Genomic DNA, 115,343 nt, shown 5'->3' with positions numbered 1-115,343 from the left:
TCGCTCGACGAAGGCATCGCCTTGTAAGTGATCACCACCGGAATCGCTTTCAGGCCGCCCCGCAAGTTGAAGTGGTTAACAATCAGCGGATCCACTTTGGCGGTGTTGGCAGTGGATGTTTGGCCCGTACCCAGTCCGAGTTGCGCGGTGCTCCGTTGCTCGGCCAACTGCACGAGCGCGATAACAAGTGCGGCGACGATGATGGCTGCTTTCTTCATTGCTAGTCTCCTTCTCTTCCTCTTCTATGCGGTCGTCTTTCCACCTGTCGGTTTAGGGGCCGCCTGACTCTGCCGGCAGGAGGCCCCCGCGCCGATTCAGGTCATGACGCTGTTTCCCAGACAAAACAGCGCCGTGACCCGGCTCGTTTAGCTACCCGCTTCAAACCTCGCGCGGTAGTTGTGAAGCGCGTAGGCAAGCCACGCACGCGTCGTCGGATCGTTTGCCTTAACTCGGGCCTTCAAAGTGGGCTGCAAATCAAACGGCCCTTGCTCAAGCGAGAAGTAGGCCTGCAGGATTCCCCGATCGAGAGCGAGCTGCACGTAACCTCGCATCGTGGCGGAAATTTCCAGGTTGTCAGCCAACGTCAAGGTCTGATTTCCGTACGTGACCGTGACGTTTGATCCGGTGCGGGCTTTCGCTTCGCTGTCCAGACCGAGGGCGCGCACCAAAGCTACGGCCAGGTCCAGCCGACTGACATTGCCGGCAGGATTAAAACTCGAGCCGCTGGCGCTCATCATTCCGTTCGGGGTGAAGTTCCAGTCGCGCGAATTTGAACCTTTAGCGGTGACCGCCTCAGCGATCGCCGCCAGGTCGCCGGAAACGTCCGCGAACTTCGGCGTCGCGAAGCGCGATTGACGCAGGCCGGTGTTGAGAACTAATAACCGGGCAAAGTCTTCGCGCGTGACGTTTGCATCAGGATGGAATAGACCATCAGCAAGAAGATCCATCCGCCGATCAACTACCACGTCTTGAATCTGCTTTTCAGCCACGTGCCCGCTGATGTCCGCGATTTCCTGAAGCGTGAAGATACTGCGGTTGATAGTGCCGTCAACGCGTTCGGGCGCGCCGATGCCCACCGGCGAATTGGCCGCCGCTGCGGCTGCGAGTCCACGCAATCCTCTAATCTCAGCAGTCCACTGGCCGGCTTTGGGGTGCTTAACGAAGATCCGCCGGCGTGGTGAATCAAGCACCGGAAGAGTCAACCCGCTGTTGTAAGCGCAAGGCGGCACTCCCTGCGGATCAGAAGCGGCCGGAACACATCCTGGCGGATAAAGTGCCAGCCCCAGAGAATTGCCTACTTCATTCGTGGCCGGATTGTCATTGTTATCGTTGGCGTAGCCGAATGCGATTGACACATCGAGCACGCCGTATCCTTCCGAGACTTCAAATCGGTAAGTGTTTGTGTTCGAAGCCTGAGGCCCGGGGGTCTGCGGCGTGTAGTTGATGGTAAACGCCTGGGTCGGCTCCTTGGTCGTGGCGTACTGTGCGTTGTACGAGCGATTATCGGTGGCGCCAGTGTAGCTGCCATAGTTCCTCGATCGGTTGAACACATTATCGACCGCGGCATAAGAGTTTATGTAGCCTGCGCCGACTTGATACTCGTCGTAACCGGGCATCTGCGTAGCCGTCTGCTGAAGAATCTGTTTCACCTCGTCGGGATTCAGCGTGGGATCGGCATCGAGCATCAACGCGACAGTACCGGCGGCAAATGGCGTTGCCATCGAGGTCCCACTGATCTGCGTATAGAACGGAACATACGCCGGGGAAATTTCCAGGTCGTAATCGCCGCCGTTCGCCACCACGTTGGTGGCTGAACGAGTGGAAATCATGTCGTGCGTAAATTTCGCCGCGTTGGACTCAAACTCACGGCCCGTGCCAGGAGCAACGATTGTCGGAGCGTCGAAGTCGTTATTCGGATCGCTGTCAGCCAGGCGTTCTGCTTTAGAAGTTCCGCGCGACGAGAAGCCGGCGAGCCCACCCTCTTTCGTGCCCGCGCCGACTGAGATCACCCAAGGCGCTTTGGCGTACGGGTTATGCGTGTCTGGCCCAGGGCCATCGTTACCCGCAGCGAAAAGCGAGATAATGTTGCGGCCGTGAGCCTCTCTGGTCGCGAGGTTGATCGGATTGTCGGGGTTGAAGGCGCCTGAGCCACCCCAGGAGTTCGAGATAACTCGGATGTTGTATACGAACTGATTTGCGAGCGACCATTCATAGCCACCCAGCGCATTCAAAATAAATAATCCTGCGCCTGAGCCCGTGCCAATCAGCTTTGCACCCGGCGCCACACCGGCATAGAGCCCGCCGGACTGCTGGCCCGATCCGCCCACGATGCCTGCGCAGTGCGTGCCGTGACCAACGTGCGTATCGGTGTTCGGCACATTCTCGACCACCTGGAGACTAAAGAATCCATCCAGTGGCAATGAGACGACGGCATTCTCAGTATCTGAGTCGGTGAGTATCTGGACGTTCTGAATGACGTGTGGACCGAGTTTCAGATCGTTGTGCGTGGCATCGATGCCGGAATCATTGATCACGACGGCGAAGTTGCCCTGGCCGGAAACGGGCTGACCACCATTGCGTGAAGTCACCGCCGAATCGGTGCGCAAGCGATCCACACCCGCCAGCACGCGGGCCTGCGCCATGTAATAGTAAAGACGGTCATTGGACCAGACTGAGCGGACCGCGCCGTTTGACGCGAGGGCGCGCACCTGGCCGGCAGTCGCATTCGTCGCGACTATGCCCAACTGCTGCAGCTTGTACCCGCGAGTAATTCCCAAGCGGCGCAAAACACTCAAGTGGGATTCGTTCAGTCCATTTGTTGTATTGAAAGTTACGATTACTGTGCCGACACTCAACGAGTCGGCGGTGCCGGCGAGCCGGGATTGCAATGTGGAACTCAAAGTCGCCGCTGAGACCAAAGCGCTGGTCGCCAAAACGAGTAATAAGGCGCCGAGAGTGGCAGAGATTTTTCGAAACATGACAGAGTCTCCTTTCAGATCCGCTCGCTGATTTCATCTGGGTTAGCTGGCTGCATCTGGTTCATCGTTGAAGTGAGCCCAGCTTAGCGATGGAGACTTGAGAAAAACTTGAGGGTTATCGGCTCTTGGAGGTGAGCAGACTTGAGGTTTCGAAAATCAAAACAAATACGGAGTGCGGCGAGCGGATATAATTTTTTCGCAAGCAATTCGCAAGGTGGAGAGCTCGCCCCCGGCTGCTTTGCTCGAACCGCATTCCTAAGTCGCGAGTCCGCGGAGCGGACGTCAGCATAAAGCCTGGGGCGTCAGCCCCAGGCTTAAAAGAACAAAATGGGATCGAGCCCGCGAAGCGGGCGATAGCTGTCGCGCGAGACCTCAATCCGGAGCTTCGGCTGCCGCGGTGGGCTAATGCTTTTTATTGATCGCTCATCCACGCCACATCTAGCCTTGCAGTATTCAACAAGCTGCAAAGCAGCGGCTGTAGTTAAGCCCAAGGCGAGGCTCTGCGAGCCTTGGGTAACCAGTATCCAAATTTTGCGGGAGCCGCGGAGCGGCGACTAATCACTTAACGAGGGCAGGCGCGTGTTTTTTGACTGGAGACCCAAGACCATCAACTCGAGACTGAGATGTCGCCCGCTTAGGGGCTCCGCTCATCAAAACCGGCATGGTTTCCCCAAGGCTAGCAAAACCTCGCCTTGGGCTTAGCTAAGCTCGCCGCTTCGCAGCTCGACGAGGCACTGGCTTTTTCGGCAAAGCCGGTGGGTTCGATCAAGACCCCGCGAATTCGGTTTTCAGCGCGCCAAAACGAAAGGGCTCATTAACGCGCACTGTCGCCTTGCGCCGCGACTCTTTTAGCCACTTGGTGAGCTCTTCCGCCTGACGTTTTGCCAGCAGCCGGGCTCGAATCTCCGGCGTCATCTCTGCCAGAGTGCGCGCACGCGCGGTCTCACGCGCGAAGACCTTAATTATGTGAAAGCCATATTCCGTTTCAACCACGTCGCTCACCGACCCAGCTCTAAGCTTAAAGGCCGCTTCATCAAAAGCCTTTGCGTGTGTGTCTCGCGTGAAGGTGCCTAAACTGCCCCCGGCCTCACGGGTGCCTGGATCGTCGGACGACTCTCGGGCCAGCTTCGCGAAATCCGTGCCGCTCGCGGCCTTGCGGCGTAAATCTTCGGCGCGGCGGCGACGCGCAGCCATTTCTTCGCGAACCGCTGTTGCCAAAGAATCGCCGGACAGGTTTTTTTCTTCTCTCAGTTGGCGCTCAATGAGATTGGCGCGCGCGGCAATCAAAATGTGCGAAGCGGTGATGCGTTCGGGCTGCTGAAAGTTTGGCTCAGCCTTCTGCGCTTCGTAGTAGTCACTTATTTCTTTTTCTGAAACTGACAAGTCCTTACTCAACTCGGTGCGCATCAATTCGCCATAGAGTTCCGACTTAATGACCTCGAGGTACTCAGTGCGTGACAGCCGAAACCCATTGAGGTATTCGTCATACTTTTGCTCCCCACCAAACTGTTGAATCGCACGCTGTTCAGCGGTTGCCAATTTATCCGGCGCAATGGTCAGGCTGCGGCGTTGGGCTTCCTGGGCGATCAGGGCCCGGTCGATTAATTCCGAGACGATTCCTTCGCGTAGTTGCTCGACTTTTTTTCTGCCCTCATCGGTACTTGGATCCAGGGCCAGCGCTTCTTTGCCGTTCTTCAGATACATCTCGTAGAACTTGGTGGAGATCTCCTGACCGTTCACGGTCGCAACCACCGGTGGAAGCGAGCCATCGCTTGTTTTTGTTTGCAGTGCGTCATTGCTGGCGCATGAGCTGTAGAGCAGACACAGCGTCAGCAAAAAGAAAATGCGCATCGGAAGCTTACGGGCAGGCATTCTCGCGGCGTGTTAAGGGGTCGAACGCACTCTGAACGAGTCGAAGAACTGTTCGCATTTCTCGGCCAGCGCGGGACTGTCGATGGACTTTGGAGTGATGCACTGGAGCACAAACACCCGCGGCTTCACGTCATAGAAGCGCGCTCGATCGATAAACTCCAAACCCTGCTCAGTCCGCGCAGTGACCTTAATTTGCCGCCCGGGCGCGCCACCCAAACTCATCGAGTGCTCGTCCAGCAGAGTGCCTTTGATGCTGTTAACCATCCCGTCCCGCGCCTTATCAAGCGAGAACACAACGTCGTTCGCATAATCGAAGTACGCAACCATGAACATTCCCGAACTGCCGGCAGCCGTCGCCATGTATTGGGTCATCGGCAACCCGTCAGGCGTATTCACCTGCTGCGACGAGATTTTCGGCTGGGCCGGAAGCAAAACGGTGTAGCGCCCCTCAGGTGATGTGTATCTAAACGAAGACGATGGCGCCTCGGATTGCGGTGGGGTTTGTGTCTGCGGCGGCCGCACTGGTGGCGCAGTTCGCTCTTTGTGTTCCTGCGCGAATGTAGCTGCCGAAGAAATCAGTAAAGCAAGGATTGCAATAGTCGTTTTTCTCATGGCGGATCCGATCAACTGTAGTCTGACGCGCGAATCATAACAGAGACCGCATCGTCCCGAACAGAGTAATTCAAGTTCACCCTATGTTAGTATCCCGGCTCATCAAATTCAGGCGAGGGTTCAATTAAATGAGACGAGCATTCCTTCTGTCTTTGGCGGCCGCGGCGTTGGCGTGGTGTGTTTTGACGCCCGCGGCGAAAGTTTCGTCACAGTCCTCGGCCGCGGCAACTCGCTCGCTGCAAGTGTCGGGCTTGCGCGCCCCGGTCACCGTGCGGCGGGACGATCGCAGCATTCCGTATATCGAAGCCACAAACGACGAAGACTTGTATTTCGCCCAGGGCTATGTCACGGCAAGCGATCGCTTATGGCAGATGGATTTGCAGCGTCGCACGGCGCGGGGTGAGCTTTCTGAAATCTTTGGGCAAGCCACGCTCGCGCAGGATAGGCTACATCGCACATTCGGTTTCGGCCGCATGATCGATCAAGCCGCCGCCAACCTCAATCCCAAATTCAGTGTCGCGGTCACGGCTTATGCCAAAGGCGTCAATGCGTACATCAATTCCCTCACCGACCAGACGATGCCGCCCGAGTTCCGCCTCCTACAGTACAAGCCGCGCCCCTGGGCGCCCGCGGATTCATTAGCCGTCGGCGCGCTGATGGCTGAGTACCTGTCTTCCACGTGGCAGTTGGACCTGATGCGCGCCTCGCTGGCCTCTCTTCCAAAAGAAAAACGCGAAGCGCTCCTGCCTGAAACCTCTCCCCTGGATGTTTTGGTCGTAGGTTCAGATCGGCGTCAAGCGCAAACTATCAGCCCCGCCGTTAGAGCGGGCGTGTCGCCAGCGATCCTCGCCGAACTGCACAAACTCTGCGAGGCACAGCAACGTTCGTTCGAGCTGCTCGGTCTCACACCACCGGCAGTGGAAACGATTCACGCCAGCAACAATTGGGTCGTGTCCGGGAAGCGCACCGTTACCGGCAAGCCTATGTTGGCGAACGATCCGCACATTCCCGCGTCAGCACCAGGCATTTGGTATCAAACGCAACTGAGTGCGCCGGGAATGCATGTGGCCGGCGTGACGTTTCCGGGCGCCCCGGGAATTGTCGCCGGCCACAACGAACACATCGCCTGGGGCGTCACGAATCTCGGGCCAGACGTGCAGGACCTTTACATCGAGAAGTTTGATAAGGCGAATCCAACGAAGTACCAGACGCCCACCGGTCTGCGCGACGCCGAAGTGCGCCAGGAAGAAATTAAGGTTCGCAAGGGCTTCGGCTCGCCGGAGACCGAAACACAAACATTCAAAGTAACCGTTACACGCCACGGCCCGATCGTTTTAGAGAAGGACGACACGCGTTACGCGCTTCGCTGGACCTCGCTCGACCCCTCGACACTTCAGACGGTGGGGTTTCTTGAAGTGAACGGCGCGCGGAACTGGAAAGAATTCACCGCCGCGCTCAGCCGTTACCGCGGTCCGACGCAGAATTTCGTCTACGCAGATGTTGACGGCCACATCGGCTATTACGGCGCGGGTTGGATTCCGATTCGCAAATCCGGTGACGGTAGCGTGCCTTACGACGGCGCGACGGACGAAGGCGAATGGACCGGCTACATTCCGTTCGAAAAACTCCCGCACCTTTATGATCCGCCTTCCGGGATTATCGTCACCGCGAATCAGCGCGTCGTGGGATCGAGCTATCCATATTTCGTCAGTCACGCGTGGGCGACGCCTTATCGCGCGCGGCGCATCGCTGATTTGCTTTCAGCGAAACCAAAACTTACGACTGACGACTTTCGAAAGGTCCTCGGAGATGTTCACTCAATCGGCGGCGTCATGTTTGCGCGCGGCGCGGCAAAAATCTTACGGAGCGCAGGCGGCTCTGCGAGCGCAGGTAACCTGCCTCCTTCACTCATTGCCGATCTTGAATCATGGGACGGCGCCATGTCCGCGGATTCGCGCATGGCGTTGGTCGTCTGGCAGATGCGCCGCGCGTTTCGTGATCGCATCATTAACGCAGCTCTCGGTCCGGACCTTGCCCGCACGTACGCATGGCCGCAGGCCGACCTTTTGGCCGATCGCGCAGTCACCGAACAGCCGCGTGAATGGCTGCCGAAAGAATTTGGGAGTTATGCGGAGCTTCTCAAAGCGTCGTACGAGGATGCACGGCAGGCGCTCACGAAGAGTCTTGGCGCTGACGAATCGAAATGGAGTTGGGGAGCGCAGACAAAGGCACGCTTCACGCATCCTTTGGCGGCCGCTCCGCTGATCGGCGCGCAGTTCACCATTGCGCCGATTCCCCAAAACGGATCTGGGGGCACGGTCAATGTGGGCTCCGCGGTCTCAATGCGGCTGATTGCCGACACTTCTGATTGGGACAAGAGTCAGCACGGCATTCCTCTCGGACAGTCCGGATGGCCAAACAGTCCCCATTGGAAAGATCAGCTGGACGATTGGCGCAACGTGACCCCGCGTGCGTTTCCGTTTAGCAAAGCCGCGATCGCTTCGGCAACCAAAGACACCGTGGTGTTGACGCCGAAGTAATGCGGGAGTTATCCGCGGATTACGCAGATTACACGGATCAGTTTAGAGGCGGGCTACTGCCCGCCTTCCTTTGCAACTACTTTGGCGGGCGGTAGCCCGCCTCTAAACTACATATGTTGTTTTCGTATCTGTGTAATCTGCGTAATCTGCGTAATCTGTGGATTCCTTTCGTACTTTCATCGCCATTGAACTCCCCGGCGACGTCCGCGCGCGGGTCGCGCAACACATCGCTTCCCTTCGTCGCGAACTGCCTGACGTCCGCGCGAGTTGGAGCCGTGAAGACAACCTGCATCTGACGCTGAAATTCCTCGGCAACGTTCCGGTGACTGACATTACAAGAGTCTCTGACGCGGTCGCCCGCGCGACCAAATCGGTTTCATCCTTTGAACTAACAATCTCTGAGTGCGGCACTTTCCCAGCACACGGCCGGCCAGGCGTTATCTGGATTGGTGCGCAAGCCTCCGGCCTGCAGAGCTTGCACGCCGCCATCGAAAATGAACTTGCTCAAGCCGGGTTCACCCGCGATTCGCGTCCGTTTCATCCGCATCTCACGGTGGCGCGCCTGCGCCACTCTCAGGGCGCACGTGAGCTGGCTGATCTTCACAAGAGTTCGGCGTTCGTACCGGTCGCCTTCTCTGTATCAGAGGTAGTTGTCTTCAGGAGTGAGCTTCTAAAGCAAGGTTCAAAGCACACAGCGATCTCGCGTCATAACCTGCTCTAGAGAATCCCGCACGCGCTTACACTGATATCTGTTGTGTGTTTCTTCGAATGCGTGTAAGGTTCCGTTTGGTTCTTTCCTGTCCGCTCCCCTCAAAATTCATTCAGAGGTTTTTTTAATGAAGTATTGTCCGGCGTGCAATTTTACGTTTTCCGATTCGCATAGCGTGTGCGATTTCGACGGTACCGAACTGGTTCAGAGTCCTCAGCCGAAGTCATTAATGAGAGTGCCACAGCCTTTTTCACATCCGCGGCCTGGATTAAAAAAGCCGATGGTGCTGACGAGTCTGGCGGTGCTGGGACTCTTTCTGAGTGCCGTGTTCATTGGTTATCTCGAATCTCCCGCCCCGTCCATAGCCATCGTGACGGACCACAAGTCACAGCAGTCATCGCGGGCCGTGACGCCGGTGGCGAAAACAGATGGACAATTAGCGCACGATAAATCAACAGTGTCGCCTTCGCGCATCGTTAGTTCGCGTACGGTCCGCCGGAGCCGGAACCGATCGGCCACTCCTTCAACGGCGCGCCTTCATCGAAAGTCCGCGGACAGTTCCCGCCATGCGGTTGTCGCGCGCACCCAGGATTCGAAGCGCACTTCGAACGAAAAGTCGCCGAAGATTGTGGCGGTTCTTAAGACAACCTGGAGAGTTTTGAAGAAGCCTTTCGACTTCTAAGAATGTCATGCGAAGCTTCCAGGTGAAGTGAGCTTTGACTCATTTCGGATCAGGTAAGCGTTCCATCTTGTAGAAAGTTTCCTTCGTTGGTCGGTCGGGTCTCGGCAGAGGTTGGATGATGGCGGTCCAGAGGTCTTTCGACTCGCGCTTCCAAACGAAAAAGTTTCGGGCCTTTATTACCGGCCCGAATCTGATCGAGTTATCGTCCAGCGCCGTCGCTACGTAACGGGCGCCGTCGCTGCCGCCGCCAAACTCGCCGTCTTTCAATTCAAACCGGGTCGTATCAGTGACCTTCTCGAGCTTCTCGTTTTCGAACCCATCGACAGCCAGCGTCGTGTCGTTCTCCCACCGGTAACGCTCAAAGAAGGCAGGCTGATTAACTCCGGTGCCGCGCCATGTGCCTTCAATCCAACGCAGCTTCTTGAGATCCTCAACGGTTAACTTGGCAGGCGTCGCCGGGACTGGCGTCGGCGTTGGCGTTGCTTGTGTTGAAGTCGTGGTAGCCGATCTCACCGTCAGTTCTGAAGTACCTGCGTAAGCGATCAGCACACCCATAGCGAACAACAACGATAACGCGAATACGAACCTGGCTCTGAGAATCAAAGCGGTTTCTCCCGAAAAACAAAACGGCCGCGTGAGCGCAGCCGTCGTCTTGAAAATGGTCGGGGCGAGAGGATTCGAACCTCCGACCTCACGGTCCCGAACCGTGCGCTCTACCAGGCTGAGCCACGCCCCGACAAGAACTGAATGGATTCTATGTGACGCGCAGGAGCAGGTCAAACCTCTGCATTTTTTGCCTGTGCTGCCTTCTCGCGTCTGGCTTTCAAATATTCGATTAGCGGAGGCACCAACGACAACGCTACAACTATGAGGACGACCCATTCGATGTGCTCATCCAAATCAATTCCAAATTTCGATTTCAGCAGGCTGCCGAGGAAGTAGCCCGCCAGAATCATACTGAAAACCCAGAGAAAACCGCCCACTACGTTGTAGACCACAAAATTGCGGTAAGGCATTTTTGCTGCGCCGGCCACGATCGGCGCGAAGGTCCGCACAATCGGTACAAAACGCGCGATGATGATCGTCTTGCCGCCGTACTTCTCGTAAAACGCGTGGGCCTTTAACAGATGACTGGGTCGAAACAGCAGCGACTTCTCTTTCTTGAAAATGCGCGGCCCCAGACGGGCGCCGGTGTAGTAACCCACGCCGTCACCCACGACCGCGGCCACGAACAAAGTCAACAGCAACGCCGCCAGATTGAGCTTGCCGGTCGCGGCGAACAGTCCGGCGACCACCAATAACGAGTCGCCAGGCAGAAAGAATCCGACCGCTAAACCTGTTTCGGCAAACACGATAAAGATCAGACCCAGGTAGACGAAAATCCCACCCTTCACCAATAACGTCTCGATGATGATCTTCGGATTAAGAAGATCTTTCAGGTAGTGGAATAGTTCGATTAGCGAATCCATTGTTTAGATCTGACTGCTTAAGTTGACCAGCCATGCTGTCCGATTAGCGGCACAAACTGACAAGCGCCGTGCTCTTCAGCTTTGTGTGACGTCTCGGTCTTGATCACGCGCACCAGCTTCTGTGACTCGCGCGTCTCTCCGATGGGAATCACCAGACGGCCTCCGATTTGTAATTGTGAAACGAGGGGATCAGGAATGACCGGTCCGCCCGCGGCCACCAGAATTGCATCGTAGGGGCCATGGGCTTTCCAGCCAAGCGTGCCGTCGAAAGCTTTGACCGTCGCGTTATGAATCCCGAGCTCACGAAGCCGCGCATGAGCTTGACGTGCGAGTTCGCCGATGCGCTCAATGGCAAATACTTGCGAAGCAAGCTGCGCGAGCACCGCGGTTTGATAACCTGAGCCGGCGCCAATCTCGAGCACGCGACTTTTCTTGTCGAGCTCCAGCAGTTCCGTCATGCGCCCGACGATATATGGCTGTGAAATCGTCTGATTAAAATCGATGGGCAAAGCGTGGTCGCCGTACGCCGTTCCCTGCAAGGCCTGCGACACGAAGAAGTGCCGCGGCACGGTCAACATCGCATTGAGCACCTGCTGATCTTTGATGCCGTAATGATCGCGCAGCCGTTCGACCATGCGCTCGCGCGGAATGCGGTACTCGGCTTTGAGCGTTGTTGCTTGTGAAGAGAAACTCAAGTTGTTAGGTTGCGCGTCTTAACTTTGGAGCACTTCTACAGAGTTCAGGTAGCTCCAGGAATCCAGGGACGACAAGAGGGCGTGGTCAGTCATGTCGCTCTTCAAGGGAGTGATTGAAACGTAGCCTTCTTCGATTGCTCTATAGTCCGTGCCGCCTTCCGCGTTCGAACGAAAATACTGTTCGCCAATCCAAAAGTAAGGTTTGCCCCGCGGATCGATGTGCTCAGTGATCACGGGACGCGCATTCTTAATGCCTTGTCGCGTGACGCGCACGCCTTTGATTTCGCCTTGCGGCACGTTCATGTTCAGCAGCGTGCCCTCCGGCAAACCTTCGCTGAGAATTTTTTTGGTGGCGAGCACCGCGAAGCGCGCCGCTTCCGCAAAATCAAAGTTCTCACGCGCCACCAGACTCACGGCGAGCCCCGGAACGCCGAGGATCGTCGCTTCCAGCGCGCCGGCCACAGTTCCCGAGTAAGTCGCGTCATCACCCAGATTGCCGCCGTGGTTAATGCCTGAGACGCAAACGTGCGGATGTTCGTCCTCTCCAAGAATTTTGTGGAGCGCGAGAGTTACACAATCAGTCGGTGTGCCATCCACGGTCCAGTGCCGGCTGTCTACCTGGCGAATGCGCAGCGGCCGCGCCAGTGTGAGGCTGTGCGATGCGCCGCTCATTTCAGATGCGGGCGCAACCACGTACACGTCACCCAATTCGCGAAGCGCGCGCTCCAAGGTGCCAAGCCCGTCGGAGTGGATGCCGTCATCGTTTGTGATCAAAATGCGCGTCATTCAGATGCCGCTCAATTTTATACCAGGTTCGATCAAGCAGACTGCCGCGCAACGTTTTTTCAACGTGCACGGCCAGTCTCAGTTTTGCTGGGATCGATCTGGTGAGTCGCGGTTAATTGGCCGATTGATCTCAATTAGTCGGACGGGGCCGCGGACGTGCCTTCTTCTTGTTACGTTTGCGAGCCAAAGCCGATTTGAGTTTCGCCTTTTGTCCCGGCGGCATAAAGAAAGCATGCTTCTTCGCGTCTTTGATGATTTCTTCGGTCATCACCTTGCGCTTGAAGCGACGGAGCGCGCTTTCGATTGACTCGCCGGGATTGACGTTCACTACTGCCATCTAGTCATCACTTCCTTCGACTGTTCAGTTTCCGACCTGCTATTTAACACGCTGTGATTGAGTCGGGTCAAGCGGACATGAGAAACCCCGCGAGCTTTAGTTCACCCGCGGGGCTTCGAAGCCATTGAAGCAACGTTAGACCGTGACCACGGCAGCGCTTTTCTTGCCGTTGAGCCCCTGAATTTGGACGGGCTTGTCACCGTTGTCCGCTTTCGTGAGTTGCTGTTGCTTCAGCACCATATCCTGATAAAGCTTCCGCATCATCACTTTTTCTTCGTGCGCCGTCTTCGGCCCTTCCATCTGCGGCTTGTTCGGACGCGCCAGGTCGATGTCGTTCAGTTTGAGATTGTGCGTCGGGTCAGCCATCGGAACAGCTTTGCCACCCGCAAAAATCTCGTGGCGGCCGTGTTCGTCGTACCACTTGGCGACGGTCGCGTTCTGGTGCATGTGCTCAATGATGTTGCGCCAGCCGATGCCCGTGTTGTAAGCGCAGAAGCTAATCTCGCCTTCCTGCGTGCCGTAGGGAATGATGCACATCTCCGTACGGCGGAAGTCGTAATTGAAGAGATCCTGGAACCACATGCCCGCGATGAACAGGAAGTTCCAACGATCCGAGCGACGCTTCTCAATATCCTCGGCGCTCCGATTGCCGTCGACCTTGCCGTAATCTTTTCCCGTCAGGCCGAAGGACTTGTCGAACTTCTTGAAGAGCTCATACAGGTTGAACTGCGAGGGCGCCGCAAACGGTTGATAGTGCTTCAGCAGAGCGAGCCCCATCATGAAGTTCGACTTCCATTTGCCGCGGGCCGCATCGGTGATCTTCCGCATGTCTTTCACCAGACCGGGAATATTCAGGAACGCCGGAACCGGACTCATTTCCTTGGTTTCTTTGTCGATCATGACGGCCGTGCCCACGCCGCAGTTCGGATGGCAGCCGCACGAAACCTGGCCCCAGTCAGCGTCAGGACCGTGCACGAGATCCGCAAAGTCTGCAAACGCGCCCATGAGCGAGAGCGGGAACCAATCGCGCGTCGGCTCAGTGATGCCAACCTGGTTTTTCACGTCGTGTGCGAGGTGCGACAGCGTATAGCGCTGTTGCAGCCGTCGTTCAGGTGTAATTGCTTCATCACGACCGGTGAACGAAACGGGCTGGAACGAAAGAAACGCAATCTTCTTGGGATTGTCGAGCGCGAAACGGATGATCGAACCTACCTGATCATTGTTGATGCCGTTGACGAGCGTGGTAACGAGTACGATTTCAACGCCCGCCTCGTGCAGATTGTTAATCGCGCGGAGCTTCACGTCGAATAGATTGCCGACCTGACGGTGGCTGTTCGCATCGTTGCCGATTCCGTCGAACTGAAAATAGACGTAACGCAGACCCGCTTCAGCGGCCTGACGGCAGAACTCTTTGCTCTTGGCGAACTCGATACCGTTAGTCGCCGCCTGGACCGAGTTGTATCCAACCTTCCGCGAGTATCGAATCGCCTCAATGAAGTGCGGTGAAATCGTCGGTTCACCGCCTGAGAACTGCACCGACATCTGCCGGCGAGGCTTAATCGAGATCGCGTTGTCCAAAATCTCTCTAATCTCTTCCATGCTCAGTTCATGGACGAACCCAACCTGGTTCGCGTCCATGAAGCATGGATCGCACATCATGTTGCAGCGATTTGTCAGGTCGACCGTAAGCACCGCACCGCGACCGTATTTGATCGTGCTGGTGCCATGATTGTGCAGCTTTTCGTCGTTATGCGACTGGATATCTCGACCGGGGAACATCGCCTCGATATGCGTGAGGAATTTCGAGTCGATGGCCATCATGTCTTCGAAACTACCGTGGATGGGACAATCCTTGATCATCCAAATCTCGCCATCACGTTCAATAATCTGAGCTTTGATCTCACCAACCTTCTCGTTGATGAGTACCGAGACGTCCTTCTGGCCGCTCAGGATTTGCTCACGCGCCTCGATGACACAATTCGGGCACAGCGAGTCAGTCGTTCTCGGCCATCCCAAGGTAGGCTTTGTTTTTTGCCATGACTTGAGCAGCGGTTTGTCGGACCACTTCGGGGTAAAAGAAGGATTTGGCTTGTACTTATTTACAGCCTGGATGGCGTTGAATAGCCCACCAGCTACCAGGGTCAAGCCTCGCTCAGCGACTTTAATTGCTTTCATCTAAATCGAATCTCCGTTAGGGGTGTGTACACGAATACCAGTGAAGCCATCGGCAACACGCGTGCCTAGCTCCAGTAATGACCTAACTTATTGTTATCGCTTGTGTTATCACCTTTGTCGCCGAGCTCGAACAGAGGCCCGACACGTGTCACAAAATTCAAAAGAGGCGAAACGTGTCAGCAGGACACCTCTTTGGCCGCGGAATGCCCTCAGCCCATTTCCGTTCGCCGCGCGTTCGCCGAATTAAGCGCTTAATCGCCGTTACTTGATGTAAACGTTGAGGTTACGTTGCTAACTTGTTGCAGTAAAATGGTATTGCGCCTCTGTAAAACCGCTGTTACATTCAACGCCACTTGCGCTAAAGCATTGACTCGCAAGGGGATTGGCCGACGAAGTACCACCGGATGTTGCGGCCGCTTCAGTAGCAAACGCTGTATATAGTGCAAAACACGAGTTTTCAGTCCACAGCGGGAGTCGGTAATCAATGAATACGCAGCCCATAAGTCCCCCAATCGGAAAACTGGCGTCTCGATCGAGAGTGACTGCCAGACGAAAGATGGCTTCGTTGCGAATCGGCACTCAACGTCGACAGTTTCGACCCGGGGCAGCGGCGCGAGTCGCGGCGACGATAGTGGACGGGCCTTTGGCGCCACACCGAAGCCGAACGCAAACACAAACAAAACCTTAGACCGACGTAATCGGAGGTGTCCTTTGAACCACCCTGCAAATTCTTCCTGGCTTAACAGCCGACACTTAATGTCCCGCACCGGGGCATCCCAACTGGCGGTTGGGTCGCTCCCGCAACACTCGCGAACAGTTGAACGTGCGTTAGCGAATACGGTCAGGGTGGTTCCCTCGTGGATTTACCTGGCAATGATAGTGATCGCGACCGCGGCGATTTGCGTAACCGTCAACTTCCGCGGGCACACGCAACTGAGCGCTGCCGAACGGCAGTTTCATCAGATGGAAACAGAGATTGCGACTCTGAGTCGCATCAACGCATCCCTGCAAACCGAAGTTATTCGACTCACAACGGAACCTGCGACAATCGAATCTGCGGCGAGAGCGCGTCTTGGTATGGTGCGGCCCAGCGATGTTGTGGTTCCGCTTAAATCTCGATCAGCTACAAATCTGGCGAGTATTTCCTTCGTCCGCTAACAGCACCTGCTTTACCCTGCTGCTCTGTCCACGAAGTCGGGTCCTTCCAAAATCGCGCGGCTGCAGCCTTATCGCAGCCGCGCATCCTTCTTTGCGCAACTGCTTCCTGTTTGACACCCTAAAACCGTTTCAATAACATCAGATTTCAATCAGCAACTGCCATTCTTTTCAAATGCCAACGACAGATACCGCAATTGAGCAGCCGCCGAAGGCTTCCGGAAACGCAGGCGAACGTAAGTCGAGCTTTCGGACGGTGTCACTGGACGAGGTGAATCGTCTCTACTCCCCGGCGGACGTCGCACAGATCAACACCGAAAACGACATCGGTTCGCCCGGAGAGTTTCCTTACACACGCGGAATTCACGCCAGCGGATACCGGGGCAAGCTTTGGACTATGCGGCAGTTCGCCGGGTTCGGCACGCCCGAAGAGACCAACCTCAGGTTCAAGTATCTTTCAAGGGAAGGCCAAACCGGGCTCTCGGTCGCGTATGACTTACCAACGTTGATGGGTTATGACGCGGACTCTCCTCTGTCAGAGGGAGAGGTCGGCAAATGCGGCGTGGCGGTTTCCTCGCTTGCCGACATGGAAGCTCTGTTCGACGGCATCGACCTGGAACAAGTGACTGTGTCGCAAACTATCAATGCGCCCGCGTCGGTTCTACTCGCGATGTATTTGGTGGTGGCCGAAAAACAAGGCGCCGATTGGAAGAAAATATCAGGCACGCTGCAGAACGACATTCTCAAAGAGTACATCGCGCAGAAGGAGTGGATTTACCCAATCCGCTCGGCAATGAAGCTCGTCATCGACACGTTCGAGTTCTGCACTGAGCAGGTGCCGCGGTACAACCCGATTTCGGTCAGCGGCTACCACATTCGTGAAGCCGGAGCGACCGCCCTGCAGGAACTCGCGTTTACGCTGCGCGATGGAATTGAGTATGTCGACTGGGGCATCCGCGCCGGGCTGGATATCGATCGCTTCGTGCCGCGAATTTCATTCTTTTTCAACGCGCACAATGACTTCTTTGAAGAGATTGCGAAGTACCGCGCGGCCAGAAGAATCTGGGCGAGAGTCATGCGTGATCGATTCGGTTCATCGAGTGAACGCACGTTGAAACTCAGGTTTCACACGCAGACAGCCGGCGTTTCTTTGACTGTGCAGCAACCGCTCAACAACGTCGTGCGCGTCGCAATCCAGGCGCTCGCCGGCGTGCTGGGCGGCACGAATTCGCTTCATACCGATTCTTACGATGAAGCGCTGGCGCTCCCGACTGATCGCGCCGCGCTACTTTCCCTGCGCACTCAACAAATCATTGCTGAAGAGAGCGGGGTTGCGAATACGGTTGACCCGCTGGGCGGTTCGTATTTTGTCGAATCGCTAACGCAAAAGATGGAAGACGGCGCGCGCGACTATTTCGAGCGAATCGATAACATGGGTGGGATGGTCGAAGCCATCGAAAAGGGTTTTCCGCAGAGAGAGATTCAGGACTCGGCCTATCAGTATCAGAAAGCGCTGGAGGCTGGAGAGCAGACGATTGTCGGCGTCAATAAGTATCAAATGGAGTCTACGGGCACTGAAGTTCCGATTCTCGTCATCGACGAATCCGTGCGGCACCACCAGCTTGAACGACTGCAACAGACGCGCGATCGGCGAGACAAGCAAGCGGTCGTAAGAACGTTGGACAAACTACGGCATGCGGCTGAGGCCGGTGACAACACAATGCTGGCGACCATCGAAGCTGTGCGTGAGTACGCTACGCTCGGGGAAATTTGTTCGGCCCTGCGCGACGTCTACGGCGTCTATGAAGAACCTGCTATCTAAGCCGGCTCCCTTTCAGCAAACAAAAATGGCCCAAGCAGAAAGAAAGATTCGCGTGCTCGTCGCAAAGCCAGGTCTTGATGGTCACGACCGTGGCGCGAAAGTCATCGCGCGCGCCCTCCGTGATGCCGGCATGGAAGTCATTTACACGGGCCTCCGTCAGACTCCTGAAATGATTGCCGCTGCGGCGCTACAGGAAGATGTGGATGCGGTCGGAGTTTCGATTCTGAGCGGCGCTCACAACACGCTTTGTCCGCGCATCGTCTCGCTACTCCGCGAACAGGGGATGAAAGACACCCTGGTGGTTTTGGGAGGCATCGTCCCGCAAGAAGATATTCCGAAGCTGAAGGAACAGGGAGTGGCGGAGATTTTCCTGCCGGGCACTTCAACCCAGGACATCGCGAAGTTCATCCGCGAGAATGTTCGGCCGCGCGAGTGAGAGCTATTTCTCGAGAAAACGCGCAATTCCCGCTCGACAATCCTTCGTCATCCGCGCGGTAGCATTGATGTCCACGCCCGCGGCCAACGCGTCAGGAAACGCCACCCCGTCAGTTGAATAGAAAAGCTTTTTCGCTAAGCTGAGCGCAGAACGACTCATCTTTGCAAAGCCCCGCGCGAACGATTCGACTTCTGACTCAAACTTGTCGGAGTTAAAAACCTGATTCACCAGACCGAGTTGCGCAGCCTCGCCGGCTGAGATCTCAACGCCGGTCGTAATCAACTCGAAGGCCTTCTTCTCCGACGCACTCCGCCGCAGGATCGCCATCACCATCGCCGGCACAAAACCGATTTTAACTTCAGGGAAGCCAAAGCGCGCGTCGCGTTCGGCGAGAACAATGTCGCAAGCCAGCGCGAGCCCGCTGCCGCCCGCCAACGCGCGACCGCGAACGGCAGCTACAACTGGAACATTCAGCTCGCGAATCAACAGAAACAACTCGGCGAGCGACTGCGCATCTTCCAGGTTCTCGGCGACGGAAGCCCCGGCGATTTTCTGGAGGGCTGACAGGTCGGCCCCGGCACAGAAATCAGAACCAGCTCCGCGCAGCACGATGCACCGGGTGGCATCATCTGCATTCGCCCGGCGTAACGCTGCCTTAAGCCCAGTAACCAGGTCCTCATTCAGCGCGTTGCGCTTTTCCGGACGGTTCATCGTCAAGTACGCCACGCCATCGCGCGTCTCAAACAATACTGTTTCGGATTCTGCCATCTGAAAATTAAGAGAGGCCCAGGCGAGACGCTTCTTCATCTGCGACGTCAATTTCCATGCGCAGAAGCGCCGTCGAAAAGGTCTTCCCCTGCGCATCCGTCATCAGCGATAGCGTGCCCCCGCCGCCGAGACTCTCATGCAGGAGAAAATTGAGCGCCCCGAGGTTCGGCAACTCGAAGCGTTCGACCTCGCCTTTGCAGATTGCGCCGAAGTGCCCTTTTACGCGCGCCGCGGTCACTTCGCGTGCGAGGAGCGGATACCACTCTTCCCGCAAAGCGATCAGTCCGACATTCGCCGTGTCGCCTTTGTCGCCCGAACGCGCGTGCGCAAGTTGCGTCAAGATCACTTTCAAGGTTTGGTCTTCCTCTTTGTCCTACGTTTCGAGCACTTCGACGTGCGAGACAATCTCGCTCTTCGGGATCAGCGCCGGCCAATACGCCACGATCTCTTCCACTTTTGGGCGGCCGCCGGCAAAACCCGTCACCGCTGGCGGTCCCGTCAAAACCAGCGGCGCGATTTCTTTCGTAAACCGCTCGATCGCTGCGCGATCGTCTCCTCGCACGCCGACGCGCAGTTGCACTTCGGCCAAGTCCGGTGAAGGCTCGCCGGCCAATGGACCGTGGGTCGCGTTTGCTCCAACAAACTCCGTCAGCACCTGATCGAATTTTAGTCCAAGCCGATCGAGACGCGACCGCAGGATTTGATCCGCCGCTTTCGCTTTGGCGTAGGCATCGGGCCACGCGTACACCAATGTTCCAACCGCCTTGAATCCCGCCGAAAAGCTGATCGAGACCTTCAAAGAATCCGTCGCCGGACGACCTTTGATCCCGCACACGCGCACGCGATCTCGCCCGTCATCCGCCAATCGAATTGTGGTGAAGTCCGCGACGCAGTCCGGCGTGATGTACGCGTGCGGATCGCCCATCTCGTAGAGCAGTTGTTCTTTAATCGAGGGAACGTTCACGCGGCCGCCGGTGCCTTCATGTTTCGTGATAACGAATGTGCCATCAGGCGACGCTTCGGCGATCGGAAATCCCACGTCGGCCAGGTCGGGGATGCTCTGCCACTCGTACTGGCAGTTTCCGCCCGAGCACTGCGCGCCGCATTCGATGATGTGACCGGCGATCGTTCCCGATGAGAGCTTGTCCCAATCGTCTGCCGCCCACCCGAACTCATGAATCATCGGGCCCAGAGTCAGTCCGGTATCAGTCGAGCGTCCGGTAATGACCACGTTCGCGCCTCGGTTGAGCGCCTCAACAATCGGCGCGGCGCCGAGGTAAGCATTGGCGCTTTGGATTCGATCGCGAACAGTCGCGAGCGGCTCATCCGTGTCCAGATTGCGGAGCTCGACTCCGCGATTCAACAGGTCGTCGATCCGATCGAGAATGTCATCGCCCGTGACAATTCCGATTTTGACTTTACCGCCAAGGCCCAACTCCTGCGCCACGTTTCGCACCGCGGTTGCGCAGCCAGGGACATTAACGCCGCCGGCGTTCGCAACGACCTTAATGTCACGTTCAACGCAAGCCGGCAGAATTTGCTTCATCAGCGGCACGAAGTCGCGCGCATAGCCCGCATTTGGATCGCGCGCCTTCTGCTTCTGCATGATCGACATGGTGACCTCAGCCAGATAGTCGAGCATTAAATAGTCGAGGGCCCCGCCTTGGACCTGGCGTACGGGGGCGTCGGGGAGATCACCCCAGAAACCCTGACCTGCTGCGATGCGAATCTTTTCTTTCATCTACGAAATTCAACACAAGAACACGAGACTGAGCGAACAAAACTAACAACCGGCTGGTTACTTCAGCCGCTTACCGGGACAAATTCGCTCAGCCCCGTGCAAAAAGTTACCACGACACCTATGGCTGTGTTGGCGGTGGTGGAGGGGCCGGCCTGCGTGGGCGTTCACGGCGTGATCGCCGCGCTCCTCCGCCCGACGTAAACATCACCTTCTCAGGTTCGCCCGGCACGCTCATCAGCGTCAGACTGTCGCCAACTTTTTTCGCGCGTAACGACATCACCTTATTCGGCGGCGACGTTTTGCCAGGTTCAGAAGTTCCGCCGTCGCCGTGCATGATCGTCACCGCCGTGTACCCACACGTCGTCACCGCTGTAATGCGTCCGGTGTGCGAATCTGATCCGGACGTCATCGTCAAACTGTTGCCGCTTATTGTCAGCGTCGCATCGCGAACATCGGTTCCATGTTGCAATTTGCCGGTGTAGGTTCCCGACAGATCCGCCGGCTCTTGCTTGTTCGGATCGCAACGGCCCGTGCGAGGCGGTGCTTCAGTTTCCGTCATCGCGGGCGTCTCAGATGTCGCCTCAGGCGTAGGCGACGCCTTTGGTCTCGGCCGCCGAGGCCGGCGCGGTTTCGATGTGTTTGTGTTTGAGTTCGTCATCGTCGTTGAAGAGTTGGAATTCTGCGCCGACACGACGAATCCCGTGCTCACCAGCGCTCCGAAAATCGCGACGATGACTGTCAGAAGAAAAGGATAAGTGGTTCTTCTCACAATCGTTCCTCCTTTGTTTAGAGTCGGGCTCCTGCCCAATCCGGCGGCCGATAGCCCGCCGCTAAACTCTCGAATTGCGCATCAAGGCTATCTACGGTTCTCAGGCTAATGATGCCGGCAAGACAAACTGGCCGAGATGCGGTCCTTCATAATTCAAGCTCACTCGCAGCGCAAGTTCGAGCGCCGCTCTTGTCTCTTCCGGTGCAAGGACCGCATCGACAAACCCGCGCGCCGCGGCGTACTTGGCGTCGAGGTCGCGTTCGTAGGTCTCGCGCACTTTGCGCATCTCAAGTTCGAGTTCCGGACCCGGCTCCTGTCCACTCTTCTTTAAACGTTCAAGTTCGCTGCCGAAGACAGCCTGCACCGCCGACTCGCCTTCCATCACGCCCATTCGGCCAGTGGGCCAACTAAAAATGAAATTCGGGTCGAAGCCCTGGCCGGCCATCGCGTAATAACCGGCGCCCGAAGCGTGATTCACTGTAAGCACAATCTTGGGAACGGTCGCTGTCGCCATCGCTTCGACGAAGCGTGCGCCCGCGCGAATGATTCCCGAGTGCTCGGCTTTTGAGCCCACCATGAAACCAGAGACGTCCTGAACGAACAGCAGCGGCGTGTCGTGGCGATTGCAGGTATCAATGAAGTAGGCGACCTTCTCAGCCGATTCGGTATAGATGATGCCGCCGAATCGCGGCGCGCCACCCGACGGATCGCGAAACATCCCGCGCGCATTCGCAATGACGCCCACCTTAATTCCTTGAATGCTCGCGTTACCGGTGATCACCTCTTTCGCGTAATCAGCCTGAAACTCGTCCAGGTGCCCGCCGTCCAACAGACACTCGAGCAGCGCGCGCATGTCGTATGGTTGACGATGGTCTCCGGGAAGAATGTCGTAAATCTTCTCAGCCGGCCGCTTCGCGCTCTCATTTTCTGGCTTCTGACTTCTGACTTCTGACTTCTGGTTGGGAAGCTCCGAAACAAACTCTCGAATTTTCGTGATCGCCTCCTCGTCGTTCTTCACGCGATAGTGCGCCACGCCAGATAGTTCGTTGTGTGTGCGCGCACCTCCGAGCGTTTCGTTGTCGATCGTTTGCCCGGTCGCGCCTTTCACCAGGTTCGCGCCCCCGAGGCCCATGAACGAAGTGCCTTCGACCATGATGATCACGTCCGAGAGAGCGGGCAGGTAAGCGCCACCGGCGATGCACGGACCCATGACGGCAGAAATCTGCGGCACCTTCAGGTACCGGCGCATGATCGAGTTGTAATAGAAGATCCGCGACGCCCCGTACTGTCCGGGGAAGACACCGCCCTGATAAGGAAGATTCACGCCGGCTGAGTCCACCAGATAGATGATCGGAACACGCGAGCGCATCGCAATCTCCTGCGCGCGCAGAATCTTCCTGATGGTTTCCGGCCACCAGGAACCAGCTTTCACGGTGGCGTCATTTGCGACGACTACGACTTCCCTGCCCGCCACGCGACCCACCGTCGTCACTACACCAGCAGCCGGGGCGCCGCCAACTTGGCTTTCTGTTTCCCTTGGCCCTTTGCCCTTTCCGCTTTGCTCTTTGTATTGGTCGTAGGCAATGAGTAAGCCAACTTCCTGACGAAACGAATCTTTGTCGAGTAACAGATCGATTCGCTCACGCGCCGTTAGCTTGCCTTGCCGATGCTGTTTTTCGATTCTCTCAGATCCACCGCCGAGACGAATTTTCGTTTCCAACTCACGCAATTCATCCGTGAGTTCGCGCAGCCGTGATTTTGTTCTTGGCGTATCCGCCGGTGGAGTAGAGCCTTCGGCTGGAAGGTTTTCTGCCTTCTGCCTACTGCTCACTGCCTTTTGCTTAGTGAGCGGGCGCACTTTAAACCCCGAAGTGGACACAACTTCAGATTCTGAGTCAGCCATTTTGCGTCTCTAGGAAGCTATTGCTTTCGAAAAATACCACAGCGAAAGATGCCTGCGCCAATTGCAGGGCTAGACAGCCCACAGCGATCGCAGCATCGAACGTGATGGCGTGGACCGTGGCAGTCCTTCAATTACCACTATTCGCTTGCCACGCATTTCGATGCTCACGTGGCCTTCAGTCGTGCGGGCCGACCACACCGTGGCGGTCTCAGCAAGAGCGTGTGCCGCCGGATATCGCAGCCGCGATCGTTTCACGTACGCATCAAAGAATTCGCGCGCATCTTTTTCTGTGTCCCACGCTGAGACGGAAACATATACAACCTGCCCACGCTGACTTTCATAAACCGCGTAGCGATCGCCGCCCCAACCTGCTGCGGCGCGCTTTGAATCAACCGGCGTTTTCAAGAATTGATCCAGAATCAGATAAAAGCTCCATTCGCCATTCACGTCAGATTCGATGCGCCGCCAGCCGCGGCCGAGCGACGAACTAATGTCCGGCAGCGCAATTTTCACCGGAGCCTCGTGAACAAAGTACTTCTCCGGATGCAGTATCTGCTCAGTCGATTGCGGCAGCTTGGTAAACGCCTTCGACACGTTGCTCCACCCGCCGTACTGATGAACCACGCGCGCCCACGTCATGCCCTCCTGATACGGAAACAGCAAAGTCTCGCGCAACGACCGCGGTGCTTTGTCCAGCTCTGCGCTGGCCATGCCCGTTTCGGCGATTGACTTCAGAAAACCCAGCGCGCGCAAAGGGTTCTTCATGACGTATTGCGACATGGCGAGCGTCGCGTCACCTTCGATTAGTGCATGCGCGGCCAGTTCGGCATCTGAGTCGCCATCCGGCCATTGTTCGAACCGCCGCAAATTGAAATGCTGGTCCTGAAGCGCGTGCACCAGCTCATGCGCCATAATCGGTTTCTGCGCATCGACGTTAATCCAATCAGCGAGATGAAACTGCTGCGTCTTCGGATCGTAGTAGCCGGCCACCTGTTCGGTCAGCAGACGAACGACCAGCGGCCTGAACTGAAAATCTGCGGGCGCCAGGCCAAGCTTCTTCAGAGTCACCTCGGCCGCGTGCATCTCTCCGGGCTTCGTATTGCGATCCAGGTTGCGCAGAATCATCTGTTCGATCTGCGCGCGTGACTGGGCCGAACTCTGGACCGGCCGCATGACGGTGAGCTGCCGAATCTGGCTGGTTTCTTTCAAAACCTCTTCCGTCGCGGCCGTCAAAGCCGTATTGCGCGCCGCCGTAGTGCTCGTCTCGGCACTGCCCGCCGGCCGTTGCGCCGAAACCGGCAGAAGCATCGAACTCCAAACCGTGCAAACACCGAGGAAAATAACAAACGGCAGGAGAGATGCTTTTTTTCGGCGGCTGACCGCGATCTTCATTTGCTTTGACATAGTCATGTTTCGCTTTTATAGTCCGCTAAACGACATTAATCTGAGAACACTTTGTAGAGTTTAGACTATCTGCTCCGGCAGATGGAATTCACCTTCGACCGCGTGGATACGATGACTTCCGAAACGGACGCGTTAGAGCACTGGCACGAAGCCTCTTTGCGCGTACGGTACGCGGAGACGGACAAGATGGGCGTCGTGTATCACGCGAACTATCTTGTCTGGTTTGAGATTGGTCGCACTGAGTATTGTCGCGCGCGCGGTTTTTCCTATCGCGACATGGAAGAGAGCGAGAACGCTTTCCTGGTAGTGGCCGAATGCTACTGCCGTTACAAGGCGCCCGCCTATTACGACGACGTTCTGATCGTTCGCACTCACATCACTGAACTACGGCGGCGTTCGCTTCGGTTTGGCTACGAGATTATTCGGGATTCAGACGGAGTGATTATTGCTGAAGGCGAGACCGGCCACGTGGTCACCAACGGGGAAGGCCGCGTCCGCTCAATGCCGACCGGTTTTGCTGAAATGCTGCTCGCGCCGCCAATTGATAGTGAGGACGAGGGCGAAGAGGTTCCCGAGATTTCGCCGGAATAGAGCTCACTGGGCACGAACCTCACGACTCGTGGCTCAAATTAATCCGTTCAATCGACCGCGCCTGTCCGGTCTCTTCATCCACATCGACCACGACGCCGCAGATCCGGACTTCACTTTTCGAGTGATCAGGCTTGCGATGAATCGGTGATCGGAAACGATTGATGATGTCGCCCTTCTTCATGCCAATTACGCCGCCATAGCTGCCCGTCATTCCCAAATCAGTAATGAAAGCCGTGCCTTCATGCAGAATACGTTCGTCGGCGGTTTGCACGTGCGTGTGCGTGCCATAGACGACCGAAACTTTGCCGTCCAGGAACCAGCCCATTGCAGCCTTCTCCGACGTCGCCTCAGCGTGTACGTCAACGATTCGTACCTTCACCTTGGGGTCGAGCGAATCAATCAACTCCATTCCGATGCGAAACGGATCGTCGGAAGGGGCCATGAAAACGCGTCCCAGCAAATTGATAACCGCGACGCGTGTCCCCTTTACGTCGCCCACCCACATGCCTTCTCCCGGCGTAATGGGCGGATAGTTCGCCGGCCGCAAAAGCCGCGGCTGCTTCTTGATGTAGTCGATCACCTCGTGCTTGTCGAAGATATGATTGCCGGACGTCATTACATCAATGCCGGCATTGAAAAGAAGATCGGCAATCGCCGGCGTGATCGAGAAACCTCCCGCGACGTTCTCGGCATTCATGACGGTGAAATCGATCTGATGTTGCTCTTGCAGGTCCTGCAAACGATCGAGCAGCGCCGCGCGTCCCGGCTTACCCACAACATCGCCAATGAGCAGAAGCTTCATAAAGACGGAAATAGTAAATGGTGGATGGTAAATAGACAAAAGCCGTAAACCGAAAATGAAAATCGCAAAATAAGTTTCTATTTACGATTGACGATTCCCGGTTTACGGCTCTTGGTTGGCAGAAGGAGCACCGCCGGGCCGTTTCCGAAGTCGTAATTGAACCTGAGTAATCAGGTGGGTGGCCTTTTTGTCACCGCAAACTGTCGGCGTCTCTTAACGATGAAGAGACGCACTAGCTCGTGATGTCGGCCTCCCTTGTGAACGACGTTGGCTCAATCATCGTAATCGGTGACGAACCCCGCAGAACACTTCCTCCGCCGCGACGGATATTAGCACAAGGGAAGCTCGGCTTGTAAACGATCGCCAGCACGTCCGCGCACAAGTCGCCGGGCAGGTTTAGTCGTTGTCGCTGGTCACATGGTTGAGGATGACGATGGCGACAATTATTCCCCGCGATCGCGGCGATAATCCCGATTTTCGCGCCCGTTGAGAGATTATTTCGCTGAGTCTGCGGAAATTGTTGAGCAGGCACTTTGAGCTTTCCCGCTTTCGCGTCCGCGACAAGTTTCGTCACGTCAGCTTTCAGCTTTTCCTGCGCCTGAGTTTTCTCCGCAGGCGCCGCTGACTTAACCTCAGGCTCTTTCAGATCGGAACCAGGTCTTGCATAAGCTGAAGTCGCGCAGAAACAACATACCAACGCGACCACTGTCGCGAGAGAAAACAGTTTCTTAGTCATGACGCCTCCTGATCTCAAGGACCGCACGGGTGCCGGCCTTGCTGGTTATCGTCGGCCAACAACCCATGCTTCGCGATGTTTATTTAGCAGCCACCGGTGACTGGATTAGCTGTCATCATCCGCCAGCGTAACCAACACCCAGATGAGAACTATAGCCCCGCCGATTGCGGCGATGATGCCGATCTTTGCTCCGGTGGAAAGATTGTTACGCTTCGGCTGCGGAAAGTGCTGCGTCGGTACCTTAAGCTTTCCCGCTTTCGCGTCGGCCACCAGCTTCGTCACATCGGCTTTCAACTTTTCCTGTGCCTGACTTTTTTCTGCCGGCGTAACTGTCTTCACCGCCGGCGCCTTTGGATCAGTACCATTCGCGTAAACCGAAACACCGCAGAAACAACAAACCAGCGCGACCACGGTCGCGAGAGAAATCGACCTCTTAATCATGAACCCTCCTGAACGTTCATTAGGTGCAAATCACAAGACACAATGCGACTTGCAGTCATATCTAAAACTTTGACCGCGACAATCGCGATCATTTCTTCAGGGGAAATTAAGTTTAGCTCGCCACGGCGCGATCCAGCGCCCGGGGCGCCTTGAGCAGACGGTCGAGCATCTCTGAGCATTCCGCGCTGCGGGTCGCAAGCTGCTCATCGGCCTGGTCGTGAATCTTCTGGAGTCGATGTAATTCGTCGGCAATATAAAGCGCTGCCAGAATCGCAACTTTGCGGGAATCAACAGTCAGGGTGCCGGAAGATATCTCGCGCATCCGCTCGTCAACATATTCAGCGAGTTGCTTTAAGTATTCGGGGTCGCCGTCAGAGCGGACGGTATAGGCTTGATCGTAAATCTCGACCTTAATCGTCGGAGATGACGCGGCGTCGTTGTTTCGATCTAATCCGATGGCTTCAGGACTCATCAGCGCACGGCCTCCGCAAGTTCAGGATCGATGCGACCGATCGCATCCAGGATTGTTTCAACCTTGGTTCGAATCAGCTCGCGCTCGGCGCGCAACCGCTGCACGTCCGTAACGAGCTGTTCGTCCCCGGCGCCGCCGCGATAATTCGCCAACTGACGCTCCAGTTCCTCTTTCTCCTGGCGGAGCGTCTTGGTCAGTTCGATTGTGCGATAAATTTTGTCTTCGAGGTGTGAGAACTTTTCCAATCCGTTTAAGGGAACCATCATTCGTCTCCGCTCGACCGCATTAGTTCGGGGTGATTATCCGCCCATGCGAGCGAGAGCGCAAGAGATAAGTAGAATGAACATTAGCCTTGGGGCGCATGGTTCGTTGCCTAATCAGGTGGCGGTTTCTTCCCGTGTCAGTCGTGCGGGACACACGGAACTGCTATGGATCTTTAGATGGACACGAGCGCATGACTGATGGCGTCGCCAAAAGGGACGCAGGTAGGGTATTAGGATGCGCGTTTTGGATGAGTATCGATAATGAGTCCTTTTAGTAGCGAATCTGATACAAAGGCCAGGCAAAAGAAGCTGAAACCTTTTTGTCTCAATCGGTACTAATGAGCAAGACTATGAAGTTGTTGATGATAGGTGTGGCGAGCTCGGTTCACGCGTCGGAGACATGCTTTATAACGCAGATTAATAGTTCAGAGAACTCTATGGAGCGCGTTCGCCCTGATGACGAGGCCTTTCGTTTGATCTTCGCGCAACATCATAGGTTTGTTTTCAGATTCCTTTACGGAATGGTCGGCGAACGCGGTCTGGCAGAGGATTTGACACAAGAGACATTCATGCGCGCTTACCGAAATATGAACACCATGCGGGGCGAATCGAAGGTCTCGACCTGGCTTTGCGGGATTGCGAAAAACGTAGCTCTCAATACGCTTCGCGGGCGCAACCGAGAGTTCTCCACCATCGAGATAAATGACCAGCCAGTAGCGAATTTAGGTGAGGGTGGCGGACCCGCTCCTGATGATTATTTGCTTAACAAGGAACTCAGAAATGTCATTCACGATGCGCTGGCGAGATTGGACAGCGATAAGCGAATGGTCTTTACTCTCAAGCTCCTGCAGCAGAGAAGCTATGACGAGATCGCAGAAATTACAGGGTTTTCAATCCCAAAGCTCAAGACGGATCTCCACCGCGCCAAAGCCGAGATGCGCCAGTTGATTCGCCCATATTTGGAGGTGCGCGATGAAATGTGAAGCTTGTTTGGGAATGATGGACGACCTGATTGAGGGCGATCTTGATGACCGCCTCGCCCGCGAGGTAAGTGCCCATATTGCGATATGCGGGCCGTGCTCTCAGCTTTATGCGAACTTGCGACATGAACAGGAACTTTACGAGAAATATCTGCTGGATGTTGAGCCGACGCCGGCTTTATGGGCGAACTTACAGTTGGAGATGGACAAGGAGAAAATCATCAGCGCCTCCCAACCGCAACGCCGACTTCAAGGTTGGCTTGCGAATGCTCTTGGAGGCCTGCGTGTCACACCTCAGCTGGCTGCCGCACTGGTCCTTATCACAATCGCATTCGTCATCGGAATAATGGTGTGGCGAACAACCACCGAAAACTCCAGGTCCCAGGATCAAAATCCGGGAGTCGTTGGCGTGCAACCTTCGCCTGAGGTAAACCGCGAGGGCACGCCCCGCGACTCGGATAATACTGATCGCCCAAGCTCCACTGATGATAAAGATCGAACGATTCCGCTTTCTTCAACTAGAAGCGGTAACAGAAGACGCGGGACACAGGTTAGCGCAGCCGGAAGTGCAAGTAGACATGTTGAACCATCACCTGCCGGGCCTACGGTTGATCAGGTGGCACGAAGAGCCGAACAGGAATACTTGTCCGCGATTAAGATTCTGTCGCGCGATATTAAGCGTCGCCAGGCCGTCATTTCTCCCGCGTTGCTTTCGCAGCTTGAAAGAGCGCTCACAGAAGTTGACCGCAACATAGCTGCTACGCGAAGGGTCGCGCGCGAGCAACCACGAGATCCTTTTGCCGTCCAGTATCTGGCCTCGGCGTATGAGAAAAAAGTAGAGCTGCTCAGAGAAGTGACAAGCTGGTAGGCCGCTTAACGTTCTGTCTGAGAACTGACTCAGACTGACTTGGGGAGTGCAATGTTTGTAAGACTTAAGCCGGTATTAATAGCGCTCGCGGTGATCGGTTTCGCCATGGCGACTACCCGCGGAGTCGCCAAAGAGTATCCGAGTGCCATCGAGCAGGAACGCAGAGTCGAACAAGGAAGTCGGATTGTGGTCCGCAGTGAGTTCGGAGACATCCGCATTGAGGGATCAGATCGCAATACCGTCGAGGCCGTGGCAACCGATCTTAACAGTTCCCAGCCGATTAAAGTGATTATCACCGAAGCCTCGTCCGCAAATAAAAAAGTCTTCACCGTTAGTCCCATCGAAAGTGGGCGTAGTGTTAGTCAGAAGGTGAATACCTTACTAGAAGTAAAGGTTCCCCACGATGTTGAGTTGGCACCTATTTACCTTCGCAGGGGCACCATTACTGTTAACAACCTCGACGGTGGCGTGAATCTAAGAACCGACGACGGCAACATAAATGTTCAGAGGGCGGGGTCTCTCGGGGGCGGATTTGTCGAGGCCACGGCCGGGAGCGGAAATGTTAATTTGTCGAATATCAACGGCGATGTTCGCATTGTCGCAATCAGCAGCGGCATAAATGTTCAATGCGTCAAGGGTGATGTTGCGGCGCGAGTCTCGAGTGGTCAAATTGCAGTTTCGAACATCGACGGAGATGTCGAACTTAACGTTTCCTCGGGTAGCGCTTCGTTCACAGGGCCGATTCATCCCGAACGCCGCTATCGGCTGAAGACACTGTCAGGGAATGTATCCATGGATATTCCTGACACAGTTGGTTTTACCGCGGTGCTGTCGGCGTACAGTGGTCGAATAGAGAAAGACTTTCAACTTTCGAACGACTCACAAACACCGCCGAGCAAAAGTAATCAACGCATTATTGGTAAGTACGGAGACGGCAGCGGGCGGATCGAGCTTGATTCGTTTAGTGGACACGTACATCTGCGCAAAATCGTGGCGAGCAGTGTCAAAGACTGCCAGCGATGAGTGCGTCGATGGAACCAACGAAAAGGAGTGTGAATATGAAGAATCGTTCGATTGTTTCATCACTGGTGAGCGGCGCTGTCGCCCTGTTAATTCTGGGCGGCCATGCAAAGCTGCCGAAGGCGGCAGCCGTCGATGTAAATGGCGGGCCGGCAGGAAATGAGTGGACCAGGGTTATGGGCGACCAAGAGGAACATAAGAGTTATCAACTCAAAGCCGGCGCACATATAGATGTTTTTAATATCAGCGGCCCTGTTTCCGTGGAAGCAGCTGATGGGTCGGTGGCCGAAGTGCACATTTATCGCTCGGCGCCGAACCACGCCGATTTGGATTACCGAAAAGTTTCTGTCGACCAGACTTCGTCGGGATTGACCATCACACAAAAAAACGATGGCACGGAGCGTTCCAGCATCGATCTACTGAATCGCGTCGTCCTTAAAGTTCCACGCCAGGTCAGAGTGAGCGGAAAGAGTATCAGCGGCGATTTCAACATCAGCGGTGTCACTGGCGCCGTTGATCTGGACGGTATTAGTGGCAGCGTCAATGCCAAGCGCTTGAATGGGGTCTTATCCGTATCCGGCGTCAGCGGGAATGTCCGCGTCGCGGTCGAACGCGTCAATGACGCGGGACTGCGTGTCAGTGGCGTTAGTCGCAACGTTTACTTAGGCCTGGCCAGCGACCTGAACGCCGAATTGAGTGTCGGCAATACAACCGCCGGGGTCTCCAATAAGATCCAGGGTCTCGCTCTCGTTAGTGCTGGCCCTTCAAACTATTCCGCACGTCTCGGTTCAGGCGGGCCGCAAATCGTGGTCTCGAATGTGACAGGCTTTATCGTTCTTCAGCCATTGCCCATTCACTCGCGTCCGAATCGTGTCGTTATATAGAAAGTCAAAGGAGTAAAAAATGAAAAACCTAGCAATCAAAAAAGCGTGTGCGGTGTTGTCGGTTCTTCTTGGCGCATCATCGGTTTGGGCGACCGTCGCTCAAGAGCGCGATGAAATCAATAGAAGCTTTACTCTCCCGGCTAAAGCGCATGTTGACGTGGCTGCGATTAGCGGCAGCGTTGACATCAAGGCTGTTGATGCCGATTCGGCAATCGTCCAGATGGAGCGAACCGCGCGCAGCCGCGCTGAACTGGATTGCAACAAAATCGTTGTGGAGCAGGCATCGGGTAATTTGACGGTCCGGAGTGAAAACGTGGGTGGTCCAGGCTGCCAGAATATACAGGTCGTTCATCGGTTGGTGTTGAGTCTCCCGCGGCGTGTCGATGTTAGCGTCCACGGCGTCAGCGGCCCAATCGACATCGGAGAGATTGACGGCACGCTGCGTATCAGCGGCAATAGCGGGGACATCAATCTCGCGCGTGTCGGTAATGGTGCACGTATCACGGGTAATAGTGGGACCATCAACGTCGCCGAACTCGGTAGTGGTGCTCGTATCACGGGCAATAGTGGGACGGCAACCATTAAGATCCGGCACCTCGATACAGAAGGACTGGAGTTGAGTGGTAATAGCGGCACTCTCAAGCTATACGTCGGCGGTGAATTAAGTATCGATGTGAAAGTAAGCGGACACAGCGGCCCGGTTTCAAGTGAGCTGCCGAATGTGGAATTTACCAAGTCAGGAGCCTCCGATTACTATGCGCGCGTCGGATCTGGCGGGCCGACGATTAATGCCCACGGTAATTCCGGTAGCATCTTGCTTATCCGTTATCCCTAACAACCCTTCCGGTTATCGGAGAATCACATGTCACATCGTCTTTGCGCGCTAGCTATCGTTCTCATTTTTTTGCTTCACACGGCCTGGCCTGCGCAACAGCCTCGCGTGGCCCTGGATAAGAATGATCCTGAGCTACGCGCCATTCTCGCCGAGATTGAGGCCGATGCTGAAAAGGCCCGGGTGAAAGCAAAAATCCCCGGCATGTCCATTGTGATCGTCTACGATCAGGAAGTTCTGCTCGCTAAAGGCTTTGGTTACGCTGATCTCGAGAAAAAGATTCCCGCTGATCCACAAACGGTCTACCGCACAGGCTCGGTGACGAAGGCATTTACGGCAATGATGCTGATGCAACTGCGGGACGCCGGCAAATTGCACCTCGACGACCCGATTGAGAAGTACCTTCCGGAGTTCAAAATCAAATCGCGTTTCCCTGACGCCCGGCCGGCAACGTTCCGTCAGGTTGCCGCGCATTATTCGGGACTGCCAAGGGAACCTCCCATGCTTCACGAGTATCAGGCCACGGACGAGTTTCCTTCAGTTGAAGATCAGCTGAAGAGTCTCGAGAATACCGAAATGATGTTGCCCGCCATGACCATGTATTCGTACTCAAACCTCGGGTACAACATTATCGGTCTGGCCCTGTCTCGAGTTGCTAAACAACCCTACGACCAGTACGTCGCGACTCATATCCTCAAACCTCTCGGAATGAATCACAGCGGCTTCGCGTTAACTGAGCAAATGAAGAAACGTTTTGCCGTCGGCTATAAGCCCGCTGGACCGGATGGGACCCATGAAAGATCGTCCTACCCGAAACATGGCGTCGCCTCCGGGATGCTCTATTCGAACGTGGATGACCTGGCAAATTTTTTGTCTTTGTTTTTCCGTCTAGGCCCGAGGGGTGGCAAGCAAGTGCTGGGCAGCAGTTCGCTGCTGGAGATGCTGATTCCAGTGGCCGTAAGCACAGATCTAAGCAGGGATGAAAAAGGAAGGCCTACGTGGCTGTGGCTGGCAGGTTCCACTGTCGGCTTTTCGGTTAATCCATTCAGCGGGGAGCAGATTAATTACAAGGATGGCGGCACCGCTGGCTACTCATCGATCGTGTATATCAACCACCCGCGCAAGGTGGGGATGGCCCTTTTGACGAACACCCAAACTGAGCCTTTCTGGTTGGGATACCCTCTCCTCAAGAAATTAACAACGGTAGTCGAGAAATCTCTTGAGCGGAGCCAGGCCAAAGCTCTCGAGGAGGCCCTGCCGAAGTGGCAGAAATACACTGGGCGATACATTATCACCGACCCGAACGCCATCGCCCTGATAACCTTCAGCGAATTCGACGTTCGCATCGTGAATCAAAAGTTAGTGATCACAATACCCGAAGTACGGCCCGGTTCAAGAGTCTGGATGAAAGAGGTTCCCCTTGAGTCCTTTGGAGATAACGACTTTAAAATTGCTGGAGGAAGTGTCGGAAATAAATTCATTACTTTCGAGTCGGGCAAGGACGGCAGTATGGTCTTGAAGTGGCGAACCTACGCCTTCAAGCGACAGCCTTAGCCCCGCCGGATACTGCGAAAGCAAGCGAATCGACTTCAAGTTGCCGGTCAACGCCTCAATCAATACCTACCCGCCCCGGTGATTAACGTGAAGCATTTAATCACAGCAATCTTTGCGGTGCTTCTGGTGTTTGTCGCCTTATCCAGCGCGCAGACGCAAACGAGCACCGTAGTAAAAATGAATTCCCTTCAGATCGATGCCCACGCCCGGCCCGCCATCGGCCAGTTCGTGGCAGCAGACGACGATCTCCAACATCTCGTCTATGAGCTTTTCATCGTCAACTGGCAAAAGGAGGATCTTCGGTTCGCGTCGATCGACGTCGAGGACGCTGCCACGGGGAAGCTATTAGCACAGTACGATACTAAGGCGCTCGAGGACCCGAACAGGATTGGCACCGTCCCGTTTAATAGTGAATTAAAGGGCCCACCAAATCGTCTACTGCTGGCCGGCCGGACAGCGGTCATCACGATTCACGTAAGACTGCCGTTGGGAGCGAGCGTGCCTGCCGCAGTACGGCACCGGATCAAGTTCGAATCCGATCCCAATCTCCGGTTGATCCTCGACGACGGTTCCGAGTCATCGGAGCTCTTCGCCGTCTCCGAACCAATGCCAATCGATCGACGCCCTCCGGTCGTCATCGGACCTCCGCTCCGCGGCGGACCCTGGTTCTGCGCCAATGCCTTGTTCGATCCCTTCGCCCCACACGACGCGCAGATACCTTACGCCAGGACCGCCCGAATCCTTGTGGTGTCGCGCTTCGGCTGCGACTTTGCAAAGATCGCAAAGGTCAACGGAGAGATCACGGCTTGGCGACCCCAGACTCCGGTTGAAATTAACTTGTCGGCGTTCTACAGCTATGGCGCCGAGGTAATAGCCGTCGCGGACGGACTCGTGATGGAAACAAAGGACGGGATCCCTGAGAACATCCCTCGAACCGACAGAAAAACGAACATGCCGGTTCCCCTGACCGAGGCGACCGTCAACGGCAACATGATCGCTCTTCAGATCGGCAAGGGGCAATATGCTTTCTATGTGCATCTCCAGCCTGGATCGATCCGCGTCAAGGAAGGCGACCGCGTCCGCAAGGGTCAGCTGCTCGCTAAGCTGGGAAATTCGGGGAACACGGACGGACCCCATCTGCACTTCCATGTAGGCCGGGGCCCGCGAATCAGCGAGGACGAGTTCCTGCCTTATGTTTTTAGGAGTTACTGGCTGGACGGACGCGGCGGGGACTTTCCCGCGAAACGCAAACTGTTCGAGTTTAAGATGCCGACGAGGAATTCGATCATTACCTTTCCGGACCGGTGATTACTATGAAGAAATTAGCTACGGCAATCGTGGCGATGTTTGCCGCTCTCACGATCGCGCGAGCGCAAGCCGACATCGTTGAAAAGGTAACGTCGCTTCGGGTCGATGCCGACGTCCGGCCCGCCATCGGTCAGTTCGTACCTGGCGACGACGATGTCCAACATCTTGCCTATGAGCTCCTCATCACCAATTGGCAAAAACAGGATCTTCGCTTCGCGTCAGTTGAAATCGAGGATGCCGCGACGGGGAAACGACTGGTGAAGTTCGATAGCAAGTCGCTCGAAGACCCGATCAGGATTAATACTGTCCCGTTTTCCGGAGGGATCGGCCCCGACAACCGCGTACTTCGGTCCGGTCGGACAGCGGTAATGGCCATCGACGTGAAGCTTCCGTTGGGTGCGAGGTTGCCTGCTGCAATACGACACCGCTTCGAGTTCGAATCCAATCCCAATCTCCAAATGCTCCTCGACGACGGTTCGGAGTCATCCGAACTCTTCGCCTTTACCAAACCGATGCCGATCGATCGCCGGCCGCCGCTGGTCATCGGGCCTCCGGTTCGCGGCGGGCCTTGGCGCTGCGGAAACGGTTTCAGCGGCGGCGGCTGGAACGCCCATGACTCTATGTACACGTTCGGCAAGAAAGCGCGTATCCACCTTCCGCAACGCTTCGGCTGCGACTTCCGCCTCGTGGACCAGGCCGGTGAAGTTTTGCGAGCGACCGGGACGACGGATCTCGTCAACTCGCAGTTCTACGGCCAGGGTGCAGATGTGATCGCCGTCGCAGACGGACTCGTGGTTGATACGTTGGACGGGGTTCCCGAAAACGTTCCACGGGTTGACGGCAAGGTCATCCCGCCGGTTCCGTTGACTGAAAAAACCTGGGCGGGCAACATCGTTGCTCTTGAGATCGGCAAGGGGCAATATGCCTTTTATGCGCACCTCGTGCCTGGATCGATTCGGGTCAAGAAAGGGGATCGCGTTCGCAAGGGCCAGGTGCTGGGAAAGGTGGGCAATTCAGGCAACTCGGTGGGACCCCACCTCCATTTCCAGGTCAGCCGCGGGCCGGAACTGAACGGCCATGACTTCCTGCCCCATATTTACTCCGGCTACGTGCTGGGCGGTTATGAGCGTGATCGCAAGCTGGATCTGGCAAAGCGCACGCGGTTCGAATTCAAGCGCAGGCGGATGAGGTTTAGGGTGCCGATGGACGGGGCATTCATGACCTTTCCCCGGTGATGGATGAGCAACAGGCTAGATCTTAGGCGTCTAGCGAACTTCAGCAGCGAACTGATGTTTGAGCGCCTCGACGACGCGCCAGTGAATCTCATCAACTTCGTCATCACGCAGAGTACGGTCGTCAGCGCGATACTCCAGCCGGAAAGTTACTGAGCGTTTATCGTCAGGAATGCCCTCGCCTTCGTACGTGCCGACGAATTCGGACCTGACAAAGTGCGCCGGCTCATGGCCGGCAATAGCATGCATGAGCGTCGCGCGCGTAGTCTTGCGATCAACCAACAGCGACACGTCGCGAACGATCGAGGGAAAGCGTGGCAGCGGCGAATAGAGCACGGGCAATTCGCTCGCATCGAGCAACGCCGTTAGATCAAGCTCGGCGACGAACACGGGCTGGCGAAACTTGTACTGTCCCGCCGCCGCTTCCGACAGCCGTCCGATTGATCCGACGCGGTGGCCGCTGACGCTGATTGCCGCTGACTGACCGCGTCTAAGATGTTTGATTTCCGCTGCCTCGAACTGGAGTGGCGGAAGATTCATGGCTTCTACCGCTGATTCGAGCGCGCCTTTGATGTCATAAAAATCCAAGTCGCGCTCAGGCTGGGCACGCCCGGCCAACGTCAACCCACCGGTCGCGACCAGCGCAAAAGCTTCGCGCTCTTCCGGCAATTCTTCTTTTTGCATGGATGCGAATATGCGACCGAGTTCCAAGAGACTAACATTGCGCGTGCCGTGGTTAATATTGTGCTGCACCGCCTTCAACAGACCCGGCAAAAGGGTCTGCCGCATCCGCGAGGCCTCTTCAATAATCGGATTCGTCAGAACGACGGCCTCGGATGTTTCGAACGCCGGAATGAGTTCGAAGTGGTTTGTTTGCTCAACAAAGCTGAAACTGATCGCTTCGTCATAGCTGCACGCCGCCAAGGCTCTGCGCAAGGCGCGCTTGCGTGACTCAGTCGAATGATACTCGCCCGCGCTATTCGCCGGCGGAAGAGCTTCCTGAATCTTTGCGTAGCCTGCATGTCGCGCAACTTCTTCGACGAGGTCCTCTTCGATCGACACATCGTGCCGCCAGGATGGCACAGTGAATCTCAGCGCTGCCCCATCCTGTGCACCTTGCTCGAAGCCGAGTGCGGCCAGCACGCGCTGCACCTCTTCGGTTTCAACTCTCAGACTGGTGATTGCTTCCACGCGTGACGGCCGCAAAATTACTTCTCTGCTCTTGATTGGATTCGGATAAGTGTCAACCGCGTCTTCGGTCGCGGTACCACCGGCGATTTCACAAATCAGCGCGACACAGCGCTCCTGAGCGCGAAGGACGCCTTCGGGATCCGTGCTGCGCTCAAACCGGTGCGACGCTTCGGTATTCAGGCCCAGCAATCTCGCGGTCCGGCGAACAGATTGAGGATTGAAGTAGGCACTCTCAATCAGGATGTCCGTAGTCGCGCTTGAAATTTCTGATTCTTCGCCACCCATGACACCGGCGACGGCAACGGGTCGTGACGCGTCGGCGATTACCAGCATCTGCTCCTCAAGAGCTCGTTCGACGCCGTCCAGTGTTTTGATCTTCTCGCCGCGCCGCGCACGGCGAACAACGATTCGCTGCTCGTCCAACTTCGCGAGATCGAACGCATGCAGCGGCTGTCCCAGCTCGTGCAGGACGTAATTCGTAATGTCCGCGACGTTGTTTATCGGTCGCTGTCCGATGGCTTCAAGCTTTTTAGCGAGCCAGTCGGGCGACGGTCCGATCTTCGCGCCCCGAATGATTCGGGCGGCATATCGCGGGCAGAGATCCGGGTCTTCGATGGTTACCGAAGTTTCGTCAGCAGTCTTACCACTGGTATTTGGGACTTCAGACTTTGGACTTTGGAGCTTGGACTTCTCACTAGCCGCCAGCTCGCGCGCGATGCCCACGTGCGACAGGCAATCGCCGCGATTCGATGGTACTTCTACGTCCAGCGCGAAGTCGTCGCCGCGTTGCTCAACCGCATCAACGGCCAGACCAACATTTGTCAGCCTCTCCCGAATCTCTTCAGGGTCAAGCTTCGTGCCGGTCAGCTCGCGGAGCCATTGATAGGAAATGAACATTGATCTTTAGATGAGTCCTATTTGTCCTATTGTCCTATGTGACATACGCGACCAATGGGACTGATGGGACCTATGCAATCACCGGAACTGCTCTAGAAACCTGACATCATTCTCGAACAACAAACGAATGTCATCGAGCTGATAAATGCGTGCGCATGTGCGATCGATGCCGAGGCCGAATGCAAAGCCGGTGAATTCTTCCGGATCGATATTCGCCGCGCGCAGAACGTTCGGGTGCACCATGCCCGAACCGCCCAGCTCAATCCAGCCCGACCCTTTGCAGATACGGCAGCCTTCCCCACCGCAATTGAAACAACTGTAATCAACCTCAGCGCTCGGTTCGGTGAACGGAAAGTACGACGGTCGAAAACGAGTTTTCGTGTCGGGGCCGAACAATCGATGAACGAACTCGGCCAGCGTGCCTTTCAAGTGCGCCATGGTGATGCCGCGATCGACGCATAAGCCTTCAACTTGATAGAACATCGGATTGTGCGTCGGGTCAGGCGTGTCCCGGCGAAAGACGCGTCCCGGCGCGATCATCCGCACCGGCGCGCCCCGCCGCTGCATCGCGTGAATTTGCACCGTCGATGTTTGTGAGCGCAGCGCGAATCCTTCAGTCGTGTAAAAGGTGTCCTGCGGATCGCGCGCCGGATGACCTTCGGGGATGTTGAGCGCGTCAAAGTTGTAGAAGTCAGTCTCTATCTCGCGATCGTCTTCAACGGCATATCCGAGCGAAACAAAAATGTCTTCGATCCGTTGCCGCATCAACGTGACCGGATGCAGGTGTCCTTGCCGCGGACGGCGTCCGGGAATTGTTACGTCGATCGCGTCGCGTGCGGTACGCGCCGTTTCAATGATCGATGTCAGCGCCGCTTCTGCATCGTCCAGCGATTGCGCGAATCCGGCCTCGGTTTTCTGGACCAACTGACCGAACGATGCGCGCTCGTCGGCCGGAACCCGGCCGATGAGTTTTTTCGACGCCGCTAGTGCGCTCTTCTTCCCGAGATGTCGCGTGCGCAACTCGCTCAAAGCACGCTGTTCACCTTCGGCTTCGGACAACGTCAACTGCGCGGAAGACGCAGCACTGCCGATAAAGCGGGCAAAGCGCTCGAACTCTCGTTCGAACGCTTCGCGGGCTGCTTCAACTTCGTTCGCAGGCGCGTTTGCGCTTTCGCTCATTTCTTTCTGATCGCCACCCATTTGCCCTGAAGCTGCCCGGCGAAATCGAAGTCGCCGGATAATTTGCCGTCGATCATGGTGGCCGCCAACGCGATCTTGCCGCTGCCGCCCTCGACTATCAACGCAAGTTTGCCGTCCTTCCAACTGCCTTCTGAAATATTCGAGTTGCCCAGTTGCGAGGCGCTGCTTCCCGTGACCTTCTCGCCTTCAAGTTTCAGGGTCAGCGTGAACGGGAATGGCTGCCCGGACGCGTCGGCGACGGCGTCCCATTCACCCGAGATTTCGTCGGCGACAATTCTTCGGAACTCGACCGTCATTTCCTTGCCGGCCTCGGAAAACGTCGCCGTCAAGTTGGAGCCATTCTGTCGCAGCTTCCATGGACCGGAACCGCCGCCGCCCGGCTTCTCAATTTCCACAGTCAGCACGCCATCGGCGACCGTCCCTTTGATAATCTTGAACGCGCCCCGCGCAGTGGTGAGTGCTCCGGAGAACTTACCGGCATCTTCCAACACCTCGAGGCTGATTTTTTGCTCGCCCGTTTCGCCCTTGACCGTTGCCTCGTACTTCCCGGCATACGAACTTTGTGGCTTTTGATTCGGCACTTGAGCCTGCGTCACCAGACCTACTGGGACAAGCAACAGCGCCAGCGCAACGGCTGAAAACATAACTTTCTTTTTCATTGAGAGCATGTCCCTTTTCCTTTCGCCCGGAGAGGCCTTATGCGGCGGCGCGCTCCTGCGGTTTATTTTCCAGGGCCGTTTTCGCCTGCGTCGCCAGGGCCGCGAAGGCGTCCGGTTGTTTGGCAGCAAAGTCCGCCAGAATCTTTCGATCAAGTTCGATTCCGGCAAGCTTCAAGCCGTGCATGAACTGCGAGTAGTTAAGGCCGTTCAAGCGCGCGGCCGCGCCGATGCGCACAATCCAAAGCGAGCGAAAGTCTCGCTTCTTCAATTTGCGACCGGTGTAAGCGAAGTTAAGTCCACGCTCAACCGATTCTTTCGCGGAACGATAAAGCTTCGACTTAGTGCCGCGATATCCTTTCGCTAGCTTTAAAATCTTCTTGCGCCGCTCAAGGCGCTTATTTCCACGTTTTGCTCTTGGCATGACAACCCTCCGATAAAAACGATCTTAGGTCTTTGGCTTTTGGTCTTTGTTCAAAGACCGAAGATCAAAGACCAAAGTCCTAGTCTCTTCCATATGGCAACATCCGTTCGACCCGTTTCTGATCAGACTCAGAAACCAGTGCGTCGATATCCAGAAGTCGTTTTCGCTTATTAGTTTTCTTCGTCAGAATGTGACGGGCATGCGAATGGCCGCGCTTGATCTTGCCGGTGGCCGTCAAGCGAAAGCGCTTCGCCGCGCCTTTGTGTGTTTTTAGTTTTGGCATGAATTCCTCTCCTTAAATCTCGGATCCCAAATTTCAGATCTCAAATCTGAGATCTCAATTTGAGATCTCAAACAAACTTCACTTATCCATTAATCGAATCGCCTGTCCGACAACCGGTAAAGCACGCGCGATGGCCGCACCGTCAATCTTGTCCGGCGTGTCGTTGGGGCTGTGTATGATCGTCATCACGCGGGGCATCTGGTCCGGCACTTCGCGATTAGAAAACTTGATAATCGATGGAATCTCTTTTCCATCGATCAGACTAAACGACAGCGTTTCTACCTTCGCTCGAATAAAACTGCGATGATCGCTGGCCGGATACTGCGCGCCGATTTGCAGTGGAAATTTCGCCTTTGCCGCTGCTGTTTTCACCGCCGTTGCCGATGCAGATTTTTCATCCGGAGTCATCACCCAAAGCGTGTCGCCATAGCCAAAGACATCGAAGTTGATGAAAACCGCCGGCAAAGGCTTCCCTTCCCGTGCCTTGATGTAATTCTCCGATCCGCGCAGACCAATCTCTTCCAGGTCAAAGAACGCGGCGAACACTGCATAGTTCTTTAACGGCTTTTTCTTCAGCGCCGCCAACAATTCCAACACCGCCAGCGAACCGGAAGCATTATCAATTGCGCCCTGGCCCTGGCTGACCCGATCGTAGTGCGCTCCCAACATCAACTGTTTCGTAGCCCCAGCCTGCGGCGGAATTTCTGCAACGATGTTTTCGCCCTGCCGGTCTGCGTGCATGAACGGCTCAGTGCGGTACTTGATGCCAAGCGCATCCAGTCTCGCCTTGATCGCCGTCCCACGAGCTTTAGTGTCGGCTCCGGCCGAAATGGCTGAAACCTGATTCGCAAGCCGGGCGCCATCGCCCTTCTGCGCCACACTCGTTTGCAACTGAGCGGCGAGCAGAACAACAAACAGCGTCAATATTGAAAGCGGTTTCCGCATTGAATTCTCGTCAGGACGTCTTGGGTTCGGTCTTCGGCTCGCTCTCGGGCGGCGCTACTTCAGGGCGTGGACTCTCGGGCCGCGCTGGTTCCGGTCGTGCCGGACTGCTTTGGTGAGATCCGCCGCCGCCTTTGCCGCCACCATGTTTCTTTGGCGCAAAGATCGTAAACATCTGGTTGCCTTCCATCCGCGGTCGCATTTCGACGTCGCCAACCTCGATTAAATCTTTCTCGAGTTGCTCCAAAATTCGCGAACCCAATTCGCGGTGCGTCATCTCGCGTCCGCGAAACCAGATCGTCGCTTTGATCTTGTTACCTTCGGTCAACCATTCGCGCGCGCGCTTCATGCGATAGCTGTAGTCGTGCACGTCGGTGCCGGGGCGAAACTTAATTTCCTTGACGGTGATGACGACTTGTTTCTTCTTCGCCTCATTCGCCTTCTTCTTCGCTTCGTACTGAAACTTTCCGAAGTCGATGATTTTGCAAACGGGCGGTTCGGCGTTGGGCGCCACCTCAACCAGGTCCATGCCCAGCTCACGCGCGCGACGAATTGCATCGCGCGTTTCCAGCACGCCAAATTGTTCGCCATCTTCACCGATCACGCGCACCTGGGGCACGCGAATCCGTTCGTTAATCCGAGTTACTGGCCCACGGCGGAAGTCCGGGCGACCGCGGCCTCGAAAACCTGTAGCTATGTGTCCACCTCCCTGGGTTTAGGTCCCGAGTTTCGAGTTCCGGGTTTCAAGTTAGAACCGCAAGCCAACTCGAAACCCGGAACTCGAAACTCGAAACTCATTGATTGTTGAGCGCTCGCGTCTTTACCAGACGCGTCGCCATCTCTTTGAATTCATCCAGCGCCATCGCGCCGATGTCGCCTTTAGTTCGCTCACGAACGGCGACCTTTGCCTCTTCCAACTCTCGATCACCGAGCACGAGCATGAAAGGAATCTTCTGCATCTGCGCGTCGCGAATTTTTGCGCCAATCTTGTCGCTGCGCACGTTCACTTCGGCACGCAGGCCTGAGCCGCGCAGATCCTGCGCGATCTTCTCGGCGTATTCGTTGATCCGGTCAGTAATGGGCAGCACCGCTACCTGCACCGGCGCCAGCCACATCGGAAAAGCGCCCGCGTAATGCTCGATCAATACACCAAAGAACCTTTCGATCGATCCAAACAAAGCACGATGCACCATCACCGGCCGGTGCGGCTTATTATCTTCGGCAATGTATTCCAACTCGAACCGCTCCGGCAGATTGAAGTCCCATTGAACCGTGCCGAGCTGCCAAAGACGGCCAATGGCATCCTCGATCTTGAAATCGATTTTTGGCCCGTAGAACGCCGCCTCGCCTTCGATGCGCTCGTAGGGAATCCCACGCGCGTCGAGACCGGCTGCCAGCATCTTCTCAGCGTTCTCCCACTGCTCGTCTGAGCCGAGGAACAGTTTATTCTCGCCGCTTCCCTTCACCGATAGTTCGTACTTGATCTTCTCGAACCCGAAGGTTTTTAGAACGGCGGACGCAAAATCGACGCAGTCGTCAATCTCGCGCGGAATCTGCTCAGGCGTGCAGAACAGATGCGCATCGTCCACCGTGAATCCGCGGACGCGCATCAACCCGTGCAGCGTGCCCGACAGTTCCGCGCGATAGACAGTGCCCATCTCAGCATAGCGCTGCGGCAGATCGCGATAAGAACGCTGCTGCGATTTGTAGATGCCGATATGAAACGGACAATTCATCGGCTTCAGCCGAAACTCGTTCTCTTCCAGCTTAGTCGGCGCAAACATTGAATCGCCGTAGTTCTGCTCATGCCCACTCGTTTGCCAAAGCTCGCGCTTCGCAATGTGCGGGGTGTAAACGAAACTGTAGTTGCGGCGGACCAGTTCCTCACGCAGGTAGTCTTCCATCTGCTGGCGGATGATGCCGCCCTTCGGATGCCAGAAGACGAGCCCCTGGCCGTAGTCTTCCTGAATTGAAAACAGATCAAGTTCGCGACCCAGCCTGCGATGATCGCGCTTCTCCGCTTCTTCGCGTTGCTTTAACCAGCCTTCGAGTTCTTCCTGGCTGAAGAACGCCGTGCCGTAGATGCGCTGCATCTGCGGACGTTCGGCATCACCCTTCCAATACGCACCCGCCAGGGAAAGCAGCTTGAAAGCCTTCAAGCGATTCGTGTTCGGCACGTGCGGGCCAAGACAGAAGTCGAGAAACGGTGAGCCATCGATGTAATAAACGCTGACAGTCTCGCCCGCCTTCTCGTCGATCAGTTCGCACTTCAAAGGCTCATCGCGTTCCTGAAAGACGCGCAGTGCTTCCGCCTTTGAAATCTCATCGCGGCGATATGGCATGTTGCGCTTGGCGATGTCGCGCATTTTCTTCTCGATGACCGGCAGATCCGCTTCAGTCAAAGCGCGCGGCGCAATCACGTCGTAGAAAAATCCGTAACGGGGATCGTCGAGCAACGCGGGCCCAATTCCGAGCTTAGTCTCGGGAAATAGGTCCAGCACCGCCGCCGCCAGCAAGTGCGCAGTCGAGTGTCGCAGCACATCGAGCCCTTCCAGCGTCTGCGGCAGGACCGGTTCGATCGTGATCGCATCGCCATTCGCCTGGGCGTCGATGGTGTGCGCGAGATCAACTTCACGGCCGTTGACGCGCGCAGCCAGCGCCTGCTTCGCCAGATCGCGATCGAGCTTTTTCAAAGCTTCTCCGACCGTGACCGGCGCAGGAATCTGCGCTGCGGGACCGTTATTAAGTTGGACGTTAATCTCGCTCATTTTTCTTCGCTCCGTTAGGAGCGATATTCCTGGACCCCTCCCCACATCAGGCAGGGGCCGCAGAAACAAATAGCCGCGGAAGACCGGAACCGGCGCTTCCTATTCACGATTTACGATTCACTATTTACTAACTGCAAATGATCGGATTCGATAGGAGCGCCTTCGCCGCACGCCCAAAGGGCGCGCAATCAAAACGTGAAACGAGTTGTAAACCGTCTCATCACGAAGGTCTTCCGGAGCTTCCTATCAAAAATTCGAAACCGACAAGCACAAGGCCTGTCACCTCGCATTATTGCGAAGCCAGATAATAACAAAGCACTTATGAGATCTCAAATCTGAAATCTGAGATCTCAACAGCCCTCCCTACGGTCGGGCTTCTGAGACATTTTGCGTTAGTATATCGGCCCGTCAGTCACACCTTGAAGGAGTTTCACTGATGATCCACTTCCGGCGCTCGTTAGCCCTGGCAAGCATCGCTCTCTTAATGAGCAGTGGCCTATTTCCCGTCTTATCTCAGCGTCAGAGGCCGTCCACCACGCAAACCACCGCGACCTCGGACGATTCTATCAGCGAGATGCGCGCGCTCCTGGAGTATTTCGTCGTGGATCGCGGCAGCCTGCAACGTTCCTATCCCGTCGCCAGCTCGCCGGCCCGGCGTGAACGCTTCCGGAAGTTTTATGGCGACGCACTCGAACGCATTCGGCAATTGAACTTCGACGGGATGAATCAGAGCGGCAAGGTGGATTACGTGCTCTTCCGCACCTACCTCGAGCGAGAGCTTCGGCAATTGGATATCGAAGAAAAGCAGCTGGCAGAGATGAACCCGCTGATTCCATTCGCGCCCGCGATCGTAAGTTTGGAAGAGACGCGTCGTCGCATGGAACCAATAGACTCCCCGAAAACGGCGGCGACGTTGAACGAACTTAAGAAGCAGATTGAGGCAACCCGCCGCGCGGTCGAGGCGGGACTGCGACCAGAGCGCGGCGGCGAGGTTCCGATCAGAGTGAAGAAGACCGTCGCGTTTCGCGCGGTCGGTGCGCTGAATAATCTCAGAACTAACCTGCGAAACTGGTACGGGTTTTATAACGGTTACGATCCGATCTTCACCTGGTGGAACGAGCAGCCTTACCGCGCGCTCGATGAAACGCTCGCCGGTTATTCCGCGTTCCTAAGTGAACGGGTTGTCGGCCTGCGCGCCGAAGGGCCATCGACCGAAGCGACCACTGGCCGTGGAACGGGCGGCGGCGTACAGGGTCGAGCTCAAACTCAACCTCCGCGCGTGCAGGTCACTGCGCGCGCCGGCGACACGAGCGACATCGTCGGCGATCCAATCGGCCGCGAAGCTCTGCTGAGCGAACTGCAATCCGAGATGATTCCTTACACGCCTGAGGAGTTAATCGCGTTTGCCGAAAAGGAAATGGCCTGGTGCGAGAACGAGATGAAGAAAGCTTCGCGCGCACTTGGCTATGGCGATGATTGGAAGAAGGCCTTGGAGCACGTGAAGAACCTGTACGTCGAGCCCGGCAAGCAACCGCAGATGATTCGCGAACTCGCTCTGGAAGCGATCAAATACATGGAGGATAACGATCTGTTGACGGTCCCACAGCTGGCGAAAGACACGTGGCGGATGGAAATGCTTAGTCCCGAACGTCAGCTTGTAAGTCCGTTCTTTCTGGGCGGCGAAGTCATCCAGGTTTCTTATCCAACCAGCACGATGTCGCACGAACAGAAAATGATGAGCATGCGCGGCAACAACCCACACTTCTCGCGCGCCACGGTGCATCACGAATTGATTCCCGGTCATCACCTGCAAGGGTTCATGACTGCGCGGTACAAGCCGTATCGCGGCCTGTTCTCGACGCCGTTTTGGGGCGAGGGCTGGGCGCTTTACTGGGAGCTGCTGCTCTGGGACATGAATTTTCCAAAGACCCCTGAAAACAAGATCGGCATGCTGTTCTGGCACATGCATCGCTGCGCGCGAATCATTTTCTCGCTGAGCTTCCATCTGGAAAAAATGACGCCGCAGGAGTGCATCGACTATCTCGTAAATCGGGTCGGACACGAGCGCGATAACGCCACCGCCGAAGTACGCCGTTCATTCGATGGGAGCTATGGGCCGCTGTATCAAATCGCTTACCTGCTCGGCGGCCGGCAGTTTCATGCTTTGCATCAGGAGTTGGTGGATTCAAAGAAGATGACAAACCGCGCGTTTCACGACTGGATTCTGAAAGAGAACCGGATTCCGGTGGAGATGGTGCGCGCGATTCTGACTAATCAAAAGCTAACAAGGGATTTCAAGACGAGTTGGAGATTTCTGCCGAACTGATCTTCAACGGCCGCCTCAAGCGTCGACATTTTTCTTCGTCGAATGACAAAACCGTGACAATCCGCGAGACGCGATTTCTAAAATGATGCCGTGCTGGAAGATCTAATCGTTCTGCACCATCCCGCCAAACCGGGCGAGAGGTGGCCGGTGGCCATCAACGCGCTCGAGTGGCAGACCTGCCTTCGCCGAATCGTCCTGCTGCACAAATCGGAAAGCGCTGCGCTGATTCCCGATCTACCCGAAGGCTTTGAAACTTATGAAGGACAAGTCGCCCACAATTTTCTGCTCGAAGTGATTTGCGGTCTGCGTTCACCGCTGGTGGCTGAAACAGCAGTCATGGGCCAGTTCAAAGAGTTCTGCGCGAGCGCAAGATTTCCGATGAATGAATGGGGTGCGTTCCTGCGCCGGGTAACTTCCGACCTGCTGGTCGATGCTAAGCACGTGCGGCGGCTGCATCTCGAAGGCCTCGGCAGCCAATCGTATGGCGGCATGGTGAGGCGACATCTGAAGGCGGTTCCCTCCGTTGTGGTGCTGGGCGCGGGCCAGCTGGCTGAAGAGATTCTTCCCTGGGTGGTTGGCAAGACCGACGTAACTGTTTGCGCACGCAATCCAGAGCGCGCCGGACCGCTTATGGAAAAGTTTCCACAAGTCCGTCTGGCGCAATTCGCCTTGACCGCACCGGTTGAGGAAAGCCGAGAGACCGCGCTCGTAATTGCAGCACCGATCAGCGCGTGCGATGTGAAGGAATGGATGGCGGCGCAGCTGACTCCAGTCGTGAAGGTCCTCGACCTGCGCGGCGAAGCAGAAACCGATCCATTGAACTGTTCGTTGCCTGTGGTCAGACTGTCAGAGATGTTCGCCGCTTTAAAAAACGAGCGCCCCGAACCAGCTGCGCGCGTGGCCGCGGCGCGGGACGAAATCAGGAAAGCAGGCCAGAGGCTGATCGAACAGGCGCAGTTTCGGCCCTTCGGTTGGGAAGATTTATGCGCCTAGTTCTCGCTGCGCGTCGCAGCGAGTTGGCGCGTATTCAGGCACTTCAAGTCGGCCGCGCTCTTCAAAACGCACACCCACAAATCAGTATCGAATATTCCTTTCACGAATCACTCGGCGATAAGAATCAAACCGATCCGCTGTGGCAGATGCCTGAGAAAGGTGTCTTCACCCAGGACCTGCGCGAGGGTCTGCTCGCCGGCAAGTACGATCTGGCTGTGCATTCATGGAAAGACCTAGCGATAGAGGATGACGGCGAGACTTTGATCGCGGCAACACTCCCGCGCGCCGACGTGCGCGATTTGATGTTGGTGCGAAGAGATCGATGGGAGGAAGCTCGGCGCACCGGGCGATTTACGATTCTCACCTCGTCGCCGCGACGCAGTTACAATCTCGACTCATTTTTGCGAACTGCGCTTCCCGCAAAAGTTGACGAACTGACGTTTGAACCGGTTCGCGGCAACGTGCCGACGCGCGTGCGCAAAATGTGGAATCCGGGCGCGGACGCGTTGATTATCGCCAAAGCCGCGCTCGATCGTCTGTTGGAAGCGCCGGCAGAAGAGTTCGCCGCCACGAAAGCTGAACTGCGAAAAGCTCTGTCGCAGTGCCTGTGGATGGTTCTGCCGCTGCGCGCCAATCCGTGTGCGCCGGCGCAGGGCGCGCTCGCGGTTGAGATCCAGAGTCACCGTCCTGAGTTGATGGAACTGCTCGCGCCTATTAACTGTGCCGAGACATTTGCGACCGCTCAGCGTGAGCGCGAGATTCTGCGCGGTTATGGTGGCGGCTGCCATCAAAAGATAGGCGCCAGTGTCTTGCGCCGGCCGTACGGCGAAATCACCTCTCTCCGCGGGCTAACTGACGATGGCGCGGCACTGAATGAGTATCGCTTGTCAGCTTCGCGCCCGCGGCCGGCGAAAGTGGCGCCCGACCTGCTTTGGCCACTCAAGCCTGCGGACTCTGACTGGTTCAAACGCGAGCCGATACCTGCGACAATACCGGATTCGCCTTTGTGGATTGCCAAGGCCGATGCGTTGCCGGAGGACGCTTCTACTTCTGATTCGCAGCTGGTTTGGGCGAGCGGCCTGAAGACGTGGGGACGCCTGGCACAGCGCGGCGTCTGGGTGAACGGCTCCGGCGAGGGTTTAGGCGAACAGGAGCATCCGCGGATCGAAACGATTGCCGGGACCGAAGTGCAATGGACAAAGCTGACGCACGCTGGGAGCGCGGGCATCTTATCCGCATCTGGTTCTTCGGGGAGCGCGGGTATCCTGCCCGCATCTGGTTCCTTTGAAAATGGAATGCAAACATTACCGACGTATCGTCTGGTTCCGAAAGACGACGGTCCCAACATCGAAGGCAAATATTACTTTTTCTGGACGAGCGGATCGAGTTTCGAACGCGCGCTGTCTTTGAATCCATGGATGAAATCGATGACGCATTTCTGCGGGCCCGGCAACACACAGCTAGTACTCCAACGCCACGGAATCGAGCCGCACATATTTCTCGATCACGAGCATTGGCTAGAGGAAATGTGTCAGTACCGGGAGCGGTAGCGACCGGATCGACGCGCAAGTTGAATGTTGATCCCGTCGCTACCGCTCCGGGTACCGACACTTACGAATGGCTACGGGAGATGAGCCTTCAATGAAACGCTTGATGCGCCTGCGGGCGACTCAACACTTACGCGACTTGTGCGCGGAAACGGATTTCAACCGCGCGCAATTGATTCAGCCGTTTTTCGTCGTCGAAGGCCTCAAAGCCGATGAGCCGATCGCCGGCCTGCGCGGCAATGTTCGTCTCAGCATTTCATCCGCGCTGCGACAGATTGAAAACGATTTGAAAGATGGCGTGACTCATTTCCTGCTCTTCCCGGTTCCCGGTGACAAGCGTGAAAAAGATTTTGACCATCAATTCGAGCGTGAGGTGATCACCCAGATCCGAAAACAGTTCGGGTCGAATCTATGCCTGTGGGTCGATACCTGCTTGTGCGCGTACACGACGCACGGCCACTGCGCAGTGCTGAGCGACACCGGTATCGATCATCCGATGACGCTTGATGAATTGGCGAATTCAGCGCTGGCATTCGCCGAAGCCGGGGCGGACGGCATCAGTCCCAGCGACATGATGGATGGCCGGGTGGGCCGCATTCGCGAGCAGCTCGACGAAAACGGGTTCGATCTCGTACCGGTGATGAGTTACAGCACAAAGTTCGCCAGTAATTTCTACGGCCCTTTTCGCGCTGCGGCCGACTCCGCTCCCCAGTTCGGGGACCGAAAAGGCTATCAGCTGGACGTGCGCAATCGCACTGACGCAGTCGCGTCGAGTCGTCGCTGTGCTGAAGAAGGCGCCGACCTGCTCATGGTAAAACCGGGACTGACTTCGCTCGATCTGATCGCGCCCATTAACGAAGAGACTGGCCTGCAAGTTGGCGCCTATCAGGTTAGCGGCGAGTACGCCGGAATGTCGCTGCTGGCTGATAATGGACTGATTGATTTCGACCGTGGGCTGTTGGAAACGTGGCACGTTTTCAAACGCGCCGGCGCCCAATTCATCATCACGTACGGCGCGCGTTATGCGAAGAAGTTAGGAATCTAATTTGATCTCCCTTTCTCTTTGGGAGAGGGCTGGGGTGAGGGTGCGAAGCTTAGCGATACTAAAACCATGAGACTGCCCCTTCTTGTTGCGAGGCCCAGCCTCGCGACAAGAAAGAAGAAGTAACGTATACGCTTCCGCACGCTAAGCCCTCACCCTAACCCTCTCCCGGAGGAAGAGGGAAAAAGGCATATAATGTCGTCTCATCAAACAGCACCAGTTCTTGATTCGTCGCACGACCTCTTCGAACGTGCTCTGCGCCTTTCACCCGGCGGCGTACACAGTCCCGTGCGTGCCTTCAAAAGCGTTGGCGGAACGCCCGTCTTTTTCCGCAGCGCGCAGGGCGCGATTCTGACTTCCGTTGAGGGTGAGGACTACATTGATTTCTGTCAGAGCTTCGGGCCGTTGATGCTCGGTCATCGCGATCCGGATGTCGCCGAAGTTGTGAAGGAAGCAATTGACACCGCCTGGAGCTTCGGCGCGTGCGAGCCTTACTCACTGGAACTGGCCGAATGGATTACTTCGCGTGTGCCCTGGGCCGAGATGCTGCGCTTCGTTTCTTCGGGCACGGAAGCGGTGATGAGTGCGCTCCGCGTAGCGCGGGCGGCGACCGGGCGCTCGCGAATTCTGAAATTCGAAGGCTGCTATCACGGCCACGCCGATTCCCTTTTGGTGAAAGCCGGAAGTGGATTGGCCGGAGTTGCCGCCAGCTCAAGCGCCGGCGTTTCCAAAAATGTTGCGAGCGAAACGCTGGTTGCGTCGCTGGATGAAGAAGAGAGCGTGCGCGCGGTGTTCGACACGCACGGATCGGAAATAGCCGCGGTGATTCTTGAACCGCTGCCGGCGAATTACGGTCTGTTGATTCAGCGGCGCGAATTCATAGAAGAAACGGTTAACCTCGCGCGCCGGCATGGGGCGCTGGTCATTTTCGACGAAGTCATCTCCGGTTTTCGCTTGGGGATGGGCGGCATGGCGGAAGTTCTGGGGATGCGACCCGATCTCGTGACGTACGGCAAAGTCATTGGCGGCGGATTTCCCGTCGGTGCGTACGGCGGGCGGCGCGATCTGATGGAGATGGTCGCGCCTTCCGGACCGGTGTATCAGGCCGGAACACTAAGCGCGAATCCTGTTGGTGTGCGCGCCGGGTTGACGACCCTGCAAAAGATTGAACGTGTCGGCGCCTTTCAAACGCTGGAAAAGCGAACTGCGCAGTTCTGCGATCAACTGAATGCGACCTTCGATGAACGAGGCTTGCCGGTGCAAATCACGCGCGCGGCTTCTCTGTTCTGGCTACATGCGAAGACTGATAAGGTCATTCGTCGGCTAGAAGACATCCCGACATATCACGCTGAAAACTTTGCGCGCATCTTTCACGGCGCACTGGGTCGTGGAGTTTACTTCGCGCCGAGTGGTTATGAGGTAAGTTTCATGTCGCTGGCTCATACTGATGAGCTGTTGGAAAAATCCGCTCGTGCGATTTGTGAGGCGGTTGAAGAGGCTTTTCCCTCTCCCTCTGGGAGAGGGAGAGGGTGAGAGCTTAGTAGCGGCGGGCCTCCCAAAATTCCTGGGACTAGATTCATATTGTTATTTACCGCTAAGCTTCGCTCCCTCACCCCAGCCCTCTCCCAGAGGGAGAGGGAGAAAAGAAAGAAATGAAACCTGGTCGCGACCGAATCAAAATTCTGCTGGTGGCTCTTTGGGTCACTTTCACCGTCACGCTCGCCGTGTGGTGGATGATTTTCGGGTTGCGGCAACTCAACCTGCTGGACCAGTTTCACGTTGAGCAGGCTGATCAACTACAAAGCCATTATCGGATGCTTCTGTGGGAGGGCGGCATTCTGATCGCATCGCTCATCGGCGGCGGCCTGGCGCTTTATTACTACGCGCGCCGGGAACAGAAACGACACGAGCAGGTCGAAGAGTTTTTCGCCGCATTCACACACGATGCCAAGACAGCCCTCGCGAGCCTCCGCTTGCAGGCCGAGAGCCTCAAAGAAGATTTTGGCGCGAACCCGAATCCACTGCTTGATCGTCTGCTGCAGGACACGCTGCGTTTGCAGCTACAACTGGAAAATTCTCTGTTTTTGGTCAGCCTTCCCACTGGCAAGCTTCTGAACGAGCCTGTGCGCATCGGACAATTAGTGGAAGCGCTCCGTTATCACTGGCCCAACCTGTCGATCGTTCAGAAAGGCGATGGCGTGGTGCGCGGTGATAGCCGCGCACTCACCAGTGTGCTGACCAACCTGATTCACAACGCGGTCAAGCACGGTGAAGCGTCGGAGATCAGAATAACGGTCGAGCCGAGCGACGCGGGCCGGCTGACCTTGCGTGTCGCCGATAACGGCTGCGGTTTTCAGGGCGACTTTCGGGAATTGGGAAAGCTGTTCGTACGGCACGCGCGTGGCAGCGGCAGTGGCGTCGGCCTTTACATCTCGGGGCAACTGGCGAAACGAATGGATGCGACTTTGAATTTCGCGCCCGGACGTGAAGGCGGGTTTGTCGCCGAGTTGAGTATCCCGAGTGTGCCTCAACCCGTTCTGGCCGAACAGCCGAGACACGAACTGGCATGAAGTCGATTTTGCTGGTCGAAGACGATCGCTCGCTGGGCGCAACTCTGCGCGACCGGCTGGAGCGCGAGGGTTACGAAGTCTCGTGGGTGGAGACGAAGCAGCGCGCCTTAAAGAGGTTCGGCGAAAGCCTCTGGGACTTGATCATACTGGACGTCAGTTTGCCGGACGGTTCGGGGTTCGAGATTGCGCGCGACATAAAAGCGAGTTCTTCAGTTCCGATCATGTTCATGACCGCACTGGGCACTGCTGAGAACCGCTTGGAAGGTTTTGAAATCGGGGCGGAAGAATTTATTCCGAAGCCGTTTCACCTGCGCGAGCTGCTGCTGCGCGTCAAGCATGTTTTCGAACGGCATCCCGCGCTTCATCGAATTTCGTGCAACGGGCGGGTGATTGAACTCGACAGCCGCTTAATCGTGCAACCGGACGGCCAGAGAGATTTTCTGCCGGCCAGGGATTTTCAGTTGCTGGAACTTTTGATCACCAGCGCACCGCGTGCGGTCAGCCGCAACGAAATCATCGACAAGCTTTGGGGTGAAGACAAACTGGGGAATCAACGAACGGTAGATAACATGATCGTTCACCTGCGGCAGTCTTTGGGCGATGAAAAAAGTGAATTTATTCGCTCAGTTCGTGGCGTCGGGTACCAATGGAATGCACAGTCAGAACCCCGACCAGTCGGGATAGTGGGTGGTTGATCGGAATGAACAAAGAGGCATTCGGATGACCGGAACTCTCATTCACACCTCGCTTCAGCGAGATGAAAACGCCCGACGGAAGTGTCTGGAACCGTTTGAACGGTTTTCCGATACGCCGTTGAATCGGCTCGATACCGCAACTACAGGCCAAGACACCTCGCTGAAGCGAGGTATGAATGAGAGTCAGCCCGTCGGACCCGGCGCACTCCAACTCGGCAACAGCCGCTTTCATAACGCGCTAGCCCGAGTGCCGCAGGCCTCGCCGCCCATCTGGCTCATGCGCCAGGCCGGACGTTATCACCGCCACTATCAGGATCTGCGACGACAGTTTTCGTTTATGGATCTCTGTAAGCAGCCTGAGTTGGCAGCTCACGTAGCCCTCGGTCCGGTGATGGACTTTGATTTTGACGCGGCGATTCTCTTTAGCGATCTGCTGTTCCCCCTGGAAGCGCTCGGGATGGGCTTGCAGTACACGGATGCCGGCCCACAACTCGGCTGGAAATTGACGCCGCAGACATTCGGGAAGCTACGCGCGGTCGATGAGGCAGGGCCAAGCCTTCTCTTCCAGGGCGACGCCATGCGCGCAACGCGACAGTTGTTGCCCCATGACAAGAGTTTGATCGGCTTTGTCGGTGGACCCTGGACGCTGTTTGTTTACGCTGTTGAAGGAACGCATAAGAACGTCGTGCGCGCGAAACAAGAATTGCAATTGTTTGAGAAGTTCTGCCAGACGCTGGTTCCGTTATTGATTAAGAACATCGAACTACAGTTAGCGAATGGAGCCGAGCTGGTGATGATTTTTGACACGGCCGCGGGCGAACTTGGATCCGACGTTTTCAAGGCTGAAGTCGTGCCGCAGCTCGAGCGGCTTACGCAGCGTTTTCCGGACAGACTTGGTTACTACTCGAAAAACACCACTCGCGAGCATCTCGATCATGCGCTGTTCACGAATGGCGGCTGGGCCGGCATCGGTGTCGATCACAATTGGGATTTGCGCGATGCCTTTGAACAATTTCCGCACGGTTTCATTCAGGGCAACTTCGATCAGAATCTCCTATTGACGAGCCGGGATGATTTCAAGCGAAGTCTTGAACAGTTTCTCCAGCCATTATTGACGCACGATCGCACGGGCTGGATTTGCGGACTCGGTCACGGTGTCCTGCCGAAAACTCCGGAAGAGAATGTGCGACACTTTGTTAATACTGTTAGAGAGGTCCTGCAGTGAACGATCTTTTTGCCAAGTACGACGTCCCGGCGCCGCGCTATACAAGCTATCCGACCGTTCCCTTCTGGAGCGACACGCCGACGACTGAGGAGTGGCTGACGGAACTCTCTTCAGCTTTCGCAGACGAGCAAGCGTCCTGGTCCCTTTATCTTCACCTTCCGTTCTGTGAAACCCTCTGCACATTCTGCGCATGCAATACCGTCATCACGCGCAATCACCAGCGCGAAATCGGCTACCAGGAATTGTTACTGACTGAATGGAATCTCTATCGTAACCGCGTCCCGAAGTTGCGCGAACGCTCGTTGCTCGGCATTCATCTGGGCGGCGGCACGCCGACGTTTTTCGCGCCTGAGAGTCTGCGGCAAATTCTAAAACCGATCTTGGCTGAGACGACGATCGATCCGGATCGGTTTGAAGCCTCGGTCGAAGTTCATCCGGGCCACACCACGCGCGAACATTTGAAAACGCTGCGCGAGCTTGGGTTCACACGCGTCTCGATCGGCGTGCAGGACTTCGATCCGGAGGTCCAACGCATCGTAAATCGCCATCAGCCTTACGAAGTGACGAAGACCTGCACGGACGTTGCGCGCGAACTCGGCTACACGTCAATCAACTACGATTTGATTTACGGCCTGCCGAAACAGACTATCGAGCGGTTTTCAGAGAGCGTGGACAAGACGATCGATTTGCGTCCCGATCGAATCGCACTCTACAGCTTTGCGCTCGTGCCCTGGATTAAGCCTGCGCAGCGAAGCTACACCGACGAAGACATTCCCAGGGCCGCTGACAAACGAGCGCTTTACGAGATGGCGCGCGCGAAACTCCAGACTGCCGGTTACGCTGAAATTGGCATGGATCACTTCGCATTGCCGCACGACGGCATGGCCCAAGCTCAACGCGAAGGCACTCTGCATCGCAATTTTCAGGGCTACACAGAGAGGCGCACCGATGTGCTGCTAGGCCTCGGTGTAAGCGCAATTTCAGAAGCGCCCACTTGCTTTCATCAGAACGAAAAAGCTTTTCCGGTTTATGAGCGGCGCGTCTCGCAAGGCGAGATTCCTACATTCCGTGGACATTTGCTTTCGGAAGAGGATCGCGAACTGCGCGAGCAGATTCTGGAATTCATGACTCGCTTTGAAGTCGAACTGCGCGAGCGACAGCCTGATGACGCAAGACAATTCCTCTCATCGCTCATCAGCGACGGACTGGTTGACGTTCACGGCGACCGGCTTAGGCTCACCGAGCAAGGGCGGCCGTTTCTCCGCAACGCGTGCATGTTTTTCGATTATCGTCTGCGACGGCAACAGCCCCAGGCACGCACTTTTTCGCAAGCCGTCTAACTTTCCTGAATCACCGTGAAACCTATCACTGTTGTCGGCGCAGGATTTTCCGGGCTAACGACGGCTTACCTTCTGACGAAAGCAGGCCGCGAAGTCCGCGTCGTTGAGAAGACCGCGCGCGCCGGCGGGTTGATTCGCACCAATCGCACCGAGCATGGGCTGGTTGAGACGGCCGCGAACGGTATTCTGAACTCGGCGCGCCTGGAAGCGATGTGCGCCGACATCGGGGTGCCACTCCTGCCGACGCGTCCTAACGGCCGAAAGCGCTTCATCTTTCGCGGCAAACCACGACAGATGCCTCTGAGCTTCGCCGAAGCGTTGCGGATTCCGGTTGGATTGATCGGCAACGCCGCGAAACTTCGGCCGCAACCTTTCGAAACGATCGCCGCCTGGGGCGCGCGCGTGCCTGGCAAAGGCGCAACTGAATATCTGTTGATTCCAGCACTCGGCGGAATTTACGCAGGCGATCCAGATCGCTTGAGCGCCAGTTTGATCTTCGGTCGCGCTAACCTGCCAGACCATTTGCAGACGTATCGTCCGCAGAAGGCCAGGACGCGGGGCACCGTCGCGCCGCCTAACGGAATGCAGCAATTGATCGACGGCCTCGTTGATTACCTGCGTCAGCGGGGCGCCGAGATCAATTTCTCAGAAACTGTTCCGTTCAATGACAGCGACCCGACGGTGGTTTGTCTTTCGGCAAGCGCGGCGGCAGCTTACCTCGCGAAAGCATCGCCCCGTCTCGCGCAAGAGCTCGCGCGAATCGAAATGCTTTCGCTGGTGACGGCGACCTGCTTCTTCCGTCAAGAAGCCGCGACGCTGAAAGGTTTTGGTTGTCTGTTTCCTCTCGATCAGAACTTTCGCGCACGCGGAGTGCTTTTCAACGATTGCATCTTCGAAGGCCGTGGCCCGGCGCACAGCGAGACATGGATCTATGGCGGCGCGCTGGATCCCGACGCCGTAAATCTTGACGATGAAGAGTTAACCAAAACGATCCTCGCCGACCGCACCGGGTTCTATCAACAAGAGGACAGACCGCTCGCAGTTCACATCAAGCGTTGGCCAAACGCTCTACCGCACTACTCAGTTGATCTGGAACGGACGCTGATGAAGCTCCCCAATCCTCCGTCAAATATCGCGCTGGTGGGCAATTATCTTGGCCGCATTGGCCTGGCAAAGATCTTCGAACGTGGGGCCTACGTCGTCGATAATGTCGTTAAGAACTGGGACTAGGAGTACTTTGGAGAAAGGTCCTCTGTGGGAACTCAGTGGTCCTCTGTGGTGGAATTTGCTTAGAAACCTCACCACAAAGGCACAGAATCACACAGAGAACCACAGAGTTCCGCAGGCCTGTAAGTCTTGTGAAATCCCCGCAGACAGCGGTGACCCTATTGACACTTCGAATCGACGTTAACTAAACTCCTGCCGTACGAGGTTTAGCGATGACGCTGGTCAAGCTCATAGTCATCACAGTCCTGATCATCATCAGCATCCTGCTATTCGGCCGTTTTCTGTTTTAGCTGGCTGCGGATGTCACCACTCAGGTTTTTCCAGCGAGTGTTTCCCTTCTGCGCTCGCGGCACCCATCTTATTTCCTGCTTAATTCTGTTTGTCTGCTTCAGTGCGTCTGCCGCATCGGTCGTCGCCCAGGAAATACCACCGAAAGACGATGAAGTCCTGCGGGTGACGACGGACCTGCTTCTGTTTCCTGCGCGCGTTCGCGACAAGAACGGAAATAGGCCTGACGGCCTCACTGAAAAGGATCTCTCTTTGAAGGATCCCGATGCAGTCACGAGCGGCCTGTATTTTTCGCCGGGCGTCGATCGAGTCGCGATGGTGTTCGCGTTGGATCAATCTGGGAGTGTGCGCGACATTATCAGCAAGCAACGTGACGCGGCCGCCGGTCTGTATCGGCGCTTCAACAGTCTTTCCAGCATTGCCGTTCTGCACTTCTCTCACCGCCCGGCCGTGGCCGCGCCCTTTGTCCGCGATGTTAGCTCGGCGCTGGGTGCCTTCGACGTTCGCGCTCATGACAATCAACCAACTGCAATCTTCGACGCGGCGGCCCACGCCGTTCAAATGTTCAAAACCTTGCCGCCCATCCGCAGTGAGCGGCGAATCGTAATTCTCATCAGCGACGGTTTAGACAATTTTAGCCGCGCAAAGCCTGACTCAGTGATCAGCGCAGCGCGCGCAGACCGCGTTTCGTTCTACATCATTCATCTGCCGCTCTTCGAGCCACGCGACGGGCGTCTGGCCGTGCGGCGTGCGGCCAGCGGTTTTCGCGACCTCGCGGAAAAGACCGGAGGCAAGTACTTTCTCGCTAACGACTCGCCGTTGGCGCGGCGCACAACCGTCGATCTGACGCCGATCTTTGAAGCTATCGAGGCGGATTTGAAAAGCCAATATCTGATCGGATTTTACCTGAACGAGAAAGCAAACGACGGGCGGCGGCACACGTTCTCTCTCAGCATGCCGCCAGGCCTGGAGTATCAATTCACTCCACTCGGTTATTCGCGAACGCACAAGTTTTTCGTCGAGCGCCCGCGTGAAGCGCTGAAACCGCGAAGCTGACTTGCGATGTTCCCGCCCTTAAGTGAAGATATCGCTCTCTTCAAACTCTACGATGACTGAAAAAACTGACGCAGGCTTGCGCAAGATTCGTCGCGCGCTGATAAGTGTTTCCGACAAGACGGGAATCGTCGATTTCGCGCAGGAGCTGAAAAGTTTCGGCGTTGAGATCCTCAGCACCGGCGGCACGGCGAAAGCCTTGCGTGAAGCAGGCATCGACGTTATCGACGTCGCCGACATCACCGGTTTTCCCGAGATGATGGACGGGCGAGTCAAGACGCTGCATCCGAAAATACATGGGGCGCTTCTCGGCGTTCGCGATAATCCAGAGCACGTGACGGCGATGGAACAGCACGGCATCGGACCGATCGACATGGTCGTCATCAATCTCTATCCGTTCGAACAGACCGTCGCCCGCGAAGACATCACTCTCGCCGAGGCCATCGAACAAATCGACATCGGGGGACCCGCTTTGATTCGTTCGGCGGCGAAGAACTATCACGATGTCGCCGTGGTGACAGCGCCGGAGCTGTATCGCCAAATCCGCACGGAACTAATTCTGGACGAAGGGGCGTTGACGCTCGCCACCCGCGAAGCACTGGCCCGGCTCGCATTCATGCGCACGGCCTTTTATGACTCCGCGATTTTTCCGTATCTCAGCGCAAATCTCGCCGGCGCGAAAAGCTCGCAGATGTTCCCACCCGTGCCGGAAATCCTCGACAAGATGTCGACGTACATGAACTTGTTCTCGAGCACGATGAAGTCGCTGCATGGGGACCAGTTCGAAGCGGCCGAAGATGAGGAGTTCGCTGAGCATGAGCAGCTTTCACTCAATAAGGTTTCTAACCTGCGCTATGGCGAGAATCCGCATCAGGCCGCGGCGTTGTACGACCTGGGCGTCCGCGGTGGTGCGGGGGAACAGGACGGTGTGGCTGCGGCGGAACAACTGGGCGGGAAGGAGATGTCCTTCAACAACTACGTTGATGCAGACGCGGCGTGGCAGCTCGTATGTGATTTTGATGACACGGCGTGCGCAATTATCAAGCATACGAATCCCGCCGGCGCCGCGACTGGCGCAGCCGCGGAAGAGGCCTATCGGCGCGCACTCGCTTGCGATCCCGTTTCAGCATTTGGAGGAATCGTCGCCTTCAATCGCACCCTTGACGTCGCTGCTGCGCGCGCCGTCGTCGAGATCTTCGTTGAAGTAGTCATTGCGCCGGATTTCGATGAGGCAGCGCTGGAAGTGTTGACCGCGAAAAAGAACCTGCGCGTGCTGCGTGCCGGCGCCGCTAAAACTTCCGAAGGCTTCGAATACAAACAGATCTCCGGTGGCATGCTGGTGCAAACACGCGACACTCATCGATTGGCGCGTGAAGACTTGAAGTTCGTTACCAAACGCGAGCCGACTGAAAAAGAAATCGCAGACCTGTTGTTCGCCTGGACTGTGTGCAAGCACACCAAATCGAACGCGATCGTCTACGCGCGCGACCGGCAAACCGTCGGCGTCGGCGCGGGCCAGATGTCACGTGTTGACTCTGTGAAGATCGGAGCGATGCGGGCCCAACTGCAGGTTGCGGGATCGGTGCTGGCCTCGGACGCATTCTTTCCCTTTCGTGACGGCTTAGACGAAGCCGCAAAGCACGGCATCACGGCGGTGATTCAGCCCGGCGGCTCAGTGCGTGATGAGGAAGTCATCGCCGCAGCGAATGAACACAACCTGGCGATGGTCTTCACGGGGATTAGGCACTTTAAACACTGACAACGAAAAGTGAACCCAGGCCCGCGAATACGTGCGGCAGTTCGATGCGAATGAAAATCCTCCGACGATTGATCTGCATGGCCTGGGTTTTTTCTTTGGCCGCTGTGGGATTCGCGCAAGCCAACCTTCAGGGACTTCCCAAGGACGCCACGGTTGTCGAAACACGGATGCTGCCTTCGAGTGCTCGCGCAAACCGCATGCTTGTGCTGTGGATGCTGAACCCGCGTAAGAACCCAACCAACTATCCTCCCGACGAGATGTACTCGTGTCCTGAACAAACCCGGGGAAGCCACTATTCCGGCTCGACCCGCGTGTCATTGATCGATTCGGCAACGCGCCGTGTCATCAACACTTTGAAAATTTCCGCCGCTCAAAGCGAAGAAGATAGTTTTGACCTGCCTTATGCAATCCGCAAAGGTTATTATTACCGGGTCCCAGCCAGAGTTAAGAGAGGCGCCGAAGCAAAACCAAGCCTGATTTGGTTGCGGGACTACAACGGCGACGGAAAGGTACTTGAGTTCGCACTGTTCGATGCCCTCGCGTGCATGGGATTGGAAACCACGCTGATTGGTTACAGCGAGAAACAGGATCGCGTAATTCAATATCCGATCAGTCTGGAAGTCTTTGACGGCACGAAACGCACGACGAAAGTCAGCCCTTGGGCGGATTACTTATTCAGCGGCAAGCCGGTGCGGCCGGGTTACTGGAAATACGAGATCGATTATCGCGGCCGCGGCGGTTCGTACGATAAATGGGAAGTGCGTTATAACCGGCTAAAGGAACAGTTTGAAGGCAAACTGATCATGACTTCAGGTGATTAGAGGCTTACATGACGAGATCAATTAAGAGACCGTTCATTCTTATTCTGGCGCTCTTACTGTCGAGCATTTCCATCGCCGGGCAAAAGCCGAAGGACGATCCTTGTCCAAATGCCCAGTCGCAGCTTGAAATGAATCAGTGTGCCGGTAACGCATACAAAGCGGCTGACGGCGAATTGAACCAGGTCTACCGCAAACTGGTCGCGATGCTGGACGCAGACGGTAAGGTACAGCTCAAGGTGGCCCAGACAGCGTGGCTGAAATATCGAGATGCCAACTGTGAATTCGTTGGCGATATGTACAAAGGGGGCAGCATCCGGCCAATGATTTATGCCTTTTGCCTCGCAGACGTCACCAAGAACCGTACCACTGAACTGAAAGGTCAAATCGAAGACAGAAGTCACTAAACTCATCATGCTGCAAAACAAACAAGGAATTATTTTCGGCGTGGCCAACAAACGCTCGATCGCGTGGGCGACGGCGCAGGCGCTGCACGAAGCCGGCGCAAAACTCGCGTTTGCGTATCAAGGCGAGCGGCTAAAAGACAACGTTGAGAGTCTGACTAAAGCTGAGATGCCCGACGCTCCCCTGTTTTCGTGCGATGTAACCAAGCAGGAAGAGATCGATGCAACTTTTCAACGTCTCGGCGAAGAATTCGGGCGGCTCGATTTCGTAATTCACAGCATCGCCTTTGCACCGCGTGAAGCGCTGGAAGGTGAATTCATGAAGGTCGATCGCGATGGCTTTCTGATGGCGATGGAAATCAGCGCCTATTCGCTGACGCAACTGGCGCGCGCCGCGGCGCCCTTGATGACCGAAGGTGGGAGCATCGTGACGATGAGCTTTCACGGCGCTGAGAAGGTTTATCAGGGCTACAACGTGATGGGCGTGGCGAAAGCCGCGTTGGAATCAAGCGTGCGCTATCTCGCCAGCGACCTCGGTCCGAAGAACATCCGCGTGAATGCTGTCAGTGCGGGGCCGATTCAAACACTGTCCGCCCGCGGCGTTGCGAGGCTGAGCACAATGTTGAAGCACCACGCGGAACGCGCACCGATGAAGCGCAACGTCGAAGTTCGCGAAGTCGGCAACACGGCGCTGTTCCTGTGCAGTTCCCTCTCCTCGGGCATCACGGGGGAAACAATCTACGTCGATTGTGGCTACAACATTATGGGACTGTAGAACATGGCACACGACGACTACAGAGACATTCCGGGCGGCACTCATGACGAACGTCTGCTTGAAACGCCGCGGCCCGATGAGTTCCTGCATACCGACACCTGGCGCGTGTTTCGCATCATGGGCGAGTTTGTTCAGGGTTTCGAAGACCTTGCGCCGATTACGAACGGCGTTTCGATTTTCGGGTCGGCGCGTACCTCGCGCGACGATCCCGCCTACGCCGCGGCCCAGGAAACGGCTGCTCTTTTCGTGCGCGCGGGTTTTGCGGTAATCACCGGCGGTGGGCCGGGAATCATGGAAGCCGCCAACAAGGGCGCCCTGGAAGCCGGCGGCACTTCGGTGGGCTGTAACATCGAGCTTCCCCATGAACAGAAGTCGAACGACTACCTCACGTTGTCACTGAAATTCAAGTACTTCTTTGTGCGCAAGATGATGTTCGTGAAGTACAGCGACGCGTTCGTCATCTTCCCCGGCGGGTTCGGCACACTCGACGAGTTGTTCGAAGCCCTAACGCTGATTCAAACACGTAAGATTCACCACTTTCCGGTCGTGCTCTATGGCTCAGAGTACTGGCGACCGATGTTGGATTGGTTAAAGGGCCCGATGTTAAGCGAGCGGAAGATCGTGGATGAAGACTTTCGGCGTCTGCACGTTACCGATTCACCGGAAGAGATTGTGAAGATCGTTTCGGACAGCAAGAGCAAGATCGACAAGATGCAGTAGGTACGCACGCCTCCGGCGTGCTGAGCATCTGGAGCTGTGGTACGCATGCCTCCGGCATGCAGCACGCCAAGCGTGCGAACCGTCCGTTAGCCGCCTACATTGTCGGCCAGCCAGGCGCGATACGGTGCTGAGACGTGCGCCATCGGAACGGCGACGATCTCAGGCGTGTCGTAACTGTGAATCTCGCGCACCGCCCTTTCTAAATCATCAAACTGCGCGGCAGTTGTCTTGGCAAGCATCAGGATCTCTGTTTCGCGCTGCACCTCACCATTCCAGCGATAAACGGATTCAATTTCCGGAAGGATTTGTACACAAGCCGCGAGTTGCCGCTCTACCAGCTCATTCGCAATGCGGCGCGCTTCGTCAGCGTTCCCCGCAGTCATGAAGACGACAATAGCGTCACTCATTCTGCTTCAGTTTCTTCCGCGCCTTCGTTGGCAGGTCCGGTGAGCGGCGAAGTGTCTCCGCCAAAGAATGATTCGTAGAGTTCCTTCGCCCGATCGAGATCGCGCTCATCGACCAGGACCGCGACGCCCGGTGAGACCGCCGAAAACACCGGCGAGAATTGGTCGTTCGCGCCTGATTGCACCGCCGAACGAACCCCGTTTTGCCGCAGGATGTCGTTGACCATTTCGGCTTCGACGGGTGATGACAGAGTGTGCAGCGTGACAAAGTTCGCCTCGCTGTCATCACCGGCGCTGACCTTGGTTGCTACCAGATCCGCACCGTCATCAGCACACTTCGTAATCCCAGGTTGATACTCAGCTTCACAAATAGGACAGAACATAGTTCTCCGTTCTCAAGCAATTTGGTATGCGTGTTCCGATTTTACCGACGCGCCCAGCATTTGTTCCAGTCGCCGCCAAACGCTGTCTGGCGTCATGGCTTCAAAACACGCGGGCTTAAATGCGCTCTTCGTAAATGAACAGTCAGTATCATGACAGTTGACGCATTCGAATTCTGACGTAATCCGAATCTGGTTCTTCCCAATCGTGCCGCACATATTCGGATCCGTGGCGCCGTACAAAGTCACTGACGGGACCTCCAGGGCCGCCGCGATGTGACTGAGCCCCGTGTCCAGGCCAACGGTCGCGGTGGCGCGGCTGATGATTGAAGCCTTAGCGGCTATTGAAAGCGGCGGCAGCACCACCGCATTGGCGACGCCGGCCGCGATCTTGTGGGAACGTTCGCATTCCGCTTCACTGCCCCACGGTAAGACGAGGCAAAAGCCAGCGATCGTCACGCGTTCAGCCAGCTCCCGCCAATACTGCTCCGGCCAGTTTTTCGAGGCCCAGCTGGTGCTGTGGACAAAAACTACGTAAGGCCTGTCTGTTTGCAGCGCCGGGGACGGCAGACGTTCGCGGACAATGCCGTAGTCAACCACGGCTTCGTCGTACGAGTAGGAGAGCGCCTGAGCTAAAAGCCGGCGCATGCGCGCCATCGAGTGTTCGCCCTTGGGAACGGCCAGTTTGTTTCGATAGACCAAATGCGCGCCCCACTCGCGCGCCGAAGCGCCATCGTAGCCGTAACGAGGGCCCCGAGCTTGCCGCGCCACGAAGGCACTCTTGAACTCGCCCTGGAGATCGACGATCGCGTCGTATCTGGCGGCTCGAATGCTCTTTAGGAAATTCTTAATATCACCACGTTCCGTGGAGGTGATTCCGCGCCGCCAACGGCGAAGCGCCACCGGAAAGACATTTTCGACATGCGAGTGCCAAGCGGGAATATCTGCGAACGCCTCGTCAACAGCCCAGTCGAATTTGATGGTCGCATTCGCGCGCGCGGCATCGGTGAGCGCCGGCAGCGTGTGCACAACGTCCCCCATCGATGAAAGCCTGACGATCAGAACACGCATTGTGGGAAGGATACCGGAAAGCTCTAACAGAGAGAACCGAACGTAACCTCTAAGGTAAGGAAGGGTTTGTTTACACCCGCCGTCCTCGGAGGTTAGCGGGGGTGAACCACCCTTCCTGACTGCGCTTTGCTTTGGTGAGCACAATCAGTTAGCGGGCTGCCTGCACTGCTCGCTCGAAGGGAATCTCTTCGAAATTCGTAAAGCGTTTGAACTCGCTAAATCTCTGATTAATTTCTTCCTGGGTCAGACGCTGCACGCGTTCAGTGCCGAACTCTTCCACGTTGAAAGAAGCCATCACCGATCCAAATATCATTGCGCGGCGCAACGCTGCTTCATCCAGTGTTTCCTGGCTCGCCAAATATCCCATCAGCCCGCCTGCGAAAGTATCACCGGCTCCGGTGGGATCGAAGACGGACTCGAGCGGGTACGCCGGAATCGCGAAGTATCCATCCTTCGTGAACATCGCCGCGCCGTACTCCCCGCGCTTTACGATCAGCGTTTTCGGTCCCCACGAAAGAATTTTGCGGGCGGCTTTGATCAGATTGGGCTCTTCGGTAAGTTGACGCGCCTCGGCATCGTTCACAATCAACAAGTCCACCACCTCGATCGCCTTCTGCAGGCTTTCGCGCGTCGTGTCGATCCACAGATTCATCGTATCGAGGGCGACCAGCTCGGCGTTGGGGATCTGCCCGCGTACGTCACGTTGCAAATCAGGCTGGATGTTCCCGAGAAATACGAGTCGCGCGCCCTTCGAACCGTCCGAGAGTTTCGGTTGAAAGCCGGCGAAGACATTTAAGTGCGTATCGAGCGTGTGCGCCACGTTCAGGTCGTATTCATAACGCCCGAACCAGCGAAAGGTCTGGCCATCAGGAATGACTTCCAAATCGGTCATGTCAACGCGGTGGTTTTCAAACACCGCGCGCTCTTCAGCGCCAAAATCGCCGCCCACGACGGCGACGACGCGCACATTAGTGAAGAAGCTGGCTGAAATCGAAAAGTGCGAGGCAGACCCGCCCAGCATCTTTTCGCGTTTACCAAAAGGCGTTTCGACTGAATCAAATGCGACGGAACCAACGACAAGAAGAGACATAGATGAATTTGGAATTGCGAATTTTGAATTTGGAATTGAACTTAGGTCTTAGGTCTAGACTGCTCACTGCACACTGCTCACTACTCACTGCTTACTTACTGTCTTTCCACCGAGTGTGCGAAGGGCATTCTCGGCCTGGCTGCGGAAACTGCTTTCGGGATAGCTGTTGACAAGCTGGGTGAAGAAACCGCGAGCTAACTCGCGAAACTGTTCAGCCGTCAAAGTCTTCTTCGTTTCGCCGTCATGTATCACGTACAGCGACGAGTTCTGCCTGCCCTTGTTTTCCGCGAGATTCAGGCTGCTCTGCCCGGCCATAAAGAGGGCCTCGTCAATCCGCGAGAACGACGGATTGGCTGCGATGATCTCCTCACTTCGCTGCAGCGCCGCCACATAGGCCTTTCGCGTTTTGTAGTAATGGCGCGCCACCTCAAGATTATGCTGCGAGTCCTTTTCCAACTCAGCGTCGCGCTGAAACTGCGGCTGCTGTTTCGCGCCACTCTGAGCTGTCACAGCCAGAGGAGCGGCGAATAGAACCAGGGTGGCAACGATTATGAAAATCTTCATCTTGTACTCCTAAAACCCGAAACTTAGGACCTGAAACTTGAAACTAACTCCTGTACTTCCCAATGATGGCTTCCAGCTTGCGAACGGTTGCTTCCGGCCAAAGGTTCGGCGCGGTAAATATTGCGTTCTTCAGCGCCGCACCGCATTTGCACTCACGCGCCTGGCCGGCGAGGCCTTTGACCGCGCCCTTGATGATTAGCTGAGCATTCCGCACGTTCTGGTTCAGGTAATCGATCACGGTTTCGACCGTAACGGCGTCATGACCCGGATGCCAGCAATCGTAATCAGTCACCAGGGCCAGCGTCCCGTAACAAATCTCCGCTTCGCGCGCCAGTTTCGCTTCCTGCAAATTCGTCATGCCGATGACATCCATGCCCCACGAACGATACACGTTTGATTCGGCGACCGTCGAAAACGCCGGGCCTTCCATGCATATGTAAGTGCCGCCGCGATGCGCATTGACGTTGACAGTCTGGCACGATTCCTCAAGCAAGTCTCCGACCTGCGAACACACCGGATGGGCAAAGGCGATGTGCGCGACGATCCCTTCGCCAAAGAAAGTCGATTCCTGGACGCGGCCACGCGTGCGATCAAAAAACTGATCGGGAATCACCATGTCGAGCGGCGCATACTTTTCCTGCAACGATCCAACCGCGGAAGCTGACAGGATTCGCTCAACGCCGAGCAGCTTCATCCCGTAAATGTTCGCGCGGAACGGAACTTCAGTCGGCGTGAAGCGATGGCCGACACCATGCCTGGGCAGAAACGCTACGCGTTCGCCTTCCAGGGTGCCGAGGATGAATTTATCCGACGGTTTCCCAAACGGCGTCTGGACCTCCATCTCTTCAACGTCCGTCAACTCCGGCATCTGATAGAGGCCGCTGCCGCCAATGATTCCGATTTTCGCTGCTGTCATTTCTTGACGTTTTTAGAGTCGGGCTACTGGCCGACTGCGTTAACCCGGCGGGCGGTAGCCCGCCTCTAAACAGGAACCGCGCTAAACTTCCCTTCCTCTTCCACAATTCGCGCTAACGGCTGTTCCGGATCGTGATAGAACAAGCACGTCCAGTCCTCACGAGCGGCTTGCGGCAACAAACGTTTCTTCGCTTCGACCGTTTCGACCGGATAGAGGTCGTATCCCATCACCCAGGCAAATGGCACGTGCGCCCGCATGGGCACGAGATCGGCGAATCCGAACATCGTCTGACCGTTTTGTTCTAGGCGCCAACACTGCATCGAACGATTGTGGCCGGCCTGCGTCTCCATCGTAAGTCCGGGAACAACTTCGTACTGCGCCGGCTTCAATTCCAGTTGCCCGCTGTTTTTCAGCGGCCGCCAATTCTCCGGAAAATAACTCGCCTTGTCGCGGTCGCTCGGCTGTTCGGCGTGATCGTACTCGGCCTGTGAAACAAAGTACCGTGCATTCGGAAATTGCGCGCGGACAGTCCCTGACTCATCGATCGCCGTGTTGCCGCCCGCGTGATCGAAATGCAGATGCGTATTCACAACGATCGTTATTTCTTCCGGCGAGACCTCCGCGATGGCTTCCACCGATTCAGCCAAACTCCGCGTCCGGTTAATTCCGTACATGGTGCGATGCTTTTCAGACCATTTGTCGCCAATGCCGGTTTCGATCAGCACCCGGTCTGTGCCGGAGTCGATGAACACGCAGTTCATGTTCATCAGAATGCGGTTCTGTTCGTCCGGCGGACAGAACTTCGACCACAGGTTGCGCGGCACAACGCCAAACATCGCACCACCGTCCAGTCGAAACTCACTGTCCGGCACAATTTCGACGCGATAGTCGCCAAACTTCATGGGTGTTGGGTGTCGGGTCGGGTGCGGGGGGGTCGCTTTGGAGACGAACCGCCTGTGACCGCCACGTGCTTCAAGTTCTTTGGTGTTGGTTTTCTAATAAATTCTCGGACTAAACCCTTTAGACCCTTCACCCAACTCCCTACACCCGTCCTCACTTCATTTTCTTGCGGGTGAGCTCTTGCCCTTCGGCGCCGGTGTCGCTGCCGGTGGAGCTTGCGGCTCAAATGGCAGCCCCTGCGGCATTTGCTGCTGAGGCGGCATTTGCACGGCAAAGTTTTCCGCGATCGTGATGTGGCCGCTCTGGCGCTTTACGATTTCCTCGATTAGCTTTTTCTCTTTCTCCTGAGCGACCTCTTGTGACGCGCGCTCTGGATCACCGGTGCGCCGGCCCTCATTCTTGATGATGTGGAAACCGAATTGCGATTCGACGATCTCGCTTGTCTGGCCAGGCTGAAGAGCGAACGCGGCATTTTCGAACTCCGGCACCATTCGTCCCTTGCCAAACCAGCCCAAGTCGCCGCCATTCTGCTTGCTGCCATCGTCGGAATACTCTTTGGCCAGGTTCTCGAAATTCTCGCCGGCCTTAACGCGCTTCAAGACCTCTTCCGCTTTCGCGCGGGCCGCCGGCTTGTCCAGGCCGCCCTGCTCCGTCGGCATCTCAGCCGACTTAGTGGCTATCAGAATGTGGCGCGCGTGCACCTGCTCTTCCGGGTGCGCTTTTACGTACGCGTCAATTTCAGCCTGCGACGGTTTGGCGGCCTTCACTAAAACTTCTTCCTCATACATTGACGCCAACAGCCGCGACTGCTGAAGCATGAGCTGCAACTGAGTCTTCCGTTGCTGATCGAGGCCGGCCGCAACTCCGCGGCGCTCTCCGATCAATACCTGACCCAACTGGGTCCGGATTTCGGTCATCTGCTCGGGCGAAATCTCCTGCTGCGCCATCGCCGGGTTGCGCGCGCGCGCATCGGCGATGAACTGTTTAAGGCGCTCTTCCTGACCGGGCTCTTTGAAGAAGCCTTCGATCTCAGCCTGCGTGACCTGTCCCTGGCCCTGTCCCTGCTCTTTCGCCTGAATCTGAGAAATGATGAAGGCGCGCATCAGTTCGAGTTGGCGCTTCACATCCGCCCGGTTGGTGAAACCCTTCGCGCGGGCTTCTTCTGCGACTGCCAGCAACTCGCGGATGTTTTTCACAAAGTCTTTGCGTGATGCCTCGTCGGAAGCCAAACGCATGCGAACCTGCGGCGCCTGATCGCTCGCGATTAGGGACATGTCATCGGCGCTTAGATTGATGGCTGTGGCATGACTGGCTCTAACCTGCCAAACAATCAGGCCGACCGAAAACAGAATGCCGACACCAGCGGCAATCCAGGCTTTAGTAGTTGAATTCAAAACAAGACTTCCTTTCGAAACTAATAAATTGGTGATTTACAACTGCGGATCCTGTACCAATTCCAGCAAAACGCCGCCCGTGGATGATGGATGAATGAAGGCTACAAGGCAACCGCCCGCGCCCACCCGCGGCTTTTCATCGATTAGTTTTGCACCTTTGGTTTTCAAGTCCGCCAGGGTCGCTTGAATATCTTCGACGCTCACGGCGATGTGATGGATGCCGCCGCCACGTTTTTCGAGAAATTTTGATATCGGAGAGTCCGCCGACATGGGCTCCAGCAACTCAAATCGCGATTCTCCGACGGGCAGCATGCAGACGCGGACTTTTTGTCCAGCCACCTCTTCGGTGTGGTCGGCACGCAAACCCAGCAAATCTCGCCAGACGTCCGAGGCGTCATCAATGCCGCTGGTGGCGATTCCAATGTGATGAATCTTCATCTGGGTCACTGGTCAGTTATCGTTTTGTTCTTGGTACTTTGACCTGGAATCAGATTAGAGCCAAAGTTTTGAAGACGGCTCTTTGGTTTGGACGTCTAAGTACAAAGCACGAAGTACAAAGTACAAATGCCAACTGACTACTGACTACTGACTACTGACATTCCGATAAGTTCCTCGACCGCCGAATACGGATCGCGCTGCTTTGACGCCACCTCCGCCGCCAGCGCTTCCAGCCTCTCAGCGGCGCCGTTTCCACCCAGCGCCTCGTTCACAAGTTGCTCACGCAACAACTCAAGAATCCGCCAGCGCGCAATGGCCAGGCGACGTGCGCTGGTTTCCGGCCTCGACTGCTGAAACTCGCGACATTGTTTGATCGCCGCAGCAAGCTCTTCGATGCCTTTGCTTTCCGTCGCGACGGTTTTGACGATAGTCGGTTGCCAGGCGTCATCTCGCTCTGCCAGCGAAAGCAAAGCCTGCAACTCTTTTTCCGCGCGCAGAATCCCTTCGCGATCAGCCTTGTTCAGCACCAGGACGTCGCCAATTTCCATGATGCCGGCCTTCAAGGCCTGCACATCGTCGCCCATGCCGGGAACCAAAACGACCACGCAAACGTCAGCCGTCTTTATGATTTCAACTTCGTCCTGGCCAACCCCGACGGTTTCGACCAGAATCTTTTGATAGCCGGCCGCATCGAGAATCGCGACTGCATCCACCGTCCCGCGGGCCAAGCCCCCGAGATTTCCGCGCGTGGCCATCGATCGAATGAAAACGTTTTTGTCGAGCGACAAGGTCTGCATCCGGATGCGATCACCAAGGATCGCGCCGCCGGAAAAGGGACTGGACGGATCGACCGCGATAATGCCGACGCGCTCGCCCTGCTTGCGATAGTAAGCAGCTAGCTTGTCAACGATCGTTGACTTGCCCGCACCCGGCGCGCCCGTAATCCCAATTACGAGTGCTTTGCCCGCGCACGCGAACACGTCTTTCATCAACTCAGAAGCCGATGAGGCGCCGTCTTCTACACGCGAGATCGCGCGCGCGACCGCCGTCAGCTCTCCGGAGACAATTCGATCAATGAAGCTGCTCATGAAAAGGGCGAACTGACTGGAGCGCAAGCGTCCTCGCCTGCTCATTTACGGAAGCGGCAAGCGGAAGGCTCCAGTCCAAAACCCTCAGGTCCCCTTCAGAATCTCGCGGGCAATGATCATCCGTTGAATCTCTGACGTGCCTTCACCTATCGTGCAGAGCTTTGAATCGCGCCAGTACTTCTCCGCCGGATAGTCCTTTGTATAGCCATAGCCGCCGTGGATCTGAATCGCTTCTTCGCAAACCTTAACGCTGATTTCGGATGAGTACAGCTTCGCCATCGACGATTCTCTGGTCGTTCTCTTTCCCTGATCCTTCATCCACGCGGCGCGATACATCAACAGCCGCGCGGCGTCGATTTGCGTCGCCATGTCCGCCAGCTTGAACTGAATTGCCTGAAACTCACGAATCGGTTTGCCGAACTGCTGTCGCTCACCCGAATAGCGCACCGCCGATTCGTACGCGCCCTGCGCGATACCGACGGCTAGGGCCGCAATCGAAATGCGTCCGCCGTCCAGAATCTCCATCGCGTTTACAAAGCCCTTGCCTTCATCGCCGATGCGATTCTCATCCGGCACAAAACAATCTTCGAATACGACACTCGCTGTTTCTGAGGCGCGCAAGCCGAGCTTGTTCTCTTTCTTTGAAGGCGAAAAGCCCTTCATGCCTTTTTCAAAAATGAATCCGGTAATGCCCTTGCTGCGTTTCGCGCGGTCGCTCGAAGCGAACGCCACACACGTATCCCCGTGAATGGCATGCGTGATGAAGTTCTTGGCCCCGTTGATTAACCAGCCTCCGTCTTGCCGAACAGCCGTCGTGCGCGTCCCTGACGCATCCGATCCGGCGCCGGGTTCCGTCAATCCCCACGCGCCGATGTGTTCGCCACTCGCGAGCGGCACGAGGTACTTCTGTTTCTGCGCTTCAGTGCCGTACTGAAAAATGTGATTCGAACAAAGCGACGTGTGCGCGGCGACCGAGATTCCGACCGAGCCATCAACCCGTGACAATTCCTCGATCACCGTTGCGTATTCCACGTAACCGAGACCCGCGCCACCGTACTCTTCCGGAAACAGCACGCCGAGCAGACCCAATTCGGCGAGCTTCGGTTTCAGCTCAATGGGAAAATGCTGGGTTTCATCCCATTCCATAACGTGCGGCGCCATCTCGCTCTCAGCGAACTCGCGCACGCTCATCTTCATTTGTTGTTGTTCTTCAGTGAGTTCGAATTCCATGATTACAGAACCGCGACCGATTGGGAGCGCTTACAGCCTTAACTCGAATTTATGATCCCGTCGCTACCGCTCCGGGTTCCGACACACTCAGCCTTACACTCAAACGACAGGCCGGAAGACGCCTGTCGCAGCTTTAATGCAACTTTGCATTGTAACCTAACGCGAAGAAACTCGCAGTCTGCGGCGTGGGCGTTTAGTTTGACGTGAAGGTTCGCGCCGGGGGCGGTAGAACCTTTTAACTTCGACGGGCAGGAGGAGCCGCCAATCACCTGGTTTCATTCGTGAATCACTGAGCGGGCCGATGCGCTCGCGCGACAGCTTCAACACCGAATGTCCGATGGCGTCGAACATGCGACGAATCTGCTGATTGCGACCTTCGTGCAGCGTCATTTCGAACCAGGCATTCACTCCGGTTTGTTCCAACGGAAGGATCTCAGCCGGCGCGGTCCGCACGCCATCGTCAAGCCGCACACCGCGTCGCAACCTCTCGATTGCGTTCTCCGTCGGAATCCCTTTCACCTTGACCCGGTACACCTTGGGGATGCCATTGCGCGCCGATGTCACATGATTTGTGAAGTCACCATCGTTGGTCAGCAGAAGTAAACCTTCGGTATTGAAGTCGAGCCGGCCCACCGGATGCAGCCGGCCGAGCGCTGCCGGAACTAGTTGCGTGACCAGCGGCCGGCCTTTCGGATCCGACAAGCTGCTCAAGTACCCTTTCGGTTTGTTGAGCAGCACGTACACCTTCTCCTGCGGTTCCAGCAGCTTATTGATGAGGCGGCCGTTGACCTTGATGTGATCGGTTTCGGGATTAGCTTTCGTGCCGAGTTCGGTGACGACCGCGCCATTGACGGCAACTTTGCCGGCCTTGATTAGTTCTTCGGCGTGGCGGCGTGAGGCAATGCCGGCGGCGGCAATTAACTTTTGCAGACGCTCTTCCATTAGTCGCGACCATCATTCATTCGCGGCGCCGGCGAGGTCCTGGAAATCTTCGATGCTCGGCAACTCTGACAGGTCTTTGAGACCAAACTGAATCAGAAATTCTTTCGAAGTGCCGTACATCATCGGCCGGCCAACGGTTTCTTTCCGGCCTTTCGCGACAATCAGGCGTTTGTCGAGCAGAGTCTTAATAGCCGAAGGCGACTGCACGCCGCGAATCTCGAGAATCTCAGGCACCGTGACCGGCTGTTTGTAGGCGATTACGGCCAGGGTTTCCAGCGAGGCCAATGACAACTTCGCGCTGGGTTTTGACTTCAGGTAAGCGCGCACGTGTTCGTGATGTTCGGGCTGAGTCGAGATTTGCCAGCCGCCGGCGATCTCGCGCAATTGCAGCCCGCCGCTTCGGTTCGCATAATCTTCGACCAGCGATTGAATCGCTTCTTCGATCGCCGGTAGCTCAACGCGCAGCACTCGCGCAATCAATTTCGCGTCGAGCGGTTCTTCCGCCACAAAGATGAGAGCCTCAGCGATGGACTTCAACTCCGTTGCTGAAATCTCGCGGGTGCCTTCGATCTCGTCAGCTTCGACGGGTTCGATTTCGATCTCGATCTCTACTGCTGCTTTCGCATCACTCATAGTTACTTTAGGCCGGACTGACCGGGCGCGCGGTGATGTCGCCGAAGGTTTCGCGCTGCACCAAAGAAATTTCGGCAAGGCGTACCAGTTCCAACACTGAGAGAAACGCCACGACGAGCTCGCGACGGGATTGGGCGCGCTCGAAGAACGTCAGAAGGTTCAGCTCGCCGGCCGATCGAACCATGTTGCGGAGGCGGTCGATCATCTCGGCCATCGACACTTCCTCGCGCTCGATCTCCATCATCACTTCTTCTTTGTGACGCGCGAGAATCTTCTGAAACACCGTGAGCAGATCGAAAAGCCCGACTGAAACTTCCGGATTGTTCTTGTCGGTTTCGATTTCGGCGCGCTTAAACACAGCCTGTTCGACGGTCGCGCGCGACCAAAGCATCTGGGCCGCTGATTTGAATTTCTCGTGCTCGAGCAGCCGGTTAACCAGATCCGCACGCGGGTCTTCGACCTCTTCCTCGGCCGCGAGTGGATCACGCGGCAGCAGCATGCGTGACTTCACCTCGATCAACTGTGCGGCCATCACCAGAAAGTCGCCGGCGATCGTGAGATCCAACTCCTGCATCAGGTTCAGATAACGCAGGTATTCATCTGTAATTCGGGCGATCGGAATGTCGTAGATGTTGACCTGTTCCTGCCGGATTAGATACAGCAGCAGGTCGAGCGGCCCTTCAAATTCACCGAGGGTAATTTTCAGTTGGTCGTTTTCGCAGTCAGGAGCGATGGCCGGCGCGGCGCCCGCGACACTGATGGTTGACGGAGTCTCCGGCGGGCTGTCCGTCGCGGTCATGATGCTCTCTTTCGATTGTGTTTCTTCGGTCATTGTCGCGCGCCGACCAGTCCCATTCTCCTCTTGGCGTCAGAGAGCGTCGTGCGCGCAATTTCCTGCGCGCGGGCGGCTCCTCTTTCCAAAATCGCGTTCAGTTTACCATCATCGATCGCTTTCACGCGCTCCTGAATCGGCTTCAGAAACTCGATCGTAACGTCCGCCAACTCCTGCTTCAGGCTTGCATAACCTTTGCCGTTAAAGTGATCTTCGACTTCCTGATTACTCTTCCCCGTGAGCAGATGGTAAATCGTCAGCAGATTGTTGATGGCAGGCCGGTTTGCATCGAACCGAATCTCAGTGCCTGAGTCAGTGACCGCACGTTTGAACTTGCGCAGCACCGCATCATCAGAGTCCAGAAGCATGACGCACCCGGCTTCGCTTTCCTCGTCAGACTTGGACATCTTCTTCGCCGGATCGGCAAGCGACATGATTCGCGCGCCAACCCTCGGGATGAAAGGATCGGGTACGCGAAAAGTCTCGCCATAATCGCGATTGAAACGAATGGCGATGTCTCGTGTTAGCTCGAGATGCTGCTTTTGGTCTTCGCCGACCGGAACCAGATCCGTTTGGTATAGCAGAATATCCGCGGCCATCAGCACGGGGTAGTCAAACAATCCAACGCCGACATTCTCCTGCTGCTTTCGCGCCTTGTCTTTGAATTGCGTCATCCGCTCAAGTTCAGACATGCGCGTGACGCAGTTGAGCAGCCAGGTGAGTTCCGCGTGCTCCGGCACATCCGACTGCACGAAGATTGTCGAAACCTCCGGGTCGATCCCAACCGCGAGATAGATGCGCGCCAGGTCCCGAGTTTTCTCGATCAGAACTTTTGGATCCTGCGGGACGGTGACGGCGTGGAGGTTTACGATGCAGAAGAAGCTTTCGTATTCATGCTGCAGCGCCACCCAATTCCGTAGGGCGCCGAGGTAGTTGCCTAAATGAACATTGCCGGTGGGCTGCGCGCCGCTGAAGATTCGTTTCATTGCTTTATGCGCCGAGGAAGAGAAGTTTTTCGGCAATCGGCATCACCACTCCGAAGATTACTCTGAACACGCCTGTAAACATTGCGAAGATCAGCAACAGAAACCCAAAACGCTCAAGCGACTCGAATGCCGAGTCAAAACTATCCGGCAAGATACTTTGGAGAATCTTGCTGCCATCCAGCGGCGGAATCGGAATGAGATTGAAAACACCCAGGGCGACATTGAGCGTAAAAAAGGTCAACAACAGCTTTAGCGCGCCTTCCGCGATTGTGGATTCCGAGCGCAAGCCGATACCGTCCTGGCTCAACACAATCAGGTTAGTTGCTCCGAGGATGCGAATGATCACGGCCACTACAATCGCGATAATGAAATTGCTGATCACGCCGGCCGCCGACACCCAGAAATTCGCCACGCGCTTGTTGCGCCAACGCAAGGGATTCACCGGCGTTGGTTTAGCCCAACCAATTAATGGGGCGCCGGTAAAGTACGCAATGGCGGGAAAAAGAAGCGTGCCGATCGGATCGACGTGCGCTACGGGATTAAGACTGATGCGACCCTGCAACCGGGCGAGGTCGTCGCCAAAACGGTTCGACATCCACGCGTGTGCCGACTCGTGTACGGACAGCGAGAAGATCAGAGCCACCATGAACAGGAGAAACTGTCCGATTACGTTGCCGTCAATATTTCCCATTGTTTAGACGAGGACGTTGACCCTCGGCTGAGGCGGGCGACGCCGGCCTCTGCACTCGATTCTGATTTCCGAATGAAAAATTGAAGTTCGTCCGCGAAAGTAACATCACGGTGTTTCGCGCGTCAAAGCCCAATCCTGCGATAACAATAGTCCCTCGATACCCAGGCGCAAGCTGTAAACACTATCGTTCGTAGCCACGATCATATCGCCCGGCCGCGAGAATGCGAGCCCAACAACATTCATTCCTGCCACCAGCAGCTCCGCGCTCTTGCCGTCCGCTGAAATCTTCACAATCCCGCGCCGGCCGCCCAGGGACGCGGCGACGTACAGGTTCCCGTTAGTGTCGAATGCGAGTCCCTGCGGACGTCCCAGGCCCCGGAAGAAGACTTCCGCCGCACCAAACTTGTCGAAACGCGTGATGGCGTCAAAGCTGGAAACGGTCGGACCCGCAACGTAGAGTGCATCGTCTGGTCCAAACGCCAGATGATAGGCCGAAACGGAAGGCTCGTGTTCGGCCCACGGCGACGCCTCGCCGATGCCATTGATTTTGAAAATCGTTCCGCTGCGATCGCCGACGAACATATCGCCGTCCTGATTGAAGGCCAGCCCCGTCGCAATGCCCAAATCGCTCGCGAAGACTGAGCACTCTTTCACCGGCGAAACGCGATAGACTGTGCCGTCCAAGCGACTGGTGACGAACATCTGGCCGCGATGGTCGAAAGCGATGCCAGTCGGATTTGTAATATCCCCGGAGAACTCTTCCAACTCGTCTTCAGAGTTGATTCGATAAATCGAGACCGGGATGTGCTCACCGCGAGATCCTGATCGTGTCACGTAGAGCGTTCCATCCGCCGGATCGACTGCTGGATTTGCGACGGCATGAATGTCGCCCGTGAGCTTCGTACCGACGAGAAGACGCGAGGGGGCGATTATCGACGGCGTCCCATCATCAACCGAAAGTGTGACTTGTGCCTCCCCGCCCTGAATGCCCGGTACCAACGCCAACACTCTCTGCTTTGAATCTGCCACGACGTGGGCCGCCGCGCCGTCGATTAGCACGCGCGGTGCGGCAGCTCCGTACTGGAGATCCAACTCGACGGCGACCTCGCCACCGGGAATGGCCGCAGCGGGCACGATGCGTCTGATTGCTGTCTCTTTGCTCATTAGGGAAAACGTCATGGTAACGACGCGGACGAGCGTTGTCGAACTCGTATGACCCGCGCTTCTGGCGCGTGAATTCACGGGTGGGACGCCCGTGCCGCTTTTTCGGTTAGAATGAGACAGTTCATAAATGAGGAACCTGCACGGAAACACCAACGGCCTGAAACCGAACCAGTTGCGGCGCATTGAGAAGCTTTACCAGCGCCGCATCAGCCCGGATCAAGTTGTGACGCCGGAATTTGCACGGCAATTAAGCGAGTTGTCGCATGAGACGAATCGCCAGATAGGCGTGCTCATCGATCGCAAGGGTTACATTGAATACGTGACAGTGGGCGACGCGCGCCGGATCGAATTGCCGGACTTCAAGCGTGTGCGTGTGGCGGGCGATCGTTTTCGCGGATTGCGTTGCGTGCACACGCATCTGCGGGGCGAAGAACTAACGCGCGACGACCTGACGGACCTGGCGCTGCTGCGATTGGATTTGATGGCCGCGATCGACGTTGACCAACGCACGGGACTGCCTGGCGTCGTGCGCGCGGCTCACATCCTGCCGTCGCGGCCGGCGGAAGAAAACGGGAAGGGTGATCAATTCGGATTTCTTGAGCCTGCGCTCCCGAGTCAACTCAACGTCCATTTCCTCGAGTTGATGGAAGCGCTCGAAGCTGAATTGGCGCGCAATCGCAGGACAGTAAAACGCACGGGCGCCGGCGACGCGGTGATCCTCGTCAACGTTACGACCGGACCGATCAGCGAAGCCGAGGATTCTATGGCTGAACTGCGGGAGCTCGCTCTTTCGGCGGGTGTCGTGGTGCTGGAAGAAGTAATTCAACGCCGGCAGGCTATCGATCCGCGCACCGTGATGGGGAAAGGCAAGCTGGATGAGTTGCTGATTAGCGCGATGCAACTGGGCGCGGACGCTCTGATATTTGATCGCGAGTTACAGCCGGCACAGGTTCGTTCGATTTCCGAAGCCACGGATTTGAAGGTGATTGACCGGTCGCAGTTGATCCTCGACATCTTTGCGCAACGCGCCCAGTCTCGCGAAGGAAAGATTCAAGTCGAACTGGCGCAGCTCAAATATATTTTGCCGCGACTGGTCGTCGGCCAGGACTCAGCATTTTCGCGTTTGGCAGGGGGGATCGGCGGACGGGGACCGGGTGAAACAAAGCTCGAAACCGATCGCCGTCGCGTGCGCGATCGAATTCATCGGCTGGAAAAGGAACTGGCGTCGCAACGCGGCCATCGGGCGCAACGCAGGAAAGAACGGCTGCGTCACGCCGTGCCAATCGTTTCCATCGTTGGTTACACCAATGCCGGCAAGTCAACGCTGCTTAATTTGCTGACTTCGAGCCACGTACTCGCGGAGAAGCGGATGTTCGCGACCCTGGACCCGACGTCGCGGCGTTTGCGACTTCCGCGTGAGAAGGAAGTTATCATCAACGATACGGTTGGTTTCATCCGCGATCTGCCGCCGGATCTGCTGGCTGCCTTTCGGTCAACAATTGAAGAAATCGCCGGCAGTTCCCTGCTGATTCATCTCGTGGACGCTGCAAATCCGCGGTGGCAGCAGCAAGTTGAATCGGTGAATCGAACGTTGGCGGAACTTGAACTGCAGGAAATCCCGCGCCTGCTGGTCTTCAACAAAACAGACTTAGTCGAGCGGGCAGACTTAGCCGCGATGCAGAGAGAAATTCAAACCGACACGGGAAGTGAGAGTCTGGCGATCTCGGCGACCAGGCGAGCGACCCTCCCGCTACTTCTCGACAGAATCGAAGCAGCAACGAGTGTCTCGGCTGAGTCCGCTCAAAACTTTGAAAGCAGCTTGCGGTAGGTAGTCGGCAAATCTTCGGACAGCACGCGCGTATCGCCAACCGTTGACATGAAATTCGTATCGCCGTTCCAACGCGGCATGATGTGCAGATGAAAATGGTCAGCCACGCCGGCGCCCGCCGCGCGTCCCATGTTCATCCCCAGGTTGAACCCATCCGGATCATAAACTTCACGCAGCGCCGTCTGGCAGCGTTTAGCCAAATCCATCATCTCGTCAGTTGTTTCCTTCGGGGCTGATCCGAATTCGCCGAGATGCGCGTTCGGCGCGATCATGAGGTGGCCGCTGATGTAGGGATACAGGTTGAGAATTATGAAGTTGTGCGCGGCGCGATGCAGCACGAAACTCTTTTCATCGTTGGCCGGGTTCTGAAAAGCTTCGCAGAAGATGCAACGGCCTTCAGGCATTTTGGATCCGGCTGTGACGATGTATTCGTGCCGCCAGGGACTCCAGAGCCTTTCCACAACGTTTTCGGGCGGGCGGTTAACCGATGGCGTTGTCGCTCCCGGCGACAACCGGAGCGCCTGAGGCTTGATTGATTAGTTCTTTGAGTTCCTTGCCCGCTTTGAAGTAAGGAACACGTTTGGCTGGGATGTTCACCGGCTCGCCGGTCTTCGGGTTGCGCCCGCGACGCGCGCCACGGCCGCGTACGCGAAAGCTGCCAAATCCTCGCAACTCGATCTTCTCGCCTTTGTTCAGGCTTTGAATGATGCTGTCGAAGACCAGTTCAACCAAACGCTCGGCATCTTTCTTCGTCAGTTCGGCGGCGTTTGCTACATCATCGACAAGATCGGCCTTGGTCATTTAATCACCTCGTCCACCACTGATTCATCGAGAGATGAGTCATCCGGCGGAGGAGTACCTTATCAAACGAGCGGGTTCAGGGCAAGGCCGAAAGACTTATGTGGCAACAGCTTACGGCAAATCGGGAGCAGCCATGTGCCCAAGCGATTTCTACGACTCCTCAGACTCGGTCGTCGGTTTGCTGGTGTAAAAATCCGCCAGTTCCGCGAGCGACGCCATGCCACCCTTGGCCTCGGAAGTGTAGATCTTCGTCTCGACGATCGGGTCGTCGGTGGATGCGGCGCGCGCGGACAAGCCTATCTTGCGGTTCTCGGCGTCAATTCTAAGAACCTTGAAGTCCATCTCTTGCCCCAACTGGACCGCGTCTTCCGGTTTGTTAACGCGCTCGTCGGACAATTCTGAGATGTGGCACAGGCCTTCGAGATTGTCGCCAAGTTCGACAAACGCTCCGAAACTGGCGTACCGCGCAATCTTCCCTTTAACCACGTCACCCGGTTTGTGCGAGGCCACAAAATCATTCCAGGCGTTTGGCTCCAGCTCTTTGATCGAAAGAGACATCCGGCGATTCTCAGGATCGATACCGGTAATCACGGCATCCACGGCCTGCCCCTTCTTTAAGAGCTCGCCCGGATGCTTGATGCGGCGCGACCAGGAAATGTCCGAAACGTGGACCAGCCCATCAACACCGTCTTCGATTTCAATAAACGCTCCGAAGTCGGTGAGGTTGCGAACCTTACCGTGGACGCGGTCGCCCACCTGGTATCGTTCGCCGAGGGTGCGCCAGGGATTGTCCTGCACCTGCTTCATGCCGAGGCTGATGCGGCGCGCTTTCGGATCCACACTGAGCACTTCAACTTCGACCGCGTCACCGGGGCCGACGAGCTTGCTGGGATGCTTCACGCGTTTCGACCAGCTCATCTCAGAGACATGAACCAGGCCTTCGACGCCGGGTTCAAGTTCAATGAACGCGCCGTAATCAGTCACGCTCGCGACTTTGCCATTCATGCGGGTGTTAGGTGGAAAGCGCTCTTCGATCGTTTCCCACGGATCGGGCAAAAGCTGTTTGAAGCCGAGCGAGACGCGTTCCCGATCACGATCAAACCGCAGCACCTTAACCTGCACCGTGTCGCCGACCTTGAACATCTCAGCCGGATTCTGCAAACGGCCCCACGACATGTCAGTCACGTGCAGCAAACCATCGATGCCGCCGAGATCGACAAAAGCACCGTAGTCCGTCAGGTTCTTAATCTGGCCCTCGACGATGATGTCTTCTTCAATCTGCCCAAGGGTCTCGCCTTTACGATCCGCGTTGCGCTCTTCGAGCACGGCCTTGCGCGAGAGGACGACGTTTGATCGTTTGCGGTTGAGCTTGATGATTTTGGCTTCGATTTCTTTTCCGCGTAACGAATCGAGATTACGAACCGGACGTGTGTCTACTTGCGAGCCCGGCAGGAACGCCTGAATGCCATCGATGTCCACCCGCAGACCGCCCTTGATACGATCCATTACGCGACCTTTGATCGGCACGCCTTCGTTAAAGGCCTTCTCGACATCGTCCCAGGCGCGCAATCGCACGGCGTCGGCGCGCGAGAGCACGGGGAAGCCTTCGCTGGTTTCCATGGCCTTGACCAGCACGTCCACTTCGTCACCGCGTTTCACGGCGAGCTCGCCGTTTTCCATGAACTCGCTTGGATTGACGATGCCTTCCGACTTGTACCCGAAGTCGATCAACACGCCCCGCTCAGTCACGCCGACGACGGTGCCGCGCACGACTTCGCCTTCCTGAAGCGCGGACTGTTCCTGCTCAAATTGATCGAGCAGGTGTCCAAAGTCTTCGGTGGACTTGCGCCGCTCGTCCTCGTCACGTTGTTCCTGCGGAACAGCCGGTTCAAGTTCCTGCGTCACGGCGGTTTCAGGCTCACTACTCAGTTGAGCAGTTTGCGCGGGGGCGACGGCGGTCGCCGAGTTATTATCAGAAGAAGAATTGTTGGTTGTGGTTTCGCTTTCGCGAATCCCGTTGGTTTCGTCAGTGGACATGAACACTCCTGCTTAACGCTTTGTCAGGCGCTGTAACGCCCCGGCAAACGCGCGCGAGAGCCACTATTGTTTCTTAGCGGCGCTTCAGTTGGTGATTAGTCGGCGTTGGAAATTTGAGAGGCGAGCGTTAAGAGTTGGAAAGGAGGTTTCAGTTTCGATTTCCGTCGTGCCCGTAGTCTCCCGCATTGGTCCGACTATCACCGATCGCGTGACCGGATGTTCGGAATTTACACGTCGCCCCGACTGAGTGTCAAGGCGACGGAAAATTCCTTTCTGCGGAAAAGGCTTTGCGAAAGTCTAAGGGAGCGAGCTGAGCGAGGCTTCCGCGCCGCGCGAGACCACGTAAACACCCGCCGAATGCGAACCCACGAAGAGAGTGCTTTGGTCGCGCGGGTCCAAAGCCAGCGCCCAAATACGCATGCTCGGCAGACGCAGTTCACGCAGGTCGATGCGTGTCCAGGTCTGACCCGCATTCGCCGAACGATAGACACCGCCACCCGTGGAGCCATTCTGATAAGCGTTACCGGCGAAGATCTCGTTCGTGTTGCGCGGATTAATCAGGATGCTCGAGAAGTCTCCGAACGGAAGATCGCCGCCACGCCGCGACCAGCTCTGGCCGCCATCATGTGACGAGTAGAAAGCGGTCTTCGTGCCAACATAGATATGCGTCGCGCGGAACGGATCCTGAACGATGATGTTAATGGGCGAGTTTGTCGGAACCCCCGCCACCTGTTGCCAGGTTTCACCGCCATCGCGTGAGGCGAGCACGCCGGAGCTTGTCGTGCCCACGAATATAAGGCGCGAATTTTGAGCACTCGCCGAGATGGCGCTGGTTCGTGCGTCGTAACCGCGGCCATAGTTCACGCGATCCCAGCCTTGCGTCGCGTCAAACGTGCGGTACAAGCCGCCATTGGTTGCGGCCAGCATCCCCAATTTCCCGGAACCGTCCGAGAAGGAGACCAGAGAGTTAACCGGCTCTGTCAGGGTGGTGACATGTGCCGAAAGATTCGATGCAATACTGCCAACGCCCAGCGCGGCAATCGTAGTTTGATCGAGCTTGCCGGTCACCGGCAGGTATCTGTCCGCCTGGAAGCGTTTGATGGCGGCAATGGTGCGTTGGCCTATCTGTCCGTCGGCAACGCCCACCTGATAACCCGCGCGATCCAGCGCTTCCTGCGCCTTACGCACGACATCGCTGGCCGCCTGTGGAGGAGTAGCGACGATTCTTTCGCCGGGAGTGCTTACCGGTTGTTGAGTCCGCGCGGTATTACGCGCTGGCGCCGATCGGCGAGCGGCCGTGCGCGGAGCTACCCGCTTCTTCGGCGCGGCTGGTTTCTTTCCCACAACCGTGGACCACGTTGCGCCGCGATCCAGCGAGCGATAGATGCCAAGATTGGTTCCCAGGTAAAGCGTGTTCGCATTGCCCTCGTCCTGAAGGATGGCATAACCAATCAACCGGGGCGGCATGTTCCGCATGGACGGTTGCCAGGTCGCGCCGCCATCGTTACTGACGAAGAAGAATCCGCCCCCGGTCGTTGTGTTAATCGTCGTCGCATAGACGCGATTCGGCTGCTCGCGATCATGAATGATCGTGTTTACAAAGCGACCGCTAAATCCTGAGTTGGTGGGAACGAAAGTCTTTCCGCCATCGCGTGACACCATCACGCCATAGTTGTTCGTCGCGATGTAAATGTCATTCGGCTTGTCCGGGTGGACCGCGATTGAGTTTATCTCCAATTGTCGCGACGTCGTGACCATCCACGAATTGTTCTCGCCGCCTTTCGCCGATCGCCAGAAACCTTCAGTGGTGCCGGCAAAGACGAGGCCCGGGATGGTCGGATGCTGCAAAATCGCGCGCGTCCGGCGCGACTGGGACGGAATGCCCTGAATTTTCTTCCACGAATCGCCGGCGTTCCTGGTTTCGTAGATGCCGCTGCACGCGGACGCGATAATGTGATTGGCATCGCGTTCGTTTATGTCGATCGCGAACACGTCGGAATCGTCAATGATTCCGTTGTTCGTCACGCGCCACGTTTGACCGCCGTCCGTGGTCTTGAAGGGCAGATGCCACGAGCCGGCATAGACAACATTGTCATCCCGCGGATCGATGGCCAGGGACTCAATATTGATGTTGGTCATGCCGGTTGTCGGAAGCTGCCTCCAGCTTCGGCCGGCGTCCATCGATCGCCACACACCCGTGTTGGTCCCCGCTAAAAGCAGGTCGCGATTTTGGCGTGATTGCGCCAATGAGTGAATCGCCTGGTTCTTGAGCTCTTCCGACTGTTTCCAGGTCACACCGCCATCAGTTGATTTGTAGAAGCCACCCGGTTCTTTGTGGCGGTGCGTGGCCACGTAGAGGACCTTCGAATCACGTGGATCGATGACGATGTTATCAACAAAAAGCTGCGGGCGAATGAAATTAGCGAGCAGCCGCCAGGTCCGCGCGCCATCCGCAGACGTGTAGATTTGTCCATCCAGTGTGCCGAAATAAAAACGCGTCGGATCGTTCGGATCGATCACCAGGGCCCGCACATCACCGCCGCTGGGACCGGTGATTCGCCAATCGGTTGTGTAAGGCACGCCCTCGGTTGCGACTTTTGCCGCCTGCACCGAAGGGGAAAACGAGTAAGCCAAAAGACCAACGGCGAGGCTGGCCAGAATAAGACTGAAGGTAATTCTTTTCATGAAGGTCAATTCTCTTTCGCTAGTAAGTCCACATAATCGGTACTGCGGGGCGTCGGTCGTCCGCATTATAACTGTTTGCGGAACTCTTTTCGATACTTGGATGCGCGATTTCGATGCCTTTAGGCGTTAAGGGGTGGAGAGAACGCGAAAAAAACGAAATGGGCGATGCGTCCTTTCGGAAGCACCGCCCATGTTCGGAAGAAGGTCGCGGCCCGGTTACACGGACCGGCGAACGTTCGAGTTATTCTTCACCGCGTCCGCGACGGCCACGACGTGTCGGCCGCTTGCATTCCGGACAAGGTGAAACTGCGCCGCTCATGTCAGCCGCCGGTGCGGTCGCGCCCGAGGGTACCAGCCAGAGCTCAACCGTCAGCTCGGCGCGGCATCCACCGTCGACCGTATCGATGCGACCAGCATCGATACCGCGGGTGTTCACGAGGTAATCCTTGGCGCGGTTCGCACGAGTCAGGCCTTCGCCTTCGCACGAGCCGTAACCAATGATTGTGGCACGGTCAGTTGGAGCGTTCTGCAACTGAATCGCGTAGTTGTCGAGTCTGGCCTTTTCGTCGTTGAAACGAATATTGCCGTACTCGTCGAACTTGCGCGGCCCAACCTTCTGTCGGACTTGCACCGTGCAGGAGGCTGTGCGGTTGCAACTCGGGTCCACGCCACCGATTTCCACGGTCGCGGTGACTGAGCCACCACCAACACCGGTCGTATCAACCGTGATTGAGCTGGTGCCCTGACCACTGGTGATCGTTCCGGATGAGACTGTCCAGTTGTAGGTCTCAGAGACAGTTGGCGTTCCCTGCGAGAAGTTCGCAGTGAACGTGGCTGGCTGGCCTTCATCCACGTCACTCGGACAAGTCACACCGAGCGTCGGGCAAACCAGCGGATTACGGCAGTCACGGCACTCGGTAATCGTCACCGTCGTCGAAGAGAAGCTGACGCAGCCGCAGCCGTCGTCCACTTCCACCGACGCCGTGTACGTTCCCGGTCCCAGACCACTGAGGTCCCAGGTCGCATTCGCGCCGTCACCTCTAATTGTTCCGCCCGTCGTGCTGTACGTGTAGAGCAGCGTGTCGCCATCAGGGTCGGTCGCCGTGGTGGTCAGACCGACTGAAGTCGTAGGCGTCGTCGGGCAGGTATCAGAAACCATTCCCGGCGGACACGGTACGGTGATCGACGAGGTCGATGCCGCAAACGAACTGATAACCGGCGCCTGGTTCGGCAGCACGTCCGGTTCGCGGGCGTTACGATGGCCAATCCAGAACTGCGCGATGAAGCCATTCGCATCATCCGACGGCGTAAAGCCGGCCGGGAAACTGCCCACCGTTGCGGGCCGACTGGTGCTCGGAACAACTGTGACTGGCTGCGGCCCAATCGGATTTACGTTGGTGATCTGATTGATGTTGCGGTTGAAGTCCGCACCCTCGAAAGCTGAACGATCTTGCTGATTGAGGTGCATGCGGTAGGCCAAGCCGAAACCAAACCAGCGTCGCGGATAAATCTTGACGCCCGCCAGCGCATCGACCGGGCTGTTCTCAAACGCGTTCGGCGTACGGCCACCGGCATATTGCGTTGAGCGCAGTTCCAGCACTGGCTGGAAGTACTTGTTAATCGGGAAATCAAAGCCGACGCCGGCGATAATCTCGTCCGGCCGATCCAGCATTGTCAGCTCATTTCCTCCGAACGTACCTTTCGGATTACTGTTCAGAATATAACCGAGGTTAGCCGAGACATTTACTGAGCGGCTGAGACGGCCATCGACGAACAGAATCAAGCCAAAGTCACCGATGTCGCCGCCAGGACCTGATCCGCGCTGCATTTGATTGAAGCCGGAAAAGTCATCGCCCTTATCCATCCACCAGCGGTAGAACGGGATGATACCGACACCCAGCGGATTGTTTGGACCGGTAAAGCGCCACTTAGCACCGAACACCAGATTATTGAAACTTGACTCGCCGTACAGACGGTTCACGAACGGGGCATCAGGCAGATAGGCTGGCGCCACGGTGTAGTTCACCGGAACTGTGATCGGAAGAGTCAACAACGTCGCGGGAAGCGTCTGGGTATGCAAAACGATTCCGGGAAGAATGCCACCAACCGGCGAGCCGATTCCCGGGAAGTTGTCCGCGGAACTAAAGCTGCCGCTGTTCCCTTGAGGACTCACACCCAACGTGAAAACACAGCCCGGACAGCCAGAATTACCTATGATATTTCCCGGGCCTTGCCCGAAGCTTCCGGCCGAGCCGCCCACGAACGGATACTGAACGAACGGCTGATTAAACGCTGGCCGAAAGACCGCTGTTCCGTTGATGCTCGTTGCCGGGCCCGTAACATTGGGGGCCAGCACTATCGCGGCGCCGCTTCCCAACTGCGGGAATTTCAACTGCGAGTTCGGCAGATAGAAGCTCGACAGGTTACGCGGGTTGTTTACCTTGATACCGCGATAGGCGGTCGTCTTGAAAAACAATTCCAGATGGTCGTTGATACCAACGTTAAAGCTGATGGGCACATCTGCGATGTCCACGTCACCTGGATCGCGGTCGTAGTTGCTATAGGCGATGCTTAACGTAAACTCGCCCCGACGCAACGTCTGACCGTCATAAATAGTAAACAGTCCCGTGGGCCCACCCTCAGGCCCGCCGGTGCCAACCGACGGCGAAAGGTTTCTGGGATCGTTTTCATTTCTGAGCGTCTGTGCAGACGCCACGGATGCCAAAATAAAAATTGCGAGCGCACAAAGCAGCACTCTATTCGCGAGTCTCATCGCGTTCCTCCTGCGGTATTGTGAAAGTTTTCTCGGGGCCGAATCCCCAGTGGTAGCGAACTGCGCGGCCGCATCCTTAAGTGAATTGTGAAATGCTCGAAGCATGCGTTGCCAGTTAACTCCAGGGGATAAGGACGCTCGAACTGCAGCGTCAGCGAGAACATTAGCTAAAACTAATTCCCATCAAACACGGTAATTTGCGCTGAGGGTATAACTGAAGAGATGTCGAACCAATGGATTGCCGCACCTCTCCTGAACCTTTAAAGCCGGATATCTAGCGCTACTTATAAGGAAACTACGCGCCAGTGTCAACTAAGATTTCGTGGAACGCGCACCCGCCAGCCGTGTGAAACGATCTGGACCCGTCACCATCTCTAGAAATCCGAGGCGAAGACTATCACTGCCATCCGGCGAAATCAAGAGTTTTTCACGACTTAGCGCCAGTTTGAATATGTTTTTTCAGTCACGTGTGACACGCCAATTCCGTCGGTGTGTCAGAACTGGAAACGGCTCCTCGTTAAATCCCGCCAGCCGCACCCGGGAACCCTCCGTCCGACGGCCCGGCCGGGACAACCTAGGCGTAAATCCCGCGCATTCGCGTATCGTAGGCGACCCGATCGATAGCCAACATGTAGGCAGCCGTTCGCGTGTCAACGGAGTGAGCGTCGGCATAACGGCAGAGATCGTTGAAGCTGGCAACCATCGTGTCGCGCAGCCGCTCGTTGACCACATCCTCCCGCCAGAAATAGCCCATGCGGTCCTGCACCCACTCAAAGTACGAAACGGTTACTCCTCCGGCGTTAGCCAGAATGTCGGGGATCACAAAGATGCCCTTGCGATAAAGTATCTCATCAGCGCCGGCGGTCGTTGGTCCGTTTGCCCCTTCGGCGAGAATCTTGCACTTCAAGCGTTCAGCGTTCTGAGATGTAATCTGGTTTTCCGTAGCTGCAGGAACCAGCACGTCACAGTCCAGCTCCAGAAGTTCTGAATTGGTGACAAGTTGCGCGCCCGAAAATCCTTCGAATGATTTTGTGTTTTGTAGATGCTTCATCGCGGCCGGCATGTCCAGCCCGGCCGGATTGTAAATTCCGCCGTGCACATCTGAGATCGCCACGACTTTGAATCCAGCCTCGTGCATTAGCAACGCACCGATGCCACCGACATTGCCGCTCCCCTGAACTACTACGCGAGTGTCCTTCGGATCCATTTGGAAACGCTTGCACGCTTCCTGGACCACGATCAGGATGCCGCGCCCGGTGGCTTCCCGGCGGCCACGCGATCCACCTAGATCAATCGGCTTACCAGTCACCACCGCGTTCACGGTATGACGAGCGTGCATCGAATACGTGTCCATGATCCACGCCATCGTCTGTTCGTTCGTATTCATGTCCGGCGCCGGCACGTCTTTTTCAGGTCCGATGAAATCAAGCAACTCAGACGCGTAGCGTCGGGTCATGCGCTCAAGCTCACCCTGTGACATCAGACTTGGATCGCAAATGATGCCGCCCTTCGCACCGCCGAAGGGAACATTAACCACGGCGCACTTCCACGTCATCCACGCCGCGAGCGCGCGCACCTCGTCGAGGTTTACGTCGGGCGAGTAACGAATGCCGCCCTTCGCCGGCCCGCGCGCGAAATTGTGCTGCACGCGAAATCCTTCGAACACCTGGATGCGGCCTGAGTCCATGCGCGTCGGAATGTAAACCTTCAGTTCCCGGTTCGGTACGCGCATGACGGCGTAAAGGTCGGAATCCAAATTCAGCAACTGCGCCGCCCGATCGAATCGCGACATCATCGATTCAAAGGGGTTGGTTTCTTTTATTTCTTTGATGTCATCGACAAGTGCAGTACTCATGACAGTGCTCCGCTAAAAAGATGTGCAAAACGTTTGAGGGATTTCTGATTGGCGGATGTTAACGCATGGAATAAGTCGGCGCAACCGGACGTTTTCCGGCCGGGACGCAACGCTCGCGGGCGTGCTAACATCGAAGCTCACGACCAGTCGGCAGTAACCACCTGATGAAAGCGCGGCAGCTAACTAAGTGGGGATGGGGAGTGCTCTTGATGCTCTCGCTCTCCGCTGTTCCCCAAGCGCACAGCCAGGCTCTCAATCACGAAGATGATCCCGTCAAACTGTTCGAACGCGCTCAGGACGCGCACGCCAAAAACGACTACAAAACGGCGATTGAGTTTTATGATGCGGCTATTCGGCTGAAGCCCGAGTTTCCCGAGGCCGAATTTCAACGCGCCCTGGCGCTGCTTTTGACGAACCGTAAGGAGGACGCATTGGCTGGTTTCAATCGGGCCGTTGAGTTGCGACCCGATTGGGCATTCGCACACGCCCGCTTCGGCTCGCTCTTGTCCTCTTATTACAACGACGATCGAAATGGTGAGCCGATTCTGCGGCGCGCGGTTGAATTGGAAAGCCAAAACGTCGAAGCCCTCGTGGCGCTGGCCGACGTGCGCGCTCGCGCGGGGGACCTCAACGAAGCACTTGCATTGAGCAAGCGTGCGACCGCGTCAAAGGAGGCAAATTCGTCAACCTGGCGCAAGCGCTCCTTCGTTGAATCAGGCGCAGGCGACAAGATCGCCGCGCTCGCAAGTCTCGACAGAGCCTTAATAATTGATTCAGGCGATCTGGGGGCGCGTCATGATCGAGCTAAGCTGCGACTAAACGCTGGCGACAAAGCAGGTGCGCTCGCCGACATCCGCGTTCTCGATCGGGCCGGCCATGGCAGCGATGTCCCCGGCTCTTTTGAACTGGCCCAGTTCTACGATCGTGCCGGCGCGCGTGATGACGCATTGCGCATTCTCGACGCGCTGCCGGAAAAAGATCGCCAGATTCCCGAGGTGGTCGCTTTGCGAGCTGAGATTGCCGGCGGCGATGGTTCGACGGCTGAACAGCGCGCGGCGCTTGAACAATTGCTTGAGCGCGATCCGAAAAATGCTTCGCTGCTCGCGCGACTTGGAGCCACGTACCGGCGCATCGATCCGTGGAAGTCGCAGGACTATTATTATCGCGCGTTGAAAATCGAGCCGGCAAACTCCCGGTTTGCGATCGGTTATGCCGCCGCGCTAATACAGGGTCGCCGCTTCGCTGAGGCGGTGCCGATCCTGCGCGAAGTGATCGCGCGCACGCCGGACGAGTACCTCGCGCATGCAAACCTGGCGCTCGCGTTGTACGAGCTGAAGGATTTCCGCGCCGCAATCACAGAGTACGAATGGATTGCTGCGGCGCGACCGGAACTGGCGCCAACTTACTTTTTCCTGGCGACGGCGCATGATAATCTCCAACAGTACCCAGACGCGCTCGCCGCCTACGAGAAATTTCTCGCGCGCGCCGACGCAACCAACAACCAGCTCGAAATCGACAAAGTCAACTTGCGGCTCCCCGTTCTGCGCGAGCAAATCAAGCGAGGCCAGGGGAAACGCAAAGTCGGCTAGGACAGCAAATCCCAGCGAGAACGAATGCGAACTACATTCGCCAAAACCTTCTCAGTTTTATTCGTTGCATTCGCCAGTCCTCTGCTCTCATGCGAAGTTTTCGCCCAACCGCTGGTGCCGCAACTGCCGACTCCGCCGCCGATGCGCTTCGTTGCCCGCGACGACAGATCGCAACTCACGACCACCCGGGACGCCAAGGGACGCGTCAAACTCAGCATTGAATTAGCTGCAGCTCGCTTGACGCAGATCGAAGCATTTACGTCGCAAAAGGAGTTCGAGAAAGCTTCCGAAGCCCTCGGCACCTACCTGGGGTTGATTGAAGACGCGATGCGATTCATCGGCGCCATGCCACGCGAAAAATCCAGCACCCGCGACCTTTACCGGCGGCTCGACATCGCTTTGCGCGCGCAAATCCCCCGGCTGGCGGTCATGCGCCGCGACACGCCGTCGGATTATGCGATCCACCTGAAAACCGCCGAAGAGTTCACGCGCAACACGCGCACTGAAGCGCTGGAGTCTTTTTACGGCAACACGGTGCTGCGTGAAGATCCGGAAAAGAAAGCGGACGCCAATAAGGTGACTCCGCAGGACAACAAGCGCCCCTAATCTCTTATGTTTCTACCCCTGCGAATCGTTGGCCGGTTAGTTCTTCTCGCTGTCGTATCGCTTTCGTTTGCGGCGAACGCGAGTGCCCAGCCGCGCGATCACCTGACGGACAAGGAAACCGATCTGATTCGGTTTCATCAGCAACTCGACAAGCGCATCGACGTCTTCATCAAAGCGATGGATCGGCGATTCGCGATCATCAACGGCCTCGAACAACCGAAGACGAAAAAGGCCGACAGAGACGAGCCTGAATGGGGCGACCTGCCCAAAGGTTCGCGCGCGCAATTATTGGGCGACATCGCTTCCATTCTGGACGAAGCGATCACCAACATCGACGATGTCAGTAGGAGGGACGAAAAGAGTCCACTGATTTCGCGCTCGCTGCGAAAGCTTACCGCGGCTACCAACGCCTATGTGACGCAAGCAAAGTCTATGGCCACGCAAACTACAAATGCCGACGAACTCTCGGCCATCGAACGTGTTCTCCAACACGCCGAGCAGATCATTGAAGTCGGCAATCAGCTTCCGCCGCCTTCGGCTGATAAGAAGAAAAAAGACAATCCGTGAGGGCCGGACACGCCCCGGCCCACTTTGCCTCTGTGTATCTCTGTGGGTGCTCCGTGTCTCTGTGGTTGAGTTTGTCGAAAGACTATTCATCACAGAGCCACAAAGAACTCACAGAGATCCACAGAGGTCTAACGCGAGCGCACCCGTAATTTCCTGAACTATCCTCCCCGTCCTCACGTAAAAATTAACCGGAGGAACACGAAACTAAATGGAAAGCCGCTACTATCCCGGAGTCGAAGCCGACACAATCAAGTTGATGACCGAGTTGCGCGACCTGTTTGACGAAAATTTCGATCTGCAGACGATGCAGGTCTCTTCGACCGCCATCCTGCAAGCGCGCAAGTCCAGCACCTTGCGCGACATCACCGGACTGTCAGCGGCGCTCACCATCAAAGTCACACCTGAGAGCGGCGGGACACGCGTCGAAATCGGGATGCAAAAGTGGTTTGACAAAGCGGCGGTGGCCGCCGTCGCGCTCGCACTGTCTGCCGGTCTGTTGCTGGCACTGCCGGCGCTCGGGGCCTACTGGCAATACAAACTCACGGAAGACGCTTGGAAGAAAATTGAGGCGCACATCACACGCAAAGCCGGCGGCTACGTGCCGCCCATGCCCGGTCGTTGCGGAACTTGCGGCGCGGCAGCGAGTGCCGGCTCTGCCTATTGCTCGGGCTGCGGCGCCAACCTTCGCGTCGGCCTCTCTTGTCCGCACTGCAACGCGATGCAAAAAGATTCGACCGCGAAATTTTGTAACTCTTGCGGAAAATCGTTGACAAACTAAACGCTACGTCCTATTAGGAAGGGCATGCAACCTCATCGTGGTTCAACCGTCCTGGTTTATGGAATCCTTGGGCTCGTGGTGTGCCAGTTCCTCGGTATTGCGGCGTGGAGAATGGGTAACGACGACTTGCGACAGATGGAGTTTGGGCAAATGGATCCATCCGGGAGGGACTTAACTAACGCGGGCCGGATTTGCGGAATGGTGGCGACGGGGATTCTGATCTTTCAACTTGCCATTGTGTTTCTTGCCGTCGTGTTGATGTTAATTTCTCCGAACCGTTAATCATGTCTGAGTGCCCACACCGGATCGATTCGCGCGGCGCGCGCAGCCGGATACAGCGCGGCGAGAATCGAAATCAGTAACGCAAACAGAATCGCGCCAATCCAGAGGTACGGTGGCATAGAAAAAAAGTCGACGAACGAAGCGCCTTGCGGCTTGAGTACAAACCGATAGGCCAAACGATTCGCGATGCCTTCGATCGCCCACGCGGCCAGCACCCCGATTACTCCTCCCGTCAATCCGATCACAGCGGCTTCGAAAAAGAAGATTAGTTTGATCTCGCGATCTTCGGCGCCGATGGCTTTCATGATGCCGATTTCGCGGGTGCGTTCGAGAATCGACATGATCATCGTGTTCGCGATGCCGAAACTTGCGACCAGCAAAGAAATCCCGCCGAGCAGTCCCAGCACTGAATCGATGATCAGGAACACCGTGCGAATTTGATCCAGCTGGTCGACGATCGAGAAACTTCCGAATCCCTTGTCGTGAATCTGCTTCCGCACCTCGGTCAGCGCGACTGGATCGCTAACGCGCACCACCGCCGAGCCATAGCCTTCGCTTTGATTCTCGTTAAGTTGCCCACTCTGCCGCACCAGGGCCAGCGCCGTCTCGCGCATCGGGTCCCGGTGTTTTGCTGACCAATCCCGCGCGATCGGAAGCGGCACATACATGCCCGCGTTGAACATTAATCCGCCCGCCCCGCCTTGCGCTGCGCCCTCACGCTTCTCACGGCCGAGCACGCCCGCAATGGTCAGTCGCTTCGCGACGATCGAATTCGCCGGCGGCCCCTCCCCTTCTTCCAGCGGCAGCCCGAAGAAGCTGAATCCTCCTTCATCGCTCTCCTCAGTCTTATCTGCGGACGACTTATCGTCAGACAATTCGCTCCGCGTTGATAAGAACTCGATAGTCTGGCCGATGGCATCTTCAGGTTTGGCGTAGCCGCACGTTTCGGCCCTCACATCGTCGATGACGATTTCGTTCGCGTCCGGGCTGCTAATCATTTTACCGGCCGCAAAAGTTCGAAAGCGCGACGCCGCATTCGGCACCGAGGTGCCGGCAACCTGTGAAGGAGAAACCTGGCCGTTGCATCGAACGTAGACGGTGAAGCTAATGTCGGGTTCGACATAAGCGACGCCGGGAATTTTTTGAATCTCGGCGATCGCGTCATCATCCAGGATCCGCGTGGGTTCCTGATTTGGTCGAAACGAGGGCCCGCGTCGCTCGCCCGGCCGCGCGTCCCGGCCCAATTTCGGATCGACGCTCATCGCCATCGTGAAAACGCTCTTTCCCATCACGCGAATCTCGTTGAAAAGATCGAGCGCGCGAAAGCGCGAGAGCATGTTGCGTTGCAAGCCGAGCCCAAACGAAACCATCGTCACGATCACTGCGACGCCGATGATCACGCCCATCGAAGTGAGCGTCGCACGCAGTTTTGCTTCACGAAGATTGCGAAGCGCCAACCGAAGAATGTCGAAGAAACCCATGTTGTAATTCAGCGAACCTGTGATTGAGATTAACTTATTTTTTAGTCACGCAAAACAACGGCACACTTGTCGTTTGCTTACCGCGAAATTTGCGTACAACTACGCACGCATTCCACGAATCCTAACCTCGGCCGCGGCATAACTCCCTGGTCGTGGAAATCCCTTAAACTGGAGATCATGAAATGAAAACACCCAGACATACTTTGACCAGAATTACGGCGGCCGTTGCGCTGCTTGCCGCCATCGCGACGGCAGCTATTTCGAAAGGTAATTCAGACGCAGCTTTTTCAAACATAAAGATTAGTAACTTCGGTCAGATGGACGAACGCTTCTATCGCGGCGCTCGGCCGAAGCAGAAAGATTTTCAATCTCTCAAGGACTTAGGCATTCAAACAATCATTGATTTGACGGACAACACGCCGAAGGAGAAAGGTTACGCTGAAGCGCTCGGCATGACGTACGTCAACATTGCGATTCCTGACAAGAAGGATCCCACCGACGAGCAGATCGCTCAGTTCCTGAAACTCGTGAATGACCCCGCTACCGGAAAATTCTACGTGCATTGCGCGGGCGGGCGTCACCGCACGGGCGTGATGGGCGCGGTTTATCGCTTCAACAACTATCAGTGGAACTTCAATCAGGTGTACGCCGAAATGCAGAACTTCGACTTTTACACCTCGAACGGCCATGGCGGCCAAAAACGTTTCGTTGAGAATTACGCGCAACGAATTCAGTCCGAAATTGCTACACAGGCTGCGGCACAAGGATCCAAGTAAAGCTCCGACAGCCCTCTGTCCAACAACATGAGAGCCGTCCGTCGTGGACGGCTTTTGTGCTTTTAGGGGGCCTTATTGATTTCAGTCTTGCGAGACTGTGACGCTTCTGTTGCGAAGAGTGCTCACTTGTTCCCAAGCACGGCATTTGCTCTTCGTCCAGCGAATTCCCCCGCGTCACAGCCGCGCCGGCTGCAATCACCGTTCACACTCTCCTGAATTGAGGCCAACTATGCATTCCTTGCGGAAGAACCGCGCACTCGCGTTAATAGCCTGTTTTCTGATCGTCGTTGCGTCACTCGAAGTTTATTCATTCGTCAAACTTGAGAAAGACAAAGACAAGGTTGAGAAGCAAAACAAAGATAAGAAGAATAAGAACCAGGGCACGCCGGTGCTTTGGCGCAATCCCGGAGACATGCGCAAACGTGATTTGTATTACGGATCCGGATCAAAGGCTTTGGCGCCAACACCACCGTTCAAGTTTGTAAAAGAGGACAAGAGTGGAAAGTCACCTAAGTTCGAGGTCGTCGACGCGCGGGGCGTGAAGTGGAAAGTAAAGCTCGGCCCCGAAGCGCAAGCGGAAACCGTCGCCAATCGTTTAGTTTGGGCGGCAGGTTACAACACGGAAGAAACTTACTATCTCGAGCGCGCGCAGATTGATGGTCTGAAAAAACTGTCTCGCGGTCAGAATTTCGTGAACGGCCAGTCGGTGCGGGGCGCGCGCTTTGAATCGCGACGCGAGAATGTCGATCGCGGCAAGCACTGGGACTGGTCCAAAAACCCGTTCAAGGGCACGCGTGAATTGAATGGCCTAAAGACGATGATGGTGCTGCTAAACAACTGGGACGTGAGAAAGAACAATGGCGTTCTCTACGTGAAGGATCCGAAGACGAATCGAACCGAAGCTCGATACCTGGTCAGTGATTTGGGTGCAACGCTTGGCGCCGTCGGCGCGATCGGTGGCCGTCATCGATCGAAGAACAACGTGCAGGACTACACGCGCGCGCGTTTGGTTAAGAAGGTTGATGACAAAGGAAATGCGAAGTTCGACTACGACATCAAACCAAAGGGCCTCGGTGTGCTGACGATCTTTAATCCCAAGTACTTCTTCGGCCAGCGCCGTGCGAATGGACAGATGAGCAAGGTTCCGGCGCAGGACGCCGCTTGGATCGGTCAGAAGCTGGCGCAACTTTCAGATGAGCAACTGCGCGACGCGTTCCGCGCCGCCTCATACGATCCAAACACGCGGGAAGCATATGTGCGGTCAATGCGACAGCGAATCAATCAGCTAGCAAGATTGTCTGACGCAGGGATTGCGACGACGCGGCAGAGACGGGTTAGGTAGCAAACTACTACAGTGGTGAAAACGAAAGGCCGCGCAAATTACGCGGCCTTTTGTTTGGACAAGCAGTTCGGCGGTGGCCGACGGGGCAGTAGCCCGACCGGTGCTACTGATCATCACTTGAAGGTGTTCAGCCACGATTGAGGAAGCTGATAAGCGAAATCGGCGGGAGTATACAGCGGGGGAATGTCTTGGGCGAGATAAAAAGGAGAGCGCCCAAGGCGCGCGCTGTAAAAGCCTGGGGCATCGCCCCAGGTTAGTCGCGACCAAATTGTCCACCCTCGCGGTCGGGCTACTGCCCCGTTGCACGCGATCTAGTACCCGCCGGAACTAAACGTGTCGCCCTGCCGCACGTCGCCGGTTTCGAAGCCTTTTCTAAACCATTGCGCGCGCTGTGCGGAGGTTCCGTGCGTGAACGAATCGGGCACCACGTAGCCCTGCCCCCGCTGCTGCAGACGATCATCGCCGACGGCGCTGGCGGCGCCTAAAGCTTCTTCAATATCACCCTCTTCAACGATGCCCTGATTGCGCGCGTAGTGGGCCCACACGCCGGCGTAAAAATCTGCCTGCAACTCAACCCGCACTGAAAGTTGATTCGCCTGACCTTCGCTCAACCGGCGCCGCGCCGAGTTCACCTCATTCATTGTTCCGAGCAGGTTCTGCACGTGATGACCGACTTCATGGGCCACGACATACGCGATGGCAAAATCTCCCGGCGCGCCAAGTTTTGTCCGGAGCTCCTGGAAGAATGAAAGGTCGATGTAAAGCTTCTCGTCGCCGGGACAGTAGAATGGCCCCACCGCGGCGCCGGCGACACCGCAAGCCGACTCGACTTGATCGTTGAAAAGCACGAGTGTCGGTTTGCGATAGGTCCTGCCAATCTTCTTAAAAACATCCGTCCAGGCGTCTTCGGTTTCTGCCAGCACAACTCCGACAAATTTCCTGAGCTCCTCTTCCTGCGGATTGACCGGTCGCGTCGCCGGAGCACCGCCGCCGCTACCAGTGGACGGTAACTGCTCGAGTAGCTGACGCGGATCGGCGCCAAACAGCAGCGCCAGCAAAAGCACGACAATGGTGCCGCATCCACCCAGGCCGCCGAGGGCCAACTTGCCCCCGCCTGACATTCCGCGGCGATCCTCGATGTTGGTGCTTTCTCTGCGATCTCTCCAGCGCATTAGTTAGTCCTCCCGAGATGATCAAGACTGCGAACTCACAGGACTAGTCGGCAACTCTTGACGGGTTCATTAGCGTACGAGGGAAGCTTGGGGCCAGAATCGGGATAGTTGGGGGTTTTTGACCGGCCGCAGAGCGGCAAAATGTTTATAGCTGAGGGCTGCAACGATGTGGTTCAGCTCCGGAGGACACGGAATGTTTGCCGTTCTCGGCAACATTTCGCTCCTCCGGAGCTTTGACAGATTTTAGTAAACTGCGGGCTATAAACATTTCGTCCCTACAGGACTCAGAAGCTAACCCGGGAGATTCACCAGTTGATTGATTCGCGCGCGCGTCGCCGTCACCAGCATTTGAATTTCCTCCGAGGTGAAATTGCCGGCGCGAAAAGCATCCGCCAACTGGCTGTCACTCAACTGTGATAGCAGGCTGCCGATCCAACGCGCGTCGTCAATGGTGATGCCCTGCATCAGTACTTGCTCTTTCCCGCTGTAAGCAAGCTTCACTTCCCGGCCGTTGACTCCTTCGACGAATTTGGCCTTAACGTAATCTTCAGGCTCGTTGCGGCTGCGACTCAGGAAGCCACCAGTCTTGCCAAAGGTCGCGCCCAAATCACTGATGATGTAACGAAGCTCCGGCTGGCCGCTGCCATTGTTAACCAGCAGAATCTTGTTGTTGCTGTCTTTCAGGTCCCAGTTATTGAGAAGCGCCATCAAGACAATCAAGCCCTTCAACTCTCTCTTACCGGAGAAGGGGTTGCTCTTCCACGACCACTCCTCGAGGCGCTCCACATTCTCAGGCCGTGCTTCAAAACGAACATTCGCGTGACCATTGTTCGCGCATTCGTATTCTTTTTTGTGTGGTTTGGGCGCGCCCACGATGGTGACACAGGGGTAGAGGTAATTCACTTCCGTCGCGTAGCCGGCAGCCCAGGCCAAACGAACCGCAGCAGTCTCAGGTCGCGCTTCCTGGCCAACTTTTACCACCCAGGTCCGACCTGATCCATCTTTCACTCGATACTTGGTTGAAAAGCCGCCCGTCTCGACTTTCACAAAAGTCACCCGCGACAGATCGGGCTTCATCGCGGCGCCGCCAGGTCCCAGAAACAAGTCGCGCGAAGATATGTTGCCCGGATCGCTCCACAGAACGCGCGGAGCGTTCGCCGGAATTTGTATGTCCTTCTTGTCGGGCTTATCGGATTTCTTTTGCGCGAATGCGCTGGAAGAACTCAGGATCATCAAGCTGATCACGAGCACGAATGTCCGTCGATTCTCTCTTGAAAACATTTTGATTTCCTTCCGAAAGATGTTGGTGTTTAGCTGCGCATGGTTTCACAAATGAGGGCCGAGTGCCAAGCTGCGGTACTTGCACGCCTCTGGCGTGCAAGCACGCGAGACGCGTGCGCACCTAGCTGTTCAGGTCGAAACCTTCAAAGTATATCTGGCTGTCGAAGGCCTCGACGCCGCTAGCCGGGGCGATCCGCACGTACGAACCGTCAGGCTGTAGCTCGCGCGCGTTCACGTTGTCGCGCAGGTAAGCCTGCAGCACATCGTCCTTCAAATACTTCTTGAAGCCGGGATCTTCGACCGGCGTGACTACCTCGACGCGACGATCCAGGTTGCGCACCATCCAGTCTGCGCTGCCGAGATAAATCTCTTCTTCCCCGCCGTTGAGGAAATACATCAAACGACTGTGCTCGAGAAAGCGGCCGACGACACTGCGCACGCGAATATTTTCCGACAAACCCGGCACGCCCGGACGCAGCATGCAGATGCCGCGAACTATCAAATCGATCGACACGCCCGCCTCAGATGCTTCGTACAAACGCTCGATGAGGTGCGCGTCCGCGATCCGATTCATCTTCGCCATGATGCGCGCGGGGCGGCCGGCCTTCGCATGAACTGTCTCACGCTCGATAAGTTCGTTCAGCTTCTCGCGCAGATTCACCGGCGACACCAGAAGCTTGCGGTATTCCTTCTGCTTGGAATAGCCGGTCAGATAATTAAAGAACTCGGTCGCATCTTCCCCAATCGCATCGTCCGCGGTGAACACACCGAAATCTGTGAAGTTCGAAGACGACGTCGGATTGTAGTTGCCGGTCGCGATGTGCACATAGCGGCGCAAGGTCTCGCCCTCGCGGCGCACCACCAAGCCAATTTTGCAGTGCGTTTTTAACCCGATGAGGCCATACACCACGTGCACGCCGGCACGCTCCAGCCGCTGTGCCCATTCAATGTTGTTCTCTTCATCAAACCGGGCTTTCAGTTCGATCAGCGCCGTGACTTGTTTGCCCATCTCGCCGGCTTGCCGCAGCACTTCAGCAATTTCCGATTGGGCACCAGTGCGATACAAACAAATTTTGATGGCTACCACATTCGGGTCCAGGGCAGCGGCCCGCAGGAAATCGATCACCACCGAATAGTCGGTGTAAGGGTGATGCAGCATCACATCCCGGCGCTTGATGGCGTCAAAGATCGACTTCTGCTCCTTGAGTGGCGCCGGAATCAGCGTGCGCAGCGGCGGATACTTCAGGGCGGGCCGATCGAGGTCACAAAGGGTGTTGTACTCCTGGACGTCCAGGGGCCCGTCAACGACATAAACGTCGTGGGGCTCGACGCCGATAGACTCCATCAGGTAGGCCGCCATCTCGTTTGGCATGCCGGCTTCGATCTCCAGGCGGACAGGTGAACCGAAGCGGCGCTTGCGCAGTCCCTTCTGCAAAGCGCGAAGGAGGTCCTCAGCTTCGTCTTCCCGAATGTCGATGTCGGCATCGCGCGTCACGCGAAACGTGTGCGCGTTGATCACAGTCATGCCGGGGAACAGCGAACCAAGGTTTGCGGCGATTACGTCACTCAATGGTACGAATTTGGGTTCGTCGAATAGTTGAATTAGACCCGGAAGCAACGGCGGCACTTTCAGCCGCACGAACGATCCGTTGTCGTCGTCGCCTGAGTCGTTCGCCTTGACCATGATTCCGAAATTCAGACTCAGACCCGATATATAAGGAAATGGGTGAACCGGATCGACCGCCAGCGGCGTCAGCACCGGAAACACGTGCTGCGCGAAGTACTCATTGGCGCGCTCGTGCTCAACTCTGGACAGCGAATCGTAAGTCGCGACCACGATTCCCTGCTCCTCGAGTGGCGGCAAAATCTCTTTGCGCAGACTGTGCATCTGCGCGGCGAACATTGGTTCCAACCGGTTGCGAATTTCTTCCAACTGCTCGGCGGCCGTTAAACCGTCGGGCGACGGATGAACATAACCGTGCTCGACCTCCTCTTTCAGGCCGGACACGCGCACCATGAAAAATTCGTCGACGATGTTTGAAAAAATGGTCAGGAAACGAAGTCGCTCAAGTAGCGGATTTCGCTCGTCGCGTGCTTCGTCCAATACCTGGCGGAAGAACTCGATCAGGCTTAGCTCGCGATTCAGCAATCGCTGCTCAGGGGCGGGTGCGAGACTTAGCTTTGGCCGCGCGGGCTCGGCTGCTGCTAGTCGATCCTTCAAAGAAACGTTTGTGATTGCTTGCATAATTTGAATGCCGAATTGAGCTGTTTGGGTGACTAGAACACAACCCGACCGACAGCAACGGCTCTGATTATTCAGCAACTGTTATTCCGAGGTATTCCTTCAGAAGCCGCGTCAGTTGAAATAGTTGTTTATTCGGAAGGAGTTAGCAGGCTAGAACACAGTCACAAAGCGGGCGCAACTTAATCGTACTATTTCGCGCCACCTCCCGGCGATTTCGGAACTATGGCTTAGCCGATTGGGTGTTCAGTCAGTACCATCTGCGTAAGCGGATGGGACAACGCGTGACTTAGAAGGTTGCGTCTTTGGCCCACCTGGTTACGCAGGTGGTACTAACCTCATCACGATGTCAGGTGAATTCTCGCGTTAACCGTCAAAGACGTGCTTCACCGCATCAGTGTTCCAGTCGGCAAGACTCGCGGTCACGACGTCGGCGCCGGCCGCGCGCAGCAGCGGCTCGGCTACTGTGTTTGTCACGCCCAGCGTTCTCATCCCGGCCCCGCGCCCGGCTTGGACTCCCGGCGGCGCATCTTCGATCACCAGACATTCCTTCGGCAGCAGCGGCAGTTGCCTATCGGTCCGGCGCTTCGCATTTAGCAACTCAAGACCGCGCTGATAGCAATCGGGCGCCGGCTTGTGATTCAGACCCGGTTGAGCAGTCACGATGACAGAAAAGTGCTGAAGCAAATTCGCCGGGCCAAGCACGTGTTCAATCTCAGCCAGCTCAGCCATGCTGACGATCCCAAGCTGAAACTTCCGTGCGGCCTCTTTGATGAATGTGACAATACCGGGAGCGAAAGGAACTTCAGCTTCAATGATCGAACGGTGCAGTCCGTGCTCTCGATCAATGATGCCGCGCGTCGTCTCGTCGTCAACTTCACGACCAACGCGCGCGAACGCCGCGCGAGTGAACGCGACATCGTCCATGCCGAGACATTGAAAGTAGTCTTCCTCTTTGAGCTCGACGTCGTGCTCCGCCAGCACCTCGCGATAAGCGCGCAAATGAATGCGCTCGTCATTGATGATCACGCCGTTAAAGTCGAATAGGATTGCCTGGATCATTGTTATTAGAGTCTTCGTTCGTTTAGAGGCGGGCTACTGCCGCCAAATAACTGCAAAAGAACCGGGCGGGCAGTAGCCCGCCTCTAAACGAGCAAAGTAAGAATTCCCGAATTAACCGGCATTAGTAGACTTTACCGAAGCGGTCTTAACCTCACCCAGCCGCTCATTTTGTTCCGCGAACAAAAGCGGCAGACGCTCGCTCTCGAGCACGTCGAGCCTTCTCAGGACTTCAGATAACGCCAGTTCGTTCTTCAGATTTACCTGATAGTCCAAATCGGCGCGCAGGCGATCCTTCGAGCCTTGCCGGTTCTGCGACATCATGATGATGGGCGCCTGCAAACCCGCAATCACTGCCAGCACCAGATTAAGCATGGCGTAGGGCTTTGCGTCGAAGCCGCGGATTAAAAAGTACGAATTCAGCGCGATCCAAAAGATAATCAGAAACAACGAGACGCCGATGAATTTCCAGCTACCGCCGAACTCTGCGAGGAGATCCGCGGCGCGATCCGCCAGAGTCATCCGCTTTGCCTGTTCTTCGTTGACGTTGCGCGAAACGCGCTGCTGCAGCATCCGGTCAGTGTGCCGCAGGCGTTGGAAGACGGCGCTGAGCATTTCAAGCGCGACTCCCGGGTGCGTATTGATGTAGCGCAGAAAATTCTCCCGGGACAGGACTGACAACTGCGCGTCCTCAATCACGTGAGCATCGGCGGAGCGTTGCTTGCCATCGATGAGCGACATCTCGCCAAAGAAATCTCCCTGCGCCAGCTCAGCTAAAACGATTTGCTGGCCTTCGGCATCGTCAACCGCGATGCGCACGCGACCACTCTGGATCAGGTACATCGCATCGCCGTTTTCACCTGCGTGAAACAGAATCGTACCGGCTGTAACCGGGCGGCTCTGAAGCAGGGTCACCAATTCCGCGGCCTCTTCGTCATGCAGCGACGCAAACAGCGTCACCGAACGGATGGCTTCGACGGTCATTGGTTGAGGGGTGGCTGTTGGCATCGGATTACCTCGGATGTCGAATTGCGAATTTCGAATTGCGGATTTTCAAGACTGGTAGCATTGGGCTCGATTCTTACCACTAAGATTCTTAATTAAATTCGCAATTCGAAGTTCGCAATTCGAAATCTATTCAACTACCTTCCCGTCCTTCATCATGACTATTCGATCGGCAAAGCTGCTGGCCAGTTCGTGATCATGCGTAACGAGCAAAACCGTGAGCCGGTCGCTCGCGACCATTTCACGCAAGAGAGAAAGCAATTCATGCGCGCGTGTCGAGTCTAAATTTCCGGTCGGCTCATCCGCAAGCAGAAGCCGTGGACGATTTGCCAGCGCGCGCGCGATCGCCACGCGCTGCTGTTCGCCGCCTGATAGTTCCGCCGGCCGATGCGACATCCGATCTGCGAGCCCCACGCGTTCCAACAGTTCCGCCGCCCGTTTACGTCGTTCACCACCGCGGACTCCGCCAAACGCCAACGCCAGCCACACGTTTTCAGCCGCCGTCATCGTCGGAATCAAATTAAAGTTTTGAAAGATCATTCCGACGGAAAAGCGCCGGTAACGCGCCATCTGTTTTTTTGTCAGCGGCCCAAGCGGCTTTGAATCGAACAAGACCTCGCCGCTCGTGGGCCGATCGAGCCCGCCCAGCAAATTCAGCAGCGTGGACTTGCCCGAGCCCGACGTGCCGCGGATGGCCACGAACTCGCCTTCCTCAATTCCCATCGTCACGCGATCCAGCGCGACGACTTCATTCGCGCCCATCTGATACAGCCGCGTGACTTCGTGAGTTTCGATTAGCATTCGCTATTCAATAGTCGCAGATTTTAGTAAACGGTCACGGGCTTTGCCTCAAAGGTGCTCACTGACGCCAAGCAGTAACCGTTCTCATTCACACCGAGGCTTTAGCCCGGTGTCACGCTTCGCGTCGACAAACAGAAACCGTTAAACGGTTTCCAAAAGCGCTTCGGTCGCCGGTCACCGCGCTAAAGCGTCGGTGTGAATGAGAGGCGTGCTGGATGTGATACTTTTAGTGCAAAGCCACGGTCACGTTTAGGTTAAGCCCTTCCTCGCATGACTCGCCACAATTCAAAACGTTCTTCTGAGAAACCCTTTAACTGCATTTCGAGGGGCTGCGCGACTAGTTGGTTCCTGGGATTGAGCAACATCTCGCCGACTTCCGGGTCCGTGTACACAATATTCGAGATGACCACGTCGTTACCACTCGATTGGCCCTCCAAACGCGCGGCCAGGTTCACGGTGGAACCAAAATAATCGAGCCGATCGTTCAACGTCACGGCAATGCAGGGTCCGGTGTGCAACCCGCCCTTCAACGTCAACGGCAACATCCCGTCCGGCGGCGACGCCAATCGCTGTTGCGCCTCAATCATAGCGCGCAGAGCATTTGCCGGCCGGCGAAACACGGCCATCACGGCATCACCGATTGTTTTGACGAGGGCGCCCTCCTCGTCAGCAATTGCCTTCTTCAGCACATCGAAGTGATTCATCACACGGCCGAATGCCGTCGCGTCACCAATCTCCCGATACAATTGAGTCGAGTTTTTTAGATCGGTGAACAGCACAGTCAGAGTTCCAACTGAAATCTGTTCGCCCGGCCGGAGCGCTTCGCGCGCGAACAGATCGCGAAATGTTTGCAGCGCCGTCACCTCAGCAGCCGTCGCCGCTTCATCCGACCACGCGGTCCGCTCCAACACGAACAGCTGTTCATCGTCCAAAGCGTTCGCCAGCTCCAGGCTGCAACTTTTCGACAACTCGACCTCGCCGGTCGTCCAACCTTCCGGCGACGCGCGCAGCGATGTCCCGCACAACCCGCCGTCCGTCACTGAGATGTGCTGCCAACCCGGCAGGCCGGTCGTGCGCAGGCGATAGCGGCCCTCCTCGAGCTGAATGTCTATCGAGCGCTGCGACTGCGGTTTAAGAATTTGCTGCGCCACGATGTGCGGGGTGACCTGCGGCCCGCCGACGCAAAATGTTTCGACGTTGATTTGCCTGATCGACGGATTCGGACGGAAAGTCAGTTCGATCGACTGCTCAAAGTTCACATTGAAATCGATGTTGCAGCCGCCGCAATGCACTTTTGAAGTGAGTTCCGCGAGCGAATCTTTGGCCTCGCCGCCCCGACACATTGGGCAGATAAGGTTCCATTGCAAATCGAGCATGCCCGCGCGCGTGGCTTGCAAACACGCTTCCAACATCTGGCGACGCGGCTTGCCGCTCTCGTCGGCGAGTTGATAAGGCCGGATGCGTGAGAGCGCGAATTCATCTGCGCTTGCAACATGATCGACCAGGACGGCAACTATCTGTTCGTCGATGCCTTCGCTCACCAGTTTCTCGGCGAGCGCGGTAAGTCGCGCGCGTCCGCCGGGAGTGAACTCAACCTCGGCTGTCGTTTCAATCGCGGGCGAACGTGCGGCCTGCGCTGCCTGGTCATATTCGCGAAAGGTGCGCGCGAAGTTACGCGCACTGATTATTCCAATTTGAATTGGTATGGCGATCGCGCCCAGCACGTTCTTCGGCCTGGCCCAGAGTTCGTAAACTAACTTTGTGCCAGTGCTAAGCGGCGCCAACTCAGCCCGCACGCGCAATTCTTCCATCGGCCCTTTGCTGTAGCGACGAATTACGCCGAAGCGGTGTGGCCGCACCCATTCGAACGGTTGTTCTTCCCACTCGATGGGAATTCCCAGGCTGGTCAACCGCAAACGCCGTCCGTTCTCGCCTGGCTCTCCGACATTCTTGACTGCCGGCACACCCGTATCGCGATTAAACCGGTTGGTGTCGGCGACCAAAGGCCAGAGTTTTTCCGGGGGTGACTGGAGGTCGAACTCCCAGCGATAGTGAAATTCCTTGAAAGCCATGGGGGCCGTAGCTCCGGTTAGGAGAGCGATATTTATAGCACCGATCTGTGTTGTAAATAACGCTCGGCGCAACATCAGTCGATGTTGCGCCGAGAGCAGATGGTTATTGCCTAACGGGTTCTATAAACATGTCGCTCCTAACGGAGCGAAAAACCAACAGTGGGATCGGAACGCTCAAATCACCTTGTACTCCGAATCCACATCCTCATCAGAAAAGGCCACGCGATAATTCTTTGACTGGATCTGCTTGGTGATCAGGAGGTCGTCTTTGGTCTTCAGCAGGTCGGCGCGGTTGTAAACGGAAAGTTCGAAATTGTACCCGTGCGTGATCGCGTCCTTCGGACACGCCTCAACGCAGAAACCGCAAAAGATGCAGCGGCCGTAATCGATGTTGTAAACCTTGGCGTAGCGTTCATCGACGCCGATGCGTGCTTCCGCTGCGCGCGGATCGTCGTCGGCTTCGATGTAAATGCATTCGGACGGGCAGGCCGCGGCGCACAGAAAACAGGCGACGCATTTTTCACGGCCCAGCTCGTCCACGTGCAAGAGGTGCTGCCCGCGATAACGCGGCTGCACGGTGATCGGCTCGTCCGGGTATTCGACTGTCTGTTTTCGTTTGGGAATGTAGGACAACGTCACGGCCATCCCCTGGATGATGGCTTTGGTTGACTGGATTACTTCCGTGATTAAGGACATAAAAATTTCGGATTGCGAATTTCGGATTGCGAAATATCAAGCCCTCGCAGCTTTCGCGGTTCTTCCTGAGCTGGTGAAGATAGCGAGCAGTTCTCCGGACTCGACGAGCAGCCACCGGCGCTGCGTTGCGTCGCCAAGATTCGCTTCATCACAAATTTCAAGCCTATATTGACTCTCTGAAGCTTCCTTTTCAACTATGCCGATTTTATGAATGAAATCGTTTCGTGATTCCGCTCGGTTGGCCTCCCGATAGTTGGCACCGACAGATGTTCCAGCTTTTACAAGTTGATATCTAATCACATCACCAATCTTTCCGTACGGCAACGTGGCGGCGAACTTAATTATCCGAATCGCAAACTGCTTCGTTCGTTTTTAGAGTTCAAATTTGTCCATCTGCAATTCGCAATTCGCAATTCGCAATTCGAATTTCGTAATATTCGGCCTTATCTTACACGAGTGGTGCGCGACGCCGTAGCCTGCCAGCGCCCATCCCTCCAAACGAACTCGTCCGTGAAGCTGTAGACTTCGATGCCGCGCGCAGTTTCCTGCCGTAAGTAGCCATCGAGCTGGGCTCGATTCCCGTTCAGCCCCAGTCGCAGGTCCTGGAATTCCCACGACTTCACGGTTGCATCCGGCTTAATCTCGTCGAGGTACTGCTGCTTCGTGTGGACCGGATTACCCCCGCGGTAGTCTTCGGCAAGGATCTGATCGAGCGTATCTTTGTCGGCTTCGAGGTTCGCCACCGTCCACTGCTTCTCGATCTCAGTCAACTGTGACAATACGGCTTTTTCGTCGGACGGTGCTGCGCTGGCCGAGCTGGCTTCCGAAGGCGTCCGCGTATTGGGTGCTGACGACGACGGCGATTCAGTCACCACGGCGGGACTCGGATTTGGTCTATTGACGATCTTAGGGATCGCAATGACCGCCGCGATCACAATTCCGAAAAGGAACAGGATCGCGAGCCCCGCCACGACCCAGGGCCACACGCGACGCTTCGCAGGCGTCGCCGCGTAAGCCGGCAAACCCGGCAAATCCGCCATCGAACCACTAACGGTCGCTTTGCCGCCAAGCTGGCCATACTGAGTCGTCGGGATGTCACGACCGCGCGGGGACGGAGTCACTAATGTCTCATCTGAATCCGGCGGCGATTGACTCGCTAGCGGACTACCGTCGTCCAGGCAGTAAGTAATCGAATCTTCGAACTCGCGTTTGCATGTAGGACAACGCTTCATAGCCGCTCCATCACAGAGTGCCCACGATAATTACAAAGATGTAGAAGATAATGATCCCGACAATAGCCAGGCCTCCAGTAACTACGCCAATCAAGGCCATCGGTTTTCCGCCCACCCGGTCAGGCGTCTTCTTCATCTGCGACAGCGACACGGCTCCCAGCACAATTGCCGCAACCGCGAACATCGGTCCCATGCATAGCCAACCAATAGTGACACTCAGCAGGCCGAGAACCATTGACGCTGTCGCCAGGCTCTTGCTTTGAGATTGAACGTAGGGCGGTGGAGGAGGCCGCCACTCCGGCACAGGACGTTGGGGCGGCCGCCATTCTGGAGAAGACGGAGGCAGTTCGACTGTAGGGGTGCTCCACACCGGCGCGTCAGGCTGGACAGGCGGCAAGATCGCCGGCGCCGGCTCACTCGCATCGGCGGACTCGTCAACCAGCGTCGTGCCATCTTGTGTGCAGAAGGTGAGCCAGTCTTCTTCAAACGTTAGATTGCACGTGGGACAACGCTTCATGTCGTCGACGGGTTAATATTGGACTATTGGTTCAGGCTTCCCATAAAAATTGCCATTCCGTAGAGCATGAAAATCAGGAACCAGATGACAATGTAAAAGCCACTCAACGCGATTCCGATAATGGACAAGGGTTTTCCCGTGTTGGTGACTGGATCGTTCTTGATTTGCACAAGGGAGATAATCCCCAGCACAACTCCTACGGGGGCTGAAAGCAAACCAATGCTGCAACACCAGCCGATGGTTATGCTAGCGATCCCCAGAATCAGAGAGGCAACTGCCAAACCCTGCTTCTGACCGGTTCCCTGCCGCATGGGCGGCGGCGGTGGCGGCTGCCACGCGGGCGTAACGGGTTGCGGAGGGTTATAACTGCCCGGCAAATCAAACGGTTTCGGCGCGCCCGGATCTGTATTGACGGCGGGCGGAATAAAGACCGTCGGCGGCGGCTCGTTAGAGAGCGGCGCAGATTGCGTCTCAATCAGCGTGCCTCCATCGTCCGTACAGTAGGCCAGCCAATCTTCATCGAATGTGCGGTTGCAGTTTGGGCAGCGTTTCATGATAAGGGGTTGTCAGTTGTCAGTTGTCGGTTGTCAGTTGTCAGTTGTTAGTGGTCAGTAAAAACCGTCAGACAGCTTGCCGCGGGGCAACTGACAACAAACGACTGACAACTGTCGGATTTTCAAGCAATCTCAAGTCGACTAAAGAAGTAGGCAATCTCGATCGCGGCATTCTCGTCCGAGTCGGAGCCATGGGTAGCGTTCTCGCCCACCGACGATCCGAATTCTTTGCGGATGGTTCCAGCATCGGCCTTCGCGGGATCGGTAGCGCCCATCAAATCGCGCCAGGCTTTCACCGCGCCGTCCTTCTCCAAAACCATGACGACACAAGGGCCGCTCGACATGAATTCCGTCAGGCCGTCGTAGAACGGCTTGCCGCGATGCACTTCGTAGAAGCCCTCAGCTTGTTTGCGCGTCTGGTGAATCAGTTTCATTCCGCGGATACGAAAGCCACCGCCGATGATCCGATCGATAATCTTTCCTGTGTTACCGGCCGCAACTGCGTCGGGCTTGATGATTGCGAATGTTTGATTGTTCATTTTTCAGTGTTCACTGTCTTAACACACAAAGTCGTGCCTTCCGTACACGACAAGGTCCTGAATGTCGCCGGTCCGCCAGTTCCGTTGCGCCTCATTGTGACCACAAACGCCTGCCAACCTAGTGGCAAATCAATCGGGTGCTGGAGGGTGTCGAAACCTTCCGCAGAAATCCTCAGTATCAGATCTCGATGACTTCCGCACAGACCGTGCTGGTATATGTGAGCATTCCGCTCCTCGCTCCAGTAAGCTTTTGAGACTTCGGTAAAGTGTGGGTTGTAGTCGTCGTTCGGGTCCTTCCGACTAACGATCAGGCGTGCGTTGCGAATTGGTTTTCCTTCACCGTCCTCGACATAGATGGTGTTTATAGAAAATCCGCACGCTTGACCGTGGGTGTCGATACTTGGCGCACTCACGCTGAGCAGTAGTCCGGTAACTAAGATTGCGCTCTTAAACACAATGATCTCAGTTTTTCAATTCGTCTTCAGAAACCAACCGAGACTCCGAGCGCTTCCATCATCGCCGCGCCGATGTCTGCCGGGGATTTAACGACATGAATGCCGGCATCTTCGAGCGCCGCCATTTTTTCAGCCGCGGTTCCCTTCCCGCCGGCGATGATTGCGCCCGCGTGGCCCATGCGGCGTCCCGGCGGCGCGGTCTGACCGGCGATAAAGGCGACGACGGGTTTCGTAACGTGCTCTTTTGTGTACGCGGCGGCTTCTTCTTCGGCGGTACCACCGATCTCCCCAATCATCACGATGCCGTCAGTCTCTTCGTCTTCCTGAAAAAGCTTCAAAGCATCAACGTGTGTCGTGCCGACAATCGGATCGCCTCCGATGCCGATGGCCGTTGATTGTCCCAGACCGAGCGAAGTGAGCTGCCCCACGGCTTCGTAGGTCAATGTTCCGGAACGCGAGACAACGCCGACGCGTCCTTCACGATGAATGTGACCCGGCATGATTCCAATTTTGCATTTGCCCGGGCTTATAATCCCCGGACAGTTCGGGCCAATCAGTCGCGTCTGTTTGTCGCGCAGGTACTCCCTGACCTTCACCATATCGAGCGTCGGAATGCCTTCGGTAATGCAGACCACTACCGGAATGCCCGCGTCGGCGGCTTCCATGATCGCGTCCGCCGCGAACGCGGGCGGAACGTAAATCACTGACGCGTTCGCGCCGGCATCTTTCACCGCATCAGCGACAGTGTTGAAGACGGGAATAGCTTCGTGCTTCGTTCCGCCTTTGCCGGGCGTTACGCCCGCAACGACGTTAGTTCCATACTCAACCATCTGTTTGGTGTGGAACGTTCCTTCTTTGCCGGTGATGCCTTGCACGACCAGGCGCGTTGATTTATCGACGAGTACACTCATTGAAAACAGGTATCAGATGTCGGGTGTCAGATTCAGAAGTTGAAAAGCGAGCGCGCAGTATAACATCATGAGGTCAGTACCGGGAGCGGTAGCGTCCGGGTAAAAGTTTGGTGAAACTTGATTGTTTCCTTACGTTTCCACCCGGTCACCACCGCTCCCGGTACTGACCTCGGCAAGCCGTGACAGTTCTCGCTCACACGAGTTCAAATCTTGCGCCGTACTGTGGTACTTCCGTGTTCCACCCGAATCGTTCGCGAATGCGAGCCCCCATCGCGGCCGCCGCGTCCGGTTCACCGTGTGTGAGGAACACTTTCTTCGGTGCGGCCATACCGTCAAACCAACGCAGAACTTCTTTCCAGTCCGCGTGCGCTGAAAAGCCTCCGATCTTTTCGATCTGAGCGCGCACCGCGATCCATTGGCCCAGAACCTTGACCTGCTTTTCACCGTCAGCGACGCGACGTCCCAAAGTACCCGCTGCCTGATACCCGACGAACACAACAGTCGCATTTGGGTCCGGCAAAATCCGCAACGCATGATGCAAAACACGACCGCCATTCATCATGCCTGAGGCCGCAACGACGACTTTCGCGCCTTCCATGCTGTTGATGCGCTTTGAATCATCGCGGGTTTTGCAAGCGAGCATCCTGCGAGTCTGCAACGGTGTCGGATCCGTCTTCAATGCGAGCTTGTATTCCTCATCGTGTTCTTCGGTGCGTGCCGCATACGCGCGCGTGGTTGCGTCGGCCATCGGCGAGTCGACGCACACGGGCAACACCGGAATTCGGTTTTCGTTCTCTAACTCGCGAATGAAATAAACGATCTCCTGCGCGCGTCCCACCGCGAACGAAGGGATGAGCACCGGCCCGTTGTGCGCCCCCGCCGCGTTGATGATGCGCTCAAGAGCGTCCTTCGGATGTTCAATAGCGTGCGCGCGATCGCCGTAAGTAGACTCAACCACGACGTAGTCACAAGCCGGGGGCGGCTCAGGATCGCGAATGATCGGCTGGTCATACTTGCCGAGGTCGCCGGAGAAAAGCACGCGACGCTCCTCCCCTCCGTGCGCGACTTTAACGAGGACCTGACTGGAACCAAGGATGTGACCGGCGATTCGGAACTCGGCGTGGATATCCTTCGCGACGCGAACCGGCGCCCCGTCGTTCGGCACGATCTCAAGCAGCTTCAAGGCCTCACGCGCGTCCTGCTCGGTGTAAAGCGGCAGCGCCGGCGTATGTTTCGTGATCTTGTGCCGATTGCGATAGTCGGCTTCTTCTTCCTGCAAACGCGCCGAGTCAGGCAAAAGTATTCGCGCCAGATCGGCGGTTCCGCGTGAGCAATAGACTGGTCCACGAAAACCGTGACGCACCAGCCGCGGCAGGTAACCGGTGTGATCGATGTGCGCGTGCGTCAGCAGCACCGCGTCAAGTGAAGCAGCATTGAAAGGAGGTTCTTCCCAATTGCGTTCCCGCAACTCGCGTCCGCCCTGGAACAGCCCGGAATCAATCAGCACGCGTCCGCGATCCGATTCGATCAGGTATTTCGAGCCGGTAACCGTCCCAGCCGCGCCCCAAAATGTAAGTGATGACATTGAGGAAGATGGTAGCCGAAGAGTGACCGCCAGAGAAACATGGCGCGTTCTCCCTTCTCCCCGTGGGAGAAGGGTTGGGGATGAGGGGCGAAGCTAGCGCTTCCACAAACTAAAGGAAATTTTCATTCCATCTCTCCAAACCTTGGAGAGATGGAATGAGGAAATGCTTTAAAGCATTAAGGCGACGCGCTGCCCCTCACCCAGCCCTCTCCCAAAGGGCGAGGGGAAAAGACTTTTTAAACTTTGCATCCGCTCGCATAACTCGGCGTCTCATTCCACCGGCTTGAATAAGAACCAACACGAGCCCTTTTCATGAACCCCCCGCTCGCTTATCATGCAACGCGATTAGAGTTCCGGGAGCATATCAATGAACATTTTATCCCTTCGCTTAACTTCTGTTCTTGTTTCTGTTTTTGCAGCAACGTGTCTCGTAATATCGCCAGTAGCGACGGCTGAACGCTCGTCAACATCAGCCACAACGTCCGCCGCGCAATACGGCGATCCCTACACCAATTTCCGCAACGTGCGTTATACAAACGCCGGATTGCTGAATGAGCGGGACGAGGTAAAACTCGGCACGCAACTGCATCGACAAGCGACGAAGAAGTTCCGTCTCACGGACGTCGGACTTGATCGCGTCGAAAGGGTTGGCCAGCGGCTCGCGCGTGCCAGTGTGCGGCCGAGCCTGCTTTACAAGTTCCACGTGATCGAGAGCCGTGAAATCAACGGTTTTGCTCTGCCGGGCGGCCACATTTACATCACCACCGGTCTGCTCAAGCTCGCGAACGACAACGAACTCGCTTCGGTGCTGGGACACGAGGTTGGTCACATCGCGGCGCGGCACAGCTTGAAGACTTTGAAGCGACGGCAGGAGTACAACGCGTTCGCGAAATCAGTCGGCGAGCTGACCGGCGTGGCCGGGGACATCGGCAGAGACCTGGGTGTGACCCTCACCCAAATATTCAACGAAGGCGTTCTAACTATTCACTCACGCGACGAAGAACGCGAGGCGGATTATCTCGGCGTGCGCACCATGGCGAAGGCGGGTTTCGATCCGCAGGGCATGGTCACGATGTTTCAGAAGCTGCAACGAGTGAAGGGACAAACGCCGGATCTGATC

Annotated in this window: 107 protein-coding genes, 1 tRNA gene, 1 other RNA gene and 1 pseudogene (2 of these 110 running past the window's edge); 40 read left to right on the top strand and 70 right to left on the bottom strand. The window is 56.4% G+C overall.

Features of this window, described 5'->3' with window-relative positions; translation table 11 throughout:
* The 4 genes from VFX97_02845 to VFX97_02830 form a co-directional block, all read right to left on the bottom strand.
* Positions 1-218 carry the start of a S8 family serine peptidase gene (locus tag VFX97_02845; GenBank protein HEX5702139.1) on the bottom strand. Its footprint begins 1,858 nt before the window's first position, so only the first 218 of its 2,076 coding nucleotides appear in the window; the start codon lies at positions 216-218; the stop codon falls past the left edge of the window.
* A gap of 147 nt (positions 219-365) precedes the next feature.
* Positions 366-2,978 carry a S8 family serine peptidase gene (locus tag VFX97_02840; GenBank protein ID HEX5702138.1) on the bottom strand — a complete coding sequence of 871 codons (2,613 nt, stop codon included), beginning with the start codon at positions 2,976-2,978 and terminating at the stop codon, positions 366-368.
* A gap of 765 nt (positions 2,979-3,743) precedes the next feature.
* The gene (locus VFX97_02835; protein HEX5702137.1) at positions 3,744-4,850 is read right to left on the bottom strand and encodes a peptidylprolyl isomerase; all 1,107 of its coding nucleotides are present in this window, start codon (positions 4,848-4,850) and stop codon (positions 3,744-3,746) included.
* A 12-nt stretch (positions 4,851-4,862) separates the two neighbouring features.
* On the bottom strand, positions 4,863-5,462 hold the full coding sequence (locus VFX97_02830) for a hypothetical protein (protein HEX5702136.1): 600 nt from the start codon (positions 5,460-5,462) through the stop codon (positions 4,863-4,865).
* A 128-nt stretch (positions 5,463-5,590) separates the two neighbouring features.
* Between VFX97_02830 and VFX97_02825 the strand changes: the two genes are divergently transcribed.
* From VFX97_02825 to VFX97_02815, 3 genes are all read left to right on the top strand, one after another.
* Positions 5,591-8,002, top strand: a complete 2,412-nt coding sequence (locus tag VFX97_02825; GenBank protein ID HEX5702135.1) for a penicillin acylase family protein — start codon at positions 5,591-5,593, stop codon at positions 8,000-8,002.
* A 157-nt stretch (positions 8,003-8,159) separates the two neighbouring features.
* The gene (gene thpR / locus VFX97_02820) at positions 8,160-8,723 is read left to right on the top strand and encodes an RNA 2',3'-cyclic phosphodiesterase (GenBank protein ID HEX5702134.1); all 564 of its coding nucleotides are present in this window, start codon (positions 8,160-8,162) and stop codon (positions 8,721-8,723) included.
* A 217-nt stretch (positions 8,724-8,940) separates the two neighbouring features.
* Positions 8,941-9,393 carry a hypothetical protein gene (locus VFX97_02815; GenBank protein HEX5702133.1) on the top strand — a complete coding sequence of 151 codons (453 nt, stop codon included), beginning with the start codon at positions 8,941-8,943 and terminating at the stop codon, positions 9,391-9,393.
* A gap of 39 nt (positions 9,394-9,432) precedes the next feature.
* Here VFX97_02815 and VFX97_02810 read toward each other — a convergent pair whose 3' ends face one another.
* From VFX97_02810 to VFX97_02780, 7 genes are all read right to left on the bottom strand, one after another.
* Positions 9,433-9,996, bottom strand: a complete 564-nt coding sequence (locus VFX97_02810; GenBank protein ID HEX5702132.1) for a hypothetical protein — start codon at positions 9,994-9,996, stop codon at positions 9,433-9,435.
* Positions 9,997-10,052: 56 nt separating this feature from the next.
* A tRNA-Pro gene (locus VFX97_02805) sits at positions 10,053-10,129 on the bottom strand.
* Positions 10,130-10,169: 40 nt separating this feature from the next.
* The gene (locus VFX97_02800; protein HEX5702131.1) at positions 10,170-10,862 is read right to left on the bottom strand and encodes a VTT domain-containing protein; all 693 of its coding nucleotides are present in this window, start codon (positions 10,860-10,862) and stop codon (positions 10,170-10,172) included.
* Positions 10,863-10,879: 17 nt separating this feature from the next.
* Positions 10,880-11,557: a protein-L-isoaspartate(D-aspartate) O-methyltransferase gene (locus VFX97_02795; protein ID HEX5702130.1), complete on the bottom strand. Its 678-nt coding sequence runs from the start codon at positions 11,555-11,557 to the stop codon at positions 10,880-10,882.
* An 18-nt stretch (positions 11,558-11,575) separates the two neighbouring features.
* A complete protein-coding gene (gene surE / locus VFX97_02790) occupies positions 11,576-12,343 on the bottom strand; it encodes a 5'/3'-nucleotidase SurE (protein HEX5702129.1) in 768 nt (255 codons plus the stop codon).
* 130 nt (positions 12,344-12,473) lie between these two features.
* On the bottom strand, positions 12,474-12,680 hold the full coding sequence (rpsU, locus tag VFX97_02785; GenBank protein HEX5702128.1) for a 30S ribosomal protein S21: 207 nt from the start codon (positions 12,678-12,680) through the stop codon (positions 12,474-12,476).
* A 135-nt stretch (positions 12,681-12,815) separates the two neighbouring features.
* Entirely contained in the window at positions 12,816-14,855 is a 2,040-nt protein-coding gene (locus VFX97_02780; protein HEX5702127.1) for a radical SAM protein, read from the bottom strand.
* A gap of 756 nt (positions 14,856-15,611) precedes the next feature.
* Here VFX97_02780 and VFX97_02775 point away from each other — a divergent pair.
* The 3 genes from VFX97_02775 to VFX97_02765 all read left to right on the top strand — a co-directional run bounded on the left by VFX97_02775 (position 15,612) and on the right by VFX97_02765 (position 18,268).
* Positions 15,612-16,013 (top strand): septum formation initiator family protein, encoded by a 402-nt coding sequence (locus tag VFX97_02775; GenBank protein ID HEX5702126.1) that lies wholly within the window; start codon positions 15,612-15,614, stop codon positions 16,011-16,013.
* 172 nt (positions 16,014-16,185) lie between these two features.
* Complete coding sequence (locus tag VFX97_02770; GenBank protein ID HEX5702125.1) at positions 16,186-17,832, top strand: methylmalonyl-CoA mutase family protein; 1,647 nt, start codon at positions 16,186-16,188, stop codon at positions 17,830-17,832.
* 25 nt (positions 17,833-17,857) lie between these two features.
* A complete protein-coding gene (locus VFX97_02765) occupies positions 17,858-18,268 on the top strand; it encodes a cobalamin B12-binding domain-containing protein (protein HEX5702124.1) in 411 nt (136 codons plus the stop codon).
* Between the two features lie 3 nt (positions 18,269-18,271).
* Here VFX97_02765 and VFX97_02760 read toward each other — a convergent pair whose 3' ends face one another.
* The 6 genes from VFX97_02760 to VFX97_02735 all read right to left on the bottom strand — a co-directional run bounded on the left by VFX97_02760 (position 18,272) and on the right by VFX97_02735 (position 24,859).
* Positions 18,272-19,036, bottom strand: coding sequence for an enoyl-CoA hydratase-related protein (locus VFX97_02760; GenBank protein ID HEX5702123.1), 765 nt, complete (start codon positions 19,034-19,036; stop codon positions 18,272-18,274).
* Between the two features lie 7 nt (positions 19,037-19,043).
* Complete coding sequence (locus VFX97_02755; protein HEX5702122.1) at positions 19,044-19,388, bottom strand: hypothetical protein; 345 nt, start codon at positions 19,386-19,388, stop codon at positions 19,044-19,046.
* A 21-nt stretch (positions 19,389-19,409) separates the two neighbouring features.
* Positions 19,410-20,777, bottom strand: coding sequence for an acyclic terpene utilization AtuA family protein (locus VFX97_02750; protein ID HEX5702121.1), 1,368 nt, complete (start codon positions 20,775-20,777; stop codon positions 19,410-19,412).
* Between the two features lie 118 nt (positions 20,778-20,895).
* Positions 20,896-21,546, bottom strand: coding sequence for a hypothetical protein (locus VFX97_02745; protein HEX5702120.1), 651 nt, complete (start codon positions 21,544-21,546; stop codon positions 20,896-20,898).
* Between the two features lie 100 nt (positions 21,547-21,646).
* Positions 21,647-23,449, bottom strand: coding sequence for an acyl-CoA carboxylase subunit beta (locus VFX97_02740; GenBank protein ID HEX5702119.1), 1,803 nt, complete (start codon positions 23,447-23,449; stop codon positions 21,647-21,649).
* A 69-nt stretch (positions 23,450-23,518) separates the two neighbouring features.
* Entirely contained in the window at positions 23,519-24,859 is a 1,341-nt protein-coding gene (locus VFX97_02735) for a hypothetical protein (GenBank protein ID HEX5702118.1), read from the bottom strand.
* 75 nt (positions 24,860-24,934) lie between these two features.
* On the opposite strand from VFX97_02735, the gene VFX97_02730 reads away from it, so the two are divergent.
* A complete protein-coding gene (locus tag VFX97_02730) occupies positions 24,935-25,444 on the top strand; it encodes a thioesterase family protein (GenBank protein HEX5702117.1) in 510 nt (169 codons plus the stop codon).
* Between the two features lie 19 nt (positions 25,445-25,463).
* Here the strand turns inward: VFX97_02730 and VFX97_02725 are convergent, their stop codons facing one another.
* The 5 genes from VFX97_02725 to VFX97_02705 form a co-directional block, all read right to left on the bottom strand.
* Positions 25,464-26,246 carry a TIGR00282 family metallophosphoesterase gene (locus VFX97_02725; GenBank protein HEX5702116.1) on the bottom strand — a complete coding sequence of 261 codons (783 nt, stop codon included), beginning with the start codon at positions 26,244-26,246 and terminating at the stop codon, positions 25,464-25,466.
* 123 nt (positions 26,247-26,369) lie between these two features.
* Positions 26,370-26,556, bottom strand: a non-coding RNA gene (gene ssrS / locus VFX97_02720) — 6S RNA.
* 531 nt (positions 26,557-27,087) lie between these two features.
* Positions 27,088-27,423 (bottom strand): hypothetical protein, encoded by a 336-nt coding sequence (locus VFX97_02715; protein HEX5702115.1) that lies wholly within the window; start codon positions 27,421-27,423, stop codon positions 27,088-27,090.
* A 112-nt stretch (positions 27,424-27,535) separates the two neighbouring features.
* Positions 27,536-27,895, bottom strand: a complete 360-nt coding sequence (locus VFX97_02710) for a cell division protein ZapA (protein ID HEX5702114.1) — start codon at positions 27,893-27,895, stop codon at positions 27,536-27,538.
* Entirely contained in the window at positions 27,895-28,161 is a 267-nt protein-coding gene (locus VFX97_02705; GenBank protein HEX5702113.1) for a hypothetical protein, read from the bottom strand. The genes VFX97_02710 and VFX97_02705 overlap by 1 nt, the downstream gene beginning before the upstream one ends.
* Positions 28,162-28,595: 434 nt before the next feature.
* On the opposite strand from VFX97_02705, the gene VFX97_02700 reads away from it, so the two are divergent.
* The 8 genes from VFX97_02700 (at position 28,596) to VFX97_02665 (ending at position 36,839) form a co-directional block, all read left to right on the top strand.
* Positions 28,596-29,141: an RNA polymerase sigma factor gene (locus VFX97_02700; GenBank protein ID HEX5702112.1), complete on the top strand. Its 546-nt coding sequence runs from the start codon at positions 28,596-28,598 to the stop codon at positions 29,139-29,141.
* Positions 29,131-30,006 carry a zf-HC2 domain-containing protein gene (locus VFX97_02695; GenBank protein HEX5702111.1) on the top strand — a complete coding sequence of 292 codons (876 nt, stop codon included), beginning with the start codon at positions 29,131-29,133 and terminating at the stop codon, positions 30,004-30,006. Before VFX97_02700 ends, VFX97_02695 begins: the two co-directional genes overlap by 11 nt.
* Positions 30,007-30,057: 51 nt before the next feature.
* Positions 30,058-31,029, top strand: a complete 972-nt coding sequence (locus VFX97_02690) for a DUF4097 family beta strand repeat-containing protein (GenBank protein HEX5702110.1) — start codon at positions 30,058-30,060, stop codon at positions 31,027-31,029.
* Positions 31,030-31,064: 35 nt separating this feature from the next.
* Positions 31,065-31,910: a hypothetical protein gene (locus tag VFX97_02685; GenBank protein ID HEX5702109.1), complete on the top strand. Its 846-nt coding sequence runs from the start codon at positions 31,065-31,067 to the stop codon at positions 31,908-31,910.
* Between the two features lie 19 nt (positions 31,911-31,929).
* Entirely contained in the window at positions 31,930-32,745 is an 816-nt protein-coding gene (locus tag VFX97_02680) for a DUF4097 family beta strand repeat-containing protein (protein HEX5702108.1), read from the top strand.
* 27 nt (positions 32,746-32,772) lie between these two features.
* A complete protein-coding gene (locus VFX97_02675; protein HEX5702107.1) occupies positions 32,773-34,296 on the top strand; it encodes a serine hydrolase domain-containing protein in 1,524 nt (507 codons plus the stop codon).
* An 87-nt stretch (positions 34,297-34,383) separates the two neighbouring features.
* The gene (locus VFX97_02670; protein ID HEX5702106.1) at positions 34,384-35,604 is read left to right on the top strand and encodes a M23 family metallopeptidase; all 1,221 of its coding nucleotides are present in this window, start codon (positions 34,384-34,386) and stop codon (positions 35,602-35,604) included.
* Positions 35,605-35,609: 5 nt separating this feature from the next.
* Positions 35,610-36,839, top strand: coding sequence for a M23 family metallopeptidase (locus VFX97_02665; GenBank protein ID HEX5702105.1), 1,230 nt, complete (start codon positions 35,610-35,612; stop codon positions 36,837-36,839).
* A 30-nt stretch (positions 36,840-36,869) separates the two neighbouring features.
* On the opposite strand, the gene pheT is transcribed toward VFX97_02665, so the two are convergent.
* From pheT to thrS, 8 genes are all read right to left on the bottom strand, one after another.
* Complete coding sequence (gene pheT, locus VFX97_02660) at positions 36,870-38,924, bottom strand: phenylalanine--tRNA ligase subunit beta (protein ID HEX5702104.1); 2,055 nt, start codon at positions 38,922-38,924, stop codon at positions 36,870-36,872.
* A gap of 78 nt (positions 38,925-39,002) precedes the next feature.
* Positions 39,003-40,103 (bottom strand): phenylalanine--tRNA ligase subunit alpha, encoded by a 1,101-nt coding sequence (pheS, locus tag VFX97_02655; protein HEX5702103.1) that lies wholly within the window; start codon positions 40,101-40,103, stop codon positions 39,003-39,005.
* Positions 40,100-40,783, bottom strand: a complete 684-nt coding sequence (locus VFX97_02650) for a hypothetical protein (GenBank protein HEX5702102.1) — start codon at positions 40,781-40,783, stop codon at positions 40,100-40,102. Before VFX97_02650 ends, pheS begins: the two co-directional genes overlap by 4 nt.
* A 37-nt stretch (positions 40,784-40,820) precedes the next feature.
* Positions 40,821-41,204 (bottom strand): 50S ribosomal protein L20, encoded by a 384-nt coding sequence (gene rplT / locus VFX97_02645; GenBank protein HEX5702101.1) that lies wholly within the window; start codon positions 41,202-41,204, stop codon positions 40,821-40,823.
* 79 nt (positions 41,205-41,283) lie between these two features.
* Positions 41,284-41,487 (bottom strand): 50S ribosomal protein L35, encoded by a 204-nt coding sequence (gene rpmI / locus VFX97_02640; GenBank protein HEX5702100.1) that lies wholly within the window; start codon positions 41,485-41,487, stop codon positions 41,284-41,286.
* A 78-nt stretch (positions 41,488-41,565) separates the two neighbouring features.
* The gene (locus tag VFX97_02635) at positions 41,566-42,432 is read right to left on the bottom strand and encodes a M28 family peptidase (GenBank protein HEX5702099.1); all 867 of its coding nucleotides are present in this window, start codon (positions 42,430-42,432) and stop codon (positions 41,566-41,568) included.
* Positions 42,433-42,442: 10 nt separating this feature from the next.
* Positions 42,443-43,066, bottom strand: coding sequence for a translation initiation factor IF-3 (gene infC, locus VFX97_02630; protein ID HEX5702098.1), 624 nt, complete (start codon positions 43,064-43,066; stop codon positions 42,443-42,445).
* A gap of 157 nt (positions 43,067-43,223) precedes the next feature.
* On the bottom strand, positions 43,224-45,197 hold the full coding sequence (thrS, locus tag VFX97_02625; protein HEX5702097.1) for a threonine--tRNA ligase: 1,974 nt from the start codon (positions 45,195-45,197) through the stop codon (positions 43,224-43,226).
* Positions 45,198-45,633: 436 nt separating this feature from the next.
* Here thrS and VFX97_02620 point away from each other — a divergent pair, with 436 nt between their 5' ends.
* From VFX97_02620 to VFX97_02545, 16 genes are all read left to right on the top strand, one after another.
* On the top strand, positions 45,634-47,523 hold the full coding sequence (locus tag VFX97_02620; GenBank protein HEX5702096.1) for a DUF885 family protein: 1,890 nt from the start codon (positions 45,634-45,636) through the stop codon (positions 47,521-47,523).
* A 90-nt stretch (positions 47,524-47,613) separates the two neighbouring features.
* Positions 47,614-48,516, top strand: a complete 903-nt coding sequence (locus VFX97_02615) for a hypothetical protein (protein HEX5702095.1) — start codon at positions 47,614-47,616, stop codon at positions 48,514-48,516.
* Positions 48,507-50,066 carry a hydroxymethylbilane synthase gene (hemC, locus tag VFX97_02610; GenBank protein ID HEX5702094.1) on the top strand — a complete coding sequence of 520 codons (1,560 nt, stop codon included), beginning with the start codon at positions 48,507-48,509 and terminating at the stop codon, positions 50,064-50,066. Before VFX97_02615 ends, hemC begins: the two co-directional genes overlap by 10 nt.
* A gap of 91 nt (positions 50,067-50,157) precedes the next feature.
* The gene (gene hemB / locus VFX97_02605) at positions 50,158-51,108 is read left to right on the top strand and encodes a porphobilinogen synthase (protein ID HEX5702093.1); all 951 of its coding nucleotides are present in this window, start codon (positions 50,158-50,160) and stop codon (positions 51,106-51,108) included.
* A 192-nt stretch (positions 51,109-51,300) separates the two neighbouring features.
* The gene (locus VFX97_02600) at positions 51,301-52,638 is read left to right on the top strand and encodes a glutamate-1-semialdehyde 2,1-aminomutase (GenBank protein ID HEX5702092.1); all 1,338 of its coding nucleotides are present in this window, start codon (positions 51,301-51,303) and stop codon (positions 52,636-52,638) included.
* Positions 52,639-52,757: 119 nt separating this feature from the next.
* Positions 52,758-53,675, top strand: coding sequence for a HAMP domain-containing sensor histidine kinase (locus tag VFX97_02595; GenBank protein ID HEX5702091.1), 918 nt, complete (start codon positions 52,758-52,760; stop codon positions 53,673-53,675).
* Complete coding sequence (locus tag VFX97_02590) at positions 53,672-54,370, top strand: response regulator transcription factor (GenBank protein ID HEX5702090.1); 699 nt, start codon at positions 53,672-53,674, stop codon at positions 54,368-54,370. Before VFX97_02595 ends, VFX97_02590 begins: the two co-directional genes overlap by 4 nt.
* 25 nt (positions 54,371-54,395) lie before the next feature.
* Complete coding sequence (locus VFX97_02585) at positions 54,396-55,595, top strand: uroporphyrinogen decarboxylase family protein (GenBank protein HEX5702089.1); 1,200 nt, start codon at positions 54,396-54,398, stop codon at positions 55,593-55,595.
* On the top strand, positions 55,592-56,935 hold the full coding sequence (gene hemN / locus VFX97_02580; protein ID HEX5702088.1) for an oxygen-independent coproporphyrinogen III oxidase: 1,344 nt from the start codon (positions 55,592-55,594) through the stop codon (positions 56,933-56,935). The genes VFX97_02585 and hemN overlap by 4 nt, the downstream gene beginning before the upstream one ends.
* Before the next feature lie 15 nt (positions 56,936-56,950).
* Positions 56,951-58,165: an FAD-dependent oxidoreductase gene (locus tag VFX97_02575; GenBank protein HEX5702087.1), complete on the top strand. Its 1,215-nt coding sequence runs from the start codon at positions 56,951-56,953 to the stop codon at positions 58,163-58,165.
* 297 nt (positions 58,166-58,462) lie between these two features.
* Entirely contained in the window at positions 58,463-59,506 is a 1,044-nt protein-coding gene (locus tag VFX97_02570; GenBank protein HEX5702086.1) for a VWA domain-containing protein, read from the top strand.
* A gap of 52 nt (positions 59,507-59,558) precedes the next feature.
* A complete protein-coding gene (gene purH, locus VFX97_02565) occupies positions 59,559-61,262 on the top strand; it encodes a bifunctional phosphoribosylaminoimidazolecarboxamide formyltransferase/IMP cyclohydrolase (protein ID HEX5702085.1) in 1,704 nt (567 codons plus the stop codon).
* 50 nt (positions 61,263-61,312) lie between these two features.
* Complete coding sequence (locus VFX97_02560; protein HEX5702084.1) at positions 61,313-62,083, top strand: hypothetical protein; 771 nt, start codon at positions 61,313-61,315, stop codon at positions 62,081-62,083.
* An 8-nt stretch (positions 62,084-62,091) separates the two neighbouring features.
* Positions 62,092-62,487, top strand: coding sequence for a lysozyme inhibitor LprI family protein (locus tag VFX97_02555; GenBank protein HEX5702083.1), 396 nt, complete (start codon positions 62,092-62,094; stop codon positions 62,485-62,487).
* Between the two features lie 7 nt (positions 62,488-62,494).
* Positions 62,495-63,259, top strand: coding sequence for an enoyl-ACP reductase (locus VFX97_02550; GenBank protein HEX5702082.1), 765 nt, complete (start codon positions 62,495-62,497; stop codon positions 63,257-63,259).
* 3 nt (positions 63,260-63,262) lie between these two features.
* A complete protein-coding gene (locus tag VFX97_02545) occupies positions 63,263-63,979 on the top strand; it encodes a TIGR00730 family Rossman fold protein (GenBank protein ID HEX5702081.1) in 717 nt (238 codons plus the stop codon).
* An 86-nt stretch (positions 63,980-64,065) separates the two neighbouring features.
* Here the strand turns inward: VFX97_02545 and cutA are convergent, their stop codons facing one another.
* The 17 genes from cutA to VFX97_02460 all read right to left on the bottom strand — a co-directional run bounded on the left by cutA (position 64,066) and on the right by VFX97_02460 (position 78,702).
* Positions 64,066-64,386 carry a divalent-cation tolerance protein CutA gene (gene cutA / locus VFX97_02540; GenBank protein HEX5702080.1) on the bottom strand — a complete coding sequence of 107 codons (321 nt, stop codon included), beginning with the start codon at positions 64,384-64,386 and terminating at the stop codon, positions 64,066-64,068.
* Positions 64,383-64,766 carry a DUF2007 domain-containing protein gene (locus VFX97_02535; protein ID HEX5702079.1) on the bottom strand — a complete coding sequence of 128 codons (384 nt, stop codon included), beginning with the start codon at positions 64,764-64,766 and terminating at the stop codon, positions 64,383-64,385. The genes cutA and VFX97_02535 overlap by 4 nt, the downstream gene beginning before the upstream one ends.
* A gap of 12 nt (positions 64,767-64,778) precedes the next feature.
* Complete coding sequence (gene waaC, locus VFX97_02530) at positions 64,779-65,834, bottom strand: lipopolysaccharide heptosyltransferase I (protein HEX5702078.1); 1,056 nt, start codon at positions 65,832-65,834, stop codon at positions 64,779-64,781.
* 148 nt (positions 65,835-65,982) lie between these two features.
* Positions 65,983-66,924 (bottom strand): PfkB family carbohydrate kinase, encoded by a 942-nt coding sequence (locus tag VFX97_02525; protein HEX5702077.1) that lies wholly within the window; start codon positions 66,922-66,924, stop codon positions 65,983-65,985.
* Positions 66,925-67,008: 84 nt separating this feature from the next.
* Positions 67,009-67,488, bottom strand: coding sequence for an outer membrane protein assembly factor BamD (bamD, locus tag VFX97_02520; GenBank protein HEX5702076.1), 480 nt, complete (start codon positions 67,486-67,488; stop codon positions 67,009-67,011).
* Positions 67,489-67,531: 43 nt separating this feature from the next.
* Positions 67,532-68,404 (bottom strand): S-methyl-5'-thioadenosine phosphorylase, encoded by an 873-nt coding sequence (locus VFX97_02515; GenBank protein HEX5702075.1) that lies wholly within the window; start codon positions 68,402-68,404, stop codon positions 67,532-67,534.
* Between the two features lie 65 nt (positions 68,405-68,469).
* Positions 68,470-69,306, bottom strand: coding sequence for an MBL fold metallo-hydrolase (locus tag VFX97_02510; GenBank protein HEX5702074.1), 837 nt, complete (start codon positions 69,304-69,306; stop codon positions 68,470-68,472).
* A 156-nt stretch (positions 69,307-69,462) separates the two neighbouring features.
* Positions 69,463-70,698: a peptidylprolyl isomerase gene (locus VFX97_02505; GenBank protein ID HEX5702073.1), complete on the bottom strand. Its 1,236-nt coding sequence runs from the start codon at positions 70,696-70,698 to the stop codon at positions 69,463-69,465.
* Between the two features lie 36 nt (positions 70,699-70,734).
* Positions 70,735-71,136, bottom strand: a complete 402-nt coding sequence (gene mce / locus VFX97_02500) for a methylmalonyl-CoA epimerase (protein ID HEX5702072.1) — start codon at positions 71,134-71,136, stop codon at positions 70,735-70,737.
* A 137-nt stretch (positions 71,137-71,273) separates the two neighbouring features.
* The gene (gene meaB / locus VFX97_02495; protein HEX5702071.1) at positions 71,274-72,224 is read right to left on the bottom strand and encodes a methylmalonyl Co-A mutase-associated GTPase MeaB; all 951 of its coding nucleotides are present in this window, start codon (positions 72,222-72,224) and stop codon (positions 71,274-71,276) included.
* 84 nt (positions 72,225-72,308) lie between these two features.
* The gene (locus tag VFX97_02490) at positions 72,309-73,454 is read right to left on the bottom strand and encodes an acyl-CoA dehydrogenase (GenBank protein HEX5702070.1); all 1,146 of its coding nucleotides are present in this window, start codon (positions 73,452-73,454) and stop codon (positions 72,309-72,311) included.
* A 156-nt stretch (positions 73,455-73,610) separates the two neighbouring features.
* Positions 73,611-74,396: a pseudouridine synthase gene (locus VFX97_02485; protein HEX5702069.1), complete on the bottom strand. Its 786-nt coding sequence runs from the start codon at positions 74,394-74,396 to the stop codon at positions 73,611-73,613.
* 12 nt (positions 74,397-74,408) lie between these two features.
* Positions 74,409-75,029 carry an SMC-Scp complex subunit ScpB gene (gene scpB, locus VFX97_02480; GenBank protein HEX5702068.1) on the bottom strand — a complete coding sequence of 207 codons (621 nt, stop codon included), beginning with the start codon at positions 75,027-75,029 and terminating at the stop codon, positions 74,409-74,411.
* 7 nt (positions 75,030-75,036) lie between these two features.
* A complete protein-coding gene (locus VFX97_02475; GenBank protein HEX5702067.1) occupies positions 75,037-75,861 on the bottom strand; it encodes a segregation/condensation protein A in 825 nt (274 codons plus the stop codon).
* On the bottom strand, positions 75,858-76,847 hold the full coding sequence (gene trpS / locus VFX97_02470; protein HEX5702066.1) for a tryptophan--tRNA ligase: 990 nt from the start codon (positions 76,845-76,847) through the stop codon (positions 75,858-75,860). The genes VFX97_02475 and trpS overlap by 4 nt, the downstream gene beginning before the upstream one ends.
* A gap of 4 nt (positions 76,848-76,851) precedes the next feature.
* The gene (locus VFX97_02465; protein ID HEX5702065.1) at positions 76,852-77,538 is read right to left on the bottom strand and encodes a site-2 protease family protein; all 687 of its coding nucleotides are present in this window, start codon (positions 77,536-77,538) and stop codon (positions 76,852-76,854) included.
* A 105-nt stretch (positions 77,539-77,643) separates the two neighbouring features.
* The gene (locus VFX97_02460) at positions 77,644-78,702 is read right to left on the bottom strand and encodes a hypothetical protein (protein ID HEX5702064.1); all 1,059 of its coding nucleotides are present in this window, start codon (positions 78,700-78,702) and stop codon (positions 77,644-77,646) included.
* 127 nt (positions 78,703-78,829) lie between these two features.
* Between VFX97_02460 and hflX the strand changes: the two genes are divergently transcribed.
* Entirely contained in the window at positions 78,830-80,530 is a 1,701-nt protein-coding gene (hflX, locus tag VFX97_02455) for a GTPase HflX (GenBank protein ID HEX5702063.1), read from the top strand.
* Here the strand turns inward: hflX and VFX97_02450 are convergent.
* From VFX97_02450 to VFX97_02425, 6 genes are all read right to left on the bottom strand, one after another.
* Positions 80,503-80,991: an HIT domain-containing protein gene (locus VFX97_02450; protein HEX5702062.1), complete on the bottom strand. Its 489-nt coding sequence runs from the start codon at positions 80,989-80,991 to the stop codon at positions 80,503-80,505. The genes hflX and VFX97_02450 overlap by 28 nt on opposite strands.
* Before the next feature lie 19 nt (positions 80,992-81,010).
* Entirely contained in the window at positions 81,011-81,331 is a 321-nt protein-coding gene (locus VFX97_02445; protein HEX5702061.1) for an HU family DNA-binding protein, read from the bottom strand.
* 150 nt (positions 81,332-81,481) lie between these two features.
* A complete protein-coding gene (locus tag VFX97_02440) occupies positions 81,482-83,368 on the bottom strand; it encodes a 30S ribosomal protein S1 (GenBank protein ID HEX5702060.1) in 1,887 nt (628 codons plus the stop codon).
* A gap of 297 nt (positions 83,369-83,665) precedes the next feature.
* A complete protein-coding gene (locus VFX97_02435; protein HEX5702059.1) occupies positions 83,666-86,053 on the bottom strand; it encodes a YCF48-related protein in 2,388 nt (795 codons plus the stop codon).
* Positions 86,054-86,294: 241 nt separating this feature from the next.
* Positions 86,295-88,826: a hypothetical protein gene (locus tag VFX97_02430; GenBank protein HEX5702058.1), complete on the bottom strand. Its 2,532-nt coding sequence runs from the start codon at positions 88,824-88,826 to the stop codon at positions 86,295-86,297.
* A gap of 574 nt (positions 88,827-89,400) precedes the next feature.
* On the bottom strand, positions 89,401-90,681 hold the full coding sequence (locus VFX97_02425; GenBank protein HEX5702057.1) for a Glu/Leu/Phe/Val dehydrogenase: 1,281 nt from the start codon (positions 90,679-90,681) through the stop codon (positions 89,401-89,403).
* Between the two features lie 209 nt (positions 90,682-90,890).
* Here VFX97_02425 and VFX97_02420 point away from each other — a divergent pair, with 209 nt between their 5' ends.
* From VFX97_02420 to VFX97_02400, 5 genes are all read left to right on the top strand, one after another.
* Complete coding sequence (locus VFX97_02420; GenBank protein HEX5702056.1) at positions 90,891-92,270, top strand: tetratricopeptide repeat protein; 1,380 nt, start codon at positions 90,891-90,893, stop codon at positions 92,268-92,270.
* A 24-nt stretch (positions 92,271-92,294) separates the two neighbouring features.
* Positions 92,295-92,876, top strand: a complete 582-nt coding sequence (locus VFX97_02415) for a hypothetical protein (GenBank protein HEX5702055.1) — start codon at positions 92,295-92,297, stop codon at positions 92,874-92,876.
* Between the two features lie 6 nt (positions 92,877-92,882).
* A complete protein-coding gene (locus tag VFX97_02410; GenBank protein ID HEX5702054.1) occupies positions 92,883-93,443 on the top strand; it encodes a hypothetical protein in 561 nt (186 codons plus the stop codon).
* A 208-nt stretch (positions 93,444-93,651) separates the two neighbouring features.
* Positions 93,652-94,221, top strand: a complete 570-nt coding sequence (locus tag VFX97_02405) for a zinc ribbon domain-containing protein (protein HEX5702053.1) — start codon at positions 93,652-93,654, stop codon at positions 94,219-94,221.
* Positions 94,222-94,245: 24 nt separating this feature from the next.
* Positions 94,246-94,503, top strand: a complete 258-nt coding sequence (locus tag VFX97_02400) for a hypothetical protein (protein HEX5702052.1) — start codon at positions 94,246-94,248, stop codon at positions 94,501-94,503.
* Here VFX97_02400 and VFX97_02395 read toward each other — a convergent pair.
* Complete coding sequence (locus tag VFX97_02395) at positions 94,500-95,984, bottom strand: FtsX-like permease family protein (GenBank protein HEX5702051.1); 1,485 nt, start codon at positions 95,982-95,984, stop codon at positions 94,500-94,502. The genes VFX97_02400 and VFX97_02395 overlap by 4 nt on opposite strands.
* A 182-nt stretch (positions 95,985-96,166) precedes the next feature.
* Between VFX97_02395 and VFX97_02390 the strand changes: the two genes are divergently transcribed.
* Both VFX97_02390 and VFX97_02385 read left to right on the top strand, forming a co-directional pair.
* Entirely contained in the window at positions 96,167-96,760 is a 594-nt protein-coding gene (locus tag VFX97_02390) for a hypothetical protein (GenBank protein ID HEX5702050.1), read from the top strand.
* Between the two features lie 229 nt (positions 96,761-96,989).
* Positions 96,990-98,102 (top strand): hypothetical protein, encoded by a 1,113-nt coding sequence (locus VFX97_02385; protein ID HEX5702049.1) that lies wholly within the window; start codon positions 96,990-96,992, stop codon positions 98,100-98,102.
* A 311-nt stretch (positions 98,103-98,413) separates the two neighbouring features.
* Here the strand turns inward: VFX97_02385 and VFX97_02380 are convergent, their stop codons facing one another.
* The 16 genes and pseudogenes from VFX97_02380 to VFX97_02305 form a co-directional block, all read right to left on the bottom strand.
* Positions 98,414-99,274: a neutral zinc metallopeptidase gene (locus VFX97_02380; GenBank protein HEX5702048.1), complete on the bottom strand. Its 861-nt coding sequence runs from the start codon at positions 99,272-99,274 to the stop codon at positions 98,414-98,416.
* A 291-nt stretch (positions 99,275-99,565) separates the two neighbouring features.
* Positions 99,566-100,555: a hypothetical protein gene (locus VFX97_02375; GenBank protein HEX5702047.1), complete on the bottom strand. Its 990-nt coding sequence runs from the start codon at positions 100,553-100,555 to the stop codon at positions 99,566-99,568.
* 121 nt (positions 100,556-100,676) lie between these two features.
* On the bottom strand, positions 100,677-102,800 hold the full coding sequence (gene ppk1 / locus VFX97_02370; protein ID HEX5702046.1) for a polyphosphate kinase 1: 2,124 nt from the start codon (positions 102,798-102,800) through the stop codon (positions 100,677-100,679).
* Positions 102,801-103,163: 363 nt separating this feature from the next.
* Complete coding sequence (locus tag VFX97_02365) at positions 103,164-103,859, bottom strand: HAD family phosphatase (GenBank protein ID HEX5702045.1); 696 nt, start codon at positions 103,857-103,859, stop codon at positions 103,164-103,166.
* 111 nt (positions 103,860-103,970) lie between these two features.
* Positions 103,971-104,864, bottom strand: a complete 894-nt coding sequence (locus tag VFX97_02360; protein ID HEX5702044.1) for a DUF1003 domain-containing protein — start codon at positions 104,862-104,864, stop codon at positions 103,971-103,973.
* A 126-nt stretch (positions 104,865-104,990) separates the two neighbouring features.
* Positions 104,991-105,662, bottom strand: coding sequence for an ABC transporter ATP-binding protein (locus VFX97_02355; protein ID HEX5702043.1), 672 nt, complete (start codon positions 105,660-105,662; stop codon positions 104,991-104,993).
* Positions 105,663-105,916: 254 nt separating this feature from the next.
* Positions 105,917-107,734, bottom strand: a complete 1,818-nt coding sequence (locus VFX97_02350) for a DUF5939 domain-containing protein (GenBank protein ID HEX5702042.1) — start codon at positions 107,732-107,734, stop codon at positions 105,917-105,919.
* Positions 107,735-107,908: 174 nt separating this feature from the next.
* Positions 107,909-108,430, bottom strand: coding sequence for an NADH-quinone oxidoreductase subunit I (locus tag VFX97_02345; protein ID HEX5702041.1), 522 nt, complete (start codon positions 108,428-108,430; stop codon positions 107,909-107,911).
* 36 nt (positions 108,431-108,466) lie between these two features.
* A pseudogene (locus VFX97_02340) lies at positions 108,467-108,790 on the bottom strand (four helix bundle protein).
* Between the two features lie 83 nt (positions 108,791-108,873).
* A complete protein-coding gene (locus VFX97_02335; protein HEX5702040.1) occupies positions 108,874-109,662 on the bottom strand; it encodes a DUF4440 domain-containing protein in 789 nt (262 codons plus the stop codon).
* 10 nt (positions 109,663-109,672) lie between these two features.
* Positions 109,673-110,179, bottom strand: a complete 507-nt coding sequence (locus tag VFX97_02330; protein HEX5702039.1) for a DUF4190 domain-containing protein — start codon at positions 110,177-110,179, stop codon at positions 109,673-109,675.
* A gap of 23 nt (positions 110,180-110,202) precedes the next feature.
* Complete coding sequence (locus VFX97_02325) at positions 110,203-110,733, bottom strand: DUF4190 domain-containing protein (GenBank protein HEX5702038.1); 531 nt, start codon at positions 110,731-110,733, stop codon at positions 110,203-110,205.
* A gap of 122 nt (positions 110,734-110,855) precedes the next feature.
* Positions 110,856-111,272 (bottom strand): nucleoside-diphosphate kinase, encoded by a 417-nt coding sequence (ndk, locus tag VFX97_02320; protein HEX5702037.1) that lies wholly within the window; start codon positions 111,270-111,272, stop codon positions 110,856-110,858.
* Positions 111,269-111,727: a hypothetical protein gene (locus VFX97_02315; GenBank protein HEX5702036.1), complete on the bottom strand. Its 459-nt coding sequence runs from the start codon at positions 111,725-111,727 to the stop codon at positions 111,269-111,271. Before VFX97_02315 ends, ndk begins: the two co-directional genes overlap by 4 nt.
* Before the next feature lie 26 nt (positions 111,728-111,753).
* Positions 111,754-112,638: a succinate--CoA ligase subunit alpha gene (gene sucD, locus VFX97_02310; protein HEX5702035.1), complete on the bottom strand. Its 885-nt coding sequence runs from the start codon at positions 112,636-112,638 to the stop codon at positions 111,754-111,756.
* Between the two features lie 193 nt (positions 112,639-112,831).
* Positions 112,832-114,223 carry an MBL fold metallo-hydrolase gene (locus VFX97_02305; protein HEX5702034.1) on the bottom strand — a complete coding sequence of 464 codons (1,392 nt, stop codon included), beginning with the start codon at positions 114,221-114,223 and terminating at the stop codon, positions 112,832-112,834.
* 367 nt (positions 114,224-114,590) lie between these two features.
* Between VFX97_02305 and VFX97_02300 the strand changes: the two genes are divergently transcribed.
* Positions 114,591-115,343: the 5' portion of a M48 family metallopeptidase gene (locus VFX97_02300; protein HEX5702033.1), read on the top strand. The gene runs 81 nt beyond the window's last position; the window shows 753 of its 834 coding nt (coding positions 1-753); the start codon lies at positions 114,591-114,593; its stop codon lies beyond the right edge, outside the window.

It is taken from the genome of Pyrinomonadaceae bacterium (assembly GCA_036277115.1).
Classification (GTDB): domain Bacteria; phylum Acidobacteriota; class Blastocatellia; order Pyrinomonadales; family Pyrinomonadaceae; genus UBA11740.
Note: the sequence above shows the minus strand (reverse complement) of the source record. Positions and strands in the feature narration are given on the sequence as shown.

What these genes read in the sequence shown, in the direction of transcription:
- VFX97_02685 (HEX5702109.1), top strand. Translation starts at nt 31,065, where the DNA reads ATGAAGAATCGTTCGATTGTTTCATCACTGGTGAGCGGCGCTGTCGCC.
- hflX (HEX5702063.1), top strand. Translation starts at nt 78,830, where the DNA reads ATGAGGAACCTGCACGGAAACACCAACGGCCTGAAACCGAACCAGTTG.
- VFX97_02725 (HEX5702116.1), bottom strand. Translation starts at nt 26,246, where the DNA reads ATGAAGCTTCTGCTCATTGGCGATGTTGTGGGTAAGCCGGGACGCGCG.
- VFX97_02680 (HEX5702108.1), top strand. Translation starts at nt 31,930, where the DNA reads ATGAAAAACCTAGCAATCAAAAAAGCGTGTGCGGTGTTGTCGGTTCTT.
- VFX97_02430 (HEX5702058.1), bottom strand. Translation starts at nt 88,826, where the DNA reads ATGAGACTCGCGAATAGAGTGCTGCTTTGTGCGCTCGCAATTTTTATT.
- VFX97_02465 (HEX5702065.1), bottom strand. Translation starts at nt 77,538, where the DNA reads ATGGGAAATATTGACGGCAACGTAATCGGACAGTTTCTCCTGTTCATG.
- hemB (HEX5702093.1), top strand. Translation starts at nt 50,158, where the DNA reads ATGAAACGCTTGATGCGCCTGCGGGCGACTCAACACTTACGCGACTTG.
- VFX97_02510 (HEX5702074.1), bottom strand. Translation starts at nt 69,306, where the DNA reads ATGAAGTTTGGCGACTATCGCGTCGAAATTGTGCCGGACAGTGAGTTT.
- VFX97_02360 (HEX5702044.1), bottom strand. Translation starts at nt 104,864, where the DNA reads ATGCCAACAGCCACCCCTCAACCAATGACCGTCGAAGCCATCCGTTCG.
- VFX97_02435 (HEX5702059.1), bottom strand. Translation starts at nt 86,053, where the DNA reads ATGAAAAGAATTACCTTCAGTCTTATTCTGGCCAGCCTCGCCGTTGGT.
- hemC (HEX5702094.1), top strand. Translation starts at nt 48,507, where the DNA reads ATGCGCCTAGTTCTCGCTGCGCGTCGCAGCGAGTTGGCGCGTATTCAG.
- VFX97_02325 (HEX5702038.1), bottom strand. Translation starts at nt 110,733, where the DNA reads ATGAAACGCTGCCCAAACTGCAACCGCACATTCGATGAAGATTGGCTG.
- purH (HEX5702085.1), top strand. Translation starts at nt 59,559, where the DNA reads ATGACTGAAAAAACTGACGCAGGCTTGCGCAAGATTCGTCGCGCGCTG.
- VFX97_02620 (HEX5702096.1), top strand. Translation starts at nt 45,634, where the DNA reads ATGATCCACTTCCGGCGCTCGTTAGCCCTGGCAAGCATCGCTCTCTTA.
- cutA (HEX5702080.1), bottom strand. Translation starts at nt 64,386, where the DNA reads ATGAGTGACGCTATTGTCGTCTTCATGACTGCGGGGAACGCTGACGAA.
- VFX97_02800 (HEX5702131.1), bottom strand. Translation starts at nt 10,862, where the DNA reads ATGGATTCGCTAATCGAACTATTCCACTACCTGAAAGATCTTCTTAAT.
- VFX97_02410 (HEX5702054.1), top strand. Translation starts at nt 92,883, where the DNA reads ATGTTTCTACCCCTGCGAATCGTTGGCCGGTTAGTTCTTCTCGCTGTC.
- VFX97_02825 (HEX5702135.1), top strand. Translation starts at nt 5,591, where the DNA reads ATGAGACGAGCATTCCTTCTGTCTTTGGCGGCCGCGGCGTTGGCGTGG.
- waaC (HEX5702078.1), bottom strand. Translation starts at nt 65,834, where the DNA reads ATGCGTGTTCTGATCGTCAGGCTTTCATCGATGGGGGACGTTGTGCAC.
- VFX97_02750 (HEX5702121.1), bottom strand. Translation starts at nt 20,777, where the DNA reads ATGAAAGAAAAGATTCGCATCGCAGCAGGTCAGGGTTTCTGGGGTGAT.
- VFX97_02595 (HEX5702091.1), top strand. Translation starts at nt 52,758, where the DNA reads ATGAAACCTGGTCGCGACCGAATCAAAATTCTGCTGGTGGCTCTTTGG.
- trpS (HEX5702066.1), bottom strand. Translation starts at nt 76,847, where the DNA reads ATGAAACGAATCTTCAGCGGCGCGCAGCCCACCGGCAATGTTCATTTA.
- VFX97_02695 (HEX5702111.1), top strand. Translation starts at nt 29,131, where the DNA reads ATGAAATGTGAAGCTTGTTTGGGAATGATGGACGACCTGATTGAGGGC.
- rpsU (HEX5702128.1), bottom strand. Translation starts at nt 12,680, where the DNA reads ATGGCAGTAGTGAACGTCAATCCCGGCGAGTCAATCGAAAGCGCGCTC.
- VFX97_02675 (HEX5702107.1), top strand. Translation starts at nt 32,773, where the DNA reads ATGTCACATCGTCTTTGCGCGCTAGCTATCGTTCTCATTTTTTTGCTT.
- VFX97_02690 (HEX5702110.1), top strand. Translation starts at nt 30,058, where the DNA reads ATGTTTGTAAGACTTAAGCCGGTATTAATAGCGCTCGCGGTGATCGGT.
- VFX97_02355 (HEX5702043.1), bottom strand. Translation starts at nt 105,662, where the DNA reads ATGCTAATCGAAACTCACGAAGTCACGCGGCTGTATCAGATGGGCGCG.
- VFX97_02700 (HEX5702112.1), top strand. Translation starts at nt 28,596, where the DNA reads ATGGAGCGCGTTCGCCCTGATGACGAGGCCTTTCGTTTGATCTTCGCG.
- VFX97_02815 (HEX5702133.1), top strand. Translation starts at nt 8,941, where the DNA reads ATGAGAGTGCCACAGCCTTTTTCACATCCGCGGCCTGGATTAAAAAAG.
- VFX97_02740 (HEX5702119.1), bottom strand. Translation starts at nt 23,449, where the DNA reads ATGGCTGACTCAGAATCTGAAGTTGTGTCCACTTCGGGGTTTAAAGTG.
- VFX97_02375 (HEX5702047.1), bottom strand. Translation starts at nt 100,555, where the DNA reads ATGTTTTCAAGAGAGAATCGACGGACATTCGTGCTCGTGATCAGCTTG.
- VFX97_02705 (HEX5702113.1), bottom strand. Translation starts at nt 28,161, where the DNA reads ATGATGGTTCCCTTAAACGGATTGGAAAAGTTCTCACACCTCGAAGAC.
- VFX97_02445 (HEX5702061.1), bottom strand. Translation starts at nt 81,331, where the DNA reads ATGACCAAGGCCGATCTTGTCGATGATGTAGCAAACGCCGCCGAACTG.
- rpmI (HEX5702100.1), bottom strand. Translation starts at nt 41,487, where the DNA reads ATGCCAAAACTAAAAACACACAAAGGCGCGGCGAAGCGCTTTCGCTTG.
- scpB (HEX5702068.1), bottom strand. Translation starts at nt 75,029, where the DNA reads ATGAGTGATGCGAAAGCAGCAGTAGAGATCGAGATCGAAATCGAACCC.
- VFX97_02550 (HEX5702082.1), top strand. Translation starts at nt 62,495, where the DNA reads ATGCTGCAAAACAAACAAGGAATTATTTTCGGCGTGGCCAACAAACGC.
- VFX97_02335 (HEX5702040.1), bottom strand. Translation starts at nt 109,662, where the DNA reads ATGAAGCGTTGTCCTACATGCAAACGCGAGTTCGAAGATTCGATTACT.
- rplT (HEX5702101.1), bottom strand. Translation starts at nt 41,204, where the DNA reads ATGCCAAGAGCAAAACGTGGAAATAAGCGCCTTGAGCGGCGCAAGAAG.
- pheT (HEX5702104.1), bottom strand. Translation starts at nt 38,924, where the DNA reads ATGTTCATTTCCTATCAATGGCTCCGCGAGCTGACCGGCACGAAGCTT.
- VFX97_02535 (HEX5702079.1), bottom strand. Translation starts at nt 64,766, where the DNA reads ATGTTCTGTCCTATTTGTGAAGCTGAGTATCAACCTGGGATTACGAAG.
- VFX97_02590 (HEX5702090.1), top strand. Translation starts at nt 53,672, where the DNA reads ATGAAGTCGATTTTGCTGGTCGAAGACGATCGCTCGCTGGGCGCAACT.
- VFX97_02305 (HEX5702034.1), bottom strand. Translation starts at nt 114,223, where the DNA reads ATGTCATCACTTACATTTTGGGGCGCGGCTGGGACGGTTACCGGCTCG.
- VFX97_02830 (HEX5702136.1), bottom strand. Translation starts at nt 5,462, where the DNA reads ATGAGAAAAACGACTATTGCAATCCTTGCTTTACTGATTTCTTCGGCA.
- ppk1 (HEX5702046.1), bottom strand. Translation starts at nt 102,800, where the DNA reads ATGCAAGCAATCACAAACGTTTCTTTGAAGGATCGACTAGCAGCAGCC.
- VFX97_02570 (HEX5702086.1), top strand. Translation starts at nt 58,463, where the DNA reads ATGTCACCACTCAGGTTTTTCCAGCGAGTGTTTCCCTTCTGCGCTCGC.
- sucD (HEX5702035.1), bottom strand. Translation starts at nt 112,638, where the DNA reads ATGAGTGTACTCGTCGATAAATCAACGCGCCTGGTCGTGCAAGGCATC.
- VFX97_02525 (HEX5702077.1), bottom strand. Translation starts at nt 66,924, where the DNA reads ATGTCTCTTCTTGTCGTTGGTTCCGTCGCATTTGATTCAGTCGAAACG.
- VFX97_02635 (HEX5702099.1), bottom strand. Translation starts at nt 42,432, where the DNA reads ATGCGGAAACCGCTTTCAATATTGACGCTGTTTGTTGTTCTGCTCGCC.
- ndk (HEX5702037.1), bottom strand. Translation starts at nt 111,272, where the DNA reads ATGAACAATCAAACATTCGCAATCATCAAGCCCGACGCAGTTGCGGCC.
- VFX97_02710 (HEX5702114.1), bottom strand. Translation starts at nt 27,895, where the DNA reads ATGAGTCCTGAAGCCATCGGATTAGATCGAAACAACGACGCCGCGTCA.
- VFX97_02395 (HEX5702051.1), bottom strand. Translation starts at nt 95,984, where the DNA reads ATGGGTTTCTTCGACATTCTTCGGTTGGCGCTTCGCAATCTTCGTGAA.
- VFX97_02345 (HEX5702041.1), bottom strand. Translation starts at nt 108,430, where the DNA reads ATGTCCTTAATCACGGAAGTAATCCAGTCAACCAAAGCCATCATCCAG.
- surE (HEX5702129.1), bottom strand. Translation starts at nt 12,343, where the DNA reads ATGACGCGCATTTTGATCACAAACGATGACGGCATCCACTCCGACGGG.
- VFX97_02840 (HEX5702138.1), bottom strand. Translation starts at nt 2,978, where the DNA reads ATGTTTCGAAAAATCTCTGCCACTCTCGGCGCCTTATTACTCGTTTTG.
- VFX97_02555 (HEX5702083.1), top strand. Translation starts at nt 62,092, where the DNA reads ATGACGAGATCAATTAAGAGACCGTTCATTCTTATTCTGGCGCTCTTA.
- VFX97_02780 (HEX5702127.1), bottom strand. Translation starts at nt 14,855, where the DNA reads ATGAAAGCAATTAAAGTCGCTGAGCGAGGCTTGACCCTGGTAGCTGGT.
- VFX97_02515 (HEX5702075.1), bottom strand. Translation starts at nt 68,404, where the DNA reads ATGACAGCAGCGAAAATCGGAATCATTGGCGGCAGCGGCCTCTATCAG.
- VFX97_02400 (HEX5702052.1), top strand. Translation starts at nt 94,246, where the DNA reads ATGCAACCTCATCGTGGTTCAACCGTCCTGGTTTATGGAATCCTTGGG.
- VFX97_02730 (HEX5702117.1), top strand. Translation starts at nt 24,935, where the DNA reads ATGGAATTCACCTTCGACCGCGTGGATACGATGACTTCCGAAACGGAC.
- thrS (HEX5702097.1), bottom strand. Translation starts at nt 45,197, where the DNA reads ATGAGCGAGATTAACGTCCAACTTAATAACGGTCCCGCAGCGCAGATT.
- VFX97_02545 (HEX5702081.1), top strand. Translation starts at nt 63,263, where the DNA reads ATGGCACACGACGACTACAGAGACATTCCGGGCGGCACTCATGACGAA.
- VFX97_02350 (HEX5702042.1), bottom strand. Translation starts at nt 107,734, where the DNA reads ATGGCTTTCAAGGAATTTCACTATCGCTGGGAGTTCGACCTCCAGTCA.
- VFX97_02735 (HEX5702118.1), bottom strand. Translation starts at nt 24,859, where the DNA reads ATGACTATGTCAAAGCAAATGAAGATCGCGGTCAGCCGCCGAAAAAAA.
- VFX97_02765 (HEX5702124.1), top strand. Translation starts at nt 17,858, where the DNA reads ATGGCCCAAGCAGAAAGAAAGATTCGCGTGCTCGTCGCAAAGCCAGGT.
- VFX97_02420 (HEX5702056.1), top strand. Translation starts at nt 90,891, where the DNA reads ATGCTCTCGCTCTCCGCTGTTCCCCAAGCGCACAGCCAGGCTCTCAAT.
- pheS (HEX5702103.1), bottom strand. Translation starts at nt 40,103, where the DNA reads ATGAGCGAAAGCGCAAACGCGCCTGCGAACGAAGTTGAAGCAGCCCGC.
- meaB (HEX5702071.1), bottom strand. Translation starts at nt 72,224, where the DNA reads ATGAGCAGCTTCATTGATCGAATTGTCTCCGGAGAGCTGACGGCGGTC.
- VFX97_02385 (HEX5702049.1), top strand. Translation starts at nt 96,990, where the DNA reads ATGCATTCCTTGCGGAAGAACCGCGCACTCGCGTTAATAGCCTGTTTT.
- VFX97_02490 (HEX5702070.1), bottom strand. Translation starts at nt 73,454, where the DNA reads ATGGAATTCGAACTCACTGAAGAACAACAACAAATGAAGATGAGCGTG.
- VFX97_02600 (HEX5702092.1), top strand. Translation starts at nt 51,301, where the DNA reads ATGTCGTCTCATCAAACAGCACCAGTTCTTGATTCGTCGCACGACCTC.
- mce (HEX5702072.1), bottom strand. Translation starts at nt 71,136, where the DNA reads ATGAAGATTCATCACATTGGAATCGCCACCAGCGGCATTGATGACGCC.
- VFX97_02425 (HEX5702057.1), bottom strand. Translation starts at nt 90,681, where the DNA reads ATGAGTACTGCACTTGTCGATGACATCAAAGAAATAAAAGAAACCAAC.
- VFX97_02585 (HEX5702089.1), top strand. Translation starts at nt 54,396, where the DNA reads ATGACCGGAACTCTCATTCACACCTCGCTTCAGCGAGATGAAAACGCC.
- VFX97_02665 (HEX5702105.1), top strand. Translation starts at nt 35,610, where the DNA reads ATGAAGAAATTAGCTACGGCAATCGTGGCGATGTTTGCCGCTCTCACG.
- VFX97_02380 (HEX5702048.1), bottom strand. Translation starts at nt 99,274, where the DNA reads ATGCGCTGGAGAGATCGCAGAGAAAGCACCAACATCGAGGATCGCCGC.
- VFX97_02475 (HEX5702067.1), bottom strand. Translation starts at nt 75,861, where the DNA reads ATGACCGAAGAAACACAATCGAAAGAGAGCATCATGACCGCGACGGAC.
- VFX97_02650 (HEX5702102.1), bottom strand. Translation starts at nt 40,783, where the DNA reads ATGAAAAAGAAAGTTATGTTTTCAGCCGTTGCGCTGGCGCTGTTGCTT.
- VFX97_02440 (HEX5702060.1), bottom strand. Translation starts at nt 83,368, where the DNA reads ATGTCCACTGACGAAACCAACGGGATTCGCGAAAGCGAAACCACAACC.
- VFX97_02460 (HEX5702064.1), bottom strand. Translation starts at nt 78,702, where the DNA reads ATGAGCAAAGAGACAGCAATCAGACGCATCGTGCCCGCTGCGGCCATT.
- VFX97_02560 (HEX5702084.1), top strand. Translation starts at nt 61,313, where the DNA reads ATGAAAATCCTCCGACGATTGATCTGCATGGCCTGGGTTTTTTCTTTG.
- VFX97_02760 (HEX5702123.1), bottom strand. Translation starts at nt 19,036, where the DNA reads ATGGCAGAATCCGAAACAGTATTGTTTGAGACGCGCGATGGCGTGGCG.
- VFX97_02415 (HEX5702055.1), top strand. Translation starts at nt 92,295, where the DNA reads ATGCGAACTACATTCGCCAAAACCTTCTCAGTTTTATTCGTTGCATTC.
- VFX97_02330 (HEX5702039.1), bottom strand. Translation starts at nt 110,179, where the DNA reads ATGAAGCGTTGTCCCACGTGCAATCTAACGTTTGAAGAAGACTGGCTC.
- VFX97_02715 (HEX5702115.1), bottom strand. Translation starts at nt 27,423, where the DNA reads ATGATTAAGAGGTCGATTTCTCTCGCGACCGTGGTCGCGCTGGTTTGT.
- bamD (HEX5702076.1), bottom strand. Translation starts at nt 67,488, where the DNA reads ATGAAGATTTTCATAATCGTTGCCACCCTGGTTCTATTCGCCGCTCCT.
- VFX97_02770 (HEX5702125.1), top strand. Translation starts at nt 16,186, where the DNA reads ATGCCAACGACAGATACCGCAATTGAGCAGCCGCCGAAGGCTTCCGGA.
- VFX97_02835 (HEX5702137.1), bottom strand. Translation starts at nt 4,850, where the DNA reads ATGCCTGCCCGTAAGCTTCCGATGCGCATTTTCTTTTTGCTGACGCTG.
- VFX97_02365 (HEX5702045.1), bottom strand. Translation starts at nt 103,859, where the DNA reads ATGATCCAGGCAATCCTATTCGACTTTAACGGCGTGATCATCAATGAC.
- VFX97_02775 (HEX5702126.1), top strand. Translation starts at nt 15,612, where the DNA reads ATGTCCCGCACCGGGGCATCCCAACTGGCGGTTGGGTCGCTCCCGCAA.
- VFX97_02390 (HEX5702050.1), top strand. Translation starts at nt 96,167, where the DNA reads ATGAAAACACCCAGACATACTTTGACCAGAATTACGGCGGCCGTTGCG.
- VFX97_02485 (HEX5702069.1), bottom strand. Translation starts at nt 74,396, where the DNA reads ATGGAAGAGCGTCTGCAAAAGTTAATTGCCGCCGCCGGCATTGCCTCA.
- VFX97_02405 (HEX5702053.1), top strand. Translation starts at nt 93,652, where the DNA reads ATGGAAAGCCGCTACTATCCCGGAGTCGAAGCCGACACAATCAAGTTG.